At 63.5% G+C, this 84,056-nt stretch carries 78 protein-coding genes, 1 tRNA gene, 3 pseudogenes and 4 riboswitches (1 of these 86 running past the window's edge); of the genes and pseudogenes, 41 read left to right on the forward strand and 41 right to left on the reverse strand.

Going from position 1 to position 84,056, the window contains the following annotated elements; all coding sequences use genetic code 11:
- Positions 1–423, forward strand: partial view of a PAS domain S-box protein gene (locus tag AKN84_RS09445; protein WP_050420510.1) — the end only. It extends 2,259 nt beyond the left edge of the window; only the last 423 of its 2,682 coding nucleotides appear in the window; the start codon falls outside the window, past its left edge; the stop codon is at positions 421–423.
- Positions 424–457: 34 nt separating this feature from the next.
- On the opposite strand, the gene AKN84_RS09450 is transcribed toward AKN84_RS09445, so the two are convergent.
- From AKN84_RS09450 to glsA, 4 genes are all read right to left on the reverse strand, one after another.
- On the reverse strand, positions 458–1,849 hold the full coding sequence (locus AKN84_RS09450) for a metal-dependent hydrolase family protein (protein WP_128970574.1): 1,392 nt from the start codon (positions 1,847–1,849) through the stop codon (positions 458–460).
- Between the two features lie 24 nt (positions 1,850–1,873).
- On the reverse strand, positions 1,874–2,437 hold the full coding sequence (locus AKN84_RS09455) for an HdeD family acid-resistance protein (RefSeq protein ID WP_050420455.1): 564 nt from the start codon (positions 2,435–2,437) through the stop codon (positions 1,874–1,876).
- Positions 2,438–2,581: 144 nt separating this feature from the next.
- Positions 2,582–4,231 (reverse strand): MFS transporter, encoded by a 1,650-nt coding sequence (locus tag AKN84_RS09460; protein WP_193399637.1) that lies wholly within the window; start codon positions 4,229–4,231, stop codon positions 2,582–2,584.
- 69 nt (positions 4,232–4,300) lie between these two features.
- Positions 4,301–5,296 carry a glutaminase A gene (gene glsA / locus AKN84_RS09465; RefSeq protein WP_050420456.1) on the reverse strand — a complete coding sequence of 332 codons (996 nt, stop codon included), beginning with the start codon at positions 5,294–5,296 and terminating at the stop codon, positions 4,301–4,303.
- A 370-nt stretch (positions 5,297–5,666) separates the two neighbouring features.
- Here glsA and AKN84_RS09470 point away from each other — a divergent pair, with 370 nt between their 5' ends.
- Positions 5,667–5,870, forward strand: a complete 204-nt coding sequence (locus AKN84_RS09470) for a hypothetical protein (protein WP_050420457.1) — start codon at positions 5,667–5,669, stop codon at positions 5,868–5,870.
- 243 nt (positions 5,871–6,113) lie between these two features.
- A pseudogene (locus AKN84_RS09475) lies at positions 6,114–7,197 on the forward strand (SMP-30/gluconolactonase/LRE family protein).
- Positions 7,198–7,400: 203 nt separating this feature from the next.
- On the opposite strand, the gene AKN84_RS09480 reads toward AKN84_RS09475, so the two are convergent.
- The gene (locus AKN84_RS09480) at positions 7,401–7,751 is read right to left on the reverse strand and encodes a GrlR family regulatory protein (RefSeq protein ID WP_050420458.1); all 351 of its coding nucleotides are present in this window, start codon (positions 7,749–7,751) and stop codon (positions 7,401–7,403) included.
- Between the two features lie 321 nt (positions 7,752–8,072).
- Between AKN84_RS09480 and AKN84_RS09485 the strand changes: the two genes are divergently transcribed.
- Positions 8,073–8,429, forward strand: coding sequence for a hypothetical protein (locus AKN84_RS09485; protein WP_050420459.1), 357 nt, complete (start codon positions 8,073–8,075; stop codon positions 8,427–8,429).
- A 12-nt stretch (positions 8,430–8,441) separates the two neighbouring features.
- On the opposite strand, the gene AKN84_RS09490 is transcribed toward AKN84_RS09485, so the two are convergent.
- Entirely contained in the window at positions 8,442–8,825 is a 384-nt protein-coding gene (locus AKN84_RS09490) for a VOC family protein (RefSeq protein ID WP_050420512.1), read from the reverse strand.
- 125 nt (positions 8,826–8,950) lie between these two features.
- On the opposite strand from AKN84_RS09490, the gene AKN84_RS09495 reads away from it, so the two are divergent.
- Positions 8,951–9,715, forward strand: a complete 765-nt coding sequence (locus AKN84_RS09495; RefSeq protein WP_050420460.1) for a hypothetical protein — start codon at positions 8,951–8,953, stop codon at positions 9,713–9,715.
- A 217-nt stretch (positions 9,716–9,932) separates the two neighbouring features.
- Complete coding sequence (locus tag AKN84_RS09500; protein WP_193399638.1) at positions 9,933–10,460, forward strand: hypothetical protein; 528 nt, start codon at positions 9,933–9,935, stop codon at positions 10,458–10,460.
- Between the two features lie 120 nt (positions 10,461–10,580).
- Here AKN84_RS09500 and AKN84_RS09505 read toward each other — a convergent pair whose 3' ends face one another.
- Positions 10,581–10,997: a hypothetical protein gene (locus AKN84_RS09505; RefSeq protein WP_050420461.1), complete on the reverse strand. Its 417-nt coding sequence runs from the start codon at positions 10,995–10,997 to the stop codon at positions 10,581–10,583.
- A 218-nt stretch (positions 10,998–11,215) separates the two neighbouring features.
- Positions 11,216–11,295: riboswitch (ZMP/ZTP riboswitch) on the forward strand.
- 15 nt (positions 11,296–11,310) lie between these two features.
- Here AKN84_RS09505 and AKN84_RS09510 point away from each other — a divergent pair.
- From AKN84_RS09510 to AKN84_RS09530, 5 genes are all read left to right on the forward strand, one after another.
- Positions 11,311–12,174 carry a bifunctional 5,10-methylenetetrahydrofolate dehydrogenase/5,10-methenyltetrahydrofolate cyclohydrolase gene (locus tag AKN84_RS09510; protein WP_050420462.1) on the forward strand — a complete coding sequence of 288 codons (864 nt, stop codon included), beginning with the start codon at positions 11,311–11,313 and terminating at the stop codon, positions 12,172–12,174.
- A gap of 129 nt (positions 12,175–12,303) precedes the next feature.
- Positions 12,304–12,756: a MaoC/PaaZ C-terminal domain-containing protein gene (locus tag AKN84_RS09515; protein ID WP_050420463.1), complete on the forward strand. Its 453-nt coding sequence runs from the start codon at positions 12,304–12,306 to the stop codon at positions 12,754–12,756.
- A 154-nt stretch (positions 12,757–12,910) separates the two neighbouring features.
- On the forward strand, positions 12,911–13,339 hold the full coding sequence (locus AKN84_RS44760; RefSeq protein ID WP_202814671.1) for a zinc-ribbon domain containing protein: 429 nt from the start codon (positions 12,911–12,913) through the stop codon (positions 13,337–13,339).
- A gap of 200 nt (positions 13,340–13,539) precedes the next feature.
- Positions 13,540–13,833: a hypothetical protein gene (locus AKN84_RS09525; RefSeq protein ID WP_050420464.1), complete on the forward strand. Its 294-nt coding sequence runs from the start codon at positions 13,540–13,542 to the stop codon at positions 13,831–13,833.
- 257 nt (positions 13,834–14,090) lie between these two features.
- Complete coding sequence (locus AKN84_RS09530) at positions 14,091–14,462, forward strand: SANT/Myb-like DNA-binding domain-containing protein (RefSeq protein WP_050420465.1); 372 nt, start codon at positions 14,091–14,093, stop codon at positions 14,460–14,462.
- 643 nt (positions 14,463–15,105) lie between these two features.
- On the opposite strand, the gene AKN84_RS47230 is transcribed toward AKN84_RS09530, so the two are convergent.
- Both AKN84_RS47230 and AKN84_RS09540 read right to left on the reverse strand, forming a co-directional pair.
- Positions 15,106–15,243: a hypothetical protein gene (locus tag AKN84_RS47230; RefSeq protein WP_157863266.1), complete on the reverse strand. Its 138-nt coding sequence runs from the start codon at positions 15,241–15,243 to the stop codon at positions 15,106–15,108.
- Between the two features lie 190 nt (positions 15,244–15,433).
- Complete coding sequence (locus tag AKN84_RS09540; protein WP_050420467.1) at positions 15,434–16,579, reverse strand: alkane 1-monooxygenase; 1,146 nt, start codon at positions 16,577–16,579, stop codon at positions 15,434–15,436.
- A 158-nt stretch (positions 16,580–16,737) separates the two neighbouring features.
- Here AKN84_RS09540 and AKN84_RS09545 point away from each other — a divergent pair, with 158 nt between their 5' ends.
- Entirely contained in the window at positions 16,738–17,748 is a 1,011-nt protein-coding gene (locus tag AKN84_RS09545; RefSeq protein ID WP_157863267.1) for a helix-turn-helix domain-containing protein, read from the forward strand.
- On the opposite strand, the gene AKN84_RS48820 is transcribed toward AKN84_RS09545, so the two are convergent.
- The 3 genes from AKN84_RS48820 to AKN84_RS09555 all read right to left on the reverse strand — a co-directional run bounded on the left by AKN84_RS48820 (position 17,745) and on the right by AKN84_RS09555 (position 19,834).
- Positions 17,745–18,080 carry a sterol desaturase family protein gene (locus AKN84_RS48820; protein ID WP_244484996.1) on the reverse strand — a complete coding sequence of 112 codons (336 nt, stop codon included), beginning with the start codon at positions 18,078–18,080 and terminating at the stop codon, positions 17,745–17,747. The two genes, AKN84_RS09545 and AKN84_RS48820, sit on opposite strands and share 4 nt — an antisense overlap.
- Complete coding sequence (locus AKN84_RS48825; protein WP_244484997.1) at positions 18,071–18,583, reverse strand: sterol desaturase family protein; 513 nt, start codon at positions 18,581–18,583, stop codon at positions 18,071–18,073. Before AKN84_RS48825 ends, AKN84_RS48820 begins: the two co-directional genes overlap by 10 nt.
- Positions 18,584–19,627: 1,044 nt before the next feature.
- Positions 19,628–19,834 carry a hypothetical protein gene (locus tag AKN84_RS09555; RefSeq protein WP_050420469.1) on the reverse strand — a complete coding sequence of 69 codons (207 nt, stop codon included), beginning with the start codon at positions 19,832–19,834 and terminating at the stop codon, positions 19,628–19,630.
- Positions 19,835–20,341: 507 nt separating this feature from the next.
- Here AKN84_RS09555 and AKN84_RS09560 point away from each other — a divergent pair.
- The gene (locus tag AKN84_RS09560; protein WP_162240856.1) at positions 20,342–21,031 is read left to right on the forward strand and encodes a DUF3800 domain-containing protein; all 690 of its coding nucleotides are present in this window, start codon (positions 20,342–20,344) and stop codon (positions 21,029–21,031) included.
- A gap of 601 nt (positions 21,032–21,632) precedes the next feature.
- Here the strand turns inward: AKN84_RS09560 and AKN84_RS44765 are convergent.
- Positions 21,633–22,139, reverse strand: coding sequence for a hypothetical protein (locus AKN84_RS44765; protein WP_128970576.1), 507 nt, complete (start codon positions 22,137–22,139; stop codon positions 21,633–21,635).
- A 343-nt stretch (positions 22,140–22,482) separates the two neighbouring features.
- On the opposite strand from AKN84_RS44765, the pseudogene AKN84_RS09570 reads away from it, so the two are divergent.
- From AKN84_RS09570 to AKN84_RS09580, 3 genes and pseudogenes are all read left to right on the forward strand, one after another.
- Positions 22,483–23,429: pseudogene (locus AKN84_RS09570) on the forward strand (IS110 family RNA-guided transposase); the annotation flags it as partial.
- Positions 23,430–23,913: 484 nt separating this feature from the next.
- A complete protein-coding gene (locus tag AKN84_RS09575) occupies positions 23,914–24,237 on the forward strand; it encodes a transposase (RefSeq protein WP_128970577.1) in 324 nt (107 codons plus the stop codon).
- On the forward strand, positions 24,234–24,761 hold the full coding sequence (locus AKN84_RS09580) for an IS110 family transposase (RefSeq protein ID WP_050420473.1): 528 nt from the start codon (positions 24,234–24,236) through the stop codon (positions 24,759–24,761). The genes AKN84_RS09575 and AKN84_RS09580 overlap by 4 nt, the downstream gene beginning before the upstream one ends.
- A gap of 605 nt (positions 24,762–25,366) precedes the next feature.
- Here AKN84_RS09580 and AKN84_RS09585 read toward each other — a convergent pair.
- Positions 25,367–27,670, reverse strand: coding sequence for a TonB-dependent receptor (locus AKN84_RS09585; protein WP_128970578.1), 2,304 nt, complete (start codon positions 27,668–27,670; stop codon positions 25,367–25,369).
- 13 nt (positions 27,671–27,683) lie between these two features.
- On the opposite strand from AKN84_RS09585, the gene AKN84_RS47235 reads away from it, so the two are divergent.
- Complete coding sequence (locus AKN84_RS47235; RefSeq protein ID WP_157863268.1) at positions 27,684–27,965, forward strand: hypothetical protein; 282 nt, start codon at positions 27,684–27,686, stop codon at positions 27,963–27,965.
- Positions 27,922–28,121, reverse strand: a riboswitch (cobalamin riboswitch). (Overlaps the previous gene by 44 nt.)
- Before the next feature lie 102 nt (positions 28,122–28,223).
- Here AKN84_RS47235 and AKN84_RS09590 read toward each other — a convergent pair.
- Positions 28,224–28,694 (reverse strand): hypothetical protein, encoded by a 471-nt coding sequence (locus AKN84_RS09590; protein ID WP_050420474.1) that lies wholly within the window; start codon positions 28,692–28,694, stop codon positions 28,224–28,226.
- 12 nt (positions 28,695–28,706) lie between these two features.
- A complete protein-coding gene (locus tag AKN84_RS09595; protein WP_050420475.1) occupies positions 28,707–30,128 on the reverse strand; it encodes a short-chain fatty acyl-CoA regulator family protein in 1,422 nt (473 codons plus the stop codon).
- Between the two features lie 136 nt (positions 30,129–30,264).
- On the opposite strand from AKN84_RS09595, the gene AKN84_RS09600 reads away from it, so the two are divergent.
- The 4 genes and pseudogenes from AKN84_RS09600 to prpB all read left to right on the forward strand — a co-directional run bounded on the left by AKN84_RS09600 (position 30,265) and on the right by prpB (position 34,362).
- Positions 30,265–30,678 carry an acyl-CoA thioesterase gene (locus AKN84_RS09600; RefSeq protein ID WP_050420476.1) on the forward strand — a complete coding sequence of 138 codons (414 nt, stop codon included), beginning with the start codon at positions 30,265–30,267 and terminating at the stop codon, positions 30,676–30,678.
- A 14-nt stretch (positions 30,679–30,692) separates the two neighbouring features.
- Positions 30,693–32,221 (forward strand): annotated as a pseudogene (locus AKN84_RS09605) (MmgE/PrpD family protein).
- A gap of 28 nt (positions 32,222–32,249) precedes the next feature.
- Positions 32,250–33,428 carry a bifunctional 2-methylcitrate synthase/citrate synthase gene (prpC, locus tag AKN84_RS09610; protein WP_193399639.1) on the forward strand — a complete coding sequence of 393 codons (1,179 nt, stop codon included), beginning with the start codon at positions 32,250–32,252 and terminating at the stop codon, positions 33,426–33,428.
- A gap of 10 nt (positions 33,429–33,438) precedes the next feature.
- The gene (prpB, locus tag AKN84_RS09615) at positions 33,439–34,362 is read left to right on the forward strand and encodes a methylisocitrate lyase (protein ID WP_050420477.1); all 924 of its coding nucleotides are present in this window, start codon (positions 33,439–33,441) and stop codon (positions 34,360–34,362) included.
- 24 nt (positions 34,363–34,386) lie between these two features.
- On the opposite strand, the gene AKN84_RS09620 is transcribed toward prpB, so the two are convergent.
- Together AKN84_RS09620 and metE are read right to left on the reverse strand one after the other, a co-directional pair.
- A complete protein-coding gene (locus tag AKN84_RS09620) occupies positions 34,387–34,590 on the reverse strand; it encodes a hypothetical protein (RefSeq protein WP_128970579.1) in 204 nt (67 codons plus the stop codon).
- Positions 34,591–34,608: 18 nt separating this feature from the next.
- Complete coding sequence (gene metE, locus AKN84_RS09625; RefSeq protein WP_050420479.1) at positions 34,609–36,954, reverse strand: 5-methyltetrahydropteroyltriglutamate--homocysteine S-methyltransferase; 2,346 nt, start codon at positions 36,952–36,954, stop codon at positions 34,609–34,611.
- Between the two features lie 111 nt (positions 36,955–37,065).
- Positions 37,066–37,265: riboswitch (cobalamin riboswitch) on the reverse strand.
- Positions 37,266–37,514: 249 nt separating this feature from the next.
- Between metE and AKN84_RS09630 the strand changes: the two genes are divergently transcribed.
- The 4 genes from AKN84_RS09630 (at position 37,515) to AKN84_RS09645 (ending at position 43,630) form a co-directional block, all read left to right on the forward strand.
- Entirely contained in the window at positions 37,515–38,537 is a 1,023-nt protein-coding gene (locus AKN84_RS09630; RefSeq protein ID WP_244484998.1) for a DUF6925 family protein, read from the forward strand.
- A gap of 47 nt (positions 38,538–38,584) precedes the next feature.
- Entirely contained in the window at positions 38,585–39,166 is a 582-nt protein-coding gene (locus AKN84_RS09635; protein WP_050420481.1) for a hypothetical protein, read from the forward strand.
- Between the two features lie 113 nt (positions 39,167–39,279).
- Positions 39,280–39,501, forward strand: a riboswitch (cobalamin riboswitch).
- Positions 39,502–39,616: 115 nt separating this feature from the next.
- Positions 39,617–42,490: a ribonucleoside-diphosphate reductase subunit alpha gene (locus AKN84_RS09640; RefSeq protein ID WP_050420515.1), complete on the forward strand. Its 2,874-nt coding sequence runs from the start codon at positions 39,617–39,619 to the stop codon at positions 42,488–42,490.
- 12 nt (positions 42,491–42,502) lie between these two features.
- A complete protein-coding gene (locus AKN84_RS09645; protein ID WP_050420482.1) occupies positions 42,503–43,630 on the forward strand; it encodes a ribonucleotide-diphosphate reductase subunit beta in 1,128 nt (375 codons plus the stop codon).
- A gap of 78 nt (positions 43,631–43,708) precedes the next feature.
- Here AKN84_RS09645 and AKN84_RS09650 read toward each other — a convergent pair whose 3' ends face one another.
- From AKN84_RS09650 to AKN84_RS09670, 5 genes are all read right to left on the reverse strand, one after another.
- The gene (locus AKN84_RS09650; protein ID WP_050420483.1) at positions 43,709–43,888 is read right to left on the reverse strand and encodes a hypothetical protein; all 180 of its coding nucleotides are present in this window, start codon (positions 43,886–43,888) and stop codon (positions 43,709–43,711) included.
- Between the two features lie 869 nt (positions 43,889–44,757).
- Entirely contained in the window at positions 44,758–45,480 is a 723-nt protein-coding gene (locus AKN84_RS09655; protein WP_128970580.1) for an energy transducer TonB family protein, read from the reverse strand.
- Positions 45,477–45,911: a TonB system transport protein ExbD gene (exbD, locus tag AKN84_RS09660; RefSeq protein ID WP_050420485.1), complete on the reverse strand. Its 435-nt coding sequence runs from the start codon at positions 45,909–45,911 to the stop codon at positions 45,477–45,479. The genes AKN84_RS09655 and exbD overlap by 4 nt, the downstream gene beginning before the upstream one ends.
- Positions 45,912–45,916: 5 nt before the next feature.
- A complete protein-coding gene (gene exbB / locus AKN84_RS09665; RefSeq protein ID WP_128970581.1) occupies positions 45,917–46,729 on the reverse strand; it encodes a tonB-system energizer ExbB in 813 nt (270 codons plus the stop codon).
- An 85-nt stretch (positions 46,730–46,814) separates the two neighbouring features.
- On the reverse strand, positions 46,815–49,292 hold the full coding sequence (locus tag AKN84_RS09670) for a TonB-dependent receptor domain-containing protein (protein ID WP_347337315.1): 2,478 nt from the start codon (positions 49,290–49,292) through the stop codon (positions 46,815–46,817).
- Between the two features lie 178 nt (positions 49,293–49,470).
- On the opposite strand from AKN84_RS09670, the gene AKN84_RS50325 reads away from it, so the two are divergent.
- A complete protein-coding gene (locus AKN84_RS50325; RefSeq protein WP_347337316.1) occupies positions 49,471–49,974 on the forward strand; it encodes a hypothetical protein in 504 nt (167 codons plus the stop codon).
- Positions 49,975–50,266: 292 nt separating this feature from the next.
- Here AKN84_RS50325 and AKN84_RS44775 read toward each other — a convergent pair whose 3' ends face one another.
- Positions 50,267–50,641 (reverse strand): hypothetical protein, encoded by a 375-nt coding sequence (locus tag AKN84_RS44775; protein WP_128970583.1) that lies wholly within the window; start codon positions 50,639–50,641, stop codon positions 50,267–50,269.
- Positions 50,642–51,431: 790 nt separating this feature from the next.
- Positions 51,432–51,710 carry a DNA -binding domain-containing protein gene (locus tag AKN84_RS44780; RefSeq protein ID WP_128970584.1) on the reverse strand — a complete coding sequence of 93 codons (279 nt, stop codon included), beginning with the start codon at positions 51,708–51,710 and terminating at the stop codon, positions 51,432–51,434.
- Between the two features lie 134 nt (positions 51,711–51,844).
- Here AKN84_RS44780 and AKN84_RS09680 point away from each other — a divergent pair, with 134 nt between their 5' ends.
- Positions 51,845–52,093 (forward strand): helix-turn-helix transcriptional regulator, encoded by a 249-nt coding sequence (locus AKN84_RS09680; RefSeq protein ID WP_430649896.1) that lies wholly within the window; start codon positions 51,845–51,847, stop codon positions 52,091–52,093.
- A 418-nt stretch (positions 52,094–52,511) separates the two neighbouring features.
- Positions 52,512–52,742 (forward strand): helix-turn-helix domain-containing protein, encoded by a 231-nt coding sequence (locus AKN84_RS09685; RefSeq protein WP_050420488.1) that lies wholly within the window; start codon positions 52,512–52,514, stop codon positions 52,740–52,742.
- A gap of 103 nt (positions 52,743–52,845) precedes the next feature.
- On the opposite strand, the gene AKN84_RS09690 is transcribed toward AKN84_RS09685, so the two are convergent.
- From AKN84_RS09690 to AKN84_RS09700, 3 genes are all read right to left on the reverse strand, one after another.
- A complete protein-coding gene (locus tag AKN84_RS09690; RefSeq protein ID WP_244484999.1) occupies positions 52,846–53,985 on the reverse strand; it encodes a tyrosine-type recombinase/integrase in 1,140 nt (379 codons plus the stop codon).
- Positions 53,986–54,211: 226 nt separating this feature from the next.
- A tRNA-Arg gene (locus AKN84_RS09695) sits at positions 54,212–54,288 on the reverse strand.
- 99 nt (positions 54,289–54,387) lie between these two features.
- Positions 54,388–54,663, reverse strand: coding sequence for a hypothetical protein (locus tag AKN84_RS09700; protein ID WP_050420489.1), 276 nt, complete (start codon positions 54,661–54,663; stop codon positions 54,388–54,390).
- A 222-nt stretch (positions 54,664–54,885) separates the two neighbouring features.
- Here AKN84_RS09700 and AKN84_RS09705 point away from each other — a divergent pair, with 222 nt between their 5' ends.
- Positions 54,886–55,332 carry a hypothetical protein gene (locus AKN84_RS09705; protein WP_050420490.1) on the forward strand — a complete coding sequence of 149 codons (447 nt, stop codon included), beginning with the start codon at positions 54,886–54,888 and terminating at the stop codon, positions 55,330–55,332.
- A gap of 31 nt (positions 55,333–55,363) precedes the next feature.
- On the opposite strand, the gene AKN84_RS09710 is transcribed toward AKN84_RS09705, so the two are convergent.
- Positions 55,364–57,640: a cation:proton antiporter domain-containing protein gene (locus AKN84_RS09710; protein ID WP_430649897.1), complete on the reverse strand. Its 2,277-nt coding sequence runs from the start codon at positions 57,638–57,640 to the stop codon at positions 55,364–55,366.
- Positions 57,641–57,861: 221 nt separating this feature from the next.
- On the opposite strand from AKN84_RS09710, the gene AKN84_RS49915 reads away from it, so the two are divergent.
- Positions 57,862–57,984, forward strand: coding sequence for a hypothetical protein (locus tag AKN84_RS49915; protein WP_274613371.1), 123 nt, complete (start codon positions 57,862–57,864; stop codon positions 57,982–57,984).
- Between the two features lie 349 nt (positions 57,985–58,333).
- Here the strand turns inward: AKN84_RS49915 and AKN84_RS09715 are convergent, their stop codons facing one another.
- Positions 58,334–58,549, reverse strand: a complete 216-nt coding sequence (locus AKN84_RS09715) for a hypothetical protein (protein ID WP_050420491.1) — start codon at positions 58,547–58,549, stop codon at positions 58,334–58,336.
- A gap of 358 nt (positions 58,550–58,907) precedes the next feature.
- Between AKN84_RS09715 and AKN84_RS09720 the strand changes: the two genes are divergently transcribed.
- Positions 58,908–59,282: a hypothetical protein gene (locus AKN84_RS09720; protein WP_244485000.1), complete on the forward strand. Its 375-nt coding sequence runs from the start codon at positions 58,908–58,910 to the stop codon at positions 59,280–59,282.
- 41 nt (positions 59,283–59,323) lie between these two features.
- On the opposite strand, the gene AKN84_RS09725 is transcribed toward AKN84_RS09720, so the two are convergent.
- Entirely contained in the window at positions 59,324–60,226 is a 903-nt protein-coding gene (locus AKN84_RS09725) for a GNAT family N-acetyltransferase (RefSeq protein WP_050420492.1), read from the reverse strand.
- Between the two features lie 96 nt (positions 60,227–60,322).
- Positions 60,323–61,462, reverse strand: a complete 1,140-nt coding sequence (locus tag AKN84_RS09730) for an acyl-CoA dehydrogenase family protein (protein WP_050420493.1) — start codon at positions 61,460–61,462, stop codon at positions 60,323–60,325.
- 102 nt (positions 61,463–61,564) lie between these two features.
- Between AKN84_RS09730 and AKN84_RS09735 the strand changes: the two genes are divergently transcribed.
- Both AKN84_RS09735 and AKN84_RS09740 read left to right on the forward strand, forming a co-directional pair.
- Positions 61,565–63,130: a winged helix-turn-helix domain-containing tetratricopeptide repeat protein gene (locus tag AKN84_RS09735; RefSeq protein WP_050420494.1), complete on the forward strand. Its 1,566-nt coding sequence runs from the start codon at positions 61,565–61,567 to the stop codon at positions 63,128–63,130.
- Positions 63,131–63,271: 141 nt separating this feature from the next.
- Positions 63,272–64,144, forward strand: a complete 873-nt coding sequence (locus tag AKN84_RS09740) for a DMT family transporter (protein ID WP_050420495.1) — start codon at positions 63,272–63,274, stop codon at positions 64,142–64,144.
- Here AKN84_RS09740 and AKN84_RS09745 read toward each other — a convergent pair.
- A complete protein-coding gene (locus AKN84_RS09745; protein WP_128970585.1) occupies positions 64,141–65,604 on the reverse strand; it encodes a cryptochrome/photolyase family protein in 1,464 nt (487 codons plus the stop codon). The two genes, AKN84_RS09740 and AKN84_RS09745, sit on opposite strands and share 4 nt — an antisense overlap.
- 21 nt (positions 65,605–65,625) lie before the next feature.
- Positions 65,626–66,285 carry a peroxiredoxin gene (locus AKN84_RS09750; protein ID WP_050420497.1) on the reverse strand — a complete coding sequence of 220 codons (660 nt, stop codon included), beginning with the start codon at positions 66,283–66,285 and terminating at the stop codon, positions 65,626–65,628.
- 388 nt (positions 66,286–66,673) lie between these two features.
- Here AKN84_RS09750 and AKN84_RS09755 point away from each other — a divergent pair, with 388 nt between their 5' ends.
- Positions 66,674–67,255 carry a hypothetical protein gene (locus tag AKN84_RS09755; RefSeq protein WP_050420498.1) on the forward strand — a complete coding sequence of 194 codons (582 nt, stop codon included), beginning with the start codon at positions 66,674–66,676 and terminating at the stop codon, positions 67,253–67,255.
- 61 nt (positions 67,256–67,316) lie between these two features.
- On the opposite strand, the gene AKN84_RS09760 is transcribed toward AKN84_RS09755, so the two are convergent.
- From AKN84_RS09760 to AKN84_RS09780, 5 genes are all read right to left on the reverse strand, one after another.
- Positions 67,317–69,158 (reverse strand): alkaline phosphatase family protein, encoded by a 1,842-nt coding sequence (locus tag AKN84_RS09760; protein WP_050420499.1) that lies wholly within the window; start codon positions 69,156–69,158, stop codon positions 67,317–67,319.
- Positions 69,159–69,295: 137 nt separating this feature from the next.
- Positions 69,296–72,520, reverse strand: a complete 3,225-nt coding sequence (locus tag AKN84_RS09765; protein ID WP_050420500.1) for an efflux RND transporter permease subunit — start codon at positions 72,518–72,520, stop codon at positions 69,296–69,298.
- Positions 72,513–73,736: an efflux RND transporter periplasmic adaptor subunit gene (locus tag AKN84_RS09770; RefSeq protein ID WP_050420520.1), complete on the reverse strand. Its 1,224-nt coding sequence runs from the start codon at positions 73,734–73,736 to the stop codon at positions 72,513–72,515. The genes AKN84_RS09765 and AKN84_RS09770 overlap by 8 nt, the downstream gene beginning before the upstream one ends.
- A gap of 113 nt (positions 73,737–73,849) precedes the next feature.
- Positions 73,850–74,200, reverse strand: coding sequence for a hypothetical protein (locus AKN84_RS09775; RefSeq protein ID WP_210168517.1), 351 nt, complete (start codon positions 74,198–74,200; stop codon positions 73,850–73,852).
- 92 nt (positions 74,201–74,292) lie between these two features.
- On the reverse strand, positions 74,293–74,520 hold the full coding sequence (locus AKN84_RS09780; protein WP_050420502.1) for a hypothetical protein: 228 nt from the start codon (positions 74,518–74,520) through the stop codon (positions 74,293–74,295).
- A 93-nt stretch (positions 74,521–74,613) separates the two neighbouring features.
- On the opposite strand from AKN84_RS09780, the gene AKN84_RS09785 reads away from it, so the two are divergent.
- The 4 genes from AKN84_RS09785 (at position 74,614) to AKN84_RS09800 (ending at position 79,132) form a co-directional block, all read left to right on the forward strand.
- Complete coding sequence (locus AKN84_RS09785) at positions 74,614–75,108, forward strand: ArsI/CadI family heavy metal resistance metalloenzyme (RefSeq protein WP_050420503.1); 495 nt, start codon at positions 74,614–74,616, stop codon at positions 75,106–75,108.
- Positions 75,109–75,359: 251 nt separating this feature from the next.
- Positions 75,360–75,896, forward strand: coding sequence for a hypothetical protein (locus AKN84_RS09790; protein WP_128970586.1), 537 nt, complete (start codon positions 75,360–75,362; stop codon positions 75,894–75,896).
- A 113-nt stretch (positions 75,897–76,009) separates the two neighbouring features.
- Positions 76,010–78,712: a bifunctional diguanylate cyclase/phosphodiesterase gene (locus tag AKN84_RS09795; RefSeq protein ID WP_128970587.1), complete on the forward strand. Its 2,703-nt coding sequence runs from the start codon at positions 76,010–76,012 to the stop codon at positions 78,710–78,712.
- 123 nt (positions 78,713–78,835) lie between these two features.
- The gene (locus AKN84_RS09800) at positions 78,836–79,132 is read left to right on the forward strand and encodes a septal ring lytic transglycosylase RlpA family protein (RefSeq protein ID WP_244485001.1); all 297 of its coding nucleotides are present in this window, start codon (positions 78,836–78,838) and stop codon (positions 79,130–79,132) included.
- 18 nt (positions 79,133–79,150) lie between these two features.
- Here the strand turns inward: AKN84_RS09800 and AKN84_RS09805 are convergent, their stop codons facing one another.
- Entirely contained in the window at positions 79,151–81,619 is a 2,469-nt protein-coding gene (locus tag AKN84_RS09805) for a PAS domain-containing hybrid sensor histidine kinase/response regulator (RefSeq protein ID WP_050420506.1), read from the reverse strand.
- Positions 81,620–81,743: 124 nt separating this feature from the next.
- A complete protein-coding gene (locus AKN84_RS09810; protein ID WP_050420507.1) occupies positions 81,744–82,523 on the reverse strand; it encodes a thermonuclease family protein in 780 nt (259 codons plus the stop codon).
- A gap of 158 nt (positions 82,524–82,681) precedes the next feature.
- Between AKN84_RS09810 and AKN84_RS49920 the strand changes: the two genes are divergently transcribed.
- From AKN84_RS49920 to AKN84_RS09820, 3 genes are all read left to right on the forward strand, one after another.
- Positions 82,682–82,810, forward strand: coding sequence for a hypothetical protein (locus tag AKN84_RS49920; RefSeq protein WP_283805496.1), 129 nt, complete (start codon positions 82,682–82,684; stop codon positions 82,808–82,810).
- A 53-nt stretch (positions 82,811–82,863) separates the two neighbouring features.
- A complete protein-coding gene (locus tag AKN84_RS09815; RefSeq protein ID WP_016840474.1) occupies positions 82,864–83,070 on the forward strand; it encodes a hypothetical protein in 207 nt (68 codons plus the stop codon).
- A 171-nt stretch (positions 83,071–83,241) separates the two neighbouring features.
- The coding region (locus AKN84_RS09820; RefSeq protein ID WP_128970589.1) for an ATP-binding protein at positions 83,242–84,056 on the forward strand (815 nt) is incomplete at its 3' end.

An 84,056-nucleotide genomic window follows, 5' to 3' on the forward strand; every position in this document is an offset into this window, starting at 1 on the left:
CTACGCAAGCACAATCTGACGCTCAACGTCGATTGCGAGCCGAACCTCATCATGAACTCCTATCCGGGACCGTATGGCCAGGTGCTGACCAATTTGTTCCTCAACGCGGTCGCGCATGCGTTCCCGGACGGCAAGGCCGGCGAGGTCGAGATCCAGGTCCATGCCAAAGGCAACGACTATGTCGAGGTGGTTTTCGCCGACAATGGCTGCGGGATGAGCCTCGACGTCCGCCGCCGCGCCTTCGATCCGTTCTTCACGACGCGGCGCGACCAGGGCGGCACCGGGCTCGGGCTGCACATCGTCTACAGCATCGTCACCACGCGCCTCGGCGGCCGGCTCTCGCTGGATTCCGCGCCGGGCAATGGCACGCGCATCCAGATGATCCTGCCGCGCGTCGCCCCGCTGGAGCAGGCTGCGGAGTAGGCGGGCTCCGGCTCCGTCACCTCGAGGACTGCCTTTATTTCTTCATCTCGCCGGCAAGCAGGTTCTTGTAGATCTTGCCGTTCTTCATGATGACCAGGAAGTTCTTTGCGGGATCTTCGATCAGCTTGATATTGTCGATCGGATTGCCGTCGACCAGCAGCAGGTCGGCCAGCGCGCCTTCCTGGACCACGCCAAGCTTGCCGGGATATGGATTTCGCGGCCCGGACAGACTGAGCAGTTCAGCGTTGGTCGATGTCGCCATCGTCAGCGCCTCGGCCGCCGTGTACCAGCGGGTGAGGTCGGCCAGCATGGTGCCTTGCCGGTCGGCCAGCGCCTTCGAGAACAGGACATCGGTGCCGAATGCCGTCTTGATCCGGTATTTCCTCGCCAGCGCATAGACCCGTTCGGTCCCGGAAACCACTTGCCGCATCTTCTCCTGTTCCGCGGGCCCCAACGCGCTGGCGCCCGCCAGATCGAGGAAGGGCTGCGTGCTCAGCCAAATTCCCTTCTCGGCCATCAGGCGGGCCGTTGCGTCGTCCATGAGGTGACCGTGCTCGATACACTTGACGCCCGCCGCGATCGACCGCTGGATCGCAACCGGCGTATAGGCGTGCACGGCAACGTAGGTGCCCCAATTCGCGGCGGCGTCGACGGCGGCACGCAGCTCCGGTTCGGTGAATGTCGACACGTCGAGCGGACTGAACGGCGATGCGACGCCACCGCCCGCGGTGAGCTTGACCTGCGAGGCCCCCTGCATGAGCTGCTCGCGCGCGCGCACGCGAACCTCATCCGGACTGTCCGCGATCATGCTGCCGCCGATTTTCTCCATGCGGCTGAGCATGCCACCGATCGTTCGTGGCAAATCGGACAGCTGCCGGAAATCGCCATGGCCGCCCGTGATGGTGATGACCGCGCCTGACGGGTAGATGCGGGGCCCGGCCACGAGTCCGTCGTCGATGGCCCGCTTGAGCCCGAAGGCGGGCCCGCCCATGTCGCGAACGGTGGTGAAGCCCCGCATCAATGTGTCGGTCGCTTCCGCCGCAGCGAGCAGATTATTGTAGCCGACGTCACCCGCGATCGCAGCCGCCGGCGTCGGGCGCACCAGCATCGCATGCCAATGCGCGTCGATCAGCCCGGGCATCAGGACGCGCTCGCGACCATTGATCACCTGCGCATCGGCCGTGATCGCCGAGGTCGAGATCGTCTCGATCTTGTTGTTGCGGACCAGCACATTCGATGGCGCGGACAGTGTGCTGTTGTTGCCGTCGAAGATGCGGACGTTCTGGAACAGGAACGCGGAATCCTGCGCCTGCGCCGCCGGGAAAACGCCGAGGCTCACGCCGATCGCCGCAAGCAGCGCGGAAATCCGGACGATCCCGCTCTTTATTCTCACGCCTGACATGTTCGGTATTCTCACGCCTGACATGTTCGGTCTCCCCCCAAAATGCTGCTACGCCGGCCGGTCGGCGGGCCGCAAGGCATAGGTCAACCAGCCGATGCCGTGGGACATCAGATCGATGCCCAGCAATAGTCCAAGCACCCAAAGGCCGGTCGCCGGAAATCCGCTCAAAATGATGAGGCCCGCGATGACGCCGAACACCCCGGAGGCCGCCAGGACCCAGCCGGACTGCCGCCAATGGCCGATGCCGATCGTCACGCGGACGAGCCCGGAGACCAGGAGCATCAGGCCGAGGACGTAGGTCAGGATCAGCGCGCCGGTTACTGGCTGGCTCAGCAGCACGATGCCGGATGCAATGTAGAGGGCTCCGAGCAGCAGCTGCCACAGAAAACCTCCCCACCCCTTGGTCCAGAAGGCGTGCACGATCTCGAAGCCGCCTGCGAAAATCGCCGTCCAGCCGATGAAGATCGCGCTGACCACGGTGAAGAGCACGACATCGCCGAGGACGAGGACGCCCGCGACGATCATGGCGATCCCGAGCAGGACGCACATCCATAGCGGCGGCGGCGCGATGCCGGTGAGACCGAAGGCGGAACTGTTGTCGGTGGTCGCCATGTTATTCTCCTCAATTCCCTGGCAAGGAAACGTGTCGCGGATTGGCCGGCGTCATGCATGGCTTGCTGCTTCCGTGTTGCCGGGACGTCGTTGTCTTGCTCCAGCGGGTGATGCGCATGGATCTGCCGATCAGGCCGGCGCGGATCAGCTGGTTCGTTCGCGGTTGTCCGCCGCGTTGTCATCCGGAATCTCTCCCGGCCGGTAGTTCGGCAGCTGCCCTGCCGGAATGACCGCGAGGAGGGCGAGGCCCGCCATGATCAACAGCCCGATCTTCAGCGCCCGCAGCCGGGCTTCGGTGTTGACCCGGACCGCTTCCTCGACCTGCTGTGGCGTGCCGCTCGTGGCTTCGAGCACGCTGCGCAGCCGGTCATTGCTGACGAAAGTGATGTTGTTGAGGTCAACCTGGCTTTGCAGCTCCTTCGTCAGCACCGGGCTGGCCGTGATCTTGCCGAGGGCGATGGTGCTCAGCAGACCAACGAGAAGTGCGCCGGCGACCGCCGTACCTACCGCGGCCGCGAGGTTTTGCGTGGTCCCGCGCAAGGACCCGACGTCTCCCGCCAGAGCCTTGGGCGAGGCCGTCACCAGGACGTTGAACAGCAGCGTCACCAGGGAGCCCTGGCCGACGCCGAACAGGACGAGACCAAGCAGGACGGGAATCTCGCTCCAGTCGTTGCGCACGACGAAGGCGAGCCACAGCAGCGCGATGGTGCAGAGCGCAAAGCCGAAACGTCCGATCTGGCGCGGTGTCAATCTGTCGTAGAGATGGACGATCAGCATCGCCGAGAAGAAGACCGTGAGGTTGAACGGCATCATCGCGATCGCGGTGGCGATCGGCGAGCGTCCCTGCACGATCTGGATGTAGAGCGGCACCGTGAAGTTCAGCGCAGCCTCCAGCGCGACCACCGCGAACAGGGCATAGACCGCGCAGCGCTCCTCGGGCGAGTCGATCACCTCCAGTGCCAGCAGCGGGGTTTTTCCCGCGGCCTGCTGCCGGTGCGTCCAGCTCAGAAATGCCTGTCCGAGCACGATGCCGATCACGATCATGATCGGCGCCGGCGAAACGCCCAACAGATCGAACGGCGCGTTGGGACGGGCGAGCGCCAGCCCCCAGCCGTTGAGATTGTTGAATCCGAAGCTGATCAGAATGATCGCGGTTGCGGCGAGGGCGACGCCAACCAGATCGATCTCGATGTCCGGGCGGCCGCGGTCCGGCTTCAAGCGAAAGCTCAGCAAGAAGACGATCGCCGAAACCGCGATCAGGATTCCGAACGCCGGCCGCCAGCCGATATAGGTTCCGAACACTCCGCCGATCACGAATGCGAGCACGCCGGCAGCCGCACGCGCCGAGCCCAGCGCGCCGAGGGCCGTGGCCTGCTGGCGCCCGGCATAATTCTCGGCGATCAGGGCGACGAGCGAAGGCACGATCACCGCTCCGGCGGCACCGCAAAGCGCCTGCGCCGAGATCATGGTGGTGGCCGTGGGGCTGAATGTCATCAGGAGCTGCGATGCGAAGAACAGGACGACCGCAAGGCGGAACACCTGCAGCGCGCCAAATCTTTGCGCGAGTTTCGCGCCAAGCATGACGAAGCCGGCCACAAGCATCGAATAGGCCACGATACCGGTCGCCACCGTGGTGGGGGGCACGCCGAAGCTTGCCACCATGCCGCCCATGGCAACCGGGAGCGATGCGACATTGAACGACATGATCATCTGGCCGAGCGCAATCGCGATCATCGGAACCCATGATGCGCGTTCCTCCTGGTGGATGCCGCCGATCGATATTGTCTGCGCCATGGCGTCCTCCGATCTTCTCGGCTTCTGCGATCGGCCCGCCCGCGGCAATGCCGATCTTGCGACGACCGCTCAGCCGTCCGGCTGCGACACGAGCAGATCCATCCCGAGTCGCTGTGACAGGAATTTTGCGGCGAGTTGGCCCCTCACGCTGTTGCCGGCGGCATCCAGCGGCGGGGCGAACGTGCCGAAGCCCCCTTTGCCCGGGGATACCGCGACGATGCCGCCGCCGATGCCGCTCTTTCCCGGCAGGCCGATATCGTAGAGCCAATCGCCCGACGTCTCGTACAATCCGGCGGTGACCATCACTGCCAGGGCGTAGTGGCATACGGCTGCGTCGACCACGCGTTGCCTGGTCACCGGGTTCACGCCGCCGTCGGCCAAGGTCGCGCCCATCACGGCCAGATCCCTGGCGCTGACATTCAGCGAACATTGCCGCGTGTAGAGATCGGTCGCCTGCCTGGCGTCGCTGTAGATCCGCTCATAACTCTCCAGCAAGCGCGCGATGCTTCGATTGCGGAAATTGGTCTCGGACGCGGATGCATAGACCTCCTCGTTGAGCGAGAGAGGCCGGCCGGCGAAGCGTGATAACCCGTCGTGGATGAATTGCCAGCGGTCCTCGACGGACCGTCCCGGCGCGAGGCTGGTCGCAGCAATGGCGCCGGCGTTGACCATCGGATTGGTGCGCCCGTTTCCCTGCTCGATCGCACCGAGCGAGTTGAATGGAAGACCGGTGGCGTTGGCGCCAAGCTTTTCGCGTGCCGCCTCCGGGCCGATCGTCTCGCAGATCAGCGCAAACAGGAACGGCTTCGAGACGCTCATGATGGAGAATTCGTGGTCGACGTCTCCAGCGCCATAGAAACGGCCACCAGTTCCGACGACACAAACACCGAACAGCTCCGCCGGAACCCGTGCGAGTGCCGGGTAAACCTGCGACGTCGTTCCATCGGTGTTCGACTTGAATCGCCGGTGCGCGTCTTCCACAAGCGCCTGCACCATCTCCGGACCGGGTAGATGACCGGTCGAGATGTAGGCCTGCTCTCGCTGATCGACCGAAGGCGACGCCATCGCATCACTCCGTCCGAACGGACCCAACGGTGGCCGGTTCCATTCTAGAACACGATGCGTTGGGCTAGTCAGCGCCAAAGTTTTAGTTGAGTCAACCTACAACCGGCGGCTGGTGCTGCAACCCAGCCATCAACATTTGCGAACAATCCACCTGAGGTGACGTTCAAGTCAGTGAGGCTGACGCGATCGCCTTCCAGTCGCCGACGCAACACGCAGTCGCTTCAGTTTGAATCAAACGGCGGACGTCGCTGCGGCGCGCAATCAACCGATTGCAACGTTTTCGTTTGAGGGAGTACGATTGCGGCGCGTGCGTGCGAGCCGAAGCGAGTGTGGGAGGCGCGGGGCATCAACCGTAGCAATGAGATGTACCATGGTGGCGCAAACAAGTGACGGACATCTGTTCCTGTTCAAGAAGCTTGGCGGTCTGTTCGCGATCATAGCCGGATGCCTGCTGACAGCCGTGGGTGTGACGTTCGAGTCCACCGATACGACCGTTATCGGCATCCTGCTTCTGGTGCTGGGTGCCGTCTTGCTCGTGCTCAAGATCATGAGACGAAATCAGCAGCCCGGATAGCCGGGCAGCATCGGCGTCCCCTGCGACGCTTGCGAAGCGAGCCTTGAGGATCAATGGCGCCCGATGGCGGCCGTCGATTCTTCGAGACGGTCGTGTTGCGCCCTCGGGATCACGGGCCGGACGATCGATATTCGATCAGTATCGATCGATGCGCGAACGGCATTGGACCGTCCGCGACAACACTCCTACGGCTCGCTCAACCGACCCTGGGATCAACGGGCGGTACGAGCAGGGGAGGAAGACATGATCTCACGGCGCAATCTGGTGGCCGGCATTGGCGCGGGCATCGCGAGCGCAGCGGCCGGCCGTGCCACGGCACAGTCGTTCTCGTTCAAGCCCAATCAGCGCTATCCGGATCCGGCGGTCGAAATCCTCGACCCGAGCTTCGCCAAGTACCGGCTCTATAGCTCTACGCTCGAGCAGGTCGCGACAGGCCTGCGCTGGGCGGAAGGGCCGGCCTATTTTCCCGAAGGCGGCTATCCCGTTCAGCGATATCCCCAACAACCGCATCATGAAATACAGCGAGAAGGACGGCAGCCTCAGCGTCTTCCGCAGCCCCGCCAATTTCGCCAACGGCAACACCCGCGACCGCCAGGGCCGGCTCGTGACCTGCGAGCACTCGGTGACGCGGCGGATCACGCGCACCGAGAAGAACGGCAAGATCACGGTGCTGGCCGATAGTTTCGAGGGTAAACGGCTCAATGCGCCGAACGACATCGTGGTGAAGTCCGACGACACGATCTGGTTCACCGATCCGGTGTTCGGCATCGCCGGCGAATGGGAGGGCTTCAAGGCCAAGCGCGAGCAGGACAACACCAACGTGTTCCGGATCGGCACCGACGGCAAGCTGACGGCCGTCATCACCGATCTGGTCAATCCGAACGGACTTGCGTTCTCGCCGGACGAGAAGAAGCTCTACGTCGTCGAATGGAAGGGCACGCCGAACCGGAGCATCTGGAGCTACGACGTCAATGCCGACGGCAGCGTCGGCAACAAGTCCAAGCTGATCGACGCCTCCGATTAGGGCTCGCTCGATGGCTTCCGCGTCGATCGCGACGGCAATCTGTGGTGCGGCTGGGGCAGCAACGGCGCGCTGCAATCGGAGCCTGTGGATGTCAACGGCCGCAAGGTCTATCAGCTCAAGGGCCGGCCCGAGGATCTCGACGGCGTGATGGTGTTCAACCCGCAGGGCAAGCCGCTCGGCTTCATCCGCCTGCCGGAGCGCTGCGAGAACCTGACCTTCGGCGGACCCAAGAACAACCGCCTCTACATGGCGTCCTGCCATTCGATCTACGCGCTCTACGTCGACGCGCACGGCGCGACGTGAATAGGGAGAACCGCAGAAACATGTGCCAGCACCGTCATCCCCGCGCAAAGGCTTCGCCTTTGTCGCTGGAGGAGCGGCGAAGCCGCGTCTCGAAGGGTGCACGGCCCGGCTGGTGGCCGTCGATCCTTCGAGGCTCGCTTCGTACCTCAGGATGACGGTCCGAAAAGCGCTCAAATACGATTCAAGCGCAATCTTATCGTGTGCTAATTGATATCCGCGAGCTTGTGCAGCGTGGCGCCGAAGATCAGGCTCGCCTTGCCGACCAGCGCTGTTCCGCTCATGGTGCCGCGGGTATCGGTGAAGGTGCCGGAAACGCCGACGCCGACCGGCGCGGGCCCGCCGAACAGCGGGTTGTCGGTATCGCGCGGCGTGGTGTGGCGTTGCACAAGGACCTCGCCCTTGAACGCGTCGCCCTTCACCGTGTAGCTGCCGGTGTAATAGAGATAGGCATCGCCGCCGAGAATCTGTCCGTCGCGGAAGAGAATCACTCCGCTGCCCTTGCCGACGCGTCCGTCAAGCAGGGTGACGTGGATTGAGTACAGCCCGTTCTTCATAACGTCCCATTGACCGGCTGCCGCGCCCGCAGCAATCCGGATTGGTTTTTTATGCCAAAGCGAGCAACCTCGTGCAATGCGGCAGGTTGATTCCGGGTGTCCGGAGTGGCCGTGAACCCTCGGTTCCTGCCAGGCGGTGTGACGGCGCGATGACAGCGGACCGTGCGCGCGACTCGAACTGGCCCGCGAAATGCATAGCTCTTGTTGCACTGGCCGGTGAGTGCTGGAGCAACACACATGACAGACAGGATGGAAGCTGGCGGCCGTTTGGCGGGTCCCGACGACGATTCCGAAACCTTGGCCGGCCGTCGCAGGGGCCGGATGCGGGTGTACCTGCCGCTCGGTCTCGTCGTGCTCTTGTCGGTGGCGGCTGCGCAGCTTGCGCAGGCGCGCGATCCCGACGGCCGCTACGCCAATTCGCCGCTGAAGGAGTGGTTCGACGGTCTGCGCAGCGGTAAGGGGCCGTGCTGCTCCGATGCCGACGGCACTGCGGTCAGCGATGTGGATTGGGAATCGAAGGACGGGCACTACCGTGTGCGCCTCGAGGGGACCTGGATCGACGTCCCCGACGAGGCCGTGGTCACCGAGCCCAACCGGGCTGGCCGCGCGATGGTGTGGCCGATCAAGAGCTACATGGGCGTGACGATCCGCTGTTTCATGCCCGGCAGCATGACGTAGCGCGGCAGTCGCTCACACGTACTTCTTGTCGCGCTCGAGCAGTTCGATCGAGATGCCCTGCGGGCCGCGGATGAAGCAGATCCGCACGCCCGGGCGGATCGTGGTCGGCTCCTTGGTGAACTCGACGCCCTTGGCCTTGATCTCGGCCGCGACCGCGTCGATGTCCTTCACCGTCAGCCCGAAATGATCGAGCCCCTGATAGGGCGTCACCGGCGGGGCGTTGACGCCGTCGCCCTGCATCACCTCCGCGATGAACACCTTGGCGCCGCCGAGCTGGACGTCGATGCGGCCTGGGCCACGGATGATCTCGCCGCCGAGAATGTCGCGCAGCCAGGTCGCGGTGGCTTCCGGATCGGGACTGCGCAGATGGACGTGGTCCCAGGTGACGACAGGCATTGCGATCTCCTTGTTGTTCTCGCGCCGCGTCGGCGTGCAGCACTCGCTCTCGGGCGGTGCAAATCTATCGATCGGCCGGCTGTGATGCCATCCCGTGCTGCACGTCGCAAGATTGTCGTCCCGGAATGAAACCATTCGGGCCGACGGCGATTGTTCTCGCGTGGCCGCTCGGCCTGCGGCCGTCCCGGATGCCGCATGTGGCGATCGCTGCGGCCTTCGTGCTGGCGGAGGTCTGGTCGGGCGTCGAGGGTGAGGGCACGACGATGCGGATCGGCTTGGCGTCGTTTCGAAATGTTGCCGCCGGACGTCTCGGTGACGGCGGCTTCTACGCCAGCCTGCTGCTGTCGCTGATCGCAATCGCCGGGATCGCCGCCTGGTTCATGCTCCCCGAGCCGAGCGACGCCGGAGACCAGGATGTCTGGCCGGTGTCTTCGACCGTTATCCGTACCGCGCAGGATGTGCCGACCGGGGTGCAGTCGGCCCAGACCGCAAGGGAGGCGCTGGCCGCACCGGCAGACGAGCCGGCCACGGTCGGCGTGGCCACCGCCCCGCAGCCGGCCGAGGAGACCAAGTCGTCCCAGCCCGGCGCCGAACGATCGCCGCTGGACCGGGTGCGGATCGCCTCGCAATCGTGGCGCCGCGGCGGTCTCGGATCCAAGATGCTGGTCACCCTGACGCTGCGCAACGCCAATGATTTCCCGGTCAAAGATATCGAGATCGCCTGCGCCTTCATCCGCCGCGACGGCAGTCCGATGACCGAGCGCAAGCGCCTGATCCCGGACACCATCGCCATGAAGAGCCGCAAGACCTACTCGCAGATGTTGATCGGCTTCGTAAATGTTAACGCAAACAAGGCGAAATGCTCTGTTGTGACCGCCAGCCGCGCCTAAACCCTGCTTCTCGAAAAAGTGAGCGGGAATTGACTTGCCGGGTGAACCGTAACGGCCAGCCAGGAACTAACTAATAAGCCGACCGTTAGAGAACGACCCGGAAGCGCGGGATGGCGACTGTCCGGGTGATCAAGCGCAGACGATGAATTCGCTGCGCGATGACTGATGTCGTCGCGCCGAGATGAACCGCGCCGGTGGCGCGGGGGGAGCTACCAAAATGCCTGTGGCGCGTTATTTCCTGTACGTTGGTGGAGTGCTGCTCGCGCTGCTCTTCGTCGTCAATGTCATCGTGCCGCAGGAGGCCGTGGTTCCCGGCCAAAGCCAAGCCATCTCGTCGCCGGGCGTCGACAAGACCATGGTCCGCATCAGGTCGACCCAGAAGCTGCCGGAGCGGGTGGTATACGATACCAGCCAGCCGACCATTGTTCCGGCGCAGGTGAACGCGGTTGCCGCGGTCGCCCCGCAGGCTGCCGGCGACGCATCGGCACAGGCCCGCGTCCGCAACACGTTTGCCCAGTTCATTCCCGAGAAGGCTGATGCGCAGAAGGCCGTGGCCGAGGCGAAACCGGCCGACCAGCCGGCCCAGGCCCAGCCGCAGGCGCCAAAGAAGCGCAAGGTTGCGCGTTACCATGCCCATCCCCAGCAGCCGATGCGGCTGGCGCAGCCCGGCATGTATCAGCCCTACCGCGTCGCGCAGCAGCAGCAGCCGCGCATGGGCTTCTTCGGCGGTTTCGGCACCTGGTAGGCAGGGTCGCGCCGCAGCCGGCAACCGACACGCCGCCGCAAATGCTTGCGGCGGCATTTTCATGTCCGCGAGATCAGACGGCTACCGGACGCGACTAGCCGCCCGGGCCGTTCACGCCGGTTAGCGCGGCAGACGCGGAATCTTGTCGGCGAAGCCGTTGTAGCAGGTCAGCCGCTCGTCCTCTTCCTTCACGAACCGGCATTCGTTGACGCCCTTGGCAGGGGCAGCCTTCGGCTTGGGCTGCGGCTTGAAGATCTCGTCGTAGCACATCAGCCGCTCCTTGGTGGCGTCGTCGATGTCCTGGCAGGCCTGAAGCTTCTGCGCGACCGATTGCGGCTTGCCGGGCGCGGCAGCCTTCTCGCCCTTCTTGGCCGCCGACTTCTTGCCGACCTGGACCAGCGGTTTGTCGCCGACCATCGGCTGCGAGGCCGCCGCCGGCTTGTCGGCCGCGGGCGGCGGCGTGGTGGCTGGAGCGGTGCCTTGGGCAAGCGCGGCAGCCGGGCAGAGAAGCGCCAACGCGAGGATGATATGTCTCATGTTGAAAATGTCCGAAATGGCGTGATGACCGGAAGGATGGCGCCGGGGATCGGAAAAGCCCGGCAAGCGCCGAGGCTTATCGCAAGTTCTGCCCGAATCCTACCCCCAGAGATGACCCACCCGGTACCGATCCACCGGCAAAAACAGGGGCAATTCGGTCGCCGGTCCGACCGCGACCGAGCGTGATTTGCCTTTGCGGGGCCCACCGGCTATCACGGCGCCATCTGCGCGACTGGCGCTTGGATGGACCACCATCGGGGAGCGCAGAGACTGAACGCCGCGCGCCTGGGCACCGCTTCGAAACGGAGGTGCCATGACGGCGAACATTCTCGATGGGCATGCACATGCCCAAATTGTCATCGACAAGGTTGCAAGTGAACTGGACCGGCTGCCCCGCGCGCCCGGGCTTACGGTCGTGCTGGTTGGTGACGATCCGGCCAGCCAGATCTATGTGCAGAGCAAGGTCAGGATGGCCGAGCGGCTTGGCCTGCGCGGCGAGGTCGAGCGCCTGCCGGATGACGCCAGCGAGGCCGACCTGCTTGCCAGGATCGCGGCGCTCAACGCGCGCGACGATATCGACGGCATCCTGATCCAGCTGCCGCTGCCGGCGCATATCGACGCCCTGCGCGTGATGGCGGCGGTGGATCCCGCCAAGGATGTCGATGGCCTGCACGCGCTCAATGCCGGCCGGCTGTTTCACGGCGACGATGCTTTGGTGCCGTGCACGCCGCTCGGCTGTCTCAGGCTGATCAAGTCGATCCGATCGGATCTCACCGGCGCGCATGCCGTGGTGATCGGCAGCTCCAACATCGTCGGCAAGCCGATGGCCGCGCTGCTGCTGCAGGAGCAGGCGACCGTGACGCAGACCCACATCCACACTCGCGGCATCAGCAACATCTGCCGTCAGGCCGATATCCTGGTCAGCGCGGTGGGCAAGGCTGGGCTCGTGCGCGGCGACTGGATCAAGCCGCAGGCGATCGTGATCGACGTCGGCACCACGCGTGTCGAAAAGCCGGACGGCGGCTACGCGGTATGCGGCGATGTCTCTTTCGACGAGGCGGTGCAGGTTGCCGGCGCGATCACGCCGGTGCCGCGCGGCGTCGGACCGATGACGATCGCTTGCCTAATGGAGAACACCGTGAAGGCGGCCAAGGCGAGGGCGGCCCGGCTGCAATAGCGCGGGACGCCCGCGGCGGGACGCGAGCGGCTGATGTCGCTCGCGTGTCGTGCGCGAAGTTCATGACCTCGGAGGTAATGGAAAGCCCGCAGCGTTCGGCTATCGTCATGCGACAGACGGAGGCGCGCGATGCTGTATGCGGAAGATCTCACCGAGGGCCAGACATTCCGGCTCGGGACTTACACGATCGGCGAGGCCGAGATCCTGGAGTTCGCCGGGAAGTATGATCCGGTGCCGATCCATACCGATCCCGTCGCCGCTGCGGCGGGCCCGTTCGGCGGGCTGATCGCAAGCGGCTTCAACACCATTGCGATCTATCAGCGGCTCGTCGTGGAGGCGATCTGGAGCAAGGTGGCGGGCATCGTCGGGCGAAGCTTCGAGATCCGTCTGCCGAGCCCGGTCCGGCCGGGAACGACGCTGACCGGCCAATCCCAGATCCAGAAGATCACCGTCAGGCCGGAGCGGCGCGACGCCGTCGTGATCTTCAAGACCGAGCTCGTCAACGACGAGCAGCGCCCCGTGCTCGTCCTCGTGCTCGACGCGCTGATTCATATGCGCCCCGTTGAGCAGGCGCGGACATAGGCGCCGCACGATCGTTGGTCGTCGATCTGGTCGTTGCGCAATGCCGGGGCTAGTATGGCGAGCCTGCGGCCGAACTGCAGCGTATCAATGACGTCGTCCTTGACCCGGCCGGGCAGCAAGTTCGCCGATGTGGTGCAGGGCGGATGGTGCGGACGTGAAGCGGAGCAAGCAGACGCGTGGAGAGATCGAGGCCAAGCAGCGCAAGGCCGCGGCGTGGCACCACATGCTGGCGCAACGCGCCGCCGAGCGACAACGCCTCCGCGACTACAAGATCGCGCTGGCGTGCGACGAGGTTCCGGTGGTGACGAGCCGGCTCGCACCCTCGAACAGTTATTCGATTCCTGATTTTGTCGAACGCGGAACCTATCGGCCCGAGCCTTTCGTCTGCAAGGATTGCGGCGTGGCCGAGGTCTGGACGCCGCTGCAGCAGAAATGGTGGTACGAGACCGCGAAGGGCGACGTGTTCACCAAGGCCGTGCGTTGTCGCGCCTGCCGCACCAGGGAGCGCGTGCGTAAATCCGCTGCGCGCCGCGTGCATCTGGAAGGGCTCGCCAGGAAGAAGAAGCCTTCCGCCGCGTCGTGAGCGGGTGCGCGTGACCCCGTGCTGCTGCTTCACAGAGATGTGGATGTGGAACCCGCGCGCGGGCGGTCAATGCGTCGCGCGCGCGGAACGTTTCGTTGCCTGATCGGTTCGAGACTTTGAAGCCCCCGGCGAGGGGTGCGGGCGGGGAGGAACCAGCCAGGGAAGCAGTCACGGCCGGAACCAACGAGAAGGAGCAGCGGATGAAGCTTAATTCCACGCAAGTCAAGCAGACCATGTCGCAAATGAACGCCCAGGTGCTTCCGGACGATCATCCGGCGGTGGCGCAACTGAACAGCGTGTTTGGCGAGCACACGTTCTTCGTCGATACCAGCGGACTCAAGGTCCTCGAACCCGCGCAGAGCTCCGACATGCCGGGACAGACCGGCGAGGTGGTGAGCCTTGCCGAATGGAGCGACCCGGAGCTGACCTCGCTTCGGCCGCACGAGCCCGAACCGACCGGCGTGCTCATCATGCTTGAACCGAGCAAGCACTGAAGCGCGTTTCCGAGCGAAGCCGCTATCGGCTCACGCAAGAAGGAATGCGACCAGACCAGGGGATTGAGAGCATGATCCGATTCCATCGGACCATGCTCTGACCATGCTCTGAGTGCCGCATCGGACGGCACCGCAATCGGCCTTCCCGACGGCGACAGTCTCCAACGTCACGTCAAGAGGTGCCGAAAGTCACATGGCAAATCAGCACCGCCTGCGTATGCATCGTTCGAGATGGGTATCCAGGCGGTGAGGGGTAGATGGGGATCGTGCGGCGCTGGAGCCCTGACGAGGACGAAAAGCTCAGAGAACTCGCCAGGGCCGGCAAGAACGCTCTCGAGATCAGCAACGAACTGACCCGTAGCGCGTCGGCGGTGCGGCGGCGCGCCGAGGTCCTGTCGGTGCTCATCATGGCGAAGGCGTTTCGCGCGCGCCCCTCGCATGTCGCCACCCATCTCGAAAGAGTAGCGATCGACGCGATCCGAACCCGCCGCTCGTTTCCCGCAGGCGTCGGCCCGAGCACCATTGCCGGAATGATCGACAAGGGCTGGATCGTCCCGGAGCTCGGGCGGCGATATCGCGTCACCGATGCCGGCGTGGAGGCGGTGCGCCGGAAGATCCCGAGCGGGTGAAGGTTGCAGCAACCCGGCGGGCAGCAGAGCGGCGAACGGACACGGCATCTGCCACGAAAGCAAGATTTTGCGCCCGAGACGGCCGCTTGCGCCGTTGAAGCATCGGGGACACTGACAGCCGGCGGGTCTCCGGCGTGTCCAACCGTCCGGCCCGATCGCACCGATGCTTAGCGCCCAGCAGGCTCCAGACGACCGATACCAGCGTTTCGCCGATCTTGCGCCGTTCGTCCGTGAAGCGATCGACACCGTCGCCGCGTTGACCCCGGCCCAGCGGGTCGATGTGGACTTCCTCGAACGGGAGTTCATCCCGGCGCTAGGACTCAATGACGAGCTGCTTCACGAGCAGCCGCCGGAGCTTGCGCCGAGCTTTGGCAAGGGCCTGCACCTTTGGCAGTATCCGAACCAGCTCGCGCCCTATCTCGCTTGGCTTGCGCGCAACGCGGCCGGCATCACCTCGTACATGGAAATCGGCTGCCGCTGGGGCGGCATGTTCACCCTGGTCGCGGAGTGGCTCAGGACCAGCGGCGCCGACCTCAAGAGGGTGATTGCACTCGATCCGATCGCGCCGACGCCGTTCATCGCGACCTATTTCGAACTGCTACAGGAGCAGGCGCGCATCGAGCCGATCTACATGCAGGCGTTTTCAACCTCGCCGTTGGTCGCTGCGCATGTTGACTGGCTGAAGCCCGACTTCGTTTTCATCGACGGCGATCACAGCCTGCGCGGTGCGATGCAGGATCACCTGCTGGTGCGCGCCCACGCCAGCATCATCGTACATCACGACATCTACTCCCAAGCCTGTCCGGATACGACGTGGCTCTGGAAGGCGCTCAGGGAATTCGAAGCACCGAGCTTCGATGCGTTCGAATTCACCGGCCAGTATGCGTCGGTCAACGGCTCGTTCCTCGGCATCGGCGCGATGAAGCGGCGGTCAGCGCGGGCGTGGGAGCGGACGCCGGCGCTTGTCGCGATCACGCATTCGCCGGCCGCTCGCCCAGGTTCAGCTTGCTCTTGTCGCCGCCGGCCCAGGCCAGTGTCTTCGGGTCCATCACGCGGAACCAGAGCGGCGGGATCGCAGCGAGCCCAAACATGCCGGTGTAGCCGTTCGGCAGCCGCGGGATGTCGTCGAAATCGCGCAGCGACTGGTAGGGGCGCATCGGATTGGCGTGGTGATCCGAGTGACGCTGCAGGTGGAACGTCATCAGGTTCGAGACAATGTGGTTGGTGTTCCAGGAGTGGCGCGGCTCGACCGCCTGGTAGCGGCCGTTCGGCAGCTTCTCGCGCAACAGGCCGTAGTGCTCGACATAATTGGCCTGGGTCAGCGCGTACCAGCCGAGGAAATGATGCGCGACGATGAACGGCGCGACCTTCCAGCCGAACGCCGCAATCAGGATGGCCGCGACGACCAGCGTCAGTGCAAAGCCCTGCAGGATCTCGTTGTTGACCGACCAGACCGGCTCGCCGCGACGGGTCAGCCGCTCGGCCTCGTTGCGCCAGCCGCGCTTGAAGGCGCCCGGCAGTTCGCGCGTTGCGAACGCATAGATCGATTCACCGAACCGCGCGCTGGCAGGGTCTTCAGGCGTTGCGACCCAGGTGTGGTGGCCGCGATTGTGCTCGACACGGAAATGGGCGTAACCCACCGCGCAATTGGCGAGCATGCCGAAGAAGATGTTGAGCCGATCGGACTTGTGGCCGAGCTCGTGTCCAATCAGCAGCGCGCCGCCATTGATAGTGCCGACGCCGAGCAGCAGCGCGACATAGGACCACCACGGCAGCTCCTGCGTGCCGAAGAAGGTGATCAGGGCGACGTAGTTGATCCAGGGAAACGCCACGGTGATGCGCGCAAGCCGCAGATAATACGGATCGGCCTCCATCGCGGCGACCACCTCCGCCGGCGGATTGTGGGTGTCTTCGCCGAAGAGGACATCGAGCAGCGGGATCAGGATGAAGATGAAGACGAAGGGGATCAGCGTCACCAGCGGATTGTGCGTCCGCAGGAACAGCCAATAGGACAATAGCGGGATCAGCGGCGGGATGAACGAGAGCATCCACAGATAGCGCTTGCCGTCCTTGTAGGTAATAGTTTCGCCAGCGGCGTTGGTGCCCGTGAAGATCATCGCATTCCCTCCAGCTGCTCTTTCGAGGCGGCATTCGCCGTTGTTTTGCCAAACATGCCGCGAGGCGGGCCTGCGCCGCCAGTTCCCAATAGGCCAATTTTGTGGCATTTTGCGCCAAGCCGTTCGGCTGGACGCTCGCGAGGGAGGGCGCCGACGCAATGCAGGGATCGGAGGCGGACGCCCTTCGGGTGCCGGTGTCCGCGAGCTATGCGCGGGCGCTGGTGCGGGCGTTCGGCAAGACGCGGGGCGAGCGCGACGAACTGCTCAAGGGCACCGGCGTCGAACAGGATCTGCTCGACCAGCCGGGCGCCCACATGCCGGTCTCCGCGCTGGTGATGTTGGCCGCCAACATCACCCGTCGCCATGGCGAGCTGTGGCCGTTGTCGGCCGCGGCGGTCTGGTCGACATCGCTGCAAGGTGCGCTCGATGTCGCGACCAGGACGGCGCCGACCATCGCCGATGCGTTGAACATCGGTGCGCGCTTCGGGTCGACCCGCGCGCCCTTCATCCGCAACCGGCTGCGCAAGACCGCGCGCTCGATCCAGATCGAAATTGCTCCGGCGGTCCCCATGGAAGGCGCGTTGTGGCGCGCCGTGGCGCTGGCGGTCAGTCTCAACATCCACGCCGCGTATGAGCAGCTGTTCGAGGATGCGATCGGAGAGGCGACGCTGAAATTTCCCTGGCAGCCGCCTGCGGGCGCGGAGCGGCTGATGCAGCATTATTCGTGCGCCGTGGAGTTCAACGCGGCCGCCTTCATCTTCGACGTGCCGAACGAGCTGTGCGCGCGGCCTTCGCCGTTTGCCGATCCGGAATTGCACGCCAAGGCGATAGAGGCCCTGGAGGCGATCGAGAAGCCGCGCTCGGACACTGCGGCGATGGCGCGGATGGTCGAGAGCCTGATCGCGGCGCGGCTGCCGCATCGTCTGGCTGAGGAGGAGGCCGCGCGCCTCGTCGGCACCTCGCGGCGGACGCTGGTACGGCGGCTGGCAGAGGCGGGCTGCGCCTTCCGCCCGCTGCTCGATGGCGTGCTGCGCGAGCGTGCGCGGACCATGCTCGCGGAAGGCAAGCAGTCACGCGACGAGATGGCGGCTGCGCTCGGCTACACCGATGCGACGAGCTTCAGCCGCGCTTGCCGGCGCTGGTTCGGCGCGAAGGGCGTGCGGGCCTAGCTCAGCGGCGCGCTGTGGCGCGGCTGCGCGGGCTCGCCGCCGTTCGACAAGTGAGGCTGGCTGACCGAGGGATCGTTGCGCCGACGCTTCGAGGCCCACGCGATGAACGGGTAGGCGAGGAGCGCCAGATATCTGGTGGGCATTGGATGGTCGACGCCGAACGTCGTCGCCTTCCTTGCCGTCGGAAGATGGGCGCTGCCGAACAGCACATCGTAGAACGAGATGAAACCGGCGAAGTTCTTGTCCCTGGCTTCGGCCTCGCTGCTGTGGTGCCAGTGGTGAAATTCTGGCGACACCAGGATGTAGCGCAGTGGTCCGTAGTTCAGGCGCACGTTGCGTGGACCAGCCAGGTCTGCCAGAAGTAGACGAGGAGGTAAGTCGCGATCGCTTCGGTGGAGAAACCGAGCGCGTAAAGCGGAAACAGCGCGCCGGCCTTCATGAAGATCACGTCGAGCGGGTGCTGGTGGATCGCAGCGAGCCAGTCCAGCTCCTCGACCGCATGATGAACGGAATGGATCTGCCACATGGCCGGGACGATGTGCAGGATGCGGTGCGTCCAGTAGATGCCGAGGTCCGCGATCAGGATCACGATGGGCACCTGGACCAGATACGGAAGATTGCCGATCGGCTGCGTCACCGCCGCAGGCAGGACCGACTGTTTGACCAGAATGGCCACCGTCGTGATGGCGATCACGCCGACCAGCACCAGCCACCCGTTGATGAACAGGAAGGCCATGTCAGTCAGCAGGCCACGCCTGAAAATCTTCTGAGGCCTCGCAGCGAACAGTCGCTCGAAAGGCACGAAGATCAAAACTGCCAGCAGAAGCTGATTCACTCCCAATAAATCGCGCATTCAAAATGGCCGCCCTGAAATGCCGGTAGCCTATCACCTCGGCTCCCGACGGCGTCAATAGGAAGGAAAGCCCAAACCGGGGGATCGTTAAACGGGACAGTTAAGCGGGAACACGAACCGGCATGCTCCAGCTCGCCGGTCGGGGCAGGAGACGAGGCAAGACCACGCGACAGGTCAAAACGATCTGGGTGGTGCGGCCATTGGCGCGCTCGGAGAGATTCGAATTTTTATTGTAAACCAATAATATATCTAGCGATTTTCCGTAAGCCTCTATCCGAGGGGTAAGTTGAGGGGCAGGGTGCGATTTATTTTTTGGCGCAGCTGACCCGACCGTGTACCTAGCCAACGCGCAGCATGGTGTGGAGGCATCCATTTGGCCGAGCAGCTTGAGAACGTTCGGACGGTCGGGGTAGGTCGAAGCACTAAAAGCAGCAAAATGCGTCACGGGGCAGGGTGCTGCGTGCTACTTGCTACTTGCTGTTGGCGTTCTGCGGCTGTTCTGACCCCTCGAGGTTGGTCTAGGCCCCATCCAGATTCCGCTTTTTCCGCATCGACCGTGTCTGTCCGCACGCCCTCTTGAAACGCCCATAGGGCGGCTTTGGAGGTGGAAATAGCGCCTGAAGGGCCGGGCATTCAATAAATTCCCTCAGCCTGGTTGCGGCGCTGGATGCGGCTGCTGTAAAACGCTGTCGAACCCGAGTTCAGCGATGGCACTCGGAATTCACGCTGATGCCGAAGCGACGTGGCACGGTCACCTCAGGGTCTCCACCCAAGCCGAAGTTCACAAAAACCAAGCCCAAATGGAGAAGTCCAAGATGAAACCACCCGTCATCAAAACCCCTGCTCGCGTCCGTAACACGATGGGTTCGAGGGTTCGAAAAGGTCTAGCAGCAATCACGGCACTGGGGACCCGCAAGGGTTGATCGTTGTCACGTCCAACTTCAACTTCGTGAGCTACAAGTTGCCAAGCTGAAAGCAGCCGCCCCACCAGTTTAAGGCCCCGGTCACCCCGGGGCCTTTTGCTTTTCAGTGGGTCGGGAAGATCCACACGATAAGGGCTAAGCAAATCACCATCGCGATCACGATGCCGATGACAGTCCTTTCTGCAAACCGGTGGCTGCGGTCTTGCCGCTCTGTCCCGTGAAAGAGCTCGTTCATCTCATCGAAAGGCTCAGGCGTGATCCATCGGGCGGTGATTTGCGCGGCTCGGTCAACGTTCGGCGCCGGGTTCATTTCGGCTGTTCCGGGTTGACCGAGCCCGGTAGAACGCTGGTTACGGCAAGGCGGGGGATAAGTTATGCAATGTCAAGCCGGTGGCCGGATTACTTATCAACAGGCTAGGACACTCTGTCCTAAGCGGTTTCCGGTAAGGCTACCGGCCTATCCACAGGGCCGGCTCAAATCACCGCGGGATAAGTGGTGGGGAAAGTCGAATCGCCGCTGCCGAGTCCGCGACTCATAGGGTAGAAGGTGAATCGGGCGATGCTCTTGGAAAGCACCGCCCGACCCCTGGGGTGGAGATCCCGAAGGACTCTCCGCCTGAACAACGAAGGTTCTCGCTCCCCCCAGGCATTCTGTCAATCACTGCGCGATGTCGTCTCGCGCCACGATGGAGCTATGCCTATGAAGACCCTGTTGAAGATTCGTCGCTTTGTTATCCGCAACTGGAAGTTCTTGCTGCAGACCGGAGTGGCGGTCCTCGGTATCCTGCACCGATAACCGTGAGATACCACTGTGTACGTGACGTACTTCGACGAAGTTAAAGCCCAGCCGACGCAAGCCCAGAACTACTACTTCGTGGGCGGCATCTGCGTGCCGATGGACAAGATCATAGAGATCGAGGGCCATCTGAATAAGCTGGCGATCGAGCTATTCAAGACGGCGGACCTGACGCCGGACACCTGCTTCCATGCACGCCTCATCCATTTCAAGAAGGGACCGTTCGGGAACATGGATTTCCCGGCACGTCTGGCAGTGCTGAGGCGCCTGACCGAGATACTCGCCGAAGCGCCTGTGAAGCGTGTCTATGTCGCTATCGACTATGAGAAGCTGAAAGCCAAGCACAAGGTAGCGGAGATCGCGTTCGCCCATTTCTGCGAGCGCGTCGAGTTGGCGATGGAGAAGGACGAGCGGACCATCCTGATTGGCGACCTAGACAATCAGGAATTCAAGAACATGATTGCCGACTTCGCGAAGTACCGTACCAATGGCACACCGTGGGATTGGGGCATCAAGATCACCAGCATTGTGGACTCGGTCCACTTCGCCCGGTCGCATCACTCCCGCATGATCCAACTTGCGGACATCTACCTGTATACGGTGTCTCACAGGTACGGCAGCAGGAAGGGTGGCTTCGCTGACGCCTACTCAGGCGTGTTGAAAGATTTCAACCTATTTCCGACCCGCTATAAGGTCTGGCCGCGCGATTGAGTTGTCGTTTGCAGCTATGAGCATTACGTCGTCGTAAGAGAAGTCTCTCACGAGCGCCGCGCCTTGGTACGGGTTGATCGCATTACCGTATCCATGCCCTTCTTCGCATTCGAGAAGGCCGCGACTCCACCGAGCACGAGCCGTACTTAGGCGGCAAGTACGATCCAGAAATCCTTCAGCCCAATGCTGAACGGAAGAGGCAAGGGAAGAAGTGACTTGGTGGGTGGGCAGGCGGGTCGATTCCCGGATCGCAACACGACCTCGGCCACATCGCCGAGTTAAGTGAAATCGTTAATTTTGCCTGGGCGCGCCGGTATAAGTCTCTGAATTGCCTGTGTAAATAATGTTGGGATTGGTTAATAACCTTCTCTTATCCTGTCCACCATAAGCCAGGGTGCGTTGCGACTTGCAGCCCCGTCGCCGAACATAATTGTGAGGTGCGTCGCAACGGTTGACGGGCCCTCATAGGCCGCAAGGTGAGACAGGCGAAGACAGGAGGTCGAGGTGTCGAACCCAGACTTGGTGGAAATTTCGAAACGGAGCGGCGACTTCAGCAAGCATTACGGCAAGTTCTGGGGTGGTCTGATCCATCTCTCTCACGTCAACGCTGCTGCGGGCCGTAGACCTTTTCTGTGGAGCGGGCTGGCTGGTCTTGGGACTGCTGCTGCCGGGCTTCTGCTGAAATACGGGCACGTGCTTGGCAATGATGATCGAGGGGCACGGAAGCCCGCCATATGCGCGTTTCGCTGTCGACAATCGCAACAAGACCGACCGCAACGATGCACGCGGCATCGCGCAGATGATGCGGTTGGGCTGGTATCGCACCGTCCCATGTCAAGAATATCGAGATGCAGAAAATGCGCTCGCTGCGGGCCGACAGAAACCTCCTCAAGCGCAAGCTGATCGACCTTGAAAACCATATTCGTGGCACGCTGAGGGTCCGGTCCGAGCAGTCGGCCGCGGAGGACACGAAGCGTGGGTACGCGAGCTGATCGAGCACAGCGATCCGGCATTTTCCATGATGATCGAGGCCATGATGGACGTACGCCGAGCAATCTGTGAAGGCTACGAACAATTGCATAAAGTGCGCCTGCAGGTCGTCCGGCATGATGCGGTCTGTCGCCGGTTGATAACTGTTCCTGGCGTCGGTCTCGTTGCCGCCCTTTCGTTCAAGGTCGGTGTTAATGACCCGCTTCGTTTTGCATGATCGTCGCACGCAGGCTTGCGAGCATCCTGCACAGAGTGTGGGTTAGTGAGACCGGATTTCCATGTCGGCTTCGGCACCAAGGTCACACAACGACTTTGTTTGAGACCTGCGGCCCGAGTGCGTGGACAACCCTGTTTTGCGAACCTGATGAAGAGCATGCGAAGGCCCAAGTGCTGAACGCGATGGAACGCATCGACCCCGCCTGGTGAATGCTGATCGCAAGCGCGATGTGGTGACGTATGGCCGCCTGCGGCGGCTCGGCCACAAGGCCGGCTCGCTGTCGCCTTGGCTGCAGGGCGAGCTTGTGCGGCGCGGCCTGCCGGCGGTCTGCCTGAGACCCTGCATGTGCGCGCAGCGCTGGAGGCGCAGCGCAACAAGACCGACCGGGCCGATGCGCTCGGCATTGTCCACATCATGCGTACCGGCTGGTTCCGGCGCGCGCATATCAAGAGCGCGGCTTGCTACCGGCTGAGGCTGCTGCTGACGCACCGGCACAATCTGAAGCGCAAGTTTTTGGATCTCGAGAACGCGATCCGGCACTCCTTGAAGGTGTTTGCCATCCGGCTGAACCGGGTCGGGCGGGGCTGCTTTGCGCAAGCCGTGCGCGAGGCGGTGGCGGGTGATGCGCTGGTAGCCGAGCTGATCGACGCCATGCTGAACGCGCGCGCGGCACTGTGGAAGGAGTATTGCCGGCTGCACGATCTGGTGGTCCGCCCGGTCGCCGGCCAAGCGTTGTGCCGGCGCTTCATGCAGATTCCCGGCGTCGGCCCGGTGGCGGCGCTCAGCTTCATGACCGCGGTCAACGATCCCACGCGCTTCAAGCGCTCGCGCGACGTGGCGGCCTATTTTGGCCTGACCTCGCGGCCCTGGCAGTCCGGCACCTCGGTCGACGTCCAAGGGGCGGATCAGCAAGGCCGGCGACGGCGACGCGCGTCGGGCGCTCTATGAGGCGGCGAGCGCACTGATGACCCGCTACAAGAAGCAGGACAAGGTCAAGACGGGGGGCTGGCGCTGGCCAAGCGCGCCTCGCATCGCAAGGCGACGGTGGCGGTCGCGCGCAGGCTCGCCGTGATCATGCATGCGATGTGGACCGACGGCACGTTCTACTGCGGCGATCCGGATGTCCCGGCAGCGCAGATGCGCGCCGAGCGGACCGCAAAGCAACGCAGGTTGCTCGGGGCTTACGCATGAGCCACGCGATCAATCGACCGGTTGACGGCGCGGTGATCGCCGCGCCCTGAACATGGAGCTCCGCCGCGGGCGGATGAGGACTGGTGCAGCACACAAACGACGGAACGCACGTTATCTTGCCTGCGACGATGCATCTTCGGATGCCGACCGATCGCGCCGGATTGCCTGTGATGTGGCTCCGTCATGCCGATGGAAAGATGCGCCGCGACGGCGTCCACGCTGCCTTACTGCAGCGATTTTGTGCTGCCGCTGAGCGCGGAAAATTGCACGGCGCATCAGCACTCATGACGATCGCGGCGCATCGCGTCATGAAGTGGATCAATCAGGCTTGTCGCAGCAAAGAAAGGAAGCGAGAATGCCTGAGATCAGGCAGACGACACGACCGATTAAGACGGCTCTTCAAATCGGGCTTCGAGATACCGGTGCACGGGGATAATGCGGCCGTGGCCGAATTCAGAGCCTGGTGCCGCGACTCGGAACGTCGTTGCCACAAGGGATCGTGGTGGTGGAAGCGCGCCATATGCGCGTTTCGTTGTCGACGATGCGCAATAAAACGGAACGCAACGATGCGCGCGGCGTGATGCGGCTGGGCTGGTATCGCGCCGTCCATGTCAAGAACATCGAGATGCAAAAAATGCGCTCGCTGCTAGCCAACAGGAAACTGCTCAAGCGTAAGCTGATCGACCTTGAAAACCACATTCGTGGCACACTGAGGGCGTACGGGCTACTGGTTGGAGCGGTCGGCCGCGGGGGTACGAAGCGCGGGTTCGCGAGCTCATCGAGCACAGCGATCCGATATTTTCCATGATGATTGAGGCCATGTTGGACGTACGCCGAGCGATCTTCGACGGCTACGAACGATTGCATAAAGTGCTCCTGCAGGTCGTCCAGCACGATGCGATTTGTCGTCGCCTGATGACCGTACCCGGCGTCGGCCCCGTTGCGGCCCTTTCGTTCAAGGTGGGTGTCGATGACCCTTTTCGTTTTGCACGATCTCGGACAGTCGGCGCGCATTTTGGCCTGACCCCAAAGCGACACCAGTCTGGAACCTCCATCGACTATGAAGGTCGAATTACCAAACAGCGCGACGTCACGGTTCGCGAGGCGCTCTGCGAGGCGGCCGCAAGCCTTCTGCTTAGGGTCAGGAAATGGTCCGCGTTGCGGGCCTGGGGCCTGCGGATCGCCAAGCGGTCGAGCATGCTATGCGCGATCGTCGCGGTCGCGCGCAAGCTAGCGGGTGTCCTGCACAGAATGTGGGTCAACGAGACCGATTTCCATGTCGGCTTTGGCGCCAAGGTCACGCAACGACTTCGTTTGAGACCTGCGCAGTAGTTGCGGCGGGGCCGCAAAAGATTGACGCTGGTGTTACAGCCAGCATGTTGAGAAGGAGCAACCAATAGAGATCCGCGCGCGCGGTGAGCGTCCCCTGGCGGGGCCGCGAAACGGGGAATGTCCGCTATCTCTCGCCTGCTGCCATCTACGTGATGAGAGCGCCAGACTGCTTGGACAGCCCTGTTTACGAACCTGATGAAGAGCATGCGACGGCCAAAGTGCTGAACGCGAAGGAACGCATGGACCCCGCCTGGTGAATGCCGATCGCAAGCGCGATGTGGTGACGTGTGTGCGTTGTCGATGCAGTGAGTCTGTCATGACAGAAGTGCGAAGAGTCGAAGAAAAGCGTAGGAATGTGTTGACTTTGAACGCCCGATTAAGAGGGCGAGATAAAAGAGGCTCGCCTGTCGAACCGCAAGCCATTGGCATGGCTTGGGTTCTGGCGTGCCGTTTGGTCGGGAGCGTGCCTTGCAAGGAAGTTTCATCAATTAGATCAACGATTCTTTCGGCACTATTGGCCTGCGGAGGGACCGTGCTTGGAAACAGCGCGTGGCCGCGCTGGATCCCCTTTGCGTGCCATCGCACGGGCCACCGTCAATGCTGTCTCACCACCTCGCCGAGGCAGACAGCTCGAATGTTCGCGGCGCGCCAAGGTAAACCTGATCCGGGTAACCTGGATCGGACCATGCCGCGTAGAGGGTGTTGGTCACGTTGCGAACGCGGAAGCTGACGCGCATCTTCTCCAGCCCCTGCCACCACAGGTCCCGGCCCGGGACATCGACGAACGCGAACAGATCGCCGGTGGTGTAGGGCAGCATCATGGTCAGATTGTCCGGCGCCAGGAAGCGCTGGCCAACGTGACGAACCGAGCCACCGATTTCGACCGGCCAGCGCCATTCGTTGAAGCGGTAGGACGCGCCGGCATTGATGATGATGGGAGCGATGTTCGGCGGCGTATTGCCGGTCTGGACGTCGAAATCGTCGTAGCGCGATTGCGTGAGCGCGACGTTGCCCCAGACCTTGACGTTGTCGATCGGGCGGACCGCCGCGGCGAACTCCACGCCCTGGGTATGGACCTGACCGGCGAGCGTCGAGACCGCGTTGGTCAGCGCCACATAGACGTTGTTGCGCTTGATGTCGTAGACCGAGACGGTGGCTTCGGCCCGCTTGTCGTCCGAGATGATCTTGGCGCCGGCCTCATAGATGCGGGCGCTAGTCAGCTCCAGCGACGTGCCCGGCGTGACAGAGAAGATACCGGCCGCCGCAGGATCGTAGGCCGTCGCATACATGCCATAGAACAGCAGACCCTTCACGGGCTCGAGGGTCGCCGCGCCGCGATAGGACACCGGATTCCAGGTCTTGCTGAAGGGCTGGCCCGCCGGAACGGTACCGTCGAAATTGAGGCCGTCACGCGATAGCGTCAGATCCTCCACGCGAATGCCGCCTATGAGGGCCAGCATCGGTGTGATCTTGAGCCTGTCCTCAACCGACAGCGCGGCATTGTCGAGCCGGCTGTTGCGGATGTTGGGTTGCGGAATTCCATACAGTCCGGGGGTTGGGTTGATGACGTCCACCGAGTCCGCCGGATAGGTGTCGGGGTTGCCTTCCTGCCGGAACTGGATGTCGTTGCGGCTCACCGAGACCTGGGTGGCGAGACGGTTTTCCATGCCAAAGAACGACGTGTTCCAGATCACGTCCGTGTTGTCGCCGACCACGCGCTGCTTGTGCGTGACGAAGAAGCGGTCGCGGTCGATCATCGAGGTCCCGGTGTTGAAGGCGTAGGTCTCGCTGTCGTACCAATGGCGCTTGGCGCCGAACTCGTAGGCCTGGTTCCTGACGGTAAGGCTGTCATTGACGTTCCATTCGAAGCCGCCGCGTAGCCAGAGCTCGTGCGCGCCCGTGGAATCGTCGGCCACGTTGTAGTTTGTCTTCAACGTTCGGGAGTCGACGGTGACCGGACCGATGGTCGAGCCGTCAAAGGTGTTGGTCGCCGTTCCCGCCACGACGCCGTGAGTCGAGAACGGCCCGGAGAAGGTGGTCGTCGTCAGTGGCGTTCCCCAATAGGCGCGGCCATCGTCGCGCTTGTAGTCGACCGCACCGAACACCTTGAAGGAGTCGTTGACCCGATAGTTCAGCTGCCCGGACACGTTGTTGAGCTGTTGGTAATCGCCATCGATGAAGCTGTTGAGCCGGGACGAAGAGACGTCGAAGCGATAATCGAGCCCCGGCAGGGTTGTGCTGCCGCCCGAGCCGTAATGGGTACGATAGGTGCCGAGCGTGTCGATCGAGCCGTCCAGTTCGCTCTTGATCGGCCCCGTGGTCGGCTGCTTACTGACGTAGTTGACCGACCCGCCGATCGTGGCCAGCCCCGACATGATCGAGTTCGGCCCCTTGACGAATTCGACCTGCTGGAGGCCCGCGGTGTCCATCACGCGTGAGGTGATATCTTGCGGACCGATCCAGATGCCGTTGTAGAGCGTGGTCACTTCGCTGCCCGTGAAGCCGCGCATCGAGAACCCCGCGGGTGCGCCGGCGGCGTCGCCCGACAGCACGCCGGTCGCGCCCTGCGCGGTCTCGGTCGTGGTGCGGTATCCCTGCTCTTGCATCTGCTGCTGGCTGACGACTTCGACGGTTGCGGGCGTCTCGTGCACTGTCAGCCCAAGCAGGCTGGCGCTGCCGGCTATCACGCTACTGTTGAGCGGCGTCGCGGCCGTTGCTGCGAGAGGGGGCGGTCCCGGCACCGGCTTCGGCGCTGGCGCAGGCTGGCGTGCCGCACGCCGGACGCGCTTGGTAGGCCCGCGGCTTTCGCTGCCGCGCTGCACCGCACTCGGCCGCGGCGTGGGCGGAGTGACCGTGACGGGATTGAGCTGCTGCGGTGTTTGCGCGGACACCGGTCCGGCCGCTGCCATTGAAGCCATCAGGATGCAAAGCGCGACCGCCGAACCGGACAGCCAACGGTGCTTGCGTGAAATCAGTGAGGGCGCCGAAATACGCGCCGATGAGCGCAACACAACATCATTTGAAATGAACACGGTGGTGACCAACGGCGAAGCAAAACAGCCGTCACGTACATTCGCCGTGAGTGGCTGCCGTTCGCCCCAGGTGCGGCAGATCCCAATCGGCTTGCAACGCCCTGGAGCACCCCGCCCAATGCGTCAGTACATGACCACGACCGGTAGCAAGGTTTCCTGGCTCGCGGCTTGACGCCTCCGACCACCTTCCCAGATTCGAAACGAATCCAGTGGCTTCAAATGTCGTCGGCTCGCCGCTTACAGTTGCGGGGGCAGCTCCGGCCTTGTCCCTGAGGACGCACCGTATTCCCTTGATACGCCTTTCGGCACTACCGCCGATGAACGTGAACGGCCTCCGCAGACGAGTCAAGCAAGGGGCGCGCGTCAGATTCCGAGCGTCGCGACATGTGGCAGTTTGGTCACGCCAAACGGCCACGAGGATGCCAAACGTTCACGATCTGTTGGGATGGCGCCAATCAGCGATCTGCTGCGGGCGAGCGGCAAGCTCCCTGACGATATCGGGAGAATACAGGAAGAGGCTGACCTGCTTCCGACCGTTACTGAAGAAGGTGTGGCCGGCGGTAGGTACGCGACCTTGCTTTGACCACAGTCGCAACTCGGCTGAGGTGATCGAAAGTATCTGCTCGACCATTTTGCCCGTCAGTGGCTCCTTCCGGAGCTTTTGCAGCTTCTGCTCGACGACTTCACAAACTTGCAGAACGGAGTTCACGTCGTCCAGTTGGCAATGAATCAGAATGCCTCCTTGGCAATCTGTCACGCTGCATTCAAGCCTCTGGCGAAAGGTCGATCGCGCGATTCGAAGTGCTTGCACCGTCCTCTTGTGGGAGCCCGCCGTCAATTCTTCTGAAGGAAAGAACTCGATGGTCCGCGTCGTCAAAAGGCTGGCGGTGTTCAGATGCATATGTCCTCTCGGTCAGGGAGTGGAGGCTGCATAGGGAGAAAAGTAGGCCTGTCTTTCATCGATCATAAGCGGGCGTCCAAGCGGAGGGAAAGCCCTCTGTGGGCAATCGACGCGCTCACAGACTTTGCAGCCTATCCCAATCGGGGTCGCGGATGCGGGGTCGTGAACGTCAAGTCCACGTGAGTATACAATCTCTTCGGCGTGCCGGATGTCACACCCCAGGGCGACGGCAAACGTCTTGCTCAGCGAGCCATATCCCCCTTCGCGATGGGTGACGGTGCGCGCGATCCAGAGATACGTGCGATCGTCCGGCATTTGGGCGAGCTGGGTGAGGATGCGTTCAGGAGTCGCGAACGCCTCGTATACATTCCACAACGGGCAGGTGCCGCCGATTCTAGAGAAATGAAAATCGGTTGCGGATTGTCGTTTCGAGATGTTTCCAGCGCGATCGACGCGGATGAAGAAGAACGGCACGCCGCGTGCGGAAGGCCGTTGCAGCGTACTCAGCCGGTGGCACGTGGTTTCGAAGCCGACGCCAAACTTCTGGCCCAGCAGCTCGATGTCATAGCGAAGCTTTTGAGCGGCATCCAAGAATTCCCCATAAGGCATGATCAGTGCTCCGGCGAAATAGTTGGCGAGCCCGATGCGGGCGAGCCCGCGTGTATCCACATTGGTGAACCGTGCACCGTCGACCAGTGCTGACAATTCTCCATCGCAAGCCAGTAGGGCGATTTGAGTGGCCAACTGGAAAGCTTGTTGGCCCGGCTCCAGCTTTCGCGAGAGATGCAGGGTCGCGCATTCTTGGTCGAAGCGTCGATGTGCCGCAGCAGGCGCATCGTCGAACATCACCGTTATTCCAAATTTGTCGCGCAGATGGTCGCTAAGGCTCGCCGACGTTAGCTGGCGCGATGGCGCAAGCTGTTGTGCGAGCTGCTCGGCGGCGTCGTCCAGCTCGGCGAAGTAGTTGTGGCGTGCGTAGAAGAAGTCGCGGACTTCCTCATGGGGGGTCGAGGGCAGGATCGCGGTCGCCGCCTGGCGGTCCTCGCCGAGCCGCGCGGCAAGCACCGCGGTTTGCTCGATCGCGAGCCGGTGGTTGCGGCTGAGCGAGATGATCGCCCGCGCTACCGCGGGCATGTTGACGGCGAGCTCCCGGATTTCGGCGGCTGATACGTTCTCGCCGACGACTGTGGGCGACAGCGTCTCGCGGAGGTCGGCAACCAGCCGCGCCTCGTCATCCTCCGAGAACAGCTGCACGTCGACGCCGAAGACGGCGTTGAGTTTGAGCAGGACGGCAATCGTCAGCGGCCGCTGGTTGTTCTCCAACTGGTTGAGGTAGCTCAGCGAAATCCCGATCGCGGACGCCAGGGCCTGCTGGGTGAGGCGGCGCTCCTCACGCAGGCGCTTGAGCCGGACGCCCATGAAAGCCTTCTTCATTTGCTCCTCCGTCGACTTCGCAAACTTCGCAGTTTTGCTGCTTGTCCTTCGCAAGTATCCGCAATTTCAGCACTATTCACACTTTGGTCTATGCGGATATTGCGAATAGCGAGCAAAGTTGCAAGGGCGTCATTCGATGCAGGCTTCCTACGGGCAGGCGGTCAGCGCGGCCGAATCCACGCGTTTCGTCGAACTGGTCTTCCCCGACCAGGCCAACCACTACGGGACCCTGTTCGGCGGCAGCGCGCTCAGCATGATGGGCAAGGCCGCCTTCGTGGCCGCGACGCGGCGGGCACGCCGAGCCGTGGTCATGGCAACCTCCGACAAGGTGGAATTCCATGATCCCGTTCGTGTCGGCGAACTCGTCGAGCTCACGGCGCGGGTTGAACGTGTCGGCCGCTCGTCGATGACGGTCGCCGTCGAAGTGATTGCCGAGGCCCTCATCTCGGGTGACCGGCGAACCGCGATGCGTGGCTCGTTCGAGATGGTCGCCGTCGACGAGCTGGGCAGGCCGACGCCTGTCGCACCGCTTCCGCAAAATAACCTCTGACAGGAAACTGAACCGTGAAACTGCACAACGTCCGAACCCATAAATCATCTGAGCATCTGCCGCGCGTGGAGCAGCTGGCCTGGAAGATTGCCGAGATCGCGTCCGATCCAGTCGCGGTCGAGCCGGCGGTGGTCGAGATGATCGGCAACCGCATCATCGACAATGCCGCTGTTGCCGCCGCCTCGCTGGCGCGGCGTCCAGTGGCCAGTGCGCGGACGCAGGCGCTCGCGCATCCCTTCAGGCCCGGCGCGACCGTGTTTGGCCTTGCACAGAGGCAGAGGATCTCACCGGAGTGGGCGGCATGGGCCAATGGCGTCGCCGTTCGCGAGCTGGACTTCCACGATACGTTCCTGGCCGCCGACTATTCCCACCCCGGTGACAACATTCCGCCGGTGCTCGCCGTGGCACAGCATTGCGGTCTCGAAGGCCGTGCGCTGCTGCGCGCCTTGCGGCCGGCTATGAAATCCAGGTCGACCTGGTGAAGGGCATCTGCCTGCACGAGCACAAGATCGACCACATCGCCCATCTCGGGCCGTCGGCCGCGGCCGGTATCGGCGCGCTTCTCAACCTGCCGACCGAGACGATCTATCAGGCGGTCCAACAAGCGCTGCACGTCACCACCACCACGCGGCAGTCGCGCAAGGGCGAGATATCGAGCTGGAAGGCCTATGCTCCCGCATTCGCCGGCAAGATGGCGATCGAGGCGGTCGATCGCGTGATGCGCGGCGAAGGTGCGCCGTCGCCGGCTTGGGAAGGCGAGGACGGCTTCGTCGCCTGGCTGCTGTCCGGACCGAAGGCCAATTACAGCGTGCCGCTGCCGGAGAAGGGCGAGCCCAAGCGCGCGATTCTCGATACCTACACCAAGGAGCATTCGGCCGAATATCAGAGCCAGGCGCTGATCGATCTCGCCCGGCGGATGGGGCCGAAGATCGGCGATCTCACCAAGATCCAGAGCATCGTGATCCACACCAGCCATCACACCCACTATGTGATCGGCACCGGCGCCAACGATCCGCAGAAGATGGACCCCAAGGCGAGCCGTGAAACGCTCGACCACTCGATCATGTACATCTTCGCCGTCGCACTCGAGGACGGCGGCTGGCACCACCAGAAATCCTACGCGCCGGAGCGTGCCGGCCGTCCGGAGACCGTGGCGCTGTGGCACAAGATCTCCACCGTCGAGGATCCGCAGTGGACGCGGCGCTATCACAGCCCCGACCCGAAGGAGAAGGCGTTCGGCGGCCGCGTCGTGGTGACGCTGAAGGGCGGATCGACCATCAGCGACGAGATCGCGGTCGCGGATGCGCATCCGCTCGGCGCGCGCCCGTTCGCCCGTGCGCAATACGTCGCCAAGTTCCGCAGTCTCGCCGACGGCGTCGTCGCGCAGCAGGAACAGGATCGCTTCCTGGCGCTGGTGGAGCGGCTGCCCGAGTTGAAGGCCGAAGAGCTCACGGGCCTCACCTTCACGGCCGCCGCCGGCCAGCTCGGCGCGACCAGCGCAACCGGCATCTTCGATTGGTCCGGCGCGTCCGCCGGACGATAGATCACAGCAGAACAACGGGAGGAACAGGATGGCTATCGAACCGACCAAGCCGGCGCCGAAGAAATCGGTTGCGCTGTCGGGTGTCGTTGCAGGCAATACCGCGCTCTGTACCGTCGGCCGCACCGGCAACGACCTGCATTACCGCGGCTACGATATCCTCGATGTCGCGGAGACCTGCGAATTCGAGGAGATCGCTCATCTCCTGGTCCACGGCACCTTGCCGAATGCCGCGGAGCTTGCCGCCTACAAGGTGAAGCTGCGCAGCCTGCGCGGCCTGCCGCTGGCGGTGCGCAATGCGCTTGAGGCGCTGCCGGCGGCGGCGCATCCGATGGACGTGATGCGAAGCGGCGTCTCGACGCTCGGCTGCGTGCTTCCGGAGGCGCACGATCATAATCATCCCGGCGCACGCGACGTCGCCGACCGGCTGATGGCCTCGCTCGGCTCGATGCTGCTGTACTGGCATCATTTTGCCCAGAATGGCCGCCGCATCGACGTCGAGACCGACGACGACACGATAGGCGGGAATTTCCTGCATCTGCTGCATGGACGCCGCCCGTCCGCATCCCACGTCCGCGCGATGCACACCTCGCTCAACCTCTATGCCGAGCATGAGTTCAACGCCTCGACCTTCACCGCCCGCTCGATCGCGGGAACCGGCGCGGACATCTATTCGGCGATCACGGGTGCGATCGGCGCGCTGCGCGGGCCCAAGCACGGCGGCGCCAACGAGGTCGCCTTCGAGGTGCAGAAGCGCTATGATGGCGTCGATGATGCCGACGCTGACATCCGCCGCCGGGTCGCCGCCAAGGAGGTGGTGATCGGTTTCGGGCATCCGGTCTACACGATCGCCGACCCGCGCAACAAGGTGATCAAGGAGGTCGCGCGGCGGCTGTCGGCGGAAGCGGGCTCGATGAAGATGTTCGAGATCGCCGACCGGATCGAGGCCGCGATGGCCGAGACCAAGAATATGTTTGCCAATCTGGACTGGTTCAGTGCGGTATCCTACCACATGATGGGCGTTCCGACCGCGATGTTCACGCCGCTGTTCGTGATCGCGCGCACCTCCGGCTGGGCCGCCCACATCATCGAGCAACGCACCGACAACAAGATCATCCGGCCCTCGGCAAACTATGTAGGTCCGGAGAACCTGACTTTCGTGCCGATCGAGCGCCGGGGCAACCCGCCGTCATCCGTGCGCGCCGCGTAAAGGACCCTGCATGCCCTATCTCGTTGCATCCGACTTGCCATCGGAATCCGCCGGCCGACGATTTCGCGAGCTGCTGAAATGCCCCGGCATCCTGAAGCTGCCGGGCGCGCACAACGGGATGGCGGCACTGCAAGCCAAGCGCGCCGGATTCGACGGCCTGTATCTGTCCGGCGCGGCCATGACCGCATCGATGGGCTTGCCGGATCTCGGCATCATCACGGTCGATGAAGTCAGCTTCTTCATACGGCAGATCGTCCGCGCCTCGGGCCTGCCGCTCTTGGTCGATGCTGACACCGGATATGGCGAGGCGCTCAATGTCATGCACGCCGTTCGGGTATTCGAGGAGGCAGGAGCGGGCGCACTGCACCTCGAGGATCAGATCCTGCCGAAGAAGTGCGGGCATCTGAATGACAAGCGGCTCGCTGACGCGCATGACATGGCGGCCAAGATCGCGGCGGCGGCGAAGGCGCGGCGCGATCTCGTCATCATCGCCCGCACTGATGCGGCGGCGAGCGAGGGGCTCGACGGCGCCGTGGCCCGCGCCAAGCTCTACATGGAGGCCGGCGCCGACGCCATCTTCCCGGAGGCGCTCAACACCGAAGACATGTTCCGCGCCTTTGCGCAGCGGATGCCTGATGTGCCGCTACTCGCCAACATGACGGAATTCGGCAAGACGCCGTTCTACACGGCCGCCGAGTTCGAGGCGATGGGCTACGCCATGGTGATCTGGCCGGTATCCGCGCTGCGCGTCGCCAACAAGGCGCAGGAAGCGCTCTATGCGGCGATCGCGCGCGACGGTGGCACGCACGGTGTCGTCGAGCGGATGCAGACCCGCGCCGAGCTTTATGCCACGATAGGCCTGCATGAGTACGAGGCGCTCGACGCCTCGATCGTCCAGACCATCATTCCCGAGGGCATGCCGCAGCGGCGCTAGTCGCCGGGCAGGAGCGGCGCTCGTTCAAGAGCGCCGCTCTCCCGCCTCACCGAGGTTAACCGCCAGAATTTCTTCCGGCGTTTCGTTCACCTCGATGATTTGTGCGTTGCTGCCGACGAATTCCAGGATCGTCTTCTTACCCTCGCGCGACATGCCGCCTACCAGCGAGATGTTGACGTAGTAGGGGTCAGCTTTGCCAAAGCGGGTGCATTTGATCCAGAACTGCATCGGCATTCTCCGTAGATGTCAGGAAGCGGCGCGCAACTCGCGCGCGGCTGCGACCATGTTGACGAGGGCGGGGCGGACCTCCTCCCACTTGCGCGTCTTCAGGCCGCAATCCGGGTTGATCCAGAGCTGGCCGTCGGACAGACGCTGGCGCGCCAGCTTGAGCAGCTCGGTCATCTCGTTGATCTCAGGTACCCGCGGCGAGTGGATGTCGTAGACGCCGGGACCGATCTCGTTCGGATAGCGGTAGCTCCGGAACGCATCCAACAGCTCCATCTTCGAGCGCGAGGTCTCGATCGAGATCACGTCGGCATCCATTGCGCCGATCGCGTCGATGATGTCATTGAACTCGGAGTAGCACATGTGGGTGTGGATCTGGGTCTCGTCGCGGACGCCGGACGAACAGATGCGGAAGCATTCCACCGCCCAGTCGAGATAGGTGGTCCACTCCGAACGGCGAAGCGGCAGACCTTCGCGCAGCGCCGCCTCGTCGATCTGAATCATGCCCGCGCCGGCACCTTCGAGGTCGGCGACCTCGTCGCGGATCGCCAGCGCGATCTGCCGGCAGGCTTCGCTGCGCGGGATGTCGTCGCGAACGAACGACCAATTCAGGATCGTGACCGGGCCGGTCAGCATCGCCTTCATCGGCTTTTTGGTCAGCGACTGCGCGTATTGCCACCATTCGACCGTCATCGGCTTCGGGCGCGACACGTCGCCGAACAGGATCGGCGGCCGGACGTAGCGCGAGCCGTAGGACTGCACCCAGGCATGCTCGGTGAAGACAAATCCGGAGAGCTGCTCGCCGAAATACTGCACCATGTCGTTGCGTTCGAACTCGCCGTGGACCAGCACATCAAGGCCGATGGCTTCCTGCCAGCGCACAGTCTCTGCCGTCTGCTCCTGCAGGAAGGTCTTGTAGCTGGCGTCGCTGAGGCTGCCCTTGGCATGCGCGGCGCGCGACTTGCGGACCTCGGGCGTCTGAGGGAACGAGCCGATGGTCGTGGTCGGGAAGGCCGGCAGGTTGAACCGCGCCCGCTGCACCTCGGTCCGTTCCTCGAACGAGCTGGCACGGCCGCGCATCGCGGCGTCGATGCCGGCCATGCGCCGAGTGACTTTTGCATCGTGAATCCGCGGCGAGGTCTTGCGCGCGGCGGCAGCCGCGTCGGAAGTCGTCAGCGCCGCAGCGATCGAATCGCGGCCGTTTGCGAGGGCAGTGCCGAGCGCGGCCAGGTCCTCCATCTTCTGCACCGAGAAGGCGAGCCAGCTCTTCACCTCGGCGTCGAGCTTGGCTTCGAGGGCGAGGTCGATCGGGACGTGCAGCAGCGAGCAGGACGGCGCGATCTGCACGCGATCCTTGCCGAGCTTCGCGATGACGGGCTCGAGCCGGTCGAGCAGTTTGCTGAGATCGGCGCGCCAGATGTTGCGGCCGTCAAGCACGCCGAGCGAGACGACGCGCTCGGCGGGCAGGTGGGCGAGGTCGTCGAGCTGTTCGGGCGCGCGCACCAGGTCGAGATGCAGGCCGGCGACGGGGAGCGCAAACGCGGTGTCGCGGTTCTCGCCAAGGCTGCCGAAATAGCTCGCCAGCATGATCCTGATCTGCGGCACCGCCTTGGCGATCTCGCCATATGCGCGACGCAGCGCATTCCGTGCGGTATCGTCGAGATCGAGCACCAGGCAGGGCTCGTCGAGCTGCACCCATTCGGCGCCGCGGGCGGCAAGCTCGCGCAGCACCTCGATGTAGACCGGAAGCAGGCGGTCCAGCAGCGACAACGGCTCGAAGCCGGCATCCTTGCTCTTGGCGAGTTTCAGGAAGGTGACTGGGCCGACCAGCACCGGCCGGGTCTGGTAGCCGAGCGCCTTGGCTTCCTCATACTCCTCGATCGGTTTGCGCGAGGCGAGGCGGAACTGCTGATCGCTGGACAGTTCGGGCACCATGTAGTGGTAGTTGGTGTCGAACCATTTGGTCATCTCCTGCGCCGGTACGCCATGACCGTGGCCATGATGGGCGTGACCGCACGACGCGTCATGCCCGCTGCCTTCAGCACCACGCGCCATCGCAAAGTAGGTCGCAAGCGGCACCGGGCCGCTGCTCCAGCCATACATGGCCGGGATCGCGCCGACCATCACCGAGGTGTCGAGCACCTGGTCGTAGAACGAGAAGTCGTTCGACGGGATCACCGAGACGCCGAGTTTCTTCTGCCGTGCCCAGTTCGCGGCGCGCAGACCGACGCCGGTATCGATCAGCGCCTTTTCGTTCGTCGCGCCGGACCAGAAGCTTTCCAGCGCGAGCTTGAGTTCACGGCGCGGACCGATCCGCGGCGTGCCGAGAGTCGCAACAGCAAGTGAGGAGATAGATGTGGAGGACATTGGCTTAACCCCAAAAGTTGGGGGCAAAGGCCGTAGTGACACGTCTGGACTCCGCAAGACGCGGAGGCGCATGCGGGGTCGCAACCGCACCACCGGGACACCCCGCCCGAGGACGTTCATGTTGTCGGGGCAGGTCTCCTGGCTCGCGGGTCTTCACCGTCGTCCTGCCTTCCCGAAGCTTTCGCCTCAGTGACTTTGAATGGACAACAGCTCACCGCTTACAGTTGCGGGGGCAGCGCCGGCATCGCACCGGCTTCCCTCTTAGCTCCAGGTCAAACGGGACTTGGAGAACCTCGACGTGTCTGATTAGCTGCTGTGAGCCGGTCACGTCAACCTTTGCAGGATCAGCGTAAGGCGCGTTGGAGCTAATCCATGGTTCGGATTGAACATTTGCGGATGAGCCGCAGCGCGCCAGTGGCCTGGCCTGCAAGGCGATCGCGTCGCGACGTTGACGCTGTCTGACATAATACCTTTATGGTTGGCGCGATGAGGCGACGATTCTGGAACTATCCTGGTGTGCAGATTGGAGTGGCCTGAATGAGCGCTCCACTCGCGCAAGCGTGATCGATCGAATGCCGACAGATCCGTCCGTCATGTCTCTGCTCGCGGAGCAGCTCGCCGACACGGAGGCCGGCTGGAGCGTTGGTACGTTCGGCGCCATCGCAGAGTTCACGCGCGAGTCCAATGAAGCCATCGACCTGACGCAGGCCGGTGATGCGATCCGGGCCGTGACCGACAAGGGCGGAATCGGCATCGCGCCTCACCAGGACTTGCGACCGATCGCATCGGAAACGCCGACGACCGACAGCTGGGCGCATCGTGTCGCTCTCTGCCTTCCGCTGGAACGATGCGCCATGAGCGGGCGAACGGAGCTGACCGAAATCGGTCCGGATCACGACGCGCTGCGCGACCGGGATCGTAACGGCGTCCTGTTCGACCTTGGGTTGGGAGCGCTGCATATTGATGCCTGCATACGGCTCGACGACGAGGACGTTGTCGCTGCACTGAGGAGCCGTGTCGGAGTATCTCTGTTTGCGCCGGGTAATGACGCCATGGCGATTATCTTCGCAGCCAATCCGCATCGCGTCTTCATCAGCCGTGTCGGGCGGGTCGAGGTGTTTCAGCCGATTCCGCCTCCGGGCGGAAGGAGCCCGGACGGTCCGCACACACATGTTCTGCCGAAACTGCTGGCGCACGGCCGTGCTCATGCTGCGACCGAGCCGCTGCCGGACCGTTGGATTCCCTGCGCGCATCTTTATCCGGCGCACCCCTTGCGCGATCAGCTCGGCCGCAAGCGTGCACTTCGACCGGGACGTCACGCTGCATTTCAAATGCTGCTCGAACGCTTTGGATTGCCTGAACTGCTGACCCTGAAGCGTCAGGTCATCGAGGCCGTCGCCGCCGGGCAGGCTCCAGAGACGATTGTCCTGCCCAGCGATCGTTTCAGCAGGGCGACCGTCCGGGTCGCGCTTCGACAATTGGGCGCAACGGAGCAACTGACGCCGGTGCTGGTCGAATGGCTTGCTGTGCACGACCGGCTCGATCTGATAGATTCCGAGAACCCGATGGAAGCGCCGCACTGAGTGTCGAGCAGCATGGGACGCGAGAAATTGCTGGAAGGAAGTATGTCATGGCTTTGAACGATCTGCGCTCCAGCGATCACTTCCGCCTGCAACCGGTCGAGCCGCGTTACGCGCCGATGTTCTGCTTTGTGCTCTTGACCGCCGCTTCCGCGCTGGCGAGCTTTGTGTTCGCTTGTGCGACGCCGTTTGCGGCATTCGCGGTGATCGCGGCGGCTGTGCTGCCGCTGCGCGGGGCCATACTGGTGGTGTTTGGCACATGGCTGGTCAATCAGACCATCGGGTTCAGCGCGCTGCATTATCCGATCGATGCCAAGACCATCGCCTGGGGTTTTGTGATCGGGGCCGCGGCCCTCGCTGGCACCGCAGCGGCATCCGTCGTATTCCGCCAACTGCCTCGGAACCGGGTGCTGGGCTCCTTCCTGCTCGCCTTCGTCTGCGCCTACGCCGCCTATGAAATCACGCTGTTGGCTGCCACGCCGGTCCTCGGCGGAGCCGGGGCGTTCACCCCTGCGATCGTCGCGCGCATCGGGTTGCGCTGTGCGCTCTGGCTTGCGGGTCTAGTTGCGGCCTGCGAAATCGTTCGCCTGCTCAATCCGTTTGGTCGTGGACGGGCGGTTCGGTTACCGTAACCCCACGGGGGTCCAAAGTGATTCATCCACAGACCGCTAACGTGGCTTTGGATAAGCGTTAAAATATTTTGGATAGGCCGTCTGACGGGCGTTGACACCCTGTCCCAAATCACACCAGATATAGGCGTCACGGTCTGCCATATCTCTAGATTTGGTGGCTAAGAGGGAAGCCGGTGAACTACGGGTTGATCCGTAAAACTCCGGCGCTGCCCCCGCAACTGTAAGCAGTGAGTTGTTCCCGTTTGCATAAGTCACTGATGCCGCAAGGCATTGGGAAGACGAGGGAGCAATGACGACCTGCGAGCCAGGAGACCTGCCGCGACACCGAATCTACGTCCACGGGCGGGGTGTCCCGGCGGTCGCATGCAGAGCCGTGCCGGTGGCGCCAGCCGCCGGGTGATGCAGCGCCCCCTGACATCCAGCCCCAACAAGCATCACGGGGTCTGCACGATGTCTCTCTCTCTCGATCGCGATACAAAGCCAGCGCCACTCATCCTGCTGCGTCCGGAAACGCTCGCCGCGCCGGACGCAGCTCCTCCGATGCAGGTAATCCGCCGCAATGGCACGGTGTCGAAATTCGACGCCAGCAAGATCTCGGTGGCGATGACCAAGGCGTTTTTGGCGGTCGAGGGCCACACCGCAGCGGCCTCTCGCCGCGTGCACGAGATCGTCGAGCAGCTCTCCGCCGAGGTCGTCACCGCGTTGTCGCGGAGGATGAGCGAAGGCCGCACGTTCCATATCGAGGATGTGCAGGACCAGGTTGAGCTCGCTCTAATGCGCAGCGAGCACCACAAGGTGGCGCGGGCCTATGTGCTGTATCGCGAGGAACGCACCCGGCAGCGCGCCGAGCAGGACGCGGCGAAGGCAGTGCCCGTAGCCGGGCCGACCATTCACGTCACGCTGCCCAGTGGCAGCAAGGTGCCGCTCGATCATGCGCGCCTTGCGCTGATCATAAATGAAGCCTGCGCGGGCCTCGATGGCGTCGATGCGGCCCCCGTCATCGCCGAGACCCAGCGCAACGTCTATGGCGGCATCAGCCAGAACGAGCTGGCGCTTGCGTCCGTGATGGCCGCCCGCACGTTGGTGGAGCAGGAGCCGAACTATACCTATGTCAGCGCGCGGCTGCTGCTCGACAAGCTGCGCACCGAGGTGCTGTCCTATGTGCTGGATGCGCCGACCAGCGCATCGCAGGCCGACATGGCCTCGCGCTACGCCGAGTACTTCCCGGCCTACATCAAGAACGGCATCAAGGCCGAACTGCTCGATGCCGATCTCGGCCGCTTCGATCTGACGCGGCTCGCCGCGGCGCTGAAGCCGGAGCGTGATCTGTCGTTCCAGTTCCTCGGCCTGCAGACGCTCTACGACCGCTATTTCCTCCATGTCCGCGGCAATCGCATCGAGCTGCCGCAGGCGTTCTTCATGCGCGTCGCGATGGGGCTCGCGATTCGTGAGATCGACCGCGAGGCGAGGGCGATCGAGTTCTACGACCTACTGTCGTCGTTCGACTTCATGGCCTCGACGCCGACCCTGTTCAATTCCGGCACGCTGCGGCCGCAGCTCTCGTCGTGCTTCCTCACGACCGTCGCGGACGATCTCGACGGCATCTTCAAGTCGGTAAAGGACAACGCGCTGCTGGCGAAATATTCCGGCGGGCTCGGCAACGATTGGACCCGCGTCCGCGGGCTCGGCGCGCACATCAAGGGCACCAATGGCGAGAGCCAGGGTGTGGTGCCGTTCCTCAAGGTCGCCAACGACACCGCGATCGCGGTCAACCAGGGCGGCAAGCGCAAGGGCGCAGTCTGCGCTTATCTCGAGACCTGGCACGTCGACATCGAGGAATTCCTCGATTTGCGCAAGAACACCGGCGATGACCGCCGCCGCACCCATGACATGAACACCGCCAACTGGGTGCCCGACCTGTTCATGCAGCGCGTCGAGGCCGACGGCGAGTGGACGCTGTTCTCGCCCGACGAGACGCCCGATCTGCACGACCTCTACGGCAATCCGTTCGCCGACCGCTACGCGTATTACGAGGCGAAGGCCGCGCGCGGCGAGATGCGGGTGTTCAAGCAAATCCGCGCCGTCGATCTCTGGCGCAAGATGCTGACCATGCTGTTCGAGACGGGCCATCCCTGGATCACCTTCAAGGACCCGTGCAATCTGCGCTCGCCGCAGCGCCACGCCGGCGTGATCCACTCTTCGAACCTGTGCACCGAGATCACGCTGAACACATCCGATGACGAGACCGCTGTGTGCAATCTCGGCTCGATCAATCTGGCCAATCACATCCAGGGTGGCAAGCTCGACGACACGAGGCTGAAGACGACCGTGACGACGGCGATGCGGATGCTCGACAACGTCATCGACATCAATTTCTACACCATTCCGGAAGCGCGCCGCTCCAATTTGCGGCACCGCCCGGTCGGTCTCGGCCTGATGGGGTTCCAGGACGCGCTGCATGCGCTGCGGATCGCGGTGGCGTCGGGTGACGCGGTCGCTTTCGCCGACACCAGCATGGAGGCGATTTCCTTCCATGCGATCTCGGCCTCGGTCGATCTCGCCGCCGAGCGGGGGCGCTATCCGTCGTTCGAGGGCTCGCTGTGGAGCCAGGGCATCCTGCCGATCGACTCGATCGACTTCGTTGCCGACGCGCGTGGTGGCGTCGCGATGGATCGCACCTCGACGCGTGACTGGGCGACGCTGCGCACCCGTGTCACGTCGGTCGGTATGCGCAACTCCAACGTGATGGCGATCGCGCCGACGGCGACGATCTCCAACATCTGTGGCGTCGCGCAGTCGATCGAGCCAGCGTACCAGAATCTCTACGTCAAATCCAACATGTCCGGCGACTTCACGGTCGTGAACGACTATCTGGTGCGCGATCTCAAGGCGCGCGGGCTGTGGGATGAGGTGATGGTCAACGACCTGAAATATTTCGACGGCAGCGTCGGCTCGATCGACCGCATCCCCGACGACCTCAAGGCGCTCTATGCGACCGCGTTCGAGATCGACTCCAGCTGGCTGATCGAGGCGGCGGCACGGCGGCAAAAGTGGATTGACCAGGCGCAGTCGCTCAACCTCTATATCGCCAATCCCTCGGGCAAAAAGCTCGACGCGCTCTATCGCCTGGCGTGGTCGCTCGGCCTGAAGACCACCTATTATTTGCGCTCGCGCAGCGCGACCCATGTTGAGAAGTCGACGCTGAAGGGCACCGACGGCAAGCTCAACGCGGTGTCGTCGGTGGCGCTGGCTTCGCCCGCGCCGGACCTTTCGGGCGCGATCGCCTGCTCGATCGACAATCCCGACTGCGAAGCCTGCCAGTAAAGGATCAAGAACATGCTCGACTGGTCAGAAACCGCAGCCATTGCCCGTAAGCTGCCGCCGGTCGCGGCGGCGCCCGCAGCCGCAAGCGAGGCCGCCGGCCTCGGCACCATCGACCGTCACGGCGGCCGCGTCTCGGTCGACGAGAAGCGGATGATCAACTGCCGCGCCGACGTCAACCAGCTGTTGCCACTGAAATACAAATGGGCGTGGGAGAAATACCTTGCCGGCTGCAACAATCACTGGATGCCGACCGAGGTCTCGATGCAGGCCGACATCGCGCTGTGGAAATCGCGCGACGGCCTCACCGAGGACGAGCGCCGCGCCATCAAGCGCAATCTCGGCTTCTTCGCGGCGTCCGAGAGCCTGGTCGCCAACAATATCGTGCTGGCGATCTACCGCCACCTGACCAATCCGGAGTGCCGACAATATCTACTTCGCCAGGCCTTCGAGGAGGCAGTGCACACCCACACCTTCCAGTACATTGTCGAAAGCCTCGGCCTCGACGAGGGCGAGCTGTTCAATATGTATCGCGAGGTGCCCTCGATCACCGACAAGGCCGCGTGGGCGATCAAGCACACGCAGCACCTCGACGATCCCGATTTCAAGACCGGCACGCCGGCTGCCGATCAGGCGTTCCTGCGTGACCTCGTCGCGTTCTACGTGATCTTCGAGGGCATGTGGTTCTACACCGGCTTCGCGCAGATCCTCTCGCTCGGCCGCCGCAACAAGATGGTGGGGATCGCCGAGCAGTATCAGTACATCCTGCGCGATGAATCGATCCATCTGAACTTCGGCATCGACGTCATCAATCAGATCAAGATCGAGAACCCGCAGCTGTGGACTTCCGCGTTCCAGGACGAGGTCCGTGGCATGATCCGCGAGGCCGCCGAGCTCGAGGCCGCCTACGGCCGCGATACCATGCCGCGCGGTTTCCTCGGGCTAAACGCAGCGTTGTGCGAGCAATACATGCACTTCATCGCCAACCGCCGTTGCGCCCAGATCGGGCTGACGCCCGTGTTCGCAGAGACGGATAATCCCTTCCCGTGGATGTCGGAAGCGATGGACCTAAAGAAGGAGAAGAATTTCTTCGAGACCCGCGTGATCGAGTATCAGAATGGCGGTGCACTCGCTTGGGATTAGGCCATCCGCCGTGTCGCCGACAAGTGGACATGGGGCCTTCGTGTGGATTGTTCAAGTTTCGGGCCGCAACCTGGCATTTCAGATTGCGGCTCGCGGCGAGGGGGCCTGGTCGGCTAAGCGGCGAATCGCGACGATCCGCCAGCGTGCTCCGTCGAACCATTTCTCTGCAACGCTGCGGGCCGAGTCCTCACTCGTCGCCTTGAGGTCGGTCTTGAGGCTCTTTTCGCCATCGGCGAGTTGGATTCTAAACATCGCCATATGCGACTCCTTGCCTAGTCAGCACGTTGGTGCGTGCATGGTTAATCCAAGGTTAATGACGGGCGCGGTGCATGTTTCTCCTGATCCCAGTGGCGGCGCTTGGAGCCTTTTTTCTTTAGGTCGCCGAAGGGCACCGATCGGCCGGAAATGCACCTCGGTTCGCCTTCCAGCTCCGTAACCCACTGAAATCACAGTAAATGAGTCTGCCCTCCGAGCGCACCAGGCGGCATAAGTCGTTGATACGAAAAATGATTCGCTAATCGCAAACGGGCCCTAGCGTAGTTCAGCGCAGAAATCGTTGGGTTTGCGATTCCGAGATTTAGAAGCCGCAGTCTCTATAGTCCTTTCTGGCGAGGCGGAAACGCGAGCCGACACCAACGAAGTCCACATCCAGGCATTGATTCCCTCGACGATATTTGCCCAAACCGTCGCATCGAAGGTATTCGAGATTTATCCGCCAGCGCTTCTCCCGCGGAGAGTAGGTTGCAAAATCATGCTGAGCGCTCGGAGGTCCCTTGCAGATCGCAGCAACATACTGCCGAATTTCGGCAGGCAGATCGTCGATGTGATGAGGATTCCAAGGATCATTCTTATTGACAGCACTGCCCATGGAATTAGCCGCCGCCATACTGCAAAGTAGAAGGAAAAGCACCAACGATAGGGTTCGGATTGCCATTTGACAGTCCCTACGTGAGTGGCTTTTACAATCCGGCCGAGGCAGACCTGCCTCCCCAGTTGTGCGCCATGGTATCAAAAGGAGACGCTGTGCTGGTCTAGTGCCCTGACTGTGCGGCCTATTGCTCCCGGCGATCGGATGTGCTCGGCGCTACATAGAATCCTACTTTCATCTGCAGATTTCGTCGAAGGCGTCAGCGCGCGAACGCGACCGGCGCCAAGTAGCTATCGTGCGTCCCGGACTTTTCGGCCGGGAACGGCGGAAAGGGACTGGCGCGATGCAGGAGCTCGAGCGCTTCCCGGTCGAGTGCTGCATTGCCGGACGATTTCGATACTTCGCTTGCGATCACGTCACCCGCACGATTCAACTCAAATCTCAGCACCGTCGTACCTGAGGCACCATGCGCCGCCGCCGGATAACGTTTGAAGCGCTGCAGATGACCGAACACCAGCGCATTGTAGGCGTTTGCACTTGCCTGTGAGAACCGGCCGACATGCTCGGTCTTCGGCGGTGCGCGCGTCTCGGGCGCGGGCGGCTGCAGCTGCGGCTTTGGCTCCTCAATTTGTTTGGGCGTCTCTTGTGGCAGGGTGACCTCGGCTTGCGCCTGAGGCGGAGGCGGCTGCTCGACCTTTTCGACTGGCTGCTCCTCCTTCGGCTGCTCCTTGGACGTCTCCTCCGCCTGCTGCATGGTCGGTCCGACCGCGATGTCCTGGTTCTGGATTTCCGGCGAACTCGCGTCGACCGGTGCGAGCGTCACGCTGATCGCCGGAATGATGTTGGGCTCGACGGGCTTGCGCGCATACCACAGCGCGACCGATGCGACGATTGCCACATGGGCGATCAGGATCGCGAGCGCTGCCAGCGTCCAGCGCGAGATGCCGGGACGCTCCGGCAGATGCAGTGTATACACTGTCATTGCTTTGCGGCCGGTGTTTCCAGCCCCACTAATGCGAGCTTCAGATATCCGCCGTCCCGCAACGTGTTCATCACCTGCATCAGTTCGCCATAGCTCAGCGATTTGTCGGCGCGAACGAAGATCGTCTCGTCTTTGTGGTTGTTAGTAGCGGCATCGAGCGCGACCGAAAGTGAATCGCGAGCCACGACGGTTTCGCCGATTGCAATGATCTGATCCGGCTTGATCGTGACGAAGATCGGCTTGTCTGGCCGGGGCTGCTCCGGCGCGGTCGACGCGGGAAGGTTGACACCGATGTCCACGGTGGCAAGCGGCGCGGCTACCATGAAGATGATGAGCAGCACCAGGATGACGTCGATGAACGGCGTGACGTTGATCTCATGCTGAACTTCGAGATCATCACCAGTCGAACGGGAACCGAGACGCACAGCCATGGCGGTTACTCCGCAGCACGTGGCAGTATCATGCCGTGATCGCGCTGCCCGCGGCTGATCAGGAGCAGGAGTTGCGCCGAGGCGTCAGTCAGGAGTGCACGATAGCCGGCGATCACGCGGGCGAGATGGTTGTAGATCACGACCGCGGGGATGGCTGCCACGAGCCCGAGCGCGGTGGCAAGGAGCGCCTCGGCGATGCCGGGCGCAACCACTGCGAGGTTGGTGGTGTGGGACTCCGAAATTCCGATGAAGGAGTTCATGATGCCCCACACGGTGCCAAACAGGCCAACAAAGGGGGCGGTCGCGCCGATGGTAGCAAGAATGCCGGCGCCGCGCGAAATCTGTCGCGTCATCGCCGCTTCCACACGTTCCAGCCGAAGCGCAACACGCTCCTTGAAGCCATCATCGACGATACCGCCGGACAGCTCCGCCTCGCGCGCCGTCGAGAGGATCAGTTGTGCGACAGCATCGCGATCGCCATCGCATTCGTGGACCGCATCCGCCAGGCTGCCGCCTTGCTCCAGCATCCTGACCCGTCGAAGCGCGCGGCTCCTCGATACGCGCAGCTCGATGGTCTTGGCGAGCCAGATCGTCCAGGTGACGAGCGAGGCGAAGGCCAGCCCGATCATGACAGCCTTCACGACGATGTCGGCATTAAGGAACATTCCCCACGGCGACAGATTGCGCGGCAGCAGGGAATCCGGCACTTGGGCCAATGCAGGCGGCACGTCGACGGCAAGGGCTACCAGAAGACTGAGGACACCCGGCGCAGGCCGGAGCCACAATCCGAACAGAGGCTTCTTTCCGCTATGTATCATCTCGTTCTTTCTTTTATCGATCGGCCCCCCGATCGTTTCCCCGCACCTCGTACGTTCTGCAAAGAGCTTCCTCGCGAAGTAGCTACTAAAGCAATCCTTCGAGGTGATAGTTCACGCCGGCTTTGACTTGGTTGACTGCCGACTGCACGGTCACGCTATTGCCGAACGGATTCACAAACGGCAAAGCTTTGCTGCCGAAAGCCAGGTGATCATATTCAAGCTTTGCGGACCAATGTGACCCCAGCATGTACTCAAAACCGCCGCCAGCGGTCCATCCTGATCTGGTTGTATTGGTCTGGGTGAGACCATCGAGTCCACTGTTCACTTCCATACGATAGTCGGCGTTCATCCACGCCGCGCCGCCTTTTGCATAGAGCATCAGCGGTCCCATGACATAACCGACCCTGCCGGTCACGGTGTCGTACCAATTGTGGTCGCCGGTGATCGAGAGCGACGCGGTGCCTGCAGGATCAACGAAGTCGGCCTTGCCCTGAGCCGATGTCCAGCCGAGTTCGGCCTCGACCCCGACCAGCCAATTCGGCGCGGCAAGATAATTGTAGCCGAACTGCAGGCCACCCAGGGCACCAGCCGGATTGGTTCTGTCGGCTCCAATCGGGGTGAGGACGTGCTCGCCCGCGCTGAACGCGCCGCCGAAATTGGCGCCGGCATAGGCGCCGGCCCAATGGTAGGCGATCGGCGCTGCGGCTTTGGTGTAGAAAGCGGGTAAGACACCTACAGTCTTCTCTGGCGCCCCGAGCTTCTGCGATATGCCAAAGTAATATCCTCGGCGCGGTCCGTATTGCGGGGCAAACACGCCGATGCCGCTGCCGTTGCGGATCTGGTAGATGTAGTCGGCCACGTTGACCACGTCGAAGCGCACAGTAACTGGAAGTCCATTCCAGCCGTTGGCAAACTCATGCGACAGGCCGGTATTGACCTGCCAATAGGATGGAAGGTGATCGCAGTTCGGGCAGGTCACCCCATCCGGGCTCGTCCGCAAGCCGCTGCCGTAGATGAAGGTTGCGCTCGCAGTGGTGCCGTCCAACCAGCTATAACCGCTGTCTGTCCACCGGTATGCGACCCTGCCGGAACCCGTATAGGTTTGATCATGATCGGTGTGGATCCAACGGTTCTGGATGTAGACCAAGTCGTCCGGAGAAAACAGAGTTTGGTTTGATACGACGGTGTGCGCGTGTTGGACTCCCCAGGCCCAACTGGTGTCAGCGGAGAAGCCGCCGTACCTGAATCTAAGCTTCAGTTCGGCGCCATAATTCTCGGCTCTGTCATAGTTGAACGCCGTGAGCACGTAGGCTTGGCCGAACTGGCCGTCGTCAAGCAGATCCCTGGCGGTCTTGTAATAGATGCTGCCGCCGAGTTCGAGGCTCGGACAATTTGCGGCGGCGACCGGCGCTTTGCTGGGCATTGCCCCTGGTGTCGTCGGACATTGCGGCAGCAGTTGCTGCGTAAAGCCTGCATCGTACACGTTGGCCCGTTCAGGTTGGATTGCGCCAACATTCTGGAGAGGCTGGCCGGCCACTTGGCCGGGCAACACGGCAGCCTGATCGGGGCTGACGGTTGGGGTGCCCGCGGTAGTGCCATTGAAGATCTGGGTTGGAATCGTTCGCCCCAGCACTTGCGGCGGCGGCTCGAAGGTCCGCATGTAGCCGATGTGCAGGACGGTCGACCACCATGGCTTATAGGTTAGGCTCGCGCGCGGACTGAGCTGGTTCGCGTCGACGTATTGGTAGATCTGATCGAACCGCAGGCCGTAATTGAGCGTCAGTTGCTGGGTCAGCCGCCACTCGTCCTGGGCATAGGCGCCAAGCTGCCAGCCAAATTTTTTGTTGGCGTCGAGAATGTTGAATGGTGAGTCGATAGCCGTCAGGCCACTTGGATCATTCGGGTCGAGCGGTTGAACCGTGCTTACGGTTGCGATCTGGGTCTGTTCGCCGTTGGTGTAGAAGCCTGCGCGAAGCGTGTGCGCATCGTTCACGCGGTAGGCGAAATCGCCCGACACGCCGTTCAGGAACGAGCTGCGGTAAACATCGGACGCGACGTTGTTGATGAAGAGATCGCCCACCGGATCGGGAACGAAATGTAGATCGCTGTAACGCGAATAATACGCGAGCTGCGCATCGAAATTGCCTTCCGACTTTTGCCAGGCAATGACGTTGTAGGCGTTTTTTCTCGTATTGGTTTTGATTGAGGGTGGCGGAATCGAATCCGCTCTTGCCGAATGCCGTATAGGCGAGAGCATTTGGGTTCGGGGTGCCATCCGGGTTGACACAGGGGTTCGCGGGATCGAATGGGCCGCCGCAAAAGCCGCCCACGTTGCCAGGCTGCCCGGGATTGTTGGGAATCTGATAACGAGTCGTGCCGAACCCCGAGATGGTGACCACCCGCGCGGTCGGATCGAGCACCGTGGACGTATAGGCGAAGAACCGGGCCTGCTCGGAATGATCGTGAATGGCATTGAGGGTCGGCAGGGGATTCTCAAGGCCGAGGCCGGTGCTGAGATAACGGCCGGCGACATAGTAGTCGGTCTTCCCCTCCACCCCGCCATATTCAAAGCTGGGCGTGATGGTCTGACGGCTGCCGCCGTAGACGCTTACGCTGCCGCCGGACAGCGCCGCTCCGCTCTTGGTCGTGATGTCGAGCACGCCCGCCGTACGCAGGCCATATTGTGCCGGCAGCGCACCCGTGATCAGGCCAATGCTGCCGATGAAGGAGGTCTCCAGAAGTTGCGAGAAGCCGGATACACCATCGGGCAGCAAAATCCCGTTGATCCGGTACTGAACGTTGGCGTGCTCGTTGCGCACGTGAAAATCACCCGAGCTCGTCGAGTCCTGGTAGACGCCTGGAAATTGCAGCACGATATCGCTGAGCTGGGCGGCGTTGCCCTGCGGGAGGCTTTCGAGATCCCTTTGGCTCAGCTGATAGTTCGTCGTGCCAGTCTTGGGCATGATGACGCTGTCGCGCCGCTGGTCGAAATTCTGAGTCTGCTGCACGACCTGACGATTGGTTGCAGCCTGGGCCTGTTCTGCACTTGGCACGGCCGGCGCTGTCGGTGTCGGATTGCGCTCGACCTGCCTTGGCGGCGGCGTTCGCGGCCGCCGACGCTCGACTGGGGCGGCGACGCGGGTTTCGGGCAAAACGTTGGTTCCGGGAGGCTGCGCCTGCACGGATGGCGTCGATTGCGGAGTTGGCGATTCTGCGGGCTGTTGGGCCGAGGCCGGCGGAGTTGAGCTTTCCGGCGCCGGCGAGGGAGACGCCGAGGGGGATGCGCTCGGTACGGGCGTCGTGGTGCTCGATGGTGATTGGGCCAACGCGGGCGCGCTGTAAGCGGCAACGAGTGTTAGCGACGAGGCCGACAGCAAAACGCGCCGAAAGGTACAAAGGATAGGTCTTTTCATCTGATGATTCCTGACTGAACGTTGCCCGCGCCAGGCAAGCGGCATGGGCTCCAAAGGGTGCTTCGGTTCCACAGCCCGCGGCGCGCCCATCCCGCGGCGCTAGCGATGGATCGAAGCAGCGATGTCAGGAGATCGGAGGTCCGCGCGATTCAAACGCGGCACGCGGCGGTTGTAGTAAGAAGCGGAAATGATCGATCGGATGATCGATCCTCGCATCAGCAAATTCCACGTGCAGCGCCGGCGGAGTTGGCGCCAAGCCGTCGCCCATGACCGCGGTGGCCATGCAGATCGGACAGAGATAGTCGGGATGGCTGTCTGACGGGTGGTGACGATTCTGACTGCCAGCGACGCCGGCGAAGGCTCCCATGACCACGCCGGAACTCTCGGGCGCCCTCCCGCCGACGGCGTGAACGTGACCGAAGGCGAGTGTCAGGTTAATGACGAGCGCGGCCAGCGCAAGCCATGAACCACGCCGAGTGTGTTTCCGAAACCAGCGCATCCGGAAAGCAATTGTCCTTCGTTCAGGAGGCAATGTTATCCAAGCTTGTCATAAGATCAAAGGGTGGAAAATTGGCCCTTTCGCCAAAAACTAATTGCTGCGAAAGCGATCCCTCGACCGGATTGCCTATCAACCGATGCCCTCTGTCCTGTTTCGGAAGTGGGCAGGACGCGACCGAACGTCCGTTGTGGGTTCCGCCTACGCGGGAGCTTTGGCGCAAGCCAGCTGCTTGAGCTGATGACCATGGCTCCGCCCTATGTCGGTGCCAGCGCACTACGGAAGGAGTCCCGCCCGACTTTGTGCCAGCCCGGCGTCCGCCCTGAAAGGTACTTTTGCGCTTGAAATGCACCTAAAATCGTCGCCCGCCGCCGTAAGTAATTCAAATCAAAGCAAAAGCGACCGCCCTCCGAGCGCGCCATCGACACAAAACCATAGCCACGTCGCCGTCACGAGGCCTTGACCGACGAGCGGGATGCGTGTTGGGAGATCGGCAAGGAGAAACGACGCCTGTGCAGGGTGATGGCAGCGCGATCGAGTGGACATTCGACAGCAACGCGGACTGGTTTGCGATATCGCGATGGTGTTGCCTGCCGGATGCGAGTGAGCCGGACCGGCGCCATCCCCTCAAGGCTGGCGCTTCGCGCCCCCGCTTCGCGGCTATCGGCCTTGACCGGATATCGCCGGTCCGGCGACGGCCGCCCAGGCAGGTAAGGCTTAGAGGGCGCTGAGCACCTCTGGCGACGAAGAGGAGGCGGTATTGGCGCGTCCACGCGTTTAGGTTGTCCGATGCCTAATTGGAAGTCCCGCCGCGGAGCAACCGCCGGTACCCGAACTCTGACATCCATTTGGCGCGAGCCAAATGACTTTCGAATGCCTTGCGCGCGCGGTCTGGCTCCTGATCGGGGTCAATGCGGAGTACGACTTGAGTGATCTGGCGCCAATCGGCGCCATCCGCATCTGCGTCGAGTAAGCGCAGATAGATGCGTAGATGTTGTTCATCATAGGTCGTAAGTGTCGCGCTGGCCGGAGCGATGTCCGCAACAGCCGGATCAAGCGGGGGAGCTATCATAAGAAATCTCTCAACGACGGATAAGGATCGGGCACCGCTCTCAGCCCGAAGTTTGGGTGGGCTTTATTCGGGTTATAAAGCACCTAATGAGGTGTATTTACACCCTTATAGTGGCATATTTTCTGGGCGTGTCGATGGTGGTGAAGATGATCACCCCTCGACAAATTCGGGCTGCAAGGGCGTTATTGGACTGGTCTCAACAGCAGCTGGCTGACAAAGCGATCGTATCGCTGAATGCCGTCGCTAGGCTGGAGAAGGGCATCGTCGATTCACGCGCCAGTACTCTGCTCGCGATTCAAAAAGCTCTGGTCAAAGCTGGCATCGAGTTCCTAGACGCGGACCAGAAGGGGGAGGGAGTAAGGCTCAAAAGTCCGAAGGCGTGATGCGCTAACGGGTGCCTTTAGGAGTTTGCGAACCTCGGCGATGGCTATCGGTCCTGGCAGCCCCCTCATGGGCGCCAAGTATTGCGCCGAGCAAGATCCGCCATAAGCAGCTGGTGGCACCTAGACGACTGCCATAGATGAGCCTGCCAATACACGTGATTGTACGCATGAATGGCCTTTTTATTTCAGCCAAAATCGACCTGTCGGCTAAAGCAGAAATTACACCTCGTCTGCGCGCCCGTCCGAATTCTACGCTGCCACATCCGAAGCTTCGCCGTTGATGTTGGGGCTTTGTCGAGCGGGCTCCTTACCTCTAGAATTGTTGTGCATCTCGTAAAGAGCTAACTCACAAAGGAAATCTCGCGCAATCGCTGCGGCTAACGCTCGGCGAGCGAGCGTTGATGTCAAAGAAAGGTCGATGACGATAACAAAGCGCAATGGGGCCGACCGCCTCCCTGCAGAAAGGCTCGCTCTCACGGTCGCGGAAGCTGCAGTGCTTTCCTCGCTCGGTCAGACGTCGGTCTATAAGGCGATCAGGGAAGGGCGCTTGCGAGTGCGCAAATTCGGCACGCGAACCATTATTACGCGGGCGGACCTGACTTCGTTCTTGGACAACCTACCTTGTGGCCAAAAGGGCTCCGACGCCTGACGTGCGGTTAGGCGCGCTTAGGTGACCCCGATCGATTTGACGTTGCTTTTCTGCGCTCGCGTCGCGAAGTCGGCAAATGCCTGCATTACGAGACGGCGTTTCTTCAGCGCCTCGCCGCGCTTATATGCCTTTTCAGCATCATCGCCGGTGATGTGATGTAGGCAATGCTCGACGATCTCTCTTCGAAGTTGGTCTCCTCCTGTGCCCAGGTCCGAAATGTGGTCCGGAAACCGTGCACAGTCAGTCTCTCGTCTCCGGTGATCTGTTTGAGATGTTTGAGCATAGTCATATTTGAGATCGACTGCCGCAGGCTGCGACCCGGAAAAACGAACTCGTCACTGACACGGCTCTCGTAGGCTTCGCGTAGATAGGCTAGGGCCTGTCTAGGCAGTGGCGTCCGTTTGGGCCGTCCGTTCTTGGTATCGGGCGTGCCCACATCCCAAAGCCCGCTTTGGAGATCGAGTTGAGGCCAGCGCATGTTCTGCACTTCGTTCGTGCGGGCCAGTGTGAAGATTGTGACCTCAAGCGCCCGCGCGCTTTGATCAGGATCAGCGTTGAGCTTCTCCATGAATGCCGGGAGATCATGGTAGGGCATGGCCTTATGACTGCCGCGGATCGTGCCACGCTTCCGCTGCTTCGGCATAATCGGCTTCAGCCGGCTGTCCCAATCGGCCGGGTTGTGTTTCGGCCGGAGATCCAACGCTATCGCCGCGTCCAATATCTTCTTGATCCGCTGGCGGGCGTCGCGCGAAATCTCACGCTGATGCCAGACCTTTCGCAGAACGGCAGTGACGTGCTCCGTCTCGATCTGGTCGAGCTGCAGCTTGTGCAGCGGTTGGCAGGTAACCTGTATGATACGCTTGAGCTTGTTGCGCGCAGCCTTGTGCTTTAGGCCGGTCTCATAGGTCTGCCGCCACTCCTCGGCGAATTCGCCGAACAGCCGAGATCCTTGCTCGTGGCGCCTGTCTTCTTCGCGCTGATCTCGCGGATCGGTGCCCTTGGCGAGAAGCCGCAGGGCGTCAATCGCCTTGTCCTTGGCTTCTGAGGGCTTGAGGCCTGCAGCTTTGGCTGAGCCGAACCCCATCTTTTTGACGATGCCATTGCGCTGGTACCGGAACGCCCAACGCCGGCCCCCGCTAGGGGTAACGATCAGATAGAGGTTGTTGCCGCACGGGTACTCGCCAGGACCAACGGAGAGGTAGTTCTTTACGGTGATCTCTGGTTTTTCAGTTGGAATCTGCATCGGAGATTCAAACTCCTGTCCCTCGCGCGATGAGGCATTTCTCGACGAAAGGAGATTCTAACTCAAATCGAGGGGCAGCAAAAGGGGCGCTCCGACGCGCGATCGCGGGCGACGGCAAACGAAGGCCGGCGATGATCGGTGACGTAAATACTAGATGTAAAACAGTGGCTTAGGTTGTCGATGGAGCCCGCGGGCGATGAAGGGCGAAGGGCGGCAAAAGTGGGCTTGGCGCGCTCGGAGAGATTCGAACTCCCGACCCTCGGAATCGAAATCCGATGCTCTATCCAGCTGAGCTACGAGCGCCGCGGGGGTCGATTATCAGACTTGGGCTGACAGGGCCAGCAGCGTTGCGCGGCACCGGGAGGTGTCGGCGCCGAGCGCTGGCCATTAGCCCGCCAGCCTTCAGAAGCAGGGATGCCGGCGGTGATCCTGGCCGATATAGGCCGCCGAGCTCTGGTAGCACTTGTTGTTCGACGGGCCGTCGTAATAGGCGAAGCTGCCAGCCGCCGGGCCCGGGCCATAATTGTGCAGATAGCTGATGTGGTAGGGCAGGCCCCAATAGGCGTGCCGGTGATGGTGGTGCCGGTGGTGCGGGGTGGCCGTCATATCGGCCGCAGCGGCCGGGACAGCCAACGAAATCGTCAGGGCGAGGGCGGCGAAAAGCTTGGTCTTGGTCATTGGCGGCCTCCGGGCATTCACGCTGGAATCGGCTTCACCGGCCGCTCCAAGGTCCTCTAGCGACTCATTTAACCCGGAATCCGGCCAAAAGCTGCGGGAAATCAGTCACAGCGCGCCAAATTTTGCCTTTTTGCGGATGCTTAACGGATTGCCAACACAGTCCGGCCAGAGTCTTGCGGTCAGGTCCGCCCGGGCCGCCTTTCCCTCGGTTTAGAACATTTCATGCGCATCACGCCCCTTGTCGCCTTGCTGCTCTCGGTCCTGGCGGTCACGCCAGCGCGGGCCGTGCTGCACATCACGCGCGACCATGGCGGCTATGTCGAGGAGTACAAGGCCAAGTACAAGTTGATCCGCGAGCGCCGCGAGCGCGTCGTGATCGACGGCATCTGCAACTCGGCCTGCACGCTGGTGTTCGGCATCGTGCCGCTGAACAAGATCTGCGTGACGCCGAAGGCCAGCATCGGCTTCCACCAGGCCTATTACGACAAGGCCTTCACCTTCGGCATCAAGGTCACCAGCCTCGAGGGCACCTCCGACCTGATGTCCTATTACCCCGATACGGTGAAGGACTGGATTCGCCGCAATGGCGGTCTCACCACCGAGATGAAGAAGATCAAGAACGGGGTCGATCTCTGGAAGATCGTCGATCCCTGTCCGGAAGAGTGGTAGGCGCGAGCCGTTCCCACCTGGGGTCCTGCCGTCAGGTTTTCGGCCTGACGTCGCCATCCGACACCAGCAAAACCGAGGCTTTCGATTTGCCGAGCACGGCGGCCGCGACGCTGCCGAAATTCAGGCTGTCGCCCTGGATGCGGTCGACGCCGACCACGACGAGATCGGCCCGGCTTGCCGTGATCTCCTGCAGGATCGCGACCTCAGGTGCGGTGCTGGCGCGCAGCCGCGTCGCGACATTGATGTCATAGCGCGCAGCGGTTGCCGCGATGTCCTTCAGGATAGCTTCCTCCGGCGCCAGCGACATGCTCGGGCTGGAGCGGCGGGCGCCCTTGTCGCGCGTGGTCGAGACGTAGACCACCTGCAGCGGCTCGGCACTGAGGCGGGCCAGGGCGATCGCGACCTCGGCGCCGCGCCGCGAGACGTTGCTGCCCGAGACCGGCACCAGAATCTTCCGCGCATTCGCCGTCGGCTCCTTCTCGTGCACACCCTTGGCGGCCGCGATCGCCAGCGGGCCGTCGAAGCCGGAGGTCAGCTCGTCGATCCGCCGGTCGAAGCCACCGTCGGGGCCTGCGACCGCGTCCATGCCGACCACGAGCAGGTCGAAGCCCTTTCTGGCTTCCTCTGCAATCGCCTCCGCCGCCGTCTCCTCACGGGCGCGGCTGATGACGTCGACATTGTCGTCGCCGCCACCGTCGGCCTCGGCGCTGGCCCTTGCACTCGCCTTGGCGGCGTTGATCACCGCGGCTTCGGGGCTCTCCTCGTCGGCGCGGTTCTTCTCCTGCAGCTTTGCATTGGCGCCGACATGCAGCACCGTGATGGGCAGGCCGCGCCCGCCGGCGAGCAGGCCAGCGACATGCGCGGCGAATTTCGCGTTGTTGCTCTCGTCGACCGCGAGCAGCAATCGCTCGAGATTGGCGACGAAGCCGCGCTGCTCGACTTCCTCGCGCTCCAGCCGTTCCTTCTCGTCCTTGCCGAGCGGCAGCCGCGCCAGCGCGCTGCGCAGCATCGGCGGCATCGCCATCGTGGTCAGGATCGCCATGGTCATGATCATCGAGAACATGGTCTGGCTCAGCACGCCCATCGACAGGCCGATGGTGGCGATGATCACCTCGGTCGAGCCGCGTGCGTTCATGCCGCTCGCCAGCGCATAGGATTCCGGCCGCGTCAGCCCGCCGAGCGCGCCGCCGACGAAGGCACCGCCGAACTTGCCGATGCTCGCGATCAGGATCAGCGCCGCGGTCAGCAGCAGGAGTTGCGGATCCCTGAGCACGGTGAGGTCGGCGCTGAGGCCGGCGAGGCCGAAGAACACCGGCATGAACAGGCTGGAGATCAGCCCGCGCAGCCGCTCGTCGATCTGCCGGGTCAGGATCGGGGATTCCCCGACCAGCACGCCGGCGATGAAGGCGCCGAGCACGGTATGCACGCCGATCAGATGCGTGATCATCGCCATCGCGCTCATCAGCAGCAGAATCACGGTGATCACAGCGGCTGACGAGACCAGATTGTCGTTGGCCCAGCGGATCAGCCGGAACACCAGCCGGCGGCCGATCGTGAAGCTGACCACGAGGAAAGCCAGCGTGCCGAACAGCGCCTGCGCGACCGAGACGACATCCAGGGTGCCGCGCGAGGCGAGGCTCAAGATCACTGCGATGATGACCCAGCCGATGGTGTCGTCAATGATCGCGGAGGCGACGATGATCTGGCCGGCATTGCGGCGCATGAAGTTCATTTCGCGCACCACGACCGCGACGATCTTCACCGATGAGATCGACAGCGCGGTGCCGAGGAACAGCGATGCGATCAGCCGCGCTTCGGGATGCGGCAACAGGCTGTCGGGCAAGAATTCGCCGAGGGTAAAGCCGCAGACGAACGGCACCGCGATGCCCGCGACCGAGATCGTCGCCGCGGCGCGGCCGACCTTACGCACCAGCTTGAGGTCGGTCTCCATGCCGGTCAGCAGCAACAGCAGCAGGATGCCGAACTGCGCGATGCCGTCGATCAGCGCCTTCTGCTCGCCGGACGGCGGAAAGACGACGCTGTGCGCCGACGGCCACAGCCAACCGAACAGCGACGGGCCGAGCAGCAGGCCTGCGAGCAGTTCGCCGATCACGGAGGGCTGACCGAGCCGCTGCATCACCTCGCCCAGGCCACGTCCGACCGCGATCAACAGCGCGATCTGGGCGAGCAGGATGAAGTCGGAAGGTTTTGCTGCGTCGTCGCCGGCGGCGTCGGCCGCGGTGACGGTCGCAAACAGCATGATGACCGCCCAGATCGTCGGTTGAAGCCGCCCCCGGCGGATCTGCATTGCGTCTCCAATTGCCAAATTCCAGCGCGGCTCGGCCCGTTTGCCGCATGCGGTCAACGCCCGGGTTCCGAAAGCGATCCACCCGGGTCAGATTTTGGAACCGGGGCACCGGCCGTTCGTTTCACTCATGATGCGTTCATCCTCGTGATGCGATTGTGGTCCCAAGAGTGAGCCCGAGCGCGAGGCGGTCAGGCCTCGGCTCGCACGCACAGGAGGTTGTGATGGCAACCAGATCCAATCTTTCGAAGGCTGAACTTGCGCGCAGCGTCGCCGGCGCTACGTCAGCGCTGGTGCTGAGCGCGCTGGCTTTGTTCGTCGCCGCCCATCATCTGAGCGGCGGGTAGGGCTGGCGGAGTGTCCGCCGGACCAACTATCAAAGCAGGAAGGTCCCGATCAGGAGGCCGGCCGCAAATGCCCAAAGACCGAGGGTACAGGCCGAGATGACCCGGACGAGATTGCGCAGATCCACGTCCTGCCAGCTGCTGTGGGATCGATGGGTCAATTGCAGGCACCCCCTGCGGCGGCCGCCTTTGCTTCTCGCCCAGCAAGCCTGTTCCCGATCGGTGCCCAAATGAAGGCAACCGGGGGTGGCGCCCGATCACGCGTTCGCGAGGCGCCGCCTCAGACGCCCGGTCATGCCTTCCGGCTGGCGTGACGATGCCCGGCACGGACCTCCCAGGCTATCTCGCCAGGCTATCTCGACCCCGACTTCCCGCGGGTCTCGGCAGCGTTCGGCCGCTCCACGACCTCGAATCTGGATCGGCTGAAGCGCCCCAGTCCACTGAGCTCGTAATAGCTGTCACGTTCGTTTTCCTGCGTCACGTCGTAGACACGGCCGAGCGAGAGCGTGTCCCGCTGCAAGGTGTTGTCGACGCAGCGAACACGAAAGATCTTGCCGGTTTCGACCATGCGCTCATCCTGAATTGTCGGTCTGGTTCGGTGACGTGCCAGCTCGCTGTGTGACGTCGCGATGACCCCGCATTGGGCTCGCATGCGGTGCGCCTCCGATGATTTGGAAACGCCCGTGCCGGGCAGGCGTTCCTATCATCAGAGGCTGCGCCGGTATGCCTCACGCCACGAAAGCCGAGCCGTGGCCTTGCACGAAAGTAGCTGAGATATGCCGCGGGAGGATCGGCGCCTTTGCCTTACCGGTCCCGCGGCTATCGCCGGCTATGAGAATCGTGCTTGGCGGATGCCCGTCGGTTGTATGCGACGAAGACGCACGCTACAGAGACGCCTCGCAAGCAAGAACTTGGGACAAGCGTCGTTGAGGATATCCGCCAATACCGGCATCGTGATCGGATCGACGCTTATTGCCTTGGCGTCGAGTGCGTTCCTTTATCTGCTTCCTCCAAGCCCGATCGACAGGAACCTGCTCCGCGGTACCTTTTATTTCTTGAAGGGGCACGCGTACCAAATTCCCGTCAAATTTCTGGACGGCGAGCTCGGTGCTGCCCGGCTATATGAAGATGACAAGCTGCTTGGCCCGGCAAACAGCGACCTGGAGGAGATCGCCGCCAAGGGCGGCGGCCGATTCCAGCTCTTCCGGGACAACAAGAGCTTTTTCGGCCCCGTCCTGCTGCTCTCGACAAGCGACAATAGCAACCCGAACACGAACGGCAGGAAGTATCACCTCAGATGACGATCGGCGCTATGCGGCGGTCGAACAGAGGCCCGCGCCGATCACATGAAGCCCGGGTTGCGCGGCAGATACTGGGCCCAATCGCCGAACTCCCGTGACGACATCAGCAGCATCGGACACTTGATCCGCATTCCCAGCGCCATCGCGGTATCGAGCGCCGCCTTGCCTGTGCCAGGCAGGAATGCCGATACCCGTGACGCGCCGCTCTCGGCCGCCAGATACAGCGCCGTTCGCAGGGCGGGAGCCATGGCGTGCGGCTCCATGACCGCGAGCGGTCCGATATGACCACCGGCGTCCACGTAGGCGTAGCCGATCCAATCGTTTCCATCGTGGAGACTGAACCCGGTCGCCGCGCCGCCATTGATCAGATAGCGATGATGCTTTTCGCGCGAGACGCCGAGGATCCGCTCGTCCGCTTGCGCGAGGCGGCCCAGCGTCGCGGCCTCCAGCGTGAGCGGCGTGACGGCATATCGCGGACCGCGCAAGTGAGGGAGCAACTGTTCGCGCGATGCACCGACACTGTAGATCGGAAATCGCGGAAGCAGTCCGTGACGGATGTAGAGCCCTTGCGAGACCGTGTTGAAGCTGAAGGTGATGAGCACGCGGTTGGACGCGCCCGATTTCTCGGCGTGCGCGATGGTTCGCTTGATCAGCTCGTTGCCGATGTTTCGCCCCTGCTGATCGGGCGACACGAACAGCTGCGCCAGAAACCACATGTCGCCGCACACCCAGCTCCACGCGAAGCCGAGGATGCGCTCGTTCTCCTCCGCGACCCAGAGACCGTCGGGATCGTCCTTCATGGAGAACAGCTGGAATTTGGGCGGAGACGAAGCCGCCATCGGGCCAAAGCCGTGCCGTTCGGTCAGATCGTTGATGCTGGAGACGACGAGGGTGTCGGCGAATTCCAGATCATCCGGACGTGCCGGCCGGCAAACCACTGACATGGGCAACTCCGTTGGTGGCCGGGTATTTTCAGAACCTCGCCGTGCCGGGATCGAGCCCGAGCGCCAGCCGGCCGGCGGTGATGTAATTGTTCGGACTCATCGCGATATGCTTCGCCGCCGCGCGCACATCGCCGACCGCGCGCTCGAGGGCGCAGGTCTCGAAGATAGCGACGCGCCCGCGCTGGCAGCCAGCATCTCGGTGACGGACGTCGCAGTCTCCGCCGCATGTGCGTTGGCGATCCGAATGTCCGCGCGCGCCTCCACCAGCCCTTGGCCGCCGATGTCGGTCGCGGCCATCAATTCGGTCATGGCATCGACCAGAAAGGCGCGGGCGGCGCGAAGCATCGCGCGCGTCCGCCCGACTGTCGCCTGAACGATTTCGCGATCGCGGAGCGCGGCTCGGCTTCCGGCGCGGCCTTTGGCGAGCTCAGCGAACGAGGTGATGGCGCCGGACGCGATGCCGAGCGGCATCCCGCAGATGCTCCAGGCGAACACCGATGACGGCGGCATGCGATAGAGCAGTCCGGGTTGCGTCGGTCGCAGTCCGAGAAAGGGATGGACATGGGCGGCCGGCACGAAAATATCCCGTACCTCGAAATCGCAGCTGCCGGTGCCGCGCAGTCCGGATACGTGCCAATTGTCGAGGATGGTCACATCCTCCCGCCCGGGATAGCAGCAGAGAAGCGGTGAAGCCGGATCGTCGGGCTTGACACTTGCCAGCACCATGAAGCGCGTCGCGTGATGCGCGCCGCTGCCGAACGGCCAGCGCCCGGACAGGCGATAGCCGCCTGCAACCGCGGTCGCCGTGCCCACAGCTCCGGTCGCGCTTGCGACAAATGCACGCGGGTCGGCATACCACTCGCGTACGACGGACTGATCGAGGTAACCTCCGATCCGGCTCATGCCGGCGCCGTTGCCGACCAGCCAACCGACCGAGCCATCGACCGCCGAGGCGGCTTCGACGACGCGCGCGAATGCGAAGGGAGACAGCTCGGGTCCGCCGAGCGCTTGCGGCAGCCACAGGCGGAACAGGCCGGCATCGGCCAGCGCCGCGAAAACTGCGTCGGGCAGCCGCCGTTCGCGGTCGAACGCGTTGCGGTGCGCAGCGATCAGCGGGGCCAGCGCCTGGACGGCTTCGAACTCACGGTGCCCCCGGTCCGGGGTACCGGCCATCACGTTCGAACCGGGACGAGACGTCACCTCGTCCGTCTCCACCGCATGGGATGAATCGCGCATCGTGCAGTCCTCGATGTTGCTCGGCCCGCAGCATGATCGTCCGCTTTCCGGAGGTCCTGAATCCGTTCCGAAAAAGTTGCAAAAAATGTAGTCTCCGGGGCCATGGCGACGATCCACCAGTTCGGTCCCTTTCGCCTCGACGCAGGGGCCGAGACGCTGTTCCGGGAGTCCGAACCGCTCGCGCTCGGACGGCGCGCGGTGGTGCTGCTTCGGCTGCTTGTCGAGCGGGCCGGATCGCCGGTTTCCAAGGACGCGTTGATGCAGGCGGCGTGGCCGGGGCTTGCCGTTGAGGAGAGCAATCTGACGGTGCAGATCGCCGCGCTGCGGCGGGCCTTTGCCGATCTCGACGGCGGCGCGAGCTGGATCGAGACGCTGCCGCGCCGCGGCTATCGCTATGTCGGGCCCCCGGTTGCGAGCGTGTCCGAACCGAGCTCGCCCGTATCGTCAGCGCCGACGCTGTCCGACAAGCCGTCGCTCGCGGTGCTGCCGCTGTCAAATCTGAGCGGCGATCCCGCGCAGGACTACTTTTCCGACGGGATCACGGGAGACATCATCGCCGAACTGTCGCGGTTCAGGTCACTGCTCGTCGTCGCCCGTCACTCCAGCTTCGCCTACAAGGGGCAGACTCCCGAGATCAAACGGGTCGGCCGCGAGCTCGGCGTCCGCTACGTCGCCGAAGGGAGCGTGCGCACGATCGGCAGCCGTATGCGGGTGATCATCCAGCTGCTCGACGCCGCGAGCGGCTACAGTCTCTGGACCGAACGCTACGACCGCGATCTCGAGGACATCTTCGCCCTGCAGGACGAGATCGTCCGGGCGATCGTCGCGGCCCTGCCGGGCCGGATGGAGGACGCCGGCCGCGAGATCGCAAGGCGCAAGCCGACCTCGAGCATTACCGCCTACGATCTGGTCCTGCTCGGCAACGAGCGCTGGCGTCAGCTGACCGTGACGGCGATGGCGCAGGCCAGGGACTATTTTCGAAGCGCCGTCGCGCTCGACCCGCAATATGCCCGCGCTCACGTCAACATCGCCTGGACCATCGTCTGTGACGTGTTTCTCGAATCGCCCACCACCGCGACACTGGAGGAGGCGCGGAGCGAGATCGAGACCGCGCTCGATATCGAGGATGGCGACGCCTGGTCGCATGGCGTGTTCGCTCAGCTGCTGTTCCTGAGCAGGGATGATGCCAAGGCCGAAATCCATTTTGGCCGCGCGCTTGCGCTCAATCCAAACGATGCCGACGTCGCCGCGGTCTTCGCCAACATCCTGGTCTATTGGGGACGCTGGCGCGAGGCGCTGACGTGGATCGGGACAGCCAAACGGCTCAATCCTTTTCCGCCCAATCTGTACCATTGGTATCACGCGCTCGCCCTGTATTCGGGGCGCGACTACGAGCAGGCGGTCAAGGCGGTGATGGAGGCGCGGTCGTTCGACCGGTGGTCGCACGGTCTGCTAGCAGCCTGTTATGCGCAGATCGGACGGATCGACGAAGCGCAGGTCGAGGCCGACGCGTTCGTCCGCCAGCGATGTCGCGAATTGAATGCGAATGGCCGCGCCGTGCCGGCGAGAACCCTCGACCTCGCACAGGCCAGGGCCGACCGATATCGCATTCCCTCCGATCGCGAACATTTCCTCGACGGATTGCGCAAGGCGGGTCTCACCGATTGACAGATCACGGCTATGCGGCGCTCGCGTGGCCCAACCCGTCGTGCGCGCTGCAAGCAGCCATGAAGGCGAAGCTGCGTCTCCACCCACCCGCCGAAATTCGCGATTGCCGGCTGCCTCATCTTCAGGCAATGACGGCCTGCAATGAACAAGAGCTTCGAGGAAACTGCCGCTCGGCTGGCGCCGGCGATCTTTGTCGTGCTGTGGAGCACGGGATTCATCGGCACCAAATACGTCATCAACAATGCGGAGCCGCTGACCTATCTGGCGATCCGGATGGCGTTCGTGGTGGTGGTGATGGCGGTGATCGCCGCGGTGGCGCGGCCGAAATGGCCGGACCGGACCGGTGTCTTCCATAGCGCGGTGGCCGGCATCCTGGTGCACGGTTTCTATCTCGGCGGCACCGCGATTGCGATCGCGCATTCGATTCCCGCAGGCCTGTCGGCGTTGATCCCGGGGCTGCAACCGATCCTGACCTCGACCATTGCCAACCGCTGGTTAGGGGAGCGCGTCACGCCGCTGCAATGGGGCGGGTTGGTGCTCGGTCTAGCCGGCGTCGTCCTGATCCTGCACGAGCGGCCGATGACCGGCGACGCCGGGTGGGGCTGGCTTGCCTCCGGCGTCTCGCTGATCAGCATCACCCTGGGCACGCTCTATCAGCGCCGCTACTGCAACCGGATCGACTGGCGCGCCGGCAACCTGGTGCAGTACGTCGCGGTGACGATCTTCTTCGGCATCGGCGCGTATCTATTCGAGACCAATGTCGTGCACTGGACCACCGAGTTTGTGCTGGCGATAGCCTGGCTGGTGTTTGCACTGTCGATCGGCTCGATCGGGCTGTTGTACTGGCTCATCCGTCACCATGCCGCGACCTCCGTCGCGAGCCTGTTCTACCTGGTGCCGGCAACGACCGCGCTGATGGCCTATGTCCTGTTCGGCGAGCGGCTGGATTATGTTGCGATTGCCGGCATGGCCGCCTGCGCCGCCGCGGTGCTGCTGGTCAATCGCCGCGCTTAGTCTTTGTCACGGATCTTGGCGTAAGCCGCAAGCGCGCGTTCGCGGCCCTGCTTGTGATCGACGATCGGCTTCGGGTAGCTCTTGCCGAGCTCGACGCGGGCACTGGCGAGCTCGATCGGCGTCGCGGTCCAGGGCTGATGGATCAAATCGTTGGGAAGCTGCGCCAGCTCGGGCACCCAGCGCCGGACGTAAACGCCGTCAGGATCGAATTTCTCGCCCTGCAGGATCGGATTGAACACGCGGAAGCACGGCGCGGAATCGGCGCCGGAGCCGGCGACCCATTGCCAGTTCGCCGGGTTGGAGCCGGCATCGGCATCGACCAGCGTGTCCCAGAACCATTGTTCGCCGGCGCGCCAGTCGATCAGCAGGTGCTTGACCAGGAACGAGGCGACCACCATGCGCACCCGGTTGTGCATCACGCCGGTGTGCCAGAGCTCGCGCATGCCGGCATCGACGATCGGATAGCCGGTCAGCCCGCGCTGCCAGGCCTTCAGCGCACGCGCGTCGCGCTGCCACGGAAAGCCGTCGAAGTGCTCCTGCAAATTCCGCCCTGCCAGATCGGGAACGTCGAACAGCAGATGGCGGCAGAACTCGCGCCATCCGAGCTCGCTCAGGAATTTTTCGATGTTGCCGGCGAGGCGCGGATGCTCGGCGGCGGCGAAGCGGGCCGCGTACCAGACCTGCCGCGGGCTGATCTCGCCGAAGCGCAGATGCGGCGAGAGGCGCGAGGTGCCGTCGCGGTCGGGCCGGTCGCGGTCGTCGGAATAGCCGCGAATAGTCTCGTCGAGGAACGCCCTCAGCCGCGCCTGCGCGCCGGCTTCGCCCGGCGTCCAGCTCTCGCGCAGGCCGCCGGCCCAATTCGGCCGCGTCGGCTCGAGCTTCCAATCGTCGAGGGTTTCGCTCGCGACGTCGCCGATGGATGCGATCTTCTTCGGTGCCGGCAAGGGTTTGGGCGGATTGCCGAGCCCTTGCACACGACGCCAGAACGGCGTGAAGACGCGCAGGCCGCGATTGTCCTTGTTGCGGATGGCCTTGGGGTCGACGAGGAGGTCGCCGGGGAATATCTGCGAAGCTATGCCGTCACTTGCGAGCGCGGATTCAACCTCTCCGGCAATCGCTTGATGCGGCGCTTGCGCGATGTCGTTCCAGAACACGGCGCCCGCATTGATCTCGCGCGCCAGGGTGGCGATCACGGCAACGGCGGGCCCGGTGCGCAGCACCAGCGTTCCGCCGATCGCTTCAAGGCTCTTGCCGAGCGCGCGCAGCGATTGCGCCAGCCACCAGCGCGTCGCGCCCCCGAGGGGGCGCGCGGCAGGAGGTTTCAGGACAGGGCTTTGTTCGTCGCGGACGTAGAGCCCAACCACGGGCACGCCGCGGCTGGCCGCTTCATGCAGGGCCGGGTGGTCCGACAGCCGCAAATCGTCGTGGAACCAGACGATAACCGGCTGCGTGCGGGTCACCCGGATGCTGCGTGCCGTCAGTTACTTCGGCTGCGGCACGATGCGGATATAGGGCTTCGGCGCCTTCCAGCCCTGCGGGTAGATCGTCTTGGCCTCGTCGTCGCTGACCGAGCCCGCGATGATCACGTCCTCGCCCTGCTTCCAGTCGGCAGGGGTGGCGACGCGATGCTTTGCGGTCATCTGCAGCGAGTCGATCGAGCGCAGGATCTCCTGGAAGTTCCGGCCGGTGGTCATCGGATAGACCATCACGAGCTTGATCTTCTTGTCCGGTCCGATCACGAACACGTTGCGGACGGTCTGGTTGTCGGCCGCGGTGCGGGTGAGGGGATCGCCCGAGGTCGAGGCCGGCAGCATGTCGTACAGCTTCGACACGTTGAAATCGGTGTCGCCGATCATCGGATAGTTCGGCGCGGCGCCCTGGGTCTCCTTGATGTCCTCCGACCATTTGGCGTGGCGGTCGACCGGATCGACCGACAGGCCCATCAGCTTGACGCCGCGCTTGTCGAATTCTGGCTTCAGGCGGGCGAGCGCGCCGAGCTCGGTGGTGCAGACCGGGGTGAAGTCCTTGGGATGGGAGAACAAAAGCGCCCAGCTGCTGCCGATCCAGTCGTGGAACTTGATCTTTCCTTCGGTGGTCTCGGCTTCGAAGTCGGGGGCGACAGCGCCAATCTGAAGTGCCATGATTTTACCTCATCTCTTTGAAGTTGCAGCAAAATTTGTGTTTGAGGCGGTCTGTTCCAGTATAGGACTGGAAAAGGCTTAAGTGAACGGGTTCTGAAAAAAGGTGAAACATTTCTCCTTGAGCGTGGAATTCCAAGCAACTTGTTTTGATCCAAACCTCTGCGACGAAATATCAGATGCGGCACAAAAGCTTGGAAATGCCCAGATAATGCCGCTTATCGCCGTCATCACGCCGGCTCTGGCTGCTATAGGACTGAACCGTGACAGCGTTTAAAGCGACCAATTAGCAACCATCTAAAAATCTCGGAACCCAAGTTCCGAATCATTAACCACTCGTTTACGCCCGCATGGAAAAGCTGGCCTGAGATAGGAATTGAAAGCTCCCACAATGTCTACCCCAAGTACCAAGACCGCTGAGGCTCTCAGCGGTGCGTTGCATCCATCCTGCCGCAAGACCGCCGCCCATGCGCTGACCATCGTGCGCGACGGCGTCATCACCGGCGAAGGCCCGACCACCAAGGGCCGTATCCATTTCTCCCGGTCACTCGATGCCGATGACGCTGCCTGGTGCGCGCGCATCCTGACGGCGGCCGCGGTCGAGCATCAGCCGGTCAGCCGGGCCGAGATCGAGGCGCTGTTTTCGATCAACGAGGCGGCTGCCGAGCGCAGCGATGGCGGCCGGTTCGACGATCTGCTCGCCAAGGCGATCGCCCATCACGCCGCGTCCGAGTCCGGCCTGCCGGTGCCGCCGCGCACGGTGGCGCTGTCGGCGGACACCGAGATCGATCGCTGGGCGCCGACCCAGGGAACGAAGATCGACACCAAGGTTCTGGAGTGGATCGCCGGCCGGATGCGGGGTCAGCGCCGCACCGGCCGTGCGCTGGCGGCAATGGTGGCGACGCTGGTCGGCGCGGCCGCGCTGCCGCTCGCGACCCAACTGCCCAACGTGTTCGACATCGGAATGATGTGATCGATCGGGATGATGCACGCATCATCCCGATCGAAAAGGCTTCAGGCGAGGGCGGCGGGGATCACTTCCCCGCCGTTTTCTGTTTGCCGTCGCTCTCCTCGAGCCCGAGCGTGCGGCCCGGGAACCCGGCGACGTCGAAATAGCGGGTCGAGAGCACGCGCTGGAATTTGAGCACGGTGCGCAGGCCGTTGGCGGACGGCTTCTTCGACATGATGGTGCCCTCGGCCATCTTCGGCACGATGCCGTTCGGCAGCGCTTCCGACATCACCCGGCCGATCAGCCCGCCATTGTTCGGGGTCCGCAGGCCGAGCAGCTGCGCCGCGGTCATCCCGACGTCGGCGTTGCTGACCGGCAGCGGATCGACATAGCCCGCCTTGAAGTCGGGGCCGATCGCGGCGGTGAAGTTGTAGGTGTCGCCGCGGCTGAAGCTGCCATGCATGCCCTGGCCCTGGCGCAGCACGGTGTCGGCGATCTGCACCGAACAGTTGGTCGGGATCTCGCAGCCGCTCGACCAGGAGCGGAAGTTGACCACGATCGACGGGTTCGGCGTCACCGCCTTGCCCTTCAGATTGAGGTTCGACATCGGCAGCGTGCCGGGGAAGGTGCCGAGCTTGTCGTCGACGAAAAGGCCGCTGACATAGTCCTGCTCGAGCAATGCCTTGATGACGCGGTCGGTAAGCTTCTTGTCGCGGTTCGGCAGATAGATCAGATCCGAGCCGCCATTGGTCGCGACCACGACGTCAGGCTTGGCCGGGTCCTGGCCGAGCACACCGTTGCCGGCCTTCGGGTGGGCGTTGTCGGCGACCTTGGCGTTCTTGTCGTTGGGGTCGAACAGCGGCAGGTTCAGCGCCTTGGCGAGATCAATCGCCAGAAAGCCCATCGGCAGGAAATCCTTCGGCGTGTCGTCGTAGGCGATCTTGGCCGAGGGGCTGGTCTTGCTCTCCTTCGAGATCGTCGAGAAGCCGTGATCGGAGGAGACCATGATGTTGGTGGTGGCGGACAGCCCGAGCTCGTCGAGCGCCTTGCGCAGCTGGGCGAGGTTGTTGTCGGCGTTCTTGATGCCGGCCATCGAGGTCGGGCCGTTGATGCCGGGGGTGATGGTGTTGAGGCTGTCGCCGGTGTTGTGCTGGCTGCCATCCGGATCGCGCGACCAGAACACCAGCACGAACGGCTTGTTGCGCGCCTTGAACATCGGCAGCACGACCTTGGTCGCGACATCGGCCATGTAGGCCTGTTGCGCAACGTTGGCGACCGTTGTGCCCGGCGTCTTGGCGTCGCCCGCCTTGGCGTTGTCGCCGCGGCTTGGCGTCGCCAGCGGCAGGCCGGCCTTGGACAGTGCGTCCTTCATCTCGTCGGAGAGCGGCACGCCGGTCTTGCCGCCGGTGGAATCGTCGACCACGATCGTGTTCTTGCCGCGATCGGTGTGGTCGAACAGCAGGGTCGGTCCGACCTTGCCGATGGCGGCGGTGCTGAAACCCTGGCCGCGGGCCATCTTCAGCAGCGTCTCCTCGTTGAGGTAGTCGCCATTGAAGTGATCGTCGATGTCGGCGAGCACGGCGTCGTTCTCGATGAACGGCACCACGGTGTCGCCGGCCGGCACCGAGGTGTAGCCGGTAAAGATCGTGTTGGAGAAGGTGCCGGTGTCGCCGAGATAGTGGCCGGTCGAGAGCGCCGAGCTGTTCGCCATCGTGAAGGTCGGGAACAGCGAATGCGAGTTCTTGAAGTGGACGCCCTTGTCGCGGATTTCGGCCATCGCAGGCGCCGTCTGCGGCGTCACGATGCCGCCGCGCAGGCCGTCGGGGACGAACAGGATCAGGTTGCGGGGTTTTGCGTTCTGCGCGGAAGCGGCGCTCGCCGAAAGCGCGATCATGCTCGCGGACAACAGTGTGATGGCTCGACGCATTCTTATTCCCCCTGATGAAGCCCGCGGCAGCCCGCCGCATGACTTCGTTTAGTTTTGCCATATGACAGAATTGTTACAGCGATTTCTCCCGATCAAAACAACCAGGTTTCTGCCATGGAAAGCCGGTCAACATGCCGTCATTCCGCAGCCTGGATCGCGGTCGTCTCATTGCGCGCAGCGCTGCCGGCATGCCCGTACCGTGCATAGAGCGCCGGCAGCACGGCAAGCGTCAGCAGGGTCGCGCTGATCAGGCCGCCGATCACGACGGTGGCGAGCGGCTTCTGCACCTCGGCGCCGGTACTGGTGGCGAATGCCATCGGCACGAAACCAAGCGAGGCCACCAGCGCGGTCATCACCACGGGCCGGAAGCGGGTGAGGGCGCCTTGCTCGATGGCCTCCCGCATCGGTACGCCTTGCTCGCGCAACTGCCTGACGAAGCTCAGCATCACGAGCCCGTTCAGCACCGCAACGCCCGATAGCGCGATGAAGCCGACAGCCGCCGAGATCGAGAACGGCATGCCGCGCAGCCACAGCGCTGCGATGCCGCCGGTGAGAGCCAGCGGCACCGCGCTGAACACCAGCAGCGCATCGCGCACTGAACCCATCGCCGCCAGCAGCAACAGGAAGATCATGGCAAAACAGGCCGGCACCACGACGGCAAGGCGCTGGCGCGCCGCGGCGAGATTCTCGGACTGGCCGCCCCAGGTCATCCAGTAGCCGGGCGGCAGCTGAACCGATTGCGCGACCTTGGCCTGTGCTTCCTCGACTACCGAGCCGAGATCGCGGCCGCGGACATTGGCGGTCACCACGATGCGGCGCTTGCCGTTCTCGCGGCTGATCTGGTTCGGCCCTTCGGTGAAGGAGAATTGCGCGACACGGTTGAGCGGCAGGCTCTGCACCGGCGAACTCGGCGTTGCCTTGGGCAAGGCGACCGGCAGATTGCTCAACGCCTCGAGATCGGAGCGCACGCTCTCCGGCAACCGCACCACGATGTCGAAGCTGCGATCGCCCTCGTAGACGACGCCGGCGTCCTGACCGCCGACCGCGGCACCGATCACGTCCTGGACTTCGGCGACGCTGAGGCCGCGCCGGGCGATCGCCGCCTTGTCGACCTTGATCTCGAGCACAGGCAGGCCGCCGGCCTGCTCGACCTTGACGTCGGTCGCACCGCGCACGCCGCGCAGCGCGGCGGCGATCTGGTTGGCGGCCTTCTGCATCGGCTCGAACTCGTCGCCGAACACCTTGACCGCGATGTCGCCGCGAACGCCGGCGAGCAGTTCGTTGAAGCGCATCTGGATCGGCTGGGTGAATTCGTAGACGTTGCCGGGCAGCCGGCCGACCGCCTTCGAGATGTCCTCGATCAGTTGCTCCTTGGTCAGCGATGGATCCGGCCACTGCGCGCGGGGCTTGAGGATGATGAAGGTGTCGGACGCGTTCGGCGGCATCGGATCGCTCGCGACCTCCGCGGTGCCGGTCTTGGAGAAGACGAACGACACTTGCGGAAAGCGGCTGACCGCCTTCTCGACCGACAGCTGCATCGACTGCGACTGCGACAGCGCCGTGCTCGGAATCCTGAGTGCGTGCATGGCGATGTTCTTCTCGTCGAGCGAGGGGATGAACTCCTGGCCGAGCCGGAAGAAGCCGAACAGGGCGGTTGTGAACAGCACGACCGCCGCCGCGATGATGGGGACGGGCGTTGCAACTGCGCGCCGAAGCAGCGGGCTGTACCAGCCCTTCAACGCGGCGACGAGCCAGTTCTCCTTTTCCTGGACCCGACCGGTGATGCCGATCGCGATCAGCGCGGGCACCAGCGTCAGTGACAGCACGAAGGCGGCGGCGAGCGCGAGGATCACGGTGAGCGCCATCGGCTCGAACATCTTGCCTTCGACGCCGGTGAAGGTGAGCAGCGGCACATAGACCAGCAGGATGATGGCCTGGCCGTAAAGGCTCGGCTGCACCATCTCGACGGCGGAGGCCCGCACCGTCGCCAGCCGTTCGTCGCGCGTCAGCACGCGGCCGAGCGCGTGCTGCTTCTCGGCGAGATGACGCAGGCTGTTCTCGGTGATGATGACGGCGCCGTCGACGATCAGGCCGAAATCCAGCGCGCCGAGGCTCATCAGATTGGCGCTGATGCGCCCCTGCCACATGCCGATGGCGGTCATCAGCATCGCGATCGGGATCACCAGCGCTGTGATCAGCGCCGCGCGGAAATTGCCGAGCAGCACGAACAGCACCGCGATCACGAGCAGCGCGCCTTCGCTGAGATTGCGCGCCACCGTACCGATGGTCGCATCGACCAGCTGGGTGCGATCCAGCACCGTCTCGACCTTGACGCCCGCCGGTAAGGACGGCGTGATCGCGCGCAGCTTGGCGTCGACCGCGGCGGACACCGTGCGGCTGTTGGCGCCGATCAGCATCAGCGCCGTGCCGACCACGACCTCGCGGCCGTTCTCGCTGGCGCTGCCGGTGCGCGTCTCGCCCCCGATCGAAAGCGTCGCGAGATCGCGGATCCGGACCGGGACGCCGCCACGGGTGGTGACGACGACGGCACCCAATTCCTCGATGTTCTCCAAGCGTCCGCCGGATCGCACCACGAAGCCTTCGCCGTTGCGCTCGATATAGCGCGCACCGCGGCTGACATTATTGGTTTCGATCGCCTTGGCGACGTCGGCAAAGGTGAGGCCGAGCGCGATCAGCTTCGCCGCATCGGGATGCACCTGGTACTGCTTGAGGTAGCCGCCGATCGAATCGACACCGGCGACACCCGGCACCATCTTGATCTGCGGCTTGATGATCCAGTCCTGCACCGTGCGCAGATAGGCGTCCTTCTCGACCTCGCTTTGCAGCGTCTGGCCGTCCGCCGTGAGGAAGCGGCCGTCGCTTTGCAGGCCCGGCGATCCGTCAGTCTGCACCTTCTCGCCGGAGTAGTGGACGGTCCACATGTAGATTTCGCCAAGACCGGTCGAGGTCGGGCCGATCCGCGGCTCGATGCCTTGCGGCAGGCGGGCGCGCACCTCGGTCAGGCGCTGGCCGACCTGCTGGCGGGCGAAATAGATGTCGGTCGCTTCGCTGAACACCGCCGTGATCTGCGAGAAGCCGTTGCGCGACAGCGACCGCGTGCTCTCCAGCCCGGGCGCGCCGGCGAGCGCCGTCTCGATCGGGAAGGTGATCTGCTTCTCGATTTCCGCCGGCGACAGTGCAGGGGCCACGGTGTTGATCTGCACCTGCTTGTTGGTGATGTCGGGCACCGCGTCGATCGGCAGCTTGGTCAATGCGAGGCCGCCGAGGAACATCAGGATCGCGGCCAGGGTGACGACGACCCAGGGTCGCTGGATCGCAAGACCGATGATGCGCTCAATCATGGCCGTGCTCCGCCTCGTCCTTTTCGACCTCTGCCTTCAGTGTGAAGGTGTTCTGCACCGCGATGGTCTCGCCGGCGGCGAGCCCCGAAATAATCTCGATATCGTCGTCGTCCTCGCGGCCGGTCCGCACCGACCGTGCCTCGAAGCCGTCGGCATCGCGCACGAACACGGTCGGCGTTCCCTTGATGGTTTGAAGCGCCTTCTTCGACACGATGACGGTCGACGGCGCGCCGGACAGCGGCACCTCCGCGGTCACGAAGGTGCCCGGCTTCCAGCGGTGATCCTTGTTGGGCATGGTGGCGATCACCCGGGCGTTGCGGGTCTCGCGGTCGAGCAGGGGGCTGACGAAGATCACGCCGGCGCTGGCTTCATCTTCGCTGCCGATGGCGCGGATCTTCACCGAAACGCCTTCGCGGACTGCGTTGATGTCCTCCGGTGACACCGCGAGATCAACCCAGATGTCGTCGAGATTGACGATGACGTAGAGCTCGCTTTCCTGGCCCTCGCGCCCGATCAATCCGCCGAGATCGACACGGCGTTCGGAGACCCGGCCGCTGATCGGTGCGCGCAGGAACTGGGTCCGCAGGCTTTCGGGTGGCTGGTTGGGCAGATCGGCGATCTCGCTTTCCGACAGGCCCAGCGCGAACAGTTTCTGCCGCGCGCCGTCGAGCTTGATCTGCGCGTCGTTCGCGGTCAGCCGCGTGCGCAGGAACTCGTTTTCCGACACGATGCGGGTCTCGACCAGCGTCTTTTGCCGCGCGTAGAGCGTCTGCTGCAGATCGTTGGTGAGCCGGGCGGCGAGATATTCGCTCTTGGCGTCGGCGACCTCGCGGCTTTCGATCGCCGCGACGATCTCGCCCTTCTCGACGACGTCGCCGAGGCGCTTGCGCAGTTCCGTGACGGTCGCGAGCACGCGCACCGAGACGCGACCGATATGGTCGGCGTCGGGGATCAGCGATCCCGGCGCGAGGAAGTGCCGCTTCAGCATGCCACCGCCGGCCTGCGTCAGCGTGATGCCGGCCTCGCGAATCTGATCTTCGCTCAGCTCGACATGTCCGGGGGCCTCATGCTTGGCCTCGGCTCTCTCTGGACTCGCGGTCGCAGTTTCCTGCGTCGTGGTCGGGAACTTGACCGGCCAGCCGATCCACCCGGCCGCCAGAAAGACCAGCGTAATGCCGGCGGCCACGCCGGCGAAAAATAGAACAACCCGTTTCATATGCGCCTCTCCGCAGCGCATGCCGATGGCCCTGCGCTGTCGCGACATCGATCTGTGCGGAAGCGTGCGCGCGGCCTGATGGCAGCGGCGCACGGTCGGTCATGCCGACCGGATCAGGCGCGGGGTGGTTTGAATGGAGAGAGACGCTCGGCCGACGCCGGCAGCTCGATGCGGCTGTCGCCATAGCTATGCGGCGCATAGGCGATCGGGAACGCGGTTTCCTGTGGAGCCACCGAGGCGACGTGTGTCAGGCAGTGATCGCCATGCAGTGAGGCCGGATGTGCGGGAGCCTTGCCGCCGGTGTCGCCAATCGACTGCGCGATCGAGAAGGCGGGGGCCGCGTCGTCATCGCGGTCGGAGGTCCAGCCGTGGAAGAACGACAGCACCAGCGCAAGCGAGATCAGTCCCGCAAGCAGGCTGCGCCAGCGGCGCGGCCTCGTTGCGTGAGCGGAAGACTGATTCATGGTGCGCGAGGCGGCCATGCGGCCTACTTAGCGCCGCAAGCGCGCGCATTCAAGTTCGGCGCCGCGACAGATTGGCCGTGGATACTATAACGTTACACGCTCTCTGTGGCTCGGCGCATCAGCCAGCGGCGCGCTGCGACGACGGCCCAGATCGCCTCAACCAGTCCGAACGGCCAGGCGCCCTGCAGGAAGCCGTAGGCTGAGCCGAGCGCGCAGGAGACGGCGAAGGCCAGGATGAACCAGGGGCTGCGATCCTCGGCCGCGTAGCAGACGAGCATCATGGTCACGGCGAACAATCCGAACAGCGTCAGCGCATCCATTCCGCAGGAGAACTCCTGTTGCAACAATGTTGATATCTGAGCGCGCTTGGGATGGAATGTCCATCCAGCGTCGCCGCCCGGAAGGACTGCCCCATGAAGCGCATGCATGTTCACGTCGCCGTCAAGGACATCCCGCAATCGGTCGACTTCTACTCGGCGCTGTTCGGGGCTGAGCCTTCGGTCGTGAAATCCGATTATGCCAAATGGATGCTCGACGATCCCCGCGTCAACTTCGCGATCTCGACCCGCGGCCGCGAGCCGGGGCTCGATCATCTCGGCATTCAGGTCGAGAGCGCCGAAGAGCTCGGCGAGGTCTATGGACGGCTGCGCAAGGCAGGCGGCGAGGTCATCGAGCAGGGCCAGACGGTGTGCTGCTATGCCAAGTCGGAGAAGTCGTGGATCGACGATCCCGCAGGGATCGCCTGGGAGACCTTCCACACGACGGGCGAGAGCATCGTCTATGGCGACGGCACCGGCGAGCGGACCGCGCGCGTCGCGCACGAGAAGCAGGAGGACAAGCAGAGCGCGTGTTGCGCTCCACAGGCTCAGGCGGCAGCGCCCGAGGCTTCGGCCTGCTGCGGACCGTGAGCTCGGGGCGGTCGGGCGCACCAGGGGCCGAAGTTCTTGTAGCCCGGATGAAGCGCAGTGAAATCCGGGAGCGCGCCAACCGCTGATATAGCTCCCCGGATTATGCTTCGCTTCATCCGGGCTACGCAGCGCTTAGGGGCGGCCAGGCAGCCGCGACGTCGGCGCAACCGGCTACCGCTGTAAGCAAAGGCTTAATGCCTGCGACATATTATCCCACGACGACTCCCCTCCGTGCTAACAGCCCCTTAACCATGCGGCTTTTGCCACTCAAGGATCCTGAGCGGTCCTGGCGTCACATCAAGGCACAATGGAAGAAGGACGCTGAAGGCGTCGGAGAGGACTTTGCCGCTTTCGGCGGCATCAGCGCCTTTGAGGCGCTGACGGCGAAGGAGGGCGACGGTCAAGGGCTGTATCACCTGACCGACGGCGATCGGGTCCATGCGGTCTGCCAGATCAGGCGTCTCCTGATGAGCCGATATTCGGCGCCGGCGCTCAGCGCGCGTTTCGTCAATGTGTCTCCGATCTACGATCTCGGCATCGCCGGTGCCGTCGATTATGCGCAAATGCTGGTGGCGCTGTTCTCCGGCGTCGTCTGGCTGTCGCGCGATGCGCTGTCGGCCAATCACATCCGGTTTCTGCTCAAGAGCCCGGGCGACTCGCAATTCTTTGCTGCGCTCAAGGTCGTGACGCCGTCCTCGCCATTCTCGAAATTCACCATCGAAGGCGCGTTGATCGAGTGCAGCCTGAAGGAGGCGACGGTGTCGTCGCCCGGAGCGGCCGCCTCCTGACGATCTTCGCGTTGATCGCGTTCTCTGCGTGCACCTTAACCGTCCGATAACTGATTTTCCTAACGACCCCTTGGGTTGTGTTCCCGTAGAAGGGCACGCGCAGGGGCTGGAAAATGTCGGTTGTCTCAACGAACAGCGTCAAGCCGGAGGACCGGCAGCTGTCGATCAAGGAAGTGTTGCACGCGATCAGGATGGGGGCCATTCAGTGGCTCGTCCTGAGTGCCGCGCTGCTGGTGCTCGCGATCACGCTTGGCACCGGCTATCTCGCGCTGCAGTTTCGCGAACGCACGCTGGAGACGTCCGAACGCGAGCTCAACAACACCGCGCTGCTGCTGTCGCGGCATTTCGACCAGCAGCTCAGCGATCTCCAGCACGTCCACGACGACATCGTGAATTATCTGCGCTCGGAGCAGGTCGACACCGCCGACCAGTTCGAAAAGAACATGTCGCTCTTGAGCGCGCACGAGATGCTTCGCACCCGGCTCGCGGCGCTGCCGCATGTCGGTGGGCTCAATCTGTTCAGCGCCAAGGGATGGCTGATCAACTCGTCCGAGATGTGGCCGGTGCCCGATATCAGCATTGCGGACCGGCGCTACTTCCAGGAGTTCACCTCGGGACGGCCGACCTCGCCGGTGATCGTCGAGCCCGCGATGAGCAAGGTGACCGGCAACTGGACCACGATCTTTGCGCGCAAGATCACCGGGCGCAACGGCGAGATCATCGGCTTTGCGAGCCGCGGCGTCGAGCCCAGCCATTTCGAGGATTTCGTGGCCTCGCTGGCGCTGAACGGCGACACCGTGATCTCGATGATCCATCGCGACGGCACCATCATCGCGCGCTATCCGCAGGATGCCGGTGTGGTCGGCCGCAACATTAGCGACCAGTCGCTGTTCCGGAAGGTCATCGGCCTGGGCGGCAATACATCGGGCCGGTTCGTCGGTGCCGCCGGCGAGGAGAATGTCGGCGCGGTCAGATCGCTGTCGCACTTTCCGATCATGATTCTTGCCACCACCAGGACCTCCAGCGCGCTGGAGGACTGGCGGGCCCAGACCAAGCTGCAGTTCTGCGCCGCGGTGCTGATTGTCGTCATGACGATCTTCCTGATCGTCCGTCAGTTGCAGCGGCAGCACGACGCGGCGCAGCGGCGGCTGTCCGAGCAGAGTCAGCACCTCGACACCGCGATCAACACCATGACGCAGGGGCTGCTGCTGTTCGATGCCTCGGCGCGGCTCGTGATCTGCAACCAGCAATACATCGACATGTTCGACTTATCGCCCGATATCGTGAGGCCCGGGTGCCATCTGCGCGACCTGATCGTGCATCGCCAGGCGATCGGATCATTCGTCGGCGACGTCGATGAATATTGCGCCCGCTTCACCAATCCCAGGGGTGACGAGATCCGGGACTCCGTGATCATGACGCCTGACGGCCGCAGCATCCGTCTGATCTACAAGCGGGCGCCGGACGGCGGCTGGGCCACCACGCTCGAGGATGTCACCGACGGGCGGCGCGCGCAGGCGCGGATCGAGTATCTCGCGCATTACGATGCCCTGACCAATCTGCCGAACCGGACGCTGTTCCAGCGCCATGCCGAAGAGTTGTTGCGCGAGACCACGGTGCGTGAATTCGCGATCCACTACATCGACATCGATGAGTTCAAGCGGATCAACGACACGCTGGGCCATCTGATCGGCGACGAATTCTTGCGGCGCGTGGCCGAGAAGCTGCGCCAGTCGGTCGGATTGAACGACTTCATCGCACGCCTCGGCGGCGATGAGTTCGCGATCGTCCAGCATGACATCGCCTCGGACGACGACGTCAGCGATCTGGTGGCGCGCGTCTATCAGTCGCTGCGCACGCCGTTCGACTGCCTCGGCCATTGGCTGTCGAGCGATGCCAGCATCGGGATTGCGATCGCGCCACGTCACGGCTCCGACCTGTTCGGCCTGCTGAAATGCGCCGACCTCGCCATGTACGCGGCGAAGGCCGCCGGCCGCAGGACTTATCGCTTCTTCGATCCGGCGATGGAGAAGCAGGCCAATTTGCGCCGCGCGCTGGAATCCGATCTGCGCACTGCGCTGGCCGAGGGCGGCTTCGAACTGCACTACCAGCCGCTGGTCGACCTGCGCAGCGACGAGGTGACCGGCTGCGAGGCGCTGCTGCGCTGGCGCCATCCCGTGCGCGGCATGATCTCGCCGGCGGAGTTCATACCGCTTGCCGAGGAGACCGGGCTGATCGAGGAGATCGGGCAGTGGGTGTTGCGCACCGCCTGCATCGAGGCGGCAGCCTGGCCGGCGCATGTGCGCCTCGCGGTCAACGTGTCGCCGATCCAGTTCAAGTCGGAGACGCTGGCGCTCAAGGTTGCGAGCGCGCTGGCCGAGAGCGGGCTCGACCCGCGCCGGCTCGAGCTCGAGATCACCGAGGCGGTGCTGATCGCCGATGACGATGCGGCGCTGGTCACGCTCGGCCAGCTCCGCGCGCTCGGCGTCCACATCGCGCTCGACGATTTCGGCACCGGCTACTCGTCGCTGCAATATCTGCAGCGCTTCCCGTTCGACAAGATCAAGATCGACCGCAGCTTCGTCAAGGAAGTCACCCGCAACTCAGGCTCGGCTTCGATCATCCGCGCGGTGGTCTCGATCGCCGCCGACCGCAACATGATCACCACCGCCGAGGGCGTCGAGACCGATCAGCAGCGCGACACCGTGCAGATGCTCGGCTGCACGCAGATGCAGGGTTATCTGTTCAGCAAGCCGGTTCCCGCGCAGGACGTCCGGACGCTGCTCGCGGCCGAAGGGGTCGAGGACGCCGCCTGAGCGCGCTGCCCGTCGCAGGTCTTCCGCAGAAAAGTTCCTAAAAATCGACCTGCCGACGCGCCGGACGCGGAACCGAACCCGTGGAACCGCGTTCCATTGCGGGGCTCGACCGGCAGGCAATCAATGAAAAGCGCAATAGCGTCCACGGCCATGCTGCTGTTTACCTCGTGCATGGCGAACGCGGAAAGTGGCCTTGCGTCCTATTATCATGGCATCGGCAGAAGCGGCGAGATGACCTGCGCGCATCGCAGGCGGCCGTTCGGCACTATGATCACCGTGTCCTATCACGGGAAATCGATCCGCTGCCGGGTCAACGACCGCGGCCCGTTCATTCACGGACGGATCATCGACGTCTCGACCACCGCGGCCCGCGCGCTCGGCATCCTGCAGCTCGGAGTCGCGCATGTCGTGATCGAGTAGCGCACGCTGGACGTTAGGTCAGGGCTTGGAGGCGGTCGCCCGCTGCTCGGCGATCGCCTTGCGGAGCGTGCGCGACAGCGCCTCCACCGAATAGGGCTTCTGGATCAGTTCGAAGCCGCTATGCGCGTTTTCAGCGAGCACGTTGCTGTAGCCGCTGGTCAGCACCACCGGCAGGCCGGGAAAGCGATCGCGGATGACGCCGGCGAGCTCGACGCCGTTCATGCCGGGCATGATCACGTCGGAGAACACGAGGTCGGCGGCGAACTCGTTCTCGGTGAGGATCGACAGCGCGGCGTTGGCATTCGCCGCGCGCTTGACCGAATAGCCGAGGTCCTCGAGCAGCTCGGTGGAAAACTGGCCGACATCGTCGTTGTCCTCGACCACGAGGACGCGATAGCCGCGGCCGATCGAGGCCTGCTCGGTGCCCGCGCTGGTCGCGACCTTGGCGTCGACCGGGCGCATCGCCTGCGGCAGATAGATCGTGAAGGTCGCGCCTTGCCCGGGCGTAGAGGTGACTTCGATGTCGCCGTCGGATTGCTTGACGAAGCCGAAGGCCTGGCTCAGTCCGAGGCCCGTTCCCTTGCCGACCTCCTTGGTCGTGAAGAACGGTTCGAAGATCGCGTCGAGGTTTTCCGGTGAGATGCCAGTACCGGTATCCTGGATCGAGACCGTGACGAAATCGCCGCTGCGCGAGGCCTGCGCGCGCAGGGCAGGGATGTGCTTGACCTTCCTGACGCCGATCGTCAGCTGGCCTTCGCCGTTCATGGCATCGCGGCCGTTGACCGCAAGATTGATCATCGCGGTCTCGAACTGGCCGATATCGGCGATCGCAAAACAGTCGGGATCCTCGATCCTGACCTCGATGTGGATCCGGGCGCCGACCAGCGGGCGGATCAGCTGCGTCACGCTATCGACCTGGGTCCCGACATTGAACACTTCGGGATTGAGCGGTTGCCGGCGCGCGAACGCCAACAGCTGCGCGGTCAGCTTGGAGGCGCGCTCGACGGTCTCGGCGATCGCGTCGATGTAGCGGCGGCGGCGCTCGTCCGGCAGCTCGCGGCGGCGCAGGAAGTCGGTCGCGGAGCGGATGATGGTGAGCAGATTGTTGAAGTCGTGCGCGACGCCGCCGGTGAGCTGGCCGACCGCTTCCATCTTCTGCGATTGCCGCAGGGCTTCCTCGCCGCGGCGCCGCTCGGTGATGTCGACAGCCTCGGGCACGGCGCCGACGATCGTGCCGTGCTGGTCCTGCAGCGGCCGCATCGCGAAATCGAAATAGCGCTCGCCGATCGGGAGCTGCAGCTGCAACTCGATCTTGACCTCTTCGCCGCGCATCGCGGTCGCGAAGGCATTCTGGATCACGCGCGGCACGCCAACGGTCGCAGTGAACCACGGCGTGTCCCAGAACGGCTTGCCGACGACGTCAGTGGCCTCGGCGCGGATACCGGCGAGCGCAGTCTGGTTGGTGTAGAGCAGGCCGCCATCGCGGTTGAGCAGCATCTGATATTGATGGCTGGTTTCCAGGATCGCGCGCGTCTGCGCCTCGCGGGACTCGAGCTGGGCGGTGCGCTCCAGGATGCGCCGCTCCAGCGATTCATTGAGCTTGCGCAGCTCGATCTCGGCTTCCTTGGCGGCGGTGATGTCGTGGGCGACGCCGATGAAGCCGATATGCTTGCCGTTCGGGTCCCAGCGCGGCTGCGACTCCGAGCGCAGCCAGCGCCAGTCGCCCTTGGCGTTCCGGTAGCGCGCCTCGAGCACGAACGGCTTGAGCGATAATTCGCCGGTGATCTGCTCCTGCAGGATCTGCGGCAGGTCGTCCGGATGCAGCGCCTTGCGCCAGTCGAACACGATCGCTTCCTCGAACGGCAGTCCGAGGAAGTCGAGATAGGCCTGGTTGGCGAAGGAGCGGGTGCGGTCGAGCTTGGTCACCCAGATCGGCACCGGCGCGCTGTCGGCGATCAGGCGGAAGCGTTCCTCGCTCTCGCGCAGGGTTTCCTGCGCCAGCATCTGATCGGTGACGTCGAGATCGGCGCCGACCAACCGCAGCGCTCGGCCGCTACGGTCGCGCTCGATCTTGGCGACGACGCGGATCCAGCGGCTCTCGCCGTCGTTCGGGCGGATGATACGGTACTCGGCCGTGTAATCCTCGCCGCCGGCCTTGAGCACTTCGAACAGGTGCTTGATCGTGCGTTCGCGATCGTCGGGGTGGATGCGCGCGACCCAATTCTCATAGGTCTCGTTGACCTCTTCGGGCGGCAGGCCGTGCACCAGCAGATATTCGGGGGAGCGGCGGTTGCGCACGCCGTCGCGGAAATCGATCTCGAGCCCGCCGACCCTTGCAATGCGCTGGATCCGCGCCAGCTCGGCCTCGCGCTCCTGAAGCTCGCGATGCGCGCGATCGCGTTCGCGCGCGATTTCCTCGAGGTGCTGCCGCAGCCGTTCGGCTGCCGCAGCTTCGGGAAGCACATCAGAGGGATCGGGTGGGGTCATTCGCGCCGGCAACCTCTAGGCGCAGTCTCACACAGGACGAGGCAGCTTTGCCAGCGTGATTTACGGCGGTCACTTGCTTCCGTCATTCCGGGACGATGCAATCCACTCGCTCTTCACCTGCGCATCACTTGTTCTTGGGCGGACGGCAATTATAGGCCCTGCGGAACCCGGCGGCCTGCGCATCCTCTTCGGAGCAGAACCAGCGATCCGGATTGCCGAGGCCCGGGTAACTGCGGCACGCCTGCAGATGATAGATGCCGATATTGCCGGTGACGCGGGCGCGCACCGCGTACTTGCCCTTGATGTTGCAGCTCGCCGGCATCGGCAGGTCGGCGGGGAAGAGTGCGTCGCGGATCTGGGTGTCGCGGTTGGCCGGGCAGGCATTGCCGAGCAGGGCACCGTCCTTTCTGTCGGTACGAAAATCGCGCGGCGCCACGAAGCAGCCTTTCCACAGCCCCGCGCGGTTGTCCTTGGCCGTGGCTTCATCCGGCTTGAATCGGCCAGTGGCCGACCCTTCAAGATTGAGAGCGTAGCCCTTCTGTACCAGCACCTGGCTCAGGCTGGTCGGATCGCCCTCGATCTTGCAGACGCCGAGGCGGCGCTTCTTGAAGCTCGGATCGAGGCCGATATCGTCGCAATGAACAGGCTTGCCGTCGATCAGCTTGGTCAGCTGGTCGCGCGCTTCCATTCCGCAGGACCAGACGTCGGCATGCTCGTCGATGCAGAGCTGGTCGACCGCCGGCGCGTCGATGCCGTCGAGCCGGTAGGTCGTGTTGCCGAGCTGAACGGTGCCGGCGTCCTTGATGACCGCAGTGACCGCGGGGCCGGCCGTCGCAGACGGGACGGGGCTTGCGGACAGGCATGTCAGGAGAAGCGTCGTGATGACCGGATTTCGAAACCGCATTTTCTCACTTCAGATATTTGGCGGGCAACCGGACTTCTAGCACAGGCCGGTACGATCCAACCAAGGACTGTTCGCGAACGGTGCGTGCGCGCCGTCACATCCTGGCCGGCTTTCCGCGACGTAGAACGGAGGTCCATTGTCATTGAAGGGATGCTGACATGGCCGAGTTCATCATCAGCGTCATCGTCGACGTCGTAACCGACATCTGGACCCTGCAATGTCTCGCGCGCTGGCGGCGCAAGAAGCAGGCCGCCGAAGTGGCGGCACCCGGTCAAAGATCCGATTGACTTGAAGAGAACAAAAGAGGAACATGACGCATCACCTCAATCCCGGATACGTCATGATGTCTGCGCGGCCCGAATCTGACGACGATGACGGGCTGGAAGCGGCTGTCGATCAGGCCATTTCCGCCTGCGGCGGGAATCTGCGCGCGACGATCCGGGCGCTGATCGTGGCCAATGAATTCCTGGAGAATGAGGTCAGCGAGCTGATGAAAGCCGTCGCCAAGGCCCATTCGCGCGGCCGCTTCAAGACCTATTCGGGCTGAAGTTCGCCTCGGGCTACCGCCAAGGACCGGCCAAGCGCCGGCAGGGATCGCATTAGACCGTTGCCTCCGGGGTAATTTGCTGTACCAACGGAGTGGTTACGCCCGTGCCGGATTGCGCGGGGAGGAAATCCTGCCGAAGCCCAATTCCTAAGAAGCCCAAGCAAGAAGAGCATGTTCAAACGAATCCTGATCGCCAACCGCGGCGAGATCGCCTGCCGGGTCATCAAGACTGCGCGCCGTATGGGGATTGAGACGGTTGCCGTCTACTCCGAGGCCGACCGCGACGCGCTGCATGTCGAGATGGCGGATGATGCGGTGCTGATCGGCCCGCCCGCCGCGGCCGAGAGCTATCTGTTGATCGACAAGATCGTCGAGGCCTGCCGCAAGACCGGCGCGCAGGCCGTGCATCCCGGCTACGGCTTCCTGTCCGAGCGCGAAGCGTTTCCGCGCGCGCTGGAAGCCGCCGGCATCGTCTTCATCGGCCCGAACCCCGGCGCCATCGCCGCGATGGGCGACAAGATCGAATCCAAGAAGGCAGCTGCGAAGGCCAAGGTCTCGACCGTGCCCGGCCATCTCGGCGTCATCGAGGACGACAAGCACGCGGTCCAGATCGCCGATGAGATCGGCTATCCCGTGATGATCAAGGCCTCCGCCGGCGGCGGCGGCAAGGGCATGCGCATCGCGCATTCGAAGGCGGAGGTCGCCGAAGGCTTCAACCTCGCCAAGGCCGAGGCGAAATCGTCGTTCGGTGACGACCGCGTCTTCATCGAGAAATTCATCGTCGATCCCCGGCACATCGAGATCCAGGTGCTCGGCGACAAGCATGGCAACGTGATCTATCTCGGCGAGCGCGAGTGCTCGATCCAGCGCCGCAACCAGAAGGTCATCGAGGAGGCGCCGTCGCCGCTGCTCGACGAGCAGACCCGCCGCAAGATGGGCGAGCAGGCCGTCGCGCTGGCCAAGGCAGTGAACTACGATTCGGCGGG

Source organism: Bradyrhizobium tropiciagri (assembly GCF_001189845.1).
Taxonomy (GTDB): domain Bacteria; phylum Pseudomonadota; class Alphaproteobacteria; order Rhizobiales; family Xanthobacteraceae; genus Bradyrhizobium; species Bradyrhizobium tropiciagri.

What these genes read in the sequence shown, in the direction of transcription:
- AKN84_RS09450 (WP_128970574.1), bottom strand. Translation starts at nt 1,849, where the DNA reads ATGTCAGGCGTGAGAATACCGAACATGTCAGGCGTGAGAATAAAGAGC.
- AKN84_RS09455 (WP_050420455.1), bottom strand. Translation starts at nt 2,437, where the DNA reads ATGGCGACCACCGACAACAGTTCCGCCTTCGGTCTCACCGGCATCGCG.
- AKN84_RS09460 (WP_193399637.1), bottom strand. Translation starts at nt 4,231, where the DNA reads ATGGCGCAGACAATATCGATCGGCGGCATCCACCAGGAGGAACGCGCA.
- glsA (WP_050420456.1), bottom strand. Translation starts at nt 5,296, where the DNA reads ATGGCGTCGCCTTCGGTCGATCAGCGAGAGCAGGCCTACATCTCGACC.
- AKN84_RS09470 (WP_050420457.1), top strand. Translation starts at nt 5,667, where the DNA reads ATGGTGGCGCAAACAAGTGACGGACATCTGTTCCTGTTCAAGAAGCTT.
- AKN84_RS09480 (WP_050420458.1), bottom strand. Translation starts at nt 7,751, where the DNA reads ATGAAGAACGGGCTGTACTCAATCCACGTCACCCTGCTTGACGGACGC.
- AKN84_RS09485 (WP_050420459.1), top strand. Translation starts at nt 8,073, where the DNA reads ATGCGGGTGTACCTGCCGCTCGGTCTCGTCGTGCTCTTGTCGGTGGCG.
- AKN84_RS09490 (WP_050420512.1), bottom strand. Translation starts at nt 8,825, where the DNA reads ATGCCTGTCGTCACCTGGGACCACGTCCATCTGCGCAGTCCCGATCCG.
- AKN84_RS09495 (WP_050420460.1), top strand. Translation starts at nt 8,951, where the DNA reads ATGAAACCATTCGGGCCGACGGCGATTGTTCTCGCGTGGCCGCTCGGC.
- AKN84_RS09500 (WP_193399638.1), top strand. Translation starts at nt 9,933, where the DNA reads ATGCCTGTGGCGCGTTATTTCCTGTACGTTGGTGGAGTGCTGCTCGCG.
- AKN84_RS09505 (WP_050420461.1), bottom strand. Translation starts at nt 10,997, where the DNA reads ATGAGACATATCATCCTCGCGTTGGCGCTTCTCTGCCCGGCTGCCGCG.
- AKN84_RS09510 (WP_050420462.1), top strand. Translation starts at nt 11,311, where the DNA reads ATGACGGCGAACATTCTCGATGGGCATGCACATGCCCAAATTGTCATC.
- AKN84_RS09515 (WP_050420463.1), top strand. Translation starts at nt 12,304, where the DNA reads ATGCTGTATGCGGAAGATCTCACCGAGGGCCAGACATTCCGGCTCGGG.
- AKN84_RS09525 (WP_050420464.1), top strand. Translation starts at nt 13,540, where the DNA reads ATGAAGCTTAATTCCACGCAAGTCAAGCAGACCATGTCGCAAATGAAC.
- AKN84_RS09530 (WP_050420465.1), top strand. Translation starts at nt 14,091, where the DNA reads ATGGGGATCGTGCGGCGCTGGAGCCCTGACGAGGACGAAAAGCTCAGA.
- AKN84_RS09540 (WP_050420467.1), bottom strand. Translation starts at nt 16,579, where the DNA reads ATGATCTTCACGGGCACCAACGCCGCTGGCGAAACTATTACCTACAAG.
- AKN84_RS09545 (WP_157863267.1), top strand. Translation starts at nt 16,738, where the DNA reads ATGCAGGGATCGGAGGCGGACGCCCTTCGGGTGCCGGTGTCCGCGAGC.
- AKN84_RS09555 (WP_050420469.1), bottom strand. Translation starts at nt 19,834, where the DNA reads ATGAACCCGGCGCCGAACGTTGACCGAGCCGCGCAAATCACCGCCCGA.
- AKN84_RS44765 (WP_128970576.1), bottom strand. Translation starts at nt 22,139, where the DNA reads ATGCCGGACGACCTGCAGGCGCACTTTATGCAATTGTTCGTAGCCTTC.
- AKN84_RS09580 (WP_050420473.1), top strand. Translation starts at nt 24,234, where the DNA reads ATGATGATTGAGGCCATGTTGGACGTACGCCGAGCGATCTTCGACGGC.
- AKN84_RS09585 (WP_128970578.1), bottom strand. Translation starts at nt 27,670, where the DNA reads ATGGCAGCGGCCGGACCGGTGTCCGCGCAAACACCGCAGCAGCTCAAT.
- AKN84_RS47235 (WP_157863268.1), top strand. Translation starts at nt 27,684, where the DNA reads ATGCAAAGCGCGACCGCCGAACCGGACAGCCAACGGTGCTTGCGTGAA.
- AKN84_RS09590 (WP_050420474.1), bottom strand. Translation starts at nt 28,694, where the DNA reads ATGCATCTGAACACCGCCAGCCTTTTGACGACGCGGACCATCGAGTTC.
- AKN84_RS09595 (WP_050420475.1), bottom strand. Translation starts at nt 30,128, where the DNA reads ATGAAGAAGGCTTTCATGGGCGTCCGGCTCAAGCGCCTGCGTGAGGAG.
- AKN84_RS09600 (WP_050420476.1), top strand. Translation starts at nt 30,265, where the DNA reads ATGCAGGCTTCCTACGGGCAGGCGGTCAGCGCGGCCGAATCCACGCGT.
- prpC (WP_193399639.1), top strand. Translation starts at nt 32,250, where the DNA reads ATGGCTATCGAACCGACCAAGCCGGCGCCGAAGAAATCGGTTGCGCTG.
- prpB (WP_050420477.1), top strand. Translation starts at nt 33,439, where the DNA reads ATGCCCTATCTCGTTGCATCCGACTTGCCATCGGAATCCGCCGGCCGA.
- AKN84_RS09620 (WP_128970579.1), bottom strand. Translation starts at nt 34,590, where the DNA reads ATGCAGTTCTGGATCAAATGCACCCGCTTTGGCAAAGCTGACCCCTAC.
- metE (WP_050420479.1), bottom strand. Translation starts at nt 36,954, where the DNA reads ATGTCCTCCACATCTATCTCCTCACTTGCTGTTGCGACTCTCGGCACG.
- AKN84_RS09635 (WP_050420481.1), top strand. Translation starts at nt 38,585, where the DNA reads ATGGCTTTGAACGATCTGCGCTCCAGCGATCACTTCCGCCTGCAACCG.
- AKN84_RS09640 (WP_050420515.1), top strand. Translation starts at nt 39,617, where the DNA reads ATGTCTCTCTCTCTCGATCGCGATACAAAGCCAGCGCCACTCATCCTG.
- AKN84_RS09645 (WP_050420482.1), top strand. Translation starts at nt 42,503, where the DNA reads ATGCTCGACTGGTCAGAAACCGCAGCCATTGCCCGTAAGCTGCCGCCG.
- AKN84_RS09650 (WP_050420483.1), bottom strand. Translation starts at nt 43,888, where the DNA reads ATGGCGATGTTTAGAATCCAACTCGCCGATGGCGAAAAGAGCCTCAAG.
- AKN84_RS09655 (WP_128970580.1), bottom strand. Translation starts at nt 45,480, where the DNA reads ATGACAGTGTATACACTGCATCTGCCGGAGCGTCCCGGCATCTCGCGC.
- exbD (WP_050420485.1), bottom strand. Translation starts at nt 45,911, where the DNA reads ATGGCTGTGCGTCTCGGTTCCCGTTCGACTGGTGATGATCTCGAAGTT.
- exbB (WP_128970581.1), bottom strand. Translation starts at nt 46,729, where the DNA reads ATGATACATAGCGGAAAGAAGCCTCTGTTCGGATTGTGGCTCCGGCCT.
- AKN84_RS09670 (WP_347337315.1), bottom strand. Translation starts at nt 49,292, where the DNA reads ATGGCGGGGTGGAGGGGAAGACCGACTACTATGTCGCCGGCCGTTATC.
- AKN84_RS44775 (WP_128970583.1), bottom strand. Translation starts at nt 50,641, where the DNA reads ATGCGCTGGTTTCGGAAACACACTCGGCGTGGTTCATGGCTTGCGCTG.
- AKN84_RS44780 (WP_128970584.1), bottom strand. Translation starts at nt 51,710, where the DNA reads ATGATAGCTCCCCCGCTTGATCCGGCTGTTGCGGACATCGCTCCGGCC.
- AKN84_RS09680 (WP_430649896.1), top strand. Translation starts at nt 51,845, where the DNA reads ATGGTGGTGAAGATGATCACCCCTCGACAAATTCGGGCTGCAAGGGCG.
- AKN84_RS09685 (WP_050420488.1), top strand. Translation starts at nt 52,512, where the DNA reads ATGACGATAACAAAGCGCAATGGGGCCGACCGCCTCCCTGCAGAAAGG.
- AKN84_RS09690 (WP_244484999.1), bottom strand. Translation starts at nt 53,985, where the DNA reads ATGCAGATTCCAACTGAAAAACCAGAGATCACCGTAAAGAACTACCTC.
- AKN84_RS09700 (WP_050420489.1), bottom strand. Translation starts at nt 54,663, where the DNA reads ATGACCAAGACCAAGCTTTTCGCCGCCCTCGCCCTGACGATTTCGTTG.
- AKN84_RS09705 (WP_050420490.1), top strand. Translation starts at nt 54,886, where the DNA reads ATGCGCATCACGCCCCTTGTCGCCTTGCTGCTCTCGGTCCTGGCGGTC.
- AKN84_RS09710 (WP_430649897.1), bottom strand. Translation starts at nt 57,640, where the DNA reads ATGCAGATCCGCCGGGGGCGGCTTCAACCGACGATCTGGGCGGTCATC.
- AKN84_RS49915 (WP_274613371.1), top strand. Translation starts at nt 57,862, where the DNA reads ATGGCAACCAGATCCAATCTTTCGAAGGCTGAACTTGCGCGCAGCGTC.
- AKN84_RS09715 (WP_050420491.1), bottom strand. Translation starts at nt 58,549, where the DNA reads ATGGTCGAAACCGGCAAGATCTTTCGTGTTCGCTGCGTCGACAACACC.
- AKN84_RS09725 (WP_050420492.1), bottom strand. Translation starts at nt 60,226, where the DNA reads ATGTCAGTGGTTTGCCGGCCGGCACGTCCGGATGATCTGGAATTCGCC.
- AKN84_RS09730 (WP_050420493.1), bottom strand. Translation starts at nt 61,462, where the DNA reads ATGCGCGATTCATCCCATGCGGTGGAGACGGACGAGGTGACGTCTCGT.
- AKN84_RS09735 (WP_050420494.1), top strand. Translation starts at nt 61,565, where the DNA reads ATGGCGACGATCCACCAGTTCGGTCCCTTTCGCCTCGACGCAGGGGCC.
- AKN84_RS09740 (WP_050420495.1), top strand. Translation starts at nt 63,272, where the DNA reads ATGAACAAGAGCTTCGAGGAAACTGCCGCTCGGCTGGCGCCGGCGATC.
- AKN84_RS09750 (WP_050420497.1), bottom strand. Translation starts at nt 66,285, where the DNA reads ATGGCACTTCAGATTGGCGCTGTCGCCCCCGACTTCGAAGCCGAGACC.
- AKN84_RS09755 (WP_050420498.1), top strand. Translation starts at nt 66,674, where the DNA reads ATGTCTACCCCAAGTACCAAGACCGCTGAGGCTCTCAGCGGTGCGTTG.
- AKN84_RS09760 (WP_050420499.1), bottom strand. Translation starts at nt 69,158, where the DNA reads ATGCGTCGAGCCATCACACTGTTGTCCGCGAGCATGATCGCGCTTTCG.
- AKN84_RS09765 (WP_050420500.1), bottom strand. Translation starts at nt 72,520, where the DNA reads ATGATTGAGCGCATCATCGGTCTTGCGATCCAGCGACCCTGGGTCGTC.
- AKN84_RS09770 (WP_050420520.1), bottom strand. Translation starts at nt 73,736, where the DNA reads ATGAAACGGGTTGTTCTATTTTTCGCCGGCGTGGCCGCCGGCATTACG.
- AKN84_RS09775 (WP_210168517.1), bottom strand. Translation starts at nt 74,200, where the DNA reads ATGAATCAGTCTTCCGCTCACGCAACGAGGCCGCGCCGCTGGCGCAGC.
- AKN84_RS09780 (WP_050420502.1), bottom strand. Translation starts at nt 74,520, where the DNA reads ATGGATGCGCTGACGCTGTTCGGATTGTTCGCCGTGACCATGATGCTC.
- AKN84_RS09785 (WP_050420503.1), top strand. Translation starts at nt 74,614, where the DNA reads ATGAAGCGCATGCATGTTCACGTCGCCGTCAAGGACATCCCGCAATCG.
- AKN84_RS09790 (WP_128970586.1), top strand. Translation starts at nt 75,360, where the DNA reads ATGCGGCTTTTGCCACTCAAGGATCCTGAGCGGTCCTGGCGTCACATC.
- AKN84_RS09795 (WP_128970587.1), top strand. Translation starts at nt 76,010, where the DNA reads ATGTCGGTTGTCTCAACGAACAGCGTCAAGCCGGAGGACCGGCAGCTG.
- AKN84_RS09800 (WP_244485001.1), top strand. Translation starts at nt 78,836, where the DNA reads ATGAAAAGCGCAATAGCGTCCACGGCCATGCTGCTGTTTACCTCGTGC.
- AKN84_RS09805 (WP_050420506.1), bottom strand. Translation starts at nt 81,619, where the DNA reads ATGACCCCACCCGATCCCTCTGATGTGCTTCCCGAAGCTGCGGCAGCC.
- AKN84_RS09810 (WP_050420507.1), bottom strand. Translation starts at nt 82,523, where the DNA reads ATGCGGTTTCGAAATCCGGTCATCACGACGCTTCTCCTGACATGCCTG.
- AKN84_RS49920 (WP_283805496.1), top strand. Translation starts at nt 82,682, where the DNA reads ATGGCCGAGTTCATCATCAGCGTCATCGTCGACGTCGTAACCGACATC.
- AKN84_RS09815 (WP_016840474.1), top strand. Translation starts at nt 82,864, where the DNA reads ATGATGTCTGCGCGGCCCGAATCTGACGACGATGACGGGCTGGAAGCG.